This window comes from Pseudooceanicola aestuarii (assembly GCF_010614805.1).
GTDB lineage: Bacteria > Pseudomonadota > Alphaproteobacteria > Rhodobacterales > Rhodobacteraceae > Pseudooceanicola > Pseudooceanicola aestuarii.
Genome location: NZ_JAAFZC010000001.1, coordinates 1,425,975 through 1,535,405, shown reverse-complemented (window position 1 = coordinate 1,535,405; position 109,431 = coordinate 1,425,975). Strand labels below are relative to the sequence as shown.

At 66.1% G+C, this 109,431-nt stretch carries 114 protein-coding genes, 1 tRNA gene and 1 other RNA gene (2 of these 116 running past the window's edge); 46 read left to right on the top strand and 70 right to left on the bottom strand.

The window, feature by feature from the left end:
• Positions 1 to 868, top strand: partial view of a uroporphyrinogen decarboxylase gene (hemE, locus tag G5A46_RS07230; RefSeq protein ID WP_163848650.1) — the 3' portion only. 206 nt of this gene lie to the left of the window's left edge; 868 of the gene's 1,074 nt are visible here — the last part of the coding sequence; the start codon falls outside the window, past its left edge; it ends in the stop codon at positions 866 to 868.
• Positions 869 to 933: 65 nt separating this feature from the next.
• Here hemE and G5A46_RS07225 read toward each other — a convergent pair whose 3' ends face one another.
• Positions 934 to 1,884 (bottom strand): YihY/virulence factor BrkB family protein, encoded by a 951-nt coding sequence (locus G5A46_RS07225; protein WP_163848649.1) that lies wholly within the window; start codon positions 1,882 to 1,884, stop codon positions 934 to 936.
• Between the two features lie 326 nt (positions 1,885 to 2,210).
• Positions 2,211 to 2,396, bottom strand: coding sequence for a PLDc N-terminal domain-containing protein (locus G5A46_RS07220; protein ID WP_204318705.1), 186 nt, complete (start codon positions 2,394 to 2,396; stop codon positions 2,211 to 2,213).
• Between the two features lie 628 nt (positions 2,397 to 3,024).
• On the opposite strand from G5A46_RS07220, the gene G5A46_RS07215 reads away from it, so the two are divergent.
• Complete coding sequence (locus G5A46_RS07215; protein WP_163849926.1) at positions 3,025 to 3,195, top strand: DUF1328 domain-containing protein; 171 nt, start codon at positions 3,025 to 3,027, stop codon at positions 3,193 to 3,195.
• A gap of 80 nt (positions 3,196 to 3,275) precedes the next feature.
• Here G5A46_RS07215 and G5A46_RS07210 read toward each other — a convergent pair whose 3' ends face one another.
• Positions 3,276 to 4,082 carry a response regulator gene (locus G5A46_RS07210; protein WP_163848647.1) on the bottom strand — a complete coding sequence of 269 codons (807 nt, stop codon included), beginning with the start codon at positions 4,080 to 4,082 and terminating at the stop codon, positions 3,276 to 3,278.
• 107 nt (positions 4,083 to 4,189) lie between these two features.
• On the opposite strand from G5A46_RS07210, the gene G5A46_RS07205 reads away from it, so the two are divergent.
• The 3 genes from G5A46_RS07205 to G5A46_RS07195 are packed head-to-tail and all read left to right on the top strand — an operon-like array spanning position 4,190 to position 6,644.
• Entirely contained in the window at positions 4,190 to 4,351 is a 162-nt protein-coding gene (locus tag G5A46_RS07205) for a NepR family anti-sigma factor (RefSeq protein ID WP_163848645.1), read from the top strand.
• Entirely contained in the window at positions 4,348 to 4,905 is a 558-nt protein-coding gene (locus G5A46_RS07200; RefSeq protein WP_163848643.1) for an RNA polymerase sigma factor, read from the top strand. Before G5A46_RS07205 ends, G5A46_RS07200 begins: the two co-directional genes overlap by 4 nt.
• Before the next feature lie 17 nt (positions 4,906 to 4,922).
• Positions 4,923 to 6,644, top strand: a complete 1,722-nt coding sequence (locus tag G5A46_RS07195; RefSeq protein ID WP_163848642.1) for a histidine kinase dimerization/phosphoacceptor domain -containing protein — start codon at positions 4,923 to 4,925, stop codon at positions 6,642 to 6,644.
• Between the two features lie 55 nt (positions 6,645 to 6,699).
• Here G5A46_RS07195 and hemF read toward each other — a convergent pair whose 3' ends face one another.
• The 4 genes from hemF to clpS are packed head-to-tail and all read right to left on the bottom strand — an operon-like array spanning position 6,700 to position 9,858.
• The gene (gene hemF / locus G5A46_RS07190; RefSeq protein WP_204318704.1) at positions 6,700 to 7,599 is read right to left on the bottom strand and encodes an oxygen-dependent coproporphyrinogen oxidase; all 900 of its coding nucleotides are present in this window, start codon (positions 7,597 to 7,599) and stop codon (positions 6,700 to 6,702) included.
• Between the two features lie 59 nt (positions 7,600 to 7,658).
• A complete protein-coding gene (locus G5A46_RS07185) occupies positions 7,659 to 8,459 on the bottom strand; it encodes an SDR family NAD(P)-dependent oxidoreductase (protein ID WP_163848640.1) in 801 nt (266 codons plus the stop codon).
• A gap of 52 nt (positions 8,460 to 8,511) precedes the next feature.
• Positions 8,512 to 9,507 (bottom strand): class I SAM-dependent methyltransferase, encoded by a 996-nt coding sequence (locus G5A46_RS07180; protein WP_163848638.1) that lies wholly within the window; start codon positions 9,505 to 9,507, stop codon positions 8,512 to 8,514.
• Positions 9,508 to 9,516: 9 nt separating this feature from the next.
• Positions 9,517 to 9,858, bottom strand: coding sequence for an ATP-dependent Clp protease adapter ClpS (gene clpS, locus G5A46_RS07175; RefSeq protein ID WP_163849924.1), 342 nt, complete (start codon positions 9,856 to 9,858; stop codon positions 9,517 to 9,519).
• A 107-nt stretch (positions 9,859 to 9,965) separates the two neighbouring features.
• On the opposite strand from clpS, the gene G5A46_RS07170 reads away from it, so the two are divergent.
• Together G5A46_RS07170 and G5A46_RS07165 are read left to right on the top strand one after the other, a co-directional pair.
• A complete protein-coding gene (locus G5A46_RS07170) occupies positions 9,966 to 10,667 on the top strand; it encodes an HAD family hydrolase (RefSeq protein WP_163848636.1) in 702 nt (233 codons plus the stop codon).
• Positions 10,668 to 11,032: 365 nt separating this feature from the next.
• Positions 11,033 to 12,427, top strand: coding sequence for a D-alanyl-D-alanine carboxypeptidase family protein (locus tag G5A46_RS07165; protein WP_420821351.1), 1,395 nt, complete (start codon positions 11,033 to 11,035; stop codon positions 12,425 to 12,427).
• 137 nt (positions 12,428 to 12,564) lie between these two features.
• On the opposite strand, the gene ccoS is transcribed toward G5A46_RS07165, so the two are convergent.
• The 9 genes from ccoS to ccoN all read right to left on the bottom strand — a co-directional run bounded on the left by ccoS (position 12,565) and on the right by ccoN (position 22,003).
• Positions 12,565 to 12,723, bottom strand: a complete 159-nt coding sequence (gene ccoS / locus G5A46_RS07160) for a cbb3-type cytochrome oxidase assembly protein CcoS (RefSeq protein WP_163848632.1) — start codon at positions 12,721 to 12,723, stop codon at positions 12,565 to 12,567.
• Positions 12,724 to 12,729: 6 nt separating this feature from the next.
• A complete protein-coding gene (locus G5A46_RS07155) occupies positions 12,730 to 14,925 on the bottom strand; it encodes a heavy metal translocating P-type ATPase (protein WP_163848631.1) in 2,196 nt (731 codons plus the stop codon).
• Entirely contained in the window at positions 14,925 to 15,419 is a 495-nt protein-coding gene (locus G5A46_RS07150; protein WP_163848629.1) for a FixH family protein, read from the bottom strand. Before G5A46_RS07150 ends, G5A46_RS07155 begins: the two co-directional genes overlap by 1 nt.
• A complete protein-coding gene (locus tag G5A46_RS07145) occupies positions 15,419 to 16,972 on the bottom strand; it encodes an RdxA/RdxB/FixG family protein (protein ID WP_163848627.1) in 1,554 nt (517 codons plus the stop codon). The genes G5A46_RS07150 and G5A46_RS07145 overlap by 1 nt, the downstream gene beginning before the upstream one ends.
• A gap of 86 nt (positions 16,973 to 17,058) precedes the next feature.
• A complete protein-coding gene (locus tag G5A46_RS07140) occupies positions 17,059 to 17,961 on the bottom strand; it encodes a LysR family transcriptional regulator (protein WP_163848625.1) in 903 nt (300 codons plus the stop codon).
• A 557-nt stretch (positions 17,962 to 18,518) separates the two neighbouring features.
• Complete coding sequence (gene ccoP / locus G5A46_RS07135; RefSeq protein ID WP_163848623.1) at positions 18,519 to 19,379, bottom strand: cytochrome-c oxidase, cbb3-type subunit III; 861 nt, start codon at positions 19,377 to 19,379, stop codon at positions 18,519 to 18,521.
• On the bottom strand, positions 19,369 to 19,575 hold the full coding sequence (locus tag G5A46_RS07130) for a cbb3-type cytochrome c oxidase subunit 3 (RefSeq protein WP_163848621.1): 207 nt from the start codon (positions 19,573 to 19,575) through the stop codon (positions 19,369 to 19,371). Before G5A46_RS07130 ends, ccoP begins: the two co-directional genes overlap by 11 nt.
• 10 nt (positions 19,576 to 19,585) lie before the next feature.
• Complete coding sequence (gene ccoO / locus G5A46_RS07125; protein WP_163849923.1) at positions 19,586 to 20,356, bottom strand: cytochrome-c oxidase, cbb3-type subunit II; 771 nt, start codon at positions 20,354 to 20,356, stop codon at positions 19,586 to 19,588.
• 36 nt (positions 20,357 to 20,392) lie between these two features.
• Complete coding sequence (ccoN, locus tag G5A46_RS07120; protein ID WP_163848620.1) at positions 20,393 to 22,003, bottom strand: cytochrome-c oxidase, cbb3-type subunit I; 1,611 nt, start codon at positions 22,001 to 22,003, stop codon at positions 20,393 to 20,395.
• A gap of 202 nt (positions 22,004 to 22,205) precedes the next feature.
• Between ccoN and G5A46_RS07115 the strand changes: the two genes are divergently transcribed.
• Positions 22,206 to 23,045, top strand: coding sequence for a universal stress protein (locus tag G5A46_RS07115; protein WP_163848618.1), 840 nt, complete (start codon positions 22,206 to 22,208; stop codon positions 23,043 to 23,045).
• Positions 23,046 to 23,184: 139 nt separating this feature from the next.
• Here the strand turns inward: G5A46_RS07115 and fnrL are convergent, their stop codons facing one another.
• On the bottom strand, positions 23,185 to 23,967 hold the full coding sequence (gene fnrL / locus G5A46_RS07110) for a transcriptional regulator FnrL (RefSeq protein WP_163848616.1): 783 nt from the start codon (positions 23,965 to 23,967) through the stop codon (positions 23,185 to 23,187).
• A gap of 73 nt (positions 23,968 to 24,040) precedes the next feature.
• On the opposite strand from fnrL, the gene G5A46_RS07105 reads away from it, so the two are divergent.
• Entirely contained in the window at positions 24,041 to 25,396 is a 1,356-nt protein-coding gene (locus G5A46_RS07105) for a radical SAM protein (RefSeq protein WP_338050026.1), read from the top strand.
• Positions 25,397 to 25,450: 54 nt separating this feature from the next.
• Here G5A46_RS07105 and G5A46_RS07100 read toward each other — a convergent pair whose 3' ends face one another.
• From G5A46_RS07100 to G5A46_RS07080, 5 genes are all read right to left on the bottom strand, one after another.
• Entirely contained in the window at positions 25,451 to 27,034 is a 1,584-nt protein-coding gene (locus G5A46_RS07100) for an ABC transporter ATP-binding protein (protein WP_163848612.1), read from the bottom strand.
• Entirely contained in the window at positions 27,031 to 28,191 is a 1,161-nt protein-coding gene (locus G5A46_RS07095) for an ABC transporter permease (RefSeq protein ID WP_420821362.1), read from the bottom strand. The genes G5A46_RS07100 and G5A46_RS07095 overlap by 4 nt, the downstream gene beginning before the upstream one ends.
• A gap of 55 nt (positions 28,192 to 28,246) precedes the next feature.
• Positions 28,247 to 29,329, bottom strand: a complete 1,083-nt coding sequence (locus tag G5A46_RS07090) for a microcin C ABC transporter permease YejB (RefSeq protein WP_163848610.1) — start codon at positions 29,327 to 29,329, stop codon at positions 28,247 to 28,249.
• Between the two features lie 9 nt (positions 29,330 to 29,338).
• On the bottom strand, positions 29,339 to 31,279 hold the full coding sequence (locus G5A46_RS07085) for an extracellular solute-binding protein (protein ID WP_420821350.1): 1,941 nt from the start codon (positions 31,277 to 31,279) through the stop codon (positions 29,339 to 29,341).
• Positions 31,280 to 31,501: 222 nt separating this feature from the next.
• Positions 31,502 to 32,017: a c-type cytochrome gene (locus G5A46_RS07080; protein WP_163848608.1), complete on the bottom strand. Its 516-nt coding sequence runs from the start codon at positions 32,015 to 32,017 to the stop codon at positions 31,502 to 31,504.
• A gap of 142 nt (positions 32,018 to 32,159) precedes the next feature.
• Here G5A46_RS07080 and G5A46_RS07075 point away from each other — a divergent pair, with 142 nt between their 5' ends.
• A complete protein-coding gene (locus G5A46_RS07075) occupies positions 32,160 to 32,996 on the top strand; it encodes a prephenate dehydratase (RefSeq protein ID WP_163848606.1) in 837 nt (278 codons plus the stop codon).
• Positions 32,997 to 32,999: 3 nt separating this feature from the next.
• Here the strand turns inward: G5A46_RS07075 and G5A46_RS07070 are convergent, their stop codons facing one another.
• Positions 33,000 to 33,464 carry an SRPBCC family protein gene (locus G5A46_RS07070; RefSeq protein WP_163848604.1) on the bottom strand — a complete coding sequence of 155 codons (465 nt, stop codon included), beginning with the start codon at positions 33,462 to 33,464 and terminating at the stop codon, positions 33,000 to 33,002.
• 67 nt (positions 33,465 to 33,531) lie between these two features.
• Positions 33,532 to 34,497 (bottom strand): NAD(+) diphosphatase, encoded by a 966-nt coding sequence (gene nudC, locus G5A46_RS07065; RefSeq protein ID WP_163849920.1) that lies wholly within the window; start codon positions 34,495 to 34,497, stop codon positions 33,532 to 33,534.
• A gap of 235 nt (positions 34,498 to 34,732) precedes the next feature.
• On the opposite strand from nudC, the gene G5A46_RS07060 reads away from it, so the two are divergent.
• Positions 34,733 to 36,712, top strand: a complete 1,980-nt coding sequence (locus G5A46_RS07060; RefSeq protein WP_204318702.1) for a bifunctional 2',3'-cyclic-nucleotide 2'-phosphodiesterase/3'-nucleotidase — start codon at positions 34,733 to 34,735, stop codon at positions 36,710 to 36,712.
• A gap of 162 nt (positions 36,713 to 36,874) precedes the next feature.
• Positions 36,875 to 36,971, top strand: an RNA gene (gene ffs, locus G5A46_RS07055) — signal recognition particle sRNA small type.
• Positions 36,972 to 37,039: 68 nt separating this feature from the next.
• Here ffs and G5A46_RS07050 read toward each other — a convergent pair.
• Both G5A46_RS07050 and ypfJ read right to left on the bottom strand, forming a co-directional pair.
• On the bottom strand, positions 37,040 to 37,348 hold the full coding sequence (locus G5A46_RS07050) for a hypothetical protein (RefSeq protein WP_163848602.1): 309 nt from the start codon (positions 37,346 to 37,348) through the stop codon (positions 37,040 to 37,042).
• Between the two features lie 28 nt (positions 37,349 to 37,376).
• The gene (ypfJ, locus tag G5A46_RS07045; protein ID WP_163848600.1) at positions 37,377 to 38,231 is read right to left on the bottom strand and encodes a KPN_02809 family neutral zinc metallopeptidase; all 855 of its coding nucleotides are present in this window, start codon (positions 38,229 to 38,231) and stop codon (positions 37,377 to 37,379) included.
• 162 nt (positions 38,232 to 38,393) lie between these two features.
• Here ypfJ and G5A46_RS07040 point away from each other — a divergent pair, with 162 nt between their 5' ends.
• The 3 genes from G5A46_RS07040 (at position 38,394) to recR (ending at position 41,338) form a co-directional block, all read left to right on the top strand.
• A complete protein-coding gene (locus G5A46_RS07040; RefSeq protein ID WP_163848598.1) occupies positions 38,394 to 40,283 on the top strand; it encodes a DNA polymerase III subunit gamma/tau in 1,890 nt (629 codons plus the stop codon).
• 100 nt (positions 40,284 to 40,383) lie between these two features.
• Positions 40,384 to 40,728 (top strand): YbaB/EbfC family nucleoid-associated protein, encoded by a 345-nt coding sequence (locus G5A46_RS07035; RefSeq protein ID WP_163848596.1) that lies wholly within the window; start codon positions 40,384 to 40,386, stop codon positions 40,726 to 40,728.
• A 16-nt stretch (positions 40,729 to 40,744) separates the two neighbouring features.
• Positions 40,745 to 41,338 (top strand): recombination mediator RecR, encoded by a 594-nt coding sequence (recR, locus tag G5A46_RS07030; protein ID WP_163848594.1) that lies wholly within the window; start codon positions 40,745 to 40,747, stop codon positions 41,336 to 41,338.
• A gap of 181 nt (positions 41,339 to 41,519) precedes the next feature.
• Here the strand turns inward: recR and G5A46_RS07025 are convergent, their stop codons facing one another.
• Together G5A46_RS07025 and G5A46_RS07020 are read right to left on the bottom strand one after the other, a co-directional pair.
• Positions 41,520 to 42,665 carry an NAD(P)/FAD-dependent oxidoreductase gene (locus tag G5A46_RS07025; protein WP_163848592.1) on the bottom strand — a complete coding sequence of 382 codons (1,146 nt, stop codon included), beginning with the start codon at positions 42,663 to 42,665 and terminating at the stop codon, positions 41,520 to 41,522.
• A 117-nt stretch (positions 42,666 to 42,782) separates the two neighbouring features.
• The gene (locus G5A46_RS07020) at positions 42,783 to 43,523 is read right to left on the bottom strand and encodes a DUF1013 domain-containing protein (protein WP_163848590.1); all 741 of its coding nucleotides are present in this window, start codon (positions 43,521 to 43,523) and stop codon (positions 42,783 to 42,785) included.
• A 129-nt stretch (positions 43,524 to 43,652) separates the two neighbouring features.
• On the opposite strand from G5A46_RS07020, the gene G5A46_RS07015 reads away from it, so the two are divergent.
• The gene (locus tag G5A46_RS07015; RefSeq protein ID WP_163848588.1) at positions 43,653 to 44,318 is read left to right on the top strand and encodes a ribonuclease T2 family protein; all 666 of its coding nucleotides are present in this window, start codon (positions 43,653 to 43,655) and stop codon (positions 44,316 to 44,318) included.
• Positions 44,319 to 44,408: 90 nt separating this feature from the next.
• Here G5A46_RS07015 and G5A46_RS07010 read toward each other — a convergent pair whose 3' ends face one another.
• Positions 44,409 to 45,386: an NAD(P)H-quinone oxidoreductase gene (locus tag G5A46_RS07010; protein WP_163848586.1), complete on the bottom strand. Its 978-nt coding sequence runs from the start codon at positions 45,384 to 45,386 to the stop codon at positions 44,409 to 44,411.
• Between the two features lie 81 nt (positions 45,387 to 45,467).
• Positions 45,468 to 46,148 carry a COQ9 family protein gene (locus G5A46_RS07005; RefSeq protein WP_163848584.1) on the bottom strand — a complete coding sequence of 227 codons (681 nt, stop codon included), beginning with the start codon at positions 46,146 to 46,148 and terminating at the stop codon, positions 45,468 to 45,470.
• Positions 46,149 to 46,264: 116 nt separating this feature from the next.
• Here G5A46_RS07005 and rpsU point away from each other — a divergent pair, with 116 nt between their 5' ends.
• Positions 46,265 to 46,471 (top strand): 30S ribosomal protein S21, encoded by a 207-nt coding sequence (gene rpsU, locus G5A46_RS07000; protein WP_005614280.1) that lies wholly within the window; start codon positions 46,265 to 46,267, stop codon positions 46,469 to 46,471.
• A gap of 87 nt (positions 46,472 to 46,558) precedes the next feature.
• Here the strand turns inward: rpsU and mscL are convergent, their stop codons facing one another.
• Positions 46,559 to 46,996 carry a large conductance mechanosensitive channel protein MscL gene (gene mscL / locus G5A46_RS06995; protein WP_163848582.1) on the bottom strand — a complete coding sequence of 146 codons (438 nt, stop codon included), beginning with the start codon at positions 46,994 to 46,996 and terminating at the stop codon, positions 46,559 to 46,561.
• Positions 46,997 to 47,135: 139 nt separating this feature from the next.
• On the opposite strand from mscL, the gene G5A46_RS06990 reads away from it, so the two are divergent.
• Positions 47,136 to 47,834 carry a glutathione S-transferase N-terminal domain-containing protein gene (locus tag G5A46_RS06990; protein WP_163848580.1) on the top strand — a complete coding sequence of 233 codons (699 nt, stop codon included), beginning with the start codon at positions 47,136 to 47,138 and terminating at the stop codon, positions 47,832 to 47,834.
• Positions 47,835 to 47,915: 81 nt separating this feature from the next.
• Here G5A46_RS06990 and G5A46_RS06985 read toward each other — a convergent pair whose 3' ends face one another.
• The 9 genes from G5A46_RS06985 to pyk all read right to left on the bottom strand — a co-directional run bounded on the left by G5A46_RS06985 (position 47,916) and on the right by pyk (position 55,428).
• Positions 47,916 to 48,371, bottom strand: a complete 456-nt coding sequence (locus tag G5A46_RS06985; protein ID WP_163848578.1) for a YtoQ family protein — start codon at positions 48,369 to 48,371, stop codon at positions 47,916 to 47,918.
• A 14-nt stretch (positions 48,372 to 48,385) separates the two neighbouring features.
• Positions 48,386 to 50,785 (bottom strand): phenylalanine--tRNA ligase subunit beta, encoded by a 2,400-nt coding sequence (gene pheT, locus G5A46_RS06980; protein ID WP_163848576.1) that lies wholly within the window; start codon positions 50,783 to 50,785, stop codon positions 48,386 to 48,388.
• A gap of 1 nt (position 50,786) precedes the next feature.
• Entirely contained in the window at positions 50,787 to 51,071 is a 285-nt protein-coding gene (locus tag G5A46_RS06975; RefSeq protein WP_163848575.1) for a YrhK family protein, read from the bottom strand.
• On the bottom strand, positions 51,068 to 51,505 hold the full coding sequence (locus G5A46_RS06970; RefSeq protein ID WP_239520655.1) for an ASCH domain-containing protein: 438 nt from the start codon (positions 51,503 to 51,505) through the stop codon (positions 51,068 to 51,070). The genes G5A46_RS06975 and G5A46_RS06970 overlap by 4 nt, the downstream gene beginning before the upstream one ends.
• A gap of 88 nt (positions 51,506 to 51,593) precedes the next feature.
• The gene (pheS, locus tag G5A46_RS06965; protein WP_163848572.1) at positions 51,594 to 52,658 is read right to left on the bottom strand and encodes a phenylalanine--tRNA ligase subunit alpha; all 1,065 of its coding nucleotides are present in this window, start codon (positions 52,656 to 52,658) and stop codon (positions 51,594 to 51,596) included.
• Between the two features lie 362 nt (positions 52,659 to 53,020).
• Positions 53,021 to 53,386 carry a 50S ribosomal protein L20 gene (gene rplT / locus G5A46_RS06960; RefSeq protein ID WP_163848570.1) on the bottom strand — a complete coding sequence of 122 codons (366 nt, stop codon included), beginning with the start codon at positions 53,384 to 53,386 and terminating at the stop codon, positions 53,021 to 53,023.
• Between the two features lie 12 nt (positions 53,387 to 53,398).
• A complete protein-coding gene (rpmI, locus tag G5A46_RS06955) occupies positions 53,399 to 53,599 on the bottom strand; it encodes a 50S ribosomal protein L35 (RefSeq protein ID WP_163848568.1) in 201 nt (66 codons plus the stop codon).
• Between the two features lie 113 nt (positions 53,600 to 53,712).
• Positions 53,713 to 53,949, bottom strand: coding sequence for a hypothetical protein (locus G5A46_RS06950; RefSeq protein WP_163849918.1), 237 nt, complete (start codon positions 53,947 to 53,949; stop codon positions 53,713 to 53,715).
• A 33-nt stretch (positions 53,950 to 53,982) separates the two neighbouring features.
• A complete protein-coding gene (gene pyk / locus G5A46_RS06945; RefSeq protein ID WP_163848566.1) occupies positions 53,983 to 55,428 on the bottom strand; it encodes a pyruvate kinase in 1,446 nt (481 codons plus the stop codon).
• Between the two features lie 253 nt (positions 55,429 to 55,681).
• Between pyk and G5A46_RS06940 the strand changes: the two genes are divergently transcribed.
• The 3 genes from G5A46_RS06940 (at position 55,682) to nhaA (ending at position 57,611) form a co-directional block, all read left to right on the top strand.
• A complete protein-coding gene (locus G5A46_RS06940) occupies positions 55,682 to 56,008 on the top strand; it encodes a tautomerase family protein (RefSeq protein ID WP_163848564.1) in 327 nt (108 codons plus the stop codon).
• Positions 56,009 to 56,026: 18 nt separating this feature from the next.
• Positions 56,027 to 56,344, top strand: coding sequence for a DUF1244 domain-containing protein (locus tag G5A46_RS06935; protein ID WP_163848562.1), 318 nt, complete (start codon positions 56,027 to 56,029; stop codon positions 56,342 to 56,344).
• A gap of 136 nt (positions 56,345 to 56,480) precedes the next feature.
• Positions 56,481 to 57,611 carry a Na+/H+ antiporter NhaA gene (gene nhaA, locus G5A46_RS06930; RefSeq protein ID WP_420821349.1) on the top strand — a complete coding sequence of 377 codons (1,131 nt, stop codon included), beginning with the start codon at positions 56,481 to 56,483 and terminating at the stop codon, positions 57,609 to 57,611.
• Between the two features lie 76 nt (positions 57,612 to 57,687).
• Here nhaA and G5A46_RS06925 read toward each other — a convergent pair whose 3' ends face one another.
• The 6 genes from G5A46_RS06925 to dgcN form a co-directional block, all read right to left on the bottom strand.
• On the bottom strand, positions 57,688 to 57,951 hold the full coding sequence (locus tag G5A46_RS06925; RefSeq protein WP_163848558.1) for a hypothetical protein: 264 nt from the start codon (positions 57,949 to 57,951) through the stop codon (positions 57,688 to 57,690).
• A 488-nt stretch (positions 57,952 to 58,439) separates the two neighbouring features.
• Positions 58,440 to 58,703: a hypothetical protein gene (locus G5A46_RS06920; RefSeq protein ID WP_163848556.1), complete on the bottom strand. Its 264-nt coding sequence runs from the start codon at positions 58,701 to 58,703 to the stop codon at positions 58,440 to 58,442.
• Between the two features lie 484 nt (positions 58,704 to 59,187).
• Positions 59,188 to 59,670, bottom strand: a complete 483-nt coding sequence (locus G5A46_RS19625) for a hypothetical protein (RefSeq protein ID WP_204318701.1) — start codon at positions 59,668 to 59,670, stop codon at positions 59,188 to 59,190.
• Positions 59,671 to 59,775: 105 nt separating this feature from the next.
• Positions 59,776 to 60,639 (bottom strand): D-amino-acid transaminase, encoded by an 864-nt coding sequence (locus tag G5A46_RS06910; protein ID WP_163848552.1) that lies wholly within the window; start codon positions 60,637 to 60,639, stop codon positions 59,776 to 59,778.
• 67 nt (positions 60,640 to 60,706) lie between these two features.
• The gene (gene dgcA / locus G5A46_RS06905) at positions 60,707 to 61,672 is read right to left on the bottom strand and encodes an N-acetyl-D-Glu racemase DgcA (RefSeq protein ID WP_163849917.1); all 966 of its coding nucleotides are present in this window, start codon (positions 61,670 to 61,672) and stop codon (positions 60,707 to 60,709) included.
• A 69-nt stretch (positions 61,673 to 61,741) separates the two neighbouring features.
• Positions 61,742 to 62,743 carry an N-acetyltransferase DgcN gene (dgcN, locus tag G5A46_RS06900; protein ID WP_163848550.1) on the bottom strand — a complete coding sequence of 334 codons (1,002 nt, stop codon included), beginning with the start codon at positions 62,741 to 62,743 and terminating at the stop codon, positions 61,742 to 61,744.
• Between the two features lie 234 nt (positions 62,744 to 62,977).
• On the opposite strand from dgcN, the gene G5A46_RS06895 reads away from it, so the two are divergent.
• A complete protein-coding gene (locus G5A46_RS06895; RefSeq protein ID WP_163848548.1) occupies positions 62,978 to 63,940 on the top strand; it encodes an L-malyl-CoA/beta-methylmalyl-CoA lyase in 963 nt (320 codons plus the stop codon).
• A gap of 177 nt (positions 63,941 to 64,117) precedes the next feature.
• The gene (locus G5A46_RS06890; protein ID WP_163848546.1) at positions 64,118 to 64,621 is read left to right on the top strand and encodes a hypothetical protein; all 504 of its coding nucleotides are present in this window, start codon (positions 64,118 to 64,120) and stop codon (positions 64,619 to 64,621) included.
• A 50-nt stretch (positions 64,622 to 64,671) separates the two neighbouring features.
• Here G5A46_RS06890 and G5A46_RS06885 read toward each other — a convergent pair whose 3' ends face one another.
• On the bottom strand, positions 64,672 to 65,124 hold the full coding sequence (locus G5A46_RS06885; protein ID WP_163848545.1) for an Lrp/AsnC family transcriptional regulator: 453 nt from the start codon (positions 65,122 to 65,124) through the stop codon (positions 64,672 to 64,674).
• Positions 65,125 to 65,218: 94 nt separating this feature from the next.
• On the opposite strand from G5A46_RS06885, the gene G5A46_RS06880 reads away from it, so the two are divergent.
• The 3 genes from G5A46_RS06880 to G5A46_RS06870 all read left to right on the top strand — a co-directional run bounded on the left by G5A46_RS06880 (position 65,219) and on the right by G5A46_RS06870 (position 67,570).
• Positions 65,219 to 65,818: a LysE family translocator gene (locus tag G5A46_RS06880; RefSeq protein WP_163848543.1), complete on the top strand. Its 600-nt coding sequence runs from the start codon at positions 65,219 to 65,221 to the stop codon at positions 65,816 to 65,818.
• 102 nt (positions 65,819 to 65,920) lie between these two features.
• Positions 65,921 to 66,883 (top strand): acetyl-CoA carboxylase carboxyltransferase subunit alpha, encoded by a 963-nt coding sequence (locus G5A46_RS06875; RefSeq protein ID WP_163848541.1) that lies wholly within the window; start codon positions 65,921 to 65,923, stop codon positions 66,881 to 66,883.
• Between the two features lie 108 nt (positions 66,884 to 66,991).
• The gene (locus G5A46_RS06870; RefSeq protein WP_163848539.1) at positions 66,992 to 67,570 is read left to right on the top strand and encodes a VOC family protein; all 579 of its coding nucleotides are present in this window, start codon (positions 66,992 to 66,994) and stop codon (positions 67,568 to 67,570) included.
• Positions 67,571 to 67,606: 36 nt separating this feature from the next.
• Here the strand turns inward: G5A46_RS06870 and G5A46_RS06865 are convergent, their stop codons facing one another.
• The 3 genes from G5A46_RS06865 to G5A46_RS06855 form a co-directional block, all read right to left on the bottom strand.
• Positions 67,607 to 68,215 (bottom strand): LysE family translocator, encoded by a 609-nt coding sequence (locus G5A46_RS06865; protein ID WP_163848537.1) that lies wholly within the window; start codon positions 68,213 to 68,215, stop codon positions 67,607 to 67,609.
• 218 nt (positions 68,216 to 68,433) lie between these two features.
• Positions 68,434 to 68,509 (bottom strand) — tRNA-Ala (locus G5A46_RS06860).
• A 98-nt stretch (positions 68,510 to 68,607) separates the two neighbouring features.
• Complete coding sequence (locus tag G5A46_RS06855) at positions 68,608 to 68,928, bottom strand: TIGR02300 family protein (protein WP_163848536.1); 321 nt, start codon at positions 68,926 to 68,928, stop codon at positions 68,608 to 68,610.
• Between the two features lie 180 nt (positions 68,929 to 69,108).
• Here G5A46_RS06855 and G5A46_RS06850 point away from each other — a divergent pair, with 180 nt between their 5' ends.
• Together G5A46_RS06850 and G5A46_RS06845 are read left to right on the top strand one after the other, a co-directional pair.
• Entirely contained in the window at positions 69,109 to 69,801 is a 693-nt protein-coding gene (locus G5A46_RS06850; protein ID WP_163848534.1) for a M48 family metallopeptidase, read from the top strand.
• A gap of 70 nt (positions 69,802 to 69,871) precedes the next feature.
• Entirely contained in the window at positions 69,872 to 70,519 is a 648-nt protein-coding gene (locus G5A46_RS06845) for a GntR family transcriptional regulator (protein WP_163848532.1), read from the top strand.
• 44 nt (positions 70,520 to 70,563) lie between these two features.
• Here G5A46_RS06845 and G5A46_RS19910 read toward each other — a convergent pair whose 3' ends face one another.
• Positions 70,564 to 71,028: an ATP-binding cassette domain-containing protein gene (locus G5A46_RS19910; RefSeq protein ID WP_163848530.1), complete on the bottom strand. Its 465-nt coding sequence runs from the start codon at positions 71,026 to 71,028 to the stop codon at positions 70,564 to 70,566.
• Complete coding sequence (locus tag G5A46_RS06835) at positions 71,022 to 71,435, bottom strand: Fur family transcriptional regulator (protein ID WP_239520654.1); 414 nt, start codon at positions 71,433 to 71,435, stop codon at positions 71,022 to 71,024. Before G5A46_RS06835 ends, G5A46_RS19910 begins: the two co-directional genes overlap by 7 nt.
• Positions 71,436 to 71,459: 24 nt before the next feature.
• Between G5A46_RS06835 and G5A46_RS06830 the strand changes: the two genes are divergently transcribed.
• Positions 71,460 to 72,584 carry a zinc ABC transporter substrate-binding protein gene (locus G5A46_RS06830; protein ID WP_163848526.1) on the top strand — a complete coding sequence of 375 codons (1,125 nt, stop codon included), beginning with the start codon at positions 71,460 to 71,462 and terminating at the stop codon, positions 72,582 to 72,584.
• A 95-nt stretch (positions 72,585 to 72,679) separates the two neighbouring features.
• Here G5A46_RS06830 and G5A46_RS06825 read toward each other — a convergent pair whose 3' ends face one another.
• On the bottom strand, positions 72,680 to 73,945 hold the full coding sequence (locus tag G5A46_RS06825; RefSeq protein ID WP_163848524.1) for a glycerate kinase type-2 family protein: 1,266 nt from the start codon (positions 73,943 to 73,945) through the stop codon (positions 72,680 to 72,682).
• A 126-nt stretch (positions 73,946 to 74,071) separates the two neighbouring features.
• Here G5A46_RS06825 and G5A46_RS06820 point away from each other — a divergent pair, with 126 nt between their 5' ends.
• Positions 74,072 to 75,463, top strand: a complete 1,392-nt coding sequence (locus G5A46_RS06820) for an aminotransferase family protein (RefSeq protein WP_163848522.1) — start codon at positions 74,072 to 74,074, stop codon at positions 75,461 to 75,463.
• Positions 75,464 to 75,573: 110 nt separating this feature from the next.
• Here the strand turns inward: G5A46_RS06820 and G5A46_RS06815 are convergent, their stop codons facing one another.
• Genes G5A46_RS06815 through G5A46_RS06790 form a run of 6 tightly spaced genes read right to left on the bottom strand, consistent with a single transcriptional unit; the run spans position 75,574 to position 82,129 of the window.
• Positions 75,574 to 76,197 carry a DUF1523 family protein gene (locus G5A46_RS06815; RefSeq protein WP_163848520.1) on the bottom strand — a complete coding sequence of 208 codons (624 nt, stop codon included), beginning with the start codon at positions 76,195 to 76,197 and terminating at the stop codon, positions 75,574 to 75,576.
• A 10-nt stretch (positions 76,198 to 76,207) separates the two neighbouring features.
• Complete coding sequence (locus tag G5A46_RS06810) at positions 76,208 to 76,474, bottom strand: hypothetical protein (RefSeq protein ID WP_163848518.1); 267 nt, start codon at positions 76,472 to 76,474, stop codon at positions 76,208 to 76,210.
• Between the two features lie 2 nt (positions 76,475 to 76,476).
• Entirely contained in the window at positions 76,477 to 77,874 is a 1,398-nt protein-coding gene (locus G5A46_RS06805; RefSeq protein ID WP_163848517.1) for a DUF6638 family protein, read from the bottom strand.
• A gap of 22 nt (positions 77,875 to 77,896) precedes the next feature.
• On the bottom strand, positions 77,897 to 79,843 hold the full coding sequence (locus tag G5A46_RS06800) for an AAA family ATPase (RefSeq protein ID WP_163848515.1): 1,947 nt from the start codon (positions 79,841 to 79,843) through the stop codon (positions 77,897 to 77,899).
• A gap of 40 nt (positions 79,844 to 79,883) precedes the next feature.
• On the bottom strand, positions 79,884 to 81,044 hold the full coding sequence (locus G5A46_RS06795; protein WP_239520651.1) for a hypothetical protein: 1,161 nt from the start codon (positions 81,042 to 81,044) through the stop codon (positions 79,884 to 79,886).
• 8 nt (positions 81,045 to 81,052) lie between these two features.
• On the bottom strand, positions 81,053 to 82,129 hold the full coding sequence (locus G5A46_RS06790; RefSeq protein WP_163848513.1) for a hypothetical protein: 1,077 nt from the start codon (positions 82,127 to 82,129) through the stop codon (positions 81,053 to 81,055).
• A 163-nt stretch (positions 82,130 to 82,292) separates the two neighbouring features.
• Here G5A46_RS06790 and G5A46_RS06785 point away from each other — a divergent pair, with 163 nt between their 5' ends.
• Positions 82,293 to 82,847: a hypothetical protein gene (locus G5A46_RS06785; protein ID WP_163848511.1), complete on the top strand. Its 555-nt coding sequence runs from the start codon at positions 82,293 to 82,295 to the stop codon at positions 82,845 to 82,847.
• A gap of 119 nt (positions 82,848 to 82,966) precedes the next feature.
• Here the strand turns inward: G5A46_RS06785 and G5A46_RS06780 are convergent, their stop codons facing one another.
• Positions 82,967 to 84,235, bottom strand: coding sequence for an NAD(P)/FAD-dependent oxidoreductase (locus G5A46_RS06780; RefSeq protein ID WP_163848509.1), 1,269 nt, complete (start codon positions 84,233 to 84,235; stop codon positions 82,967 to 82,969).
• Positions 84,236 to 84,251: 16 nt separating this feature from the next.
• A complete protein-coding gene (locus G5A46_RS06775) occupies positions 84,252 to 85,457 on the bottom strand; it encodes an aminopeptidase P family protein (RefSeq protein ID WP_163848507.1) in 1,206 nt (401 codons plus the stop codon).
• A gap of 268 nt (positions 85,458 to 85,725) precedes the next feature.
• On the opposite strand from G5A46_RS06775, the gene G5A46_RS06770 reads away from it, so the two are divergent.
• Together G5A46_RS06770 and G5A46_RS06765 are read left to right on the top strand one after the other, a co-directional pair.
• Complete coding sequence (locus tag G5A46_RS06770) at positions 85,726 to 86,724, top strand: P1 family peptidase (protein WP_163849915.1); 999 nt, start codon at positions 85,726 to 85,728, stop codon at positions 86,722 to 86,724.
• 83 nt (positions 86,725 to 86,807) lie between these two features.
• A complete protein-coding gene (locus tag G5A46_RS06765) occupies positions 86,808 to 88,286 on the top strand; it encodes an NAD-dependent succinate-semialdehyde dehydrogenase (protein WP_163848505.1) in 1,479 nt (492 codons plus the stop codon).
• 74 nt (positions 88,287 to 88,360) lie between these two features.
• Here G5A46_RS06765 and G5A46_RS06760 read toward each other — a convergent pair whose 3' ends face one another.
• Both G5A46_RS06760 and G5A46_RS06755 read right to left on the bottom strand, forming a co-directional pair.
• Positions 88,361 to 89,593, bottom strand: a complete 1,233-nt coding sequence (locus G5A46_RS06760) for an MFS transporter (protein WP_163848503.1) — start codon at positions 89,591 to 89,593, stop codon at positions 88,361 to 88,363.
• Positions 89,593 to 90,441 (bottom strand): LOG family protein, encoded by an 849-nt coding sequence (locus tag G5A46_RS06755; RefSeq protein ID WP_163848500.1) that lies wholly within the window; start codon positions 90,439 to 90,441, stop codon positions 89,593 to 89,595. Before G5A46_RS06755 ends, G5A46_RS06760 begins: the two co-directional genes overlap by 1 nt.
• Before the next feature lie 137 nt (positions 90,442 to 90,578).
• Between G5A46_RS06755 and dapD the strand changes: the two genes are divergently transcribed.
• The 5 genes from dapD to G5A46_RS06730 all read left to right on the top strand — a co-directional run bounded on the left by dapD (position 90,579) and on the right by G5A46_RS06730 (position 95,141).
• Complete coding sequence (dapD, locus tag G5A46_RS06750) at positions 90,579 to 91,403, top strand: 2,3,4,5-tetrahydropyridine-2,6-dicarboxylate N-succinyltransferase (RefSeq protein ID WP_163848498.1); 825 nt, start codon at positions 90,579 to 90,581, stop codon at positions 91,401 to 91,403.
• A gap of 137 nt (positions 91,404 to 91,540) precedes the next feature.
• Positions 91,541 to 91,792 carry a GlsB/YeaQ/YmgE family stress response membrane protein gene (locus tag G5A46_RS06745; RefSeq protein ID WP_163848496.1) on the top strand — a complete coding sequence of 84 codons (252 nt, stop codon included), beginning with the start codon at positions 91,541 to 91,543 and terminating at the stop codon, positions 91,790 to 91,792.
• Between the two features lie 111 nt (positions 91,793 to 91,903).
• Entirely contained in the window at positions 91,904 to 92,287 is a 384-nt protein-coding gene (locus G5A46_RS06740; protein WP_163848494.1) for a hypothetical protein, read from the top strand.
• A 182-nt stretch (positions 92,288 to 92,469) separates the two neighbouring features.
• The gene (locus tag G5A46_RS06735) at positions 92,470 to 93,816 is read left to right on the top strand and encodes a M16 family metallopeptidase (protein WP_163848492.1); all 1,347 of its coding nucleotides are present in this window, start codon (positions 92,470 to 92,472) and stop codon (positions 93,814 to 93,816) included.
• Positions 93,813 to 95,141 (top strand): M16 family metallopeptidase, encoded by a 1,329-nt coding sequence (locus tag G5A46_RS06730; protein WP_163848490.1) that lies wholly within the window; start codon positions 93,813 to 93,815, stop codon positions 95,139 to 95,141. Before G5A46_RS06735 ends, G5A46_RS06730 begins: the two co-directional genes overlap by 4 nt.
• Positions 95,142 to 95,228: 87 nt before the next feature.
• Here G5A46_RS06730 and G5A46_RS06725 read toward each other — a convergent pair whose 3' ends face one another.
• Entirely contained in the window at positions 95,229 to 96,224 is a 996-nt protein-coding gene (locus tag G5A46_RS06725; protein WP_163848488.1) for an asparaginase, read from the bottom strand.
• Between the two features lie 156 nt (positions 96,225 to 96,380).
• On the opposite strand from G5A46_RS06725, the gene G5A46_RS06720 reads away from it, so the two are divergent.
• The 4 genes from G5A46_RS06720 to G5A46_RS06705 all read left to right on the top strand — a co-directional run bounded on the left by G5A46_RS06720 (position 96,381) and on the right by G5A46_RS06705 (position 100,073).
• Positions 96,381 to 96,902, top strand: coding sequence for an invasion associated locus B family protein (locus G5A46_RS06720; RefSeq protein ID WP_163848486.1), 522 nt, complete (start codon positions 96,381 to 96,383; stop codon positions 96,900 to 96,902).
• A 73-nt stretch (positions 96,903 to 96,975) separates the two neighbouring features.
• The gene (rlmN, locus tag G5A46_RS06715) at positions 96,976 to 98,208 is read left to right on the top strand and encodes a dual-specificity RNA methyltransferase RlmN (RefSeq protein WP_163848485.1); all 1,233 of its coding nucleotides are present in this window, start codon (positions 96,976 to 96,978) and stop codon (positions 98,206 to 98,208) included.
• An 87-nt stretch (positions 98,209 to 98,295) separates the two neighbouring features.
• The gene (locus tag G5A46_RS06710) at positions 98,296 to 99,321 is read left to right on the top strand and encodes an amidoligase family protein (RefSeq protein WP_239520649.1); all 1,026 of its coding nucleotides are present in this window, start codon (positions 98,296 to 98,298) and stop codon (positions 99,319 to 99,321) included.
• Positions 99,318 to 100,073 carry a gamma-glutamyl-gamma-aminobutyrate hydrolase family protein gene (locus tag G5A46_RS06705; RefSeq protein ID WP_163848483.1) on the top strand — a complete coding sequence of 252 codons (756 nt, stop codon included), beginning with the start codon at positions 99,318 to 99,320 and terminating at the stop codon, positions 100,071 to 100,073. Before G5A46_RS06710 ends, G5A46_RS06705 begins: the two co-directional genes overlap by 4 nt.
• A 334-nt stretch (positions 100,074 to 100,407) precedes the next feature.
• Here the strand turns inward: G5A46_RS06705 and G5A46_RS06700 are convergent, their stop codons facing one another.
• The 6 genes from G5A46_RS06700 to G5A46_RS06675 all read right to left on the bottom strand — a co-directional run bounded on the left by G5A46_RS06700 (position 100,408) and on the right by G5A46_RS06675 (position 105,901).
• Entirely contained in the window at positions 100,408 to 101,502 is a 1,095-nt protein-coding gene (locus G5A46_RS06700; protein WP_163848481.1) for a CaiB/BaiF CoA transferase family protein, read from the bottom strand.
• A gap of 56 nt (positions 101,503 to 101,558) precedes the next feature.
• A complete protein-coding gene (gene arsJ, locus G5A46_RS06695) occupies positions 101,559 to 102,824 on the bottom strand; it encodes an organoarsenical effux MFS transporter ArsJ (protein WP_239520648.1) in 1,266 nt (421 codons plus the stop codon).
• Positions 102,821 to 103,819, bottom strand: coding sequence for an ArsJ-associated glyceraldehyde-3-phosphate dehydrogenase (locus G5A46_RS06690; protein WP_163848477.1), 999 nt, complete (start codon positions 103,817 to 103,819; stop codon positions 102,821 to 102,823). The genes arsJ and G5A46_RS06690 overlap by 4 nt, the downstream gene beginning before the upstream one ends.
• Positions 103,816 to 104,640, bottom strand: coding sequence for an arsenate reductase/protein-tyrosine-phosphatase family protein (locus G5A46_RS06685; protein ID WP_163848474.1), 825 nt, complete (start codon positions 104,638 to 104,640; stop codon positions 103,816 to 103,818). The genes G5A46_RS06690 and G5A46_RS06685 overlap by 4 nt, the downstream gene beginning before the upstream one ends.
• 113 nt (positions 104,641 to 104,753) lie before the next feature.
• Positions 104,754 to 105,383, bottom strand: a complete 630-nt coding sequence (locus tag G5A46_RS06680) for a ChrR family anti-sigma-E factor (RefSeq protein ID WP_163848472.1) — start codon at positions 105,381 to 105,383, stop codon at positions 104,754 to 104,756.
• A complete protein-coding gene (locus G5A46_RS06675; protein ID WP_163849913.1) occupies positions 105,380 to 105,901 on the bottom strand; it encodes a sigma-70 family RNA polymerase sigma factor in 522 nt (173 codons plus the stop codon). Before G5A46_RS06675 ends, G5A46_RS06680 begins: the two co-directional genes overlap by 4 nt.
• A gap of 230 nt (positions 105,902 to 106,131) precedes the next feature.
• Here G5A46_RS06675 and G5A46_RS06670 point away from each other — a divergent pair, with 230 nt between their 5' ends.
• The 4 genes in view from G5A46_RS06670 to G5A46_RS06655 are tightly spaced (at most 23 nt apart) and all read left to right on the top strand, a layout consistent with a single transcriptional unit that may run on beyond the window.
• Positions 106,132 to 107,421 carry an NAD(P)/FAD-dependent oxidoreductase gene (locus G5A46_RS06670; protein WP_163848470.1) on the top strand — a complete coding sequence of 430 codons (1,290 nt, stop codon included), beginning with the start codon at positions 106,132 to 106,134 and terminating at the stop codon, positions 107,419 to 107,421.
• The gene (locus tag G5A46_RS06665) at positions 107,418 to 108,206 is read left to right on the top strand and encodes a DUF1365 domain-containing protein (protein WP_163848468.1); all 789 of its coding nucleotides are present in this window, start codon (positions 107,418 to 107,420) and stop codon (positions 108,204 to 108,206) included. The genes G5A46_RS06670 and G5A46_RS06665 overlap by 4 nt, the downstream gene beginning before the upstream one ends.
• The gene (locus G5A46_RS06660) at positions 108,206 to 109,360 is read left to right on the top strand and encodes an SAM-dependent methyltransferase (protein ID WP_163848466.1); all 1,155 of its coding nucleotides are present in this window, start codon (positions 108,206 to 108,208) and stop codon (positions 109,358 to 109,360) included. Before G5A46_RS06665 ends, G5A46_RS06660 begins: the two co-directional genes overlap by 1 nt.
• Before the next feature lie 23 nt (positions 109,361 to 109,383).
• Positions 109,384 to 109,431, top strand: partial view of an SDR family NAD(P)-dependent oxidoreductase gene (locus G5A46_RS06655; protein ID WP_163848463.1) — the 5' portion only. 684 nt of this gene lie beyond the right edge of the window; the window shows 48 of its 732 coding nt (coding positions 1-48); it begins with the start codon at positions 109,384 to 109,386; its stop codon lies beyond the right edge, outside the window.

Below are 109,431 nucleotides of genomic sequence, written 5' to 3'. Positions count from 1 at the left end.
GGTCACATTGCAACCGATCCGCCGCTTCGGCTTTGACGGGGCGATTCTGTTCGCCGACATCCTGTTGGTGCCGCAGGCCCTGGGCGCCGACCTGTGGTTCGTCACCGGCGAGGGTCCACGCCTGTCGACGATCACCGCCCAGGCGGAGTTCGACGCGCTGAAACCGGCCGCCGATGTGCATGAGACCCTTTCGCCCGTCTACGAGACACTGCGCATCCTGACGCGCGAATTGCCCGCCGAGACGACATTGATCGGCTTTGCCGGGGCGCCCTGGACGGTGGCGACCTACATGATCGCCGGGCGCGGCACCCCGGACCAGGGGCCGGCCCATGCGCTGAAGGCCGCGAACCGTCCCCTGTTCGAGGCGCTGCTGAACCGGATCACCGATGCGACGATCGAATACCTGTCCGCCCAGATCACGGCGGGCGCCGAGGCGGTGAAACTGTTCGACAGCTGGGCCGGCTCCCTTTCTGCGGCGGAGTTCGACGCCTATGCCACCGCCCCGGCCAAACGGATCATTGCCGAGCTGAAGGCCCGGCATGGCGATGTCCCGGTCATCGCCTTTCCCCGTCAGGCCGGCGACAAGTATCGCGGGTTCCACGCCGCCACCGGCGCTGATTGCGTGGCGCTGGATGACAGCGTGACGCCGGATTGGGCGGCGGCCAACGTGCAGGTGGATGGCTGCGTGCAGGGCAATCTGGCCTCCCGGCACATGGTCACGGGAGGCGAGGCGCTGGTGTCTGAGACCCGCGCCATCGTTGAGGCGTTCCGGGGCGGGCCGCATATCTTCAACCTGGGCCATGGCATCACGCCGGATGCCGATCCCGACAACGTCCGCCTGATGGTGGAGACGGTGCGCAGCGCCTGAGCGCCCCCAACCACCGGGGCGACATCCTGCGGTGCGTCGGCCCCTGAGACCCCGCCCTGCGAGGATCAGGCCCGCGTCGGGTCGCGGTGATCATCCGCCTGCCGGCCCTGCGCCCCCGCGGTGTCAGGAGGGCTGCGGCCTTGGGCTTCGGCCTCCATGGCCGTGTCGTCGCCCTCGGCCCTGCCGGCGGTGGGGCTGCCGTTTGTCTGGCGCTTGATCTGTACATTCAACGATGCGCCCAGCAGGATCAGGAAGGCGCTGATATATAGCCAGATCAGCATCGCCACCGCCGCCCCGATAGAGCCATAGACCTCATTATAGCGGCCGAAATTCGAAATATAGAGCGAGAAGCCATAGGACGCGACGGCCCAGACCAGGACCGCCAGCACCGCGCCCGGCGTCACCCAGCGCAGCCGTTCGCCCCGGTTGTTGGGGCCATAGCGGTAGATCAGCGCCAGCCCGACCAGCAGCACGCCGATCGCCGCGACCCAGCGGATCAGCTCGACCAGCAGCGCCGCCAGCGGCCCCAGCGGAACGAAGGACAGCACGATCGGCGCGATCACCACCGAGGTTAACGCCACCAGCGCCACCCCCAACAGAGACACGGTCAGCGCCAGCGCCGTCAGGTAGTGCCGGATGCTGCCCCGGTTGCGTCGCCCGTGGATCATGTTCAACCCCAGGATCAACGAGGCCACGCCCGACCGCGAGGACCAGATCGCCACCAGCAAGGAGAGCAGCCCGGCCCAGCCCAGCCGGTCGCCACTGGTCTGGGTCAGGTTCGTGATCTGTTTCTCGACCAGGCCAAAGACTTCCTCCGGGACGATGGCGTGCAGCAACTCGATCTGCTCCACCAGGACCGCGGGATCCGAGATCAGCCCCCACAATGCGATAGTCGCGGCCAGACCGGGAAACAGCGCCAACATGCCGTAGAATGCCACCCCTGCGGCCACCAGGGCCATGTTGGTGTCAGTGATTTGCGCGATCACGGCGCGCGGCAGGGTCAGAAATCGGCGCATGGCGCGGGGGTTCCCTTGTTCATGTCAGGCGCACCCGCCTACCCTGTTGTACGCGAGGCGCGGGCGGTGCTGCGGGGCACAGGATGGGGCGATCTGCGCGGCATTCCAGCCCCGGCCCGCCATCCGGCACGGATCGGCGGCAAAGGGTGGTGCGGGGGCAACAGGGGGCGCAACAACCGGTGGGCAACGCGGGACGGATCCCGGCACCGCGAACGCCAAAAGGCGCGCAGTGCTCTGCGCGCCCGGCAATTCGTTTCGGGAAATTTGTCTGCATCGACGCGGAGCGGATCGGGCCGTGGCAGCCCGATCACCGGCGATGGCAGGGATCAGACCCGCGCGGCGGAGGATCGCGGCCCCGCGACGTACCAGATGATGAAACCGATCACCGGCAGGACAAGGACCAGAAGGGTCCAAAGAACCTTTTTCCCGACCGAAGCGGCGGAACCGAGGATCGAGACGATGGCCCAGATATCGAGGACCAGGATGATGAGGCCGAAAATGCCTTCCAACATGATGTTTCTCCTTTCAGGCCCGAGGGGCGCTTGTATCAACGCAACGCCGAGGACCCTGTCCCAATAGCCCGGCCATACCCGACAGGGATGTCCGTTCACCGGACCCGAAGTCGCCGGTCCGCTACTTCGGACCTTGTGGCGGCTTCTCCCTGACGCGGTGCCGTGGCCGGCCTCGTCGCGCCTTGAGAACAGAACACCCGCCGGGGAATTAGGTTCCCGGCGATGGTCGCGAAACCGTGATACGGGTGGGAAACGCCCCGGTATACGCCTTGTCCTGCACGTCACGACAGTCCCGATCGCACGCGGAACGCCAAAGCCTGCAGCGCGCGCTGCGGCCACCGCGGGGCCCACCGGAAGGCCGGAAATGCAGGAGAAAAAGGGGAGGAGTTGATTGGCGGGGTCATCGGGGTAAGCGGGGGAAAAGGGGCCCCGCCAATCAATAGGTGTCGGACACGACTGAGCTGTGTCCTGCCCATCAAACGCACCACATCCAATCCGGTTCCGCGCGTTCACGCGAAAAGTTCGCCCGCCCCGCCGACGCTGTCGCCACGGGAACCGCGCCGGGCCTTGACGCGTTGGACAGCCAGATCGCGGAACACCCGCAAACATGAACCTGAAAGGAACTCCAATGCTGTATTGGGCACTTATCTTCCTGCTGGTTGCCGTCGTCGCCGCAGTCTTCGGCTTTGGTGGCATTGCCAGCGCATCAGCCGGGATCGCGCAGATCCTGTTTTTCGTCTTCCTCGTGCTGTTCGTCATCGCCATGGTCGCACGGGCCGTCCGCGGGCGCGCACCTTGAACGCGGACACGACACGCACCCCAAGAAGAAGGCGGCCGGATACCTCCGGCCGCCTTCTTTGTTCCGCGCGTCAGGTGCGATCAGCTGTGCAGCGTCTCCGTCGAGGAGAAGAACATCGCCTGCGAGGCCGCCAGCCGCACCTGCTCCTCCGTGTAGGGCTTGGTGATCAGGAAGGCCGGTTCCGGCTTTTCCCCTGTCAGAAGCCGTTCGGGGAAAGCGGTGATGAAGATCACCGGCAGATCGCCCAATTCGCGCATCAAGTCGTTCACGGCGTCGATGCCCGACGAATTGTCGGCCAACTGGATGTCGGCAAAAATCAGGTCCGGCCGCTCAGCCATCCCCAGCTTCACCGCCTCGTCCCGCGTCCGCGCGACGCCGGTGACCGCATGGCCCATATCGGCGACGATGCTTTGCAGATCCATGGCGATGATCGCTTCGTCCTCGATGATCATGATCTTGCCGGTGACGCTGTCGGCCAGTTCGCGCTGCGCGATGGCCACAAGTTCCTGCGCCTCGGCCGGGCTGGTTTGCATGATCTCCGCGATGTCGTCGAAGGAAAATTCCTCGATGCTGCGCAACAGGAGCGCCTCGCGCGTGTTGGTCGTCAGCTTGCTCAGATGCGCCAGCGCCTTGGCGCGCAGCCCGGTCTCTCCCTCGTCGACCGGCGTGCCGGACGTCACCCAGATCGCGTGGAAGGCGCCGAACAGCGACACCTTGGTCGATCGCGCCTGGTCCATGATTGCCGGATCCTCCAACAGGGCTTCCAGTGTCGCGGCGGCGTAGTTGTCGCCCGAAGTCTGGCTGCCAGTCAGGGCCCGCGCATACCGACGAAGGTAAGGAAGCTCCATTGCGACACGTGTCGCGAGATCGTCGGAAACGGTGTCCATCACCTAATTCACCCCTATTTTTTCACTTTCATTGGGAACCGAACGCCGCCCCCCCGCGTTTAGTTCCGAAAAAAATGACACCGGGTCAGTGAAGAGTTCAGCAAAACATGGCGCATGACAGCGAAAAGAACAACGTACATCGGCAAATTGACGAGAACCTCAAGCGAGTGTTCCAGAGCAAGGCAGAAGAAGACCTGCCCGACCGGTTCAAGGATCTCCTGAAGCAGTTGAAGGACCGCGACTCCGGCACGGGAGCACCCTCTGAATGAGCACCCCCGATCCGCGCGACGAGATTGTCGAACACCTTCCCGCCCTCAGGGCCTTTGCCATGAGCCTTGCCCGCAACTCGGCCCAGGCGGATGACCTGGTGCAGGATACCATCGTCAAGGCCTGGTCGAAATTCGACAAGTTCCAGCAGGGCACCAACCTGCGGGCCTGGTTGTTCACCATCCTGCGCAACACCTTCTATTCCGGGCGCCGCAAGGCCTCCCGCGAGGTAGCTGATGTCGATGGTGTCTTCGCCTCCACCCTCGCGACCAAGCCCGATCACGACGGCCGCCTGGCGATGAAGGATTTCGAGGTCGCCTTTGCCCAGCTGCCTGACGAACAGCGCGAAGCGCTGATCCTTGTCGGCGCATCCGGCTTTTCCTACGAGGAAGCCGCCGAAACCTGTGGCTGTGCGGTCGGCACCATCAAGTCGCGGGCCAACCGGGGCCGCGCGAAACTTGCCGAACTGCTCAAACTCGACGACAACGAGTCGATGGAACTGACGGACCAGTCCACGATGGCAGTACTTGCCTCGAACGCCAGGTCAGCTGGCTGAACGGAGACGAATAAAAAGTGCGAATCGGTGTGCTGGACCGGCTCGGGACGCGGGTCGTGGCGATGCTCACGGTGGCGTTGCTGCCCGTGGGGTTGATCGCGATCATGCAAACCCGCAGCGTGGTCACCCAGGCGGATGAACTTGCCCGCACGGCCCTTGTCGGCGTGACCCGCGCCCTGATGGAGCCGCAGGGCGACCTGACCCACGAAGGGTTCGCCGCCGCCCGCGTCCTGGCCGGGGCCCTCGTGCCCATGCTCGATGACCTTGAGGGGTGTTCGGCGCTGATGTCGGGCTTTGTGCGGGCACATCCGAATTTCACCATCGCCACCTTTGTCGATGCCGAGGGGCAATCCAGCTGCAATTCACGCAACCAGGTCGTGGATCTGTCCAACTCCGTGACCTACCAGACGATGCGCGACCGTCCCGCCCCGCGCATCGCCCGCATCGACACCGGCCGGCTTTCGGGGAGTACCGTGATCCTGATCTCGCAACCGGTGTTCGACGCGAACGAGCTGATCGGCCACGTCAGCCTGTCCCTGCCCACCGAAAACGTGCGCTTCGACATCGATACGGAGACAGAGCAGAAGCCGCTGGAAATGGTGCTGATCAATTCCCAGGGCGAGACGCTGATGACCGCCAGCCCGAACCCGGAGGCCAGCGATTTCCTGCCCGCCTATCGTGACCTGTCCACCTATCACTACCGCCGCGCCACCGCCTTTGCCGCCGATGACCGCGCGGGTGATGAACGACTTTATACCATCGTGCCGCTGATCCCCGGCATCGTCTTTGGCGTCGTGGTCTGGGATCTGCGCGACGTCCATGCCGAAACCGGCCTGATGAACCGCTCTGCCCTCGCCTTTCCGGTTCTGATGTGGGCGATCAGCCTGATCGTCTCCTATTTCGCGGTGCACCGGCTGGTCATCCGCTATGTCCGCATTCTGCGGGACAAGATGCGCTATTTCGGACGCGAGGGCGAACTGCTCGAAGCCGGCACCACCACGCTGCGCGGGATGCCCTCGGAGCTGCGCCAGATGGAGGAGACGTTCAACCACATGGTCGAGCGGATCACGCGCGACACGGCCGAGCTGGAAAACAACCTGCATGAAAAGAACGTGCTGCTGAAGGAAGTCCACCACCGAGTGAAGAACAATCTCCAGCTGATCGCCTCCATCATGAACATGGAGATGCGCAAGGCCTCCGCCCAGGAGACAAAGCTGACGCTGCGCCGCGTGCAGGACCGCATTCTGGGCTTGGCGACAGTGCATTCGAATCTCTACCAGACCTCTCGGCTGTCCAGCCTGCGCGCCGATGCGTTGCTGGAGGATATCGTGAACCATACGCTGCGCGGCTCTGTCGGGTTGGACGATGCCGCCGATGTCCATGTCACTCTGGAGGAGGCCGTTCTGGCCCCCGACCAGGCCGTGCCGCTGTCCCTTCTGGCGACGGAGGCCGCGACCAACGCGGCGAAATACCTGGGTCAACCGGAAACCGGCAAGCCCTGGATCCGCGTCGAACTGCTGCGCGACGGGCCCCGGCGGTTCGTGTTCTCCATCGCCAATTCCAAGGGCACGCGCCTTCAAAAGGATTGGGACCGGGAAGAATCCGGCCTCGGGTCGCAATTGATCCTGGCCTTCGCCTCCCAACTTGCCACCACGCCCGAGGTGACGGAGGACGAGGAGACCTACACCATGCGGATCGCCGTCTCGATCCCCGGCTCGGCCGAGAACGACAACCCCTGACGCTGACCGCCCCCCCGCGCCGCAAGACGGTGGCGTCGGGCGGGGCAGTGCCGGATCAGGCCCACTTGGCCAGGGGCGGCAGGCTCATCAATACGGCATCGGGATCATGGCCGGTCTCCAGCCCGAATTTCGTCCCCCGGTCATAGACCAGGTTGTATTCCGCATAGAGCCCGCGATGAATCAGCTGGGCCTCCTTCTCCGCAGAACCGAATTCCTGCGCGCGCCGGGCCTCCACCAGGGGCAGGTAGGCCGGAAGAAAAGCCGCGCCGACGTCGCGGATGAAGGCAAAGTCCCGCACCCAGTCGCCGCTGCAATGGTCATCCAGGAAAATCCCGCCGACGCCACGCGCACGTTTGCGATGCGGGATATAGAAATACTCGTCCGCCCAGGCCTTGAACCGGGGATAGAATTCCGCGTCGTGACGGTCGCAATGGGTTTTCTGCACGGCATGGAAATGGGCCGTGTCCTCGGGATATTCGATACAAGGGTTCAGGTCGGACCCGCCACCGAACCACCAGCCATGCGGGGTCCAGAACATCCGGGTGTTCATGTGCACCGCCGGTGCATGGGGGTTCTGCATATGCGCCACCAGTGAAATTCCCGAGGCCCAGAACCGCGGATCCTCCGCCATGCCGGGCAACCCCTTGCGCGCCGCCATCGCCGCCTGTGCCCGATCGCCCAGTACTCCGTGAACGGTGGAGATGTTCACGCCGACCTTCTCGAACACCCGGCCGCCGCGCATCACGCTCATCAGCCCGCCGCCGGCATCCGCGCCATCCTCCGAGGCGCGCCGCGTCGGCGTGACCTCGAACCGGCCCGGCGCCTTCTCTGACAGGGGGCCGGTGGTGTGGCTGTCCTCCAACCCTTCGAACGCGGTGACGATGCGGTCACGCAATTCCCGGAACCATGCGCTGGCCTCGGCCTTTTCGGCATCCATAACACTTGCATCGCTCATCGTGCCGCCCTCTTCGCTGTTCTGACAATGCGCCTGCGCCCGCAGCGCGGCTGCGCCCCTCAATGCGCGGGGGCCGCCACCGGGTCCAGCAGGGTGCGTCCGCCATCCACCGTCACGATCTGCCCGGTCATGAAGGACGAAGCATCGCAGGCCAGGTATTGCACCGCTTCCGCCAGCTCCCCCGGTGCCGCGATCCGCTGTAGCGGGGTGTGATCCTCGATATCTTCGCGGTAGTCACGATTATCCTTCAGCGCCGATTTCAGGCTGGCCGACATCACCGACCCGAAGGCCACGGCATTCACGCGGATCCGGTGCGGCGCCAGCGCCACGGCCAGCGACCGGGTCATCTGGTCCAGCGCGGCGGTGGAAATCGAATAGGCCAGCAGGTCAGGATGCGTGCGCCGCGCCGCGATGGAGGACAGGTTGACGATGGCACCGGCACTGCCGCTTTCCTGGCCCTCCGATTGCTTGATCATCCGCTTGGCGACGATCTGGCTCATCCGCAGGGCGGTCAGCAGGTTCTGCCGCAACAATTGCTCCACCGCGTCGTCATCGGGGTTCAGCGGGTCCGAAACCTCGACCTGACGCGACCCGTTGACCAGGATATCCACCTTGTCGAAGGCGTCGATCGTGGCGGAGAGCAGATTCACCTGTGCCAGCTTTTCCCGCAGGTCACCGGCGAAATAGCGGATGTTGTCCTCTTCCCGCGTCTCGCCCAGTTCCCGGACCAGCTGGTCCTCGTCCATGTCGGCAAAGACGACATTGGCCCCCTTGTCGGCGAACAGCTTTCCGATGGCCAGCCCGATACCGTTGGCGGCCCCCGTGACGATGGCGGTCTTGCCCGCGATGGAGAATGACATGGCGTCCCCTTATGCCGGATCGGCGCCAAGGCCGATCTTTCGCGATGTTCCGTCAGCCGCGTTTGCGGCCCGCAGAACGACGCGGTCGCGCGGCCTCGAACAATTTGAATTTCCCGTCTCCGCCGAGTTCAGACCACTCGCCGAACACCTCGTCCAGAGTCTTTTCGTACCCCAGATGGCGGTTCGCCACCATGAAAAGCCGCCCCGAGGGCGACAGGCAAGCCGCCGCTGACCGGATGAAGGCACGGCCCAGCTCGGGATCGGCGGATCGTGCGGTGTGAAACGGCGGATTCATGATCACCAGGTCGGCGCCACGTTCGGGCCGCCACTGGCGCGCATCGGCCCAGTGAAAGGCGACGCGCGGGTCGGGCAGGTTGATCCGGGCGGCCTCCACGGCGGCGTGATCGGATTCCACCAGATCGACATGGGTGATCTTCTCCTGCGCCAGCAGGCGATGCGTCAGGTATCCCCAGCCGCCCCCCAGATCAACGGCGCGCCCCTTCAGCCCCTCGGGCAGCGCATCCCCCAGCAGCGCGGAGGCAGGATCGATCCCATCCGCGGAAAAGACCCCAGGCGCGGTGACGAACCCGCCCGCGACCTGCTGGCGGTCGGGCGCGGCCCAATCGGCGAAAACACCGGGCGCCGCGTCGAACCAGAACAGCTTGCCATGGGCCTTGTTGATCGGCCCTTCGACCGGCACCCGCTTGCGGCATTCGCGCAGCAGGGCGTCGGCGCCGTCTTCCTTCTGGCCATCGACGATCACCGGCCCGCCCGACAGCGCGGCGGCCTGGGCGATCAGGGCGCGGGCCTCCGCCTTGGCGCGGGGCAGGCAGACCACGATCGCGGCGAAATCGCCCTGCGCCGTGACGGCGACATCCATGCCGCGCCGCTGCAATTGATCATGCACCGGGGCATCCCCGGTCACGATGGTGACATCCGCGGGCAGAGCCGACAGGTCGGCATCGGCGCGCGGCGCAAACAGGCCGATGCGGCCGTCGGGCAGGATCAGCCCGCCCTCAAGGGCAAGGCGAAGACGTTGGGACACCATGGCCCGCGCCTATTCCTTTTCCATGGTACATTGCAACGGATGCTGATGGCGGCGGGCGAAATCCATCACCTGCGCCACCTTCGTCTCCGCGATCTCGTGACTGAAGACCCCGACCACGGCGACGCCCTTCTTGTGCACGGTCAACATGATCTCGAACGCCTGCGCGTGGGTCATGCCGAAGAATTGTTCCAGCACCGCGACGACGAATTCCATCGGCGTGTAATCGTCGTTCAGCAACAGCACCTTGTAGAGCGGCGGCCGTTTCGTGCGCGGCTTGGTGTCGACAACGACAGAGGTGTCGTCATCGTCGTCCGTGGGGCCGGACAGGATCAGGGGCCGCAGATTCGTCATCGCGTTCACGCTCGTTGCATCAGTCACAGGGTTTTCCGTTGTCGGGCCTTCTATATAACGTCCGCGTCCTTCGGGAAAAGAGGCAGCTCGGGCGAGGCAGCAAAGATATGGCACAAAAGATCACCACAATCGGCTTCGATGCCGATGATACGCTGTGGCACAATGAACGGTTCTTCCGCCTGACGCAGCACCGATTCGCTGCGCTGCTTGCCGATTATACCGACCGCGCCACCCTGGAGGCCCGCCTGCTGGCGGCAGAGCGTCGCAACCTGGGGCAGTACGGTTTCGGGATCAAAGGGTTTGTCCTTTCGATGATCGAAACCGCGTTGGATGTGACCGGCGACCGGGTGCCCGGCCCGGTGATCCGCGACCTGATCGCCGCCGGCCAGGAGATGCTGCGCCACCCCATCGACCTGCTGCCCGCCGCGCGGCTGGCCGTGGAAACACTCGCCCGCGACCGGCGCGTGTTGTTGATCACCAAGGGCGACCTTCTGGACCAGGAACGCAAGCTGGCGCAATCGGGCCTGGGCGATCTGTTTCACGGGGTGGAGATCGTCTCTGACAAGACAGCTTCGCGCTATGCGGCGATCTTCGACCGGCACGGCGACGGCGCCGCGCGCGGGCTGATGGTCGGGAATTCGATGAAATCAGACGTGTTGCCGATGATTTCGGCGGGGGGCTGGGGGGTTTTCGTGCCCCATGGCGTTGCGTGGGAAATCGAACACGCGGACCCGCCAGGTGATTCCCCTCGCTACCGCGAGATCGCCGATCTGGGGGCATTGCCGCCTCTGGTTGCAGCCATCGGGTAGGGATGCCGAATTTTGCAAATGCGGTGTTACAGCCTGACATGACGCCCAAATTGTGCCGTTTTTGCCGATATAGTATGCACAGAGGTCAACGAAACCACATCTCGCGGATGTATACACCGATCAGAAATACCCGCTCTGAATGAGTGCTTTGCCGCCTTGGCGACCATGTGTTACATCTGAGTTAATCAATAATACGGCCAGTCGATAAAAAAGCGGCGGCCAGAGGCAGATAAAAGGTGAGAGACGTGATACGACGGCGCCGGGAAGCGCTGTACGGCAGGCTTTCCAAATTCCTGACAGTTTGTTTGTGTGTATGTCTGGTTTTCGCGCAAGAGGCGAAATCGGCTGAATATGCAGCTATGGTAATGGATGCGAGATCCGGGGAGGTGCTGCATTCACGCAATGCGGACAAACGCCTTCATCCCGCTTCGCTGACCAAGATGATGACACTCTACATCGCCTTCGAGGCGGTGCGGAACGGAGAAATTTCCCTGGACACAGAGGTCACGGTGTCGCGCAACGCGGCGTCCGAGGAACCGTCCAAGCTGGGCCTCAAGACCGGCCAGAAGATCAAGCTGCGCTACCTGATCCGCGCGGCGGCGATCAAATCAGCCAATGACGCGGCCACCGCCATCGGGGAGGCGATCTCGGGTTCCGAGGCGGCCTTTGCCAAGCGGATGACCCGCACGGCCAAGGCCCTGGGCATGAACAACACGACGTTCCGCAACGCCCACGGGCTGACCGCGTCCGGGCACCTGTCCACCGCCCGCGACATGACCAACCTGGGCCGGCACCTGCTGTTCGATTACAACGAGTATTACCACCTTTTCGGACGCACGCAGATCAATGTGCCGGGCCGGACTCTCTACAACACGAACCGCCGCCTGCTGGGCAATTACAAGGGCGCCGACGGGATCAAGACGGGCTATACCCGTGCCGCCGGGTTCAACCTTGTCGCCTCGGCCGAGAAGGGCAACGAACGGATCATCGCCACGATCTTCGGTGGCCGGTCCTCGGCCTCACGCAATGCCAAAATGGCCGAGCTGCTGGACCTCGGGTTCAAACGCTCGCCCAACATGGTGGCCACCGTCGCGCCCCAACGCCCCGCCTACCTGGGCAAGGTCGCCGGCGTGACCCGCAGCTCCGGCAAGACGATCCGCCTGATGACCGCCGTCACCCGCAGCCTGCGCCCCAATGCGCGGCCCGTCAGCCACCCGGTCGTGCTGGCCGCCATTGCACAGCAGGTGGCACAGCATCCTGCACCGGACCTGCCACCACAGGTCGCGGAGGCGATTGTGACCCCGCCCGAGACACTGCCGGCCGCCACCGTGACCGCGCAGACCGCGCCCACCCCCGGCGACACGCAGGCGCAGGCAGCGGCGGTGCAAGTGGCGCTGGCCTCTGCCGACGTGACGCCGGTGGCCCGGCCCTCTACCCTTATGGATCAGTTCCCCACCGCCCTGCCGGCCGAGGAACAGCCCCCCGTGCGAGAGGTCGTCACCCGGATCTCCACCTCTGGCGGGCGGCATTGGGGGATCAACGTCGGGCGCTATACTTCGCAGGACCGCGCTCAGCGGGTGTTGCTGAAAACCGCCCTGAACGAGATCGAGACGCTGGATGGCGCCCTGCGCAAGGTGTCACGCAAACCCACGGGGTTCGATGCCAATTTCATGGGCCTGTCGCGCGAAATGGCGGATCTTGCCTGCCGCAGATTGCAGGCGCGCAACCAGACTTGCTTCATGATCGGGCCGGGCACCTGATCGACCGCCCCGCCGGGTCGATGCGGCAAAGGGGCGAACAGATCGACCATCCGGTTCCCTCCCGGTGACGCCGTCAGAACTCCTCTGGCGGCGTCACTGTTTCAGCGCATTGTAACACCCGCCCGAAGCCCTTCGGTTCAGGGTTTCGGATGGGCATCCCATTGGTCGGACAGCACGCGTTGGGAATCGCCGTCCGGATCGTCATATTGGTTGCTGCGCACAGTGTAGACAAAGGCCACGAGGCCAACGCCACCGAGCAGCAGGGAAACGGGTATCAGCCAGACCAGAACGTCCATGGCACGTCACCTCAGTCGCAAGGCATTCAGGGACACCGTGACGGAGCTGGCCGACATGGCCAGCGCCGCGATCAGCGGGGTGGCCAGGCCAGCCACCGCCAAAGGCACGGCGACGAGGTTGTAGACCGTCGCAATGCGGAAATTCTCACGAATGCGGATCGTCGCGCGAGTGGCGGTGATCAATGCCTTCGGAATGGGCGCCAGGTCGCCGCCCAACAGCACCACATCGGCAGCCACCCGCGCAGCATCCAGCGCCGTGGCCGGCGAGATCGAGGCATGAGCGGACCTTAGCGCAGCCGTGTCGTTCAATCCGTCCCCCACCATCAGCACCCGCGCCCCCGCCGCTTGCAACGCGGTGATTCGCGCGGCCTTCTCCTCGGGCAGGGCGGCGGCCTGCCAATCGGTGATCCCCAGTTCGGCGGCGAGGGCCTGGACCACGGGCACGCGGTCGCCCGACAACAGGATCACCCGCTTGCCCGCCGCTTGCAGATCCGTCACGGCCTGCGCCGCGCCCCGGCGCAAACGGTCTGTGAACTGCAGGGCCAAGGGCACGCCCTGCCCCGGTTGAAACCAGGTCGCGGTCAGATGTGTCTCACCCTCCGCCACGTCCGGTCCTGCCCATCCGGCACGGCCCAGGCGCAGGCGCTGGCCCTGCCATTGGCCTTCGGTGCCGTGGCCGGGGATTTCCCGCAGGTCGGCCACCGCGGCGGGGATTACCCCGCATCCCCGCAACGCCGCGGCCAGCGATTGCGCCAGCGGGTGGGCGGATGCTTCTGCCAGTGCAAGGACCAGCGGGCGCTGCTCCGGCCGCAGGACGGACAGGTCGCAGGGCTGTGGCGCGCCTTCGGTCAGGGTGCCGGTCTTGTCGAAGACCACGGTATCGACCTGGGCCAGCCGCTCCAGCGCGGTTTCATGTTTCACCAACAGCCCACGCCGGAACAATCGGCCCGAGGCCGCCGTCGTCACCGCCGGCACCGCCAACCCCAGGGCGCAGGGGCAGGTGATGATCAGCACGGCGGCGGCGATGTTCAGCGCCACACGCAAGTCGCCTGTGCCCAGGTACCAGCCCGCGAAGGCCAGCGCCGACAGGACGTGCACACCCGGCGCATAAAGTTTCGCCGCGCGGTCGGCCAGGGGCGTATATTGCGCCCGCCCGCTTTCGGCGATGGCGACCAGATCGGCCATCCGGTGCAGCGCCGTGTCCGCCCCCACGGCGGTGGCCCGGACCACCAGCGGCCCGGTCAGGTTGACCTCTCCCGCGCTGACCTCCTGCCCCGGCGCGGCGGGCACCGGCAGCGTTTCGCCCGTCAGGAGAGAGCGGTCTATCTCCGACGCGCCTTCGGCGATCACCCCGTCCACCGGCATCCGCGCGCCCGGACGAACACGCAGAAGATCACCGGGCACCAGGTCACCCACGGGCACGGTTTCTTCCACGCCGTCCCGCAGGCGCAGGGCGCGGGGCACTTCCAGCGCGGCCAGTTCCTCGGCCGCGGACCGGGCGATGGCCCGTGTCCGGTGATCCAGGTAGCGCCCGGCCAACAGGAAGAAGGTCAACGTCAGCGCCGCGTCGAAATAGGCATGCGCCCCGCTCAGCGCCGTTTCCCAGAGGGAGGTGCCCAGGGCCAGCAGGATCGCCAGCACGATCGGCACATCCATGTTCAGCCGCCGTACCGACAGCGCCGCCCAGGCATTGGCAAAGAACGGCCGCGCGGCAAAGGCGATGGCCGGCAGGGTGATCGCCGCGCTGATCCAATGGAACAGGTCGCGCGTGGCGTCGGTCGCCCCGGACCAGACCGCCACGGACAACAGCATCACGTTCATGGAGGCAAAGCCCGCCACCGCCAACCGCATCAGCAGATCGCGCCCGGCGCGGTCGGTGCGGGTGGCGGCGATGGTCCCCTCGTCCAGCTCCTGCGCCTCGAACCCGGCGGCGGCCAGGGCGGCGATCAGCCGCTCGGCCCCCGCCTCCCCCTTTACCTGTACGCGTTTCAGCGACAGGTTCACCCGCGCCTCCGTCACCTCGGGCAGGGCGTTCAGCGTGGTTTCCACCGTGTCGATACAGGCCGCGCAATGGATCGTCGGCAGGGACAGGGTGATCCGCGCATCCCGCAGCGCGGCCTGCGCCACCTGCTGCGCCGAGGGGGCGGCGGCGCAGGCCGGGCAGGCAGAGATCGGCGCTGAGGGGGCCATCAGCGCGCCCATCACACGCCCCGCCGCACATGCAGGATGACGCGCTGACGGAACTCCGTCCCGTCCTCCGCCACCGCCAGCATCCGCAGGTTCCAATTGCCCGGCCCAAGGTCCAGCGGCGCGACGTAGCGCGCGCCGTCAAACGCCAACACCGGGGTCACGTCCTGCGCCACATGGGTCGCGCGCCCCACCACCGCCTGCAAATCTCGCACCCGCACCGGCGCGCCGGCGGTATCGGTGATCGACAGATGCACCATTCCGTCCTGCCAATCGGCAAGAATGGTCCAGCCCAGGGCCTCCTGCGCGGCGCGGCGTCGATCGAACTCCTGACTGGCGACGTAGGAATTCTTGACCTCCAACCCGGGGAAGGTCCGCACCGCCTGCGTCGCCATCACCAGATTCACCGTGATGATCACGCCAAAAGCCGCGACGAATCCGGTCCCGACATGCCAGCCGCGCAGGCGAAACCCGCCACCGCGATTGCCCGTCTCCTGCACCTTGTCCATCAGTTTGCCTTTCCGTTGAAGATCGTGTCGCGGCTGGCGCGGTCGCCGTTCAGGACGTCCTCGATCCAGAACCGGATCTGTGCCACCTCTGCCTCGGCCGGGGGGCTGCCCGGCGGCGCGATCACGTAGACCCGCGCCAGCTGCGCGCTGTCTGCGGGCACGGTGACCCGCGCACCGGCCACGCCTTCGACCTGAAGGGCCAGCGCCGGGTCTCCGCCGACATGCAGCGTGAAGGCGCGGGTCTCGCCGTGCTTGTTGCGCAGACGGATGTCGTAGGTGTTTCGGATCGAACCGTCGGACAGGGTGACAAAGGTCGGATTGCGCACCGGCGCGACGGTCATGTCGATATCGGGCCGGATGAACAGCGCAAAGACCAGCGCCACCCCCACCAGCGCCCAGAGCGCGGTATAAAGCAGGGTACGGGGCCGCAGCACATGCTGGCGGACGGGACGCGGTGCGGCGCCCTCGCGTTCGGCACGCTCGTCGGTCAGCGCCATGTAGCCGATCAGCCCGCGCGGCTGACCGATCCGGTCCATCACATCGTCGCAGGCGTCGATGCACAGCGCGCAGGTGATGCAGGCCAACTGTTGCCCGTCGCGGATATCGATGCCCATCGGGCAGACGTTCACGCAGGCGTTGCAATCGATGCAATCGCCCGGCATGCCCGGCTGCGACGCTACCGGCCCGCCCACGCCCGAGGGCATGCCCGGCATCGGCACGAAAGGCGCGGCGCCCCCGGCGCGGTCGCCGGCCGCACGGGCCTGGGCCTCGGCCTGCTCGGCCAGGGCGCGGCGCCGCTTGCCCTTGCCGCGCGGCTCCCCCCGCCATTCGCGATAGGCGACGGTGATCGTGTCCTCGTCCATCATCGCCGCCTGGATACGCGGCCAGGGGCAGGCATAGATGCAGATCTGTTCCCGCGCGAACCCGCCGAACACGAAGGTGGTCAGGGTCAGCACCGCCATGGTGGAATAGGCCACCGGATGCGCCTGCAAGGTCACCAGATCGCGCAGCAGCGTCGGCGCATCCGCGAAGTAGAAGACCCAAGCCCCGCCGGTGGCCAGACCGATCAGCAGCCAGGCGGCCCATTTCGTCAGCCGCAGCCGGGCCTTGCGCAGATCCCATCCCTTCTGCCGGTGCAGACGCAGACGGGCGTTCCGGTCGCCTTCGATCCAGCGTTCGACCAGGATGAACAGGTCGGTCCACACCGTCTGCGGGCAGGCATAGCCGCACCAGACCCGGCCCAGCGCCGAGGTGAACAGGAACAGCCCCAGCCCCGCCATCACCAGCAACCCGGCCACGAAGTAGAATTCATGCGGCCAAATTTCGATCCAGAAGAAGAAGAACCGCCGCCCGGCCATGTCCACCAACACCGCCTGGTCCGGCAGGTTCGGTCCCCGGTCCCACCGGATCCAGGGGGTCAGGTAATAGATCCCCAGCGTCACCGCCATGATCAGCCATTTCAGGCTGCGGAACCGACCGGAGACGCGGCGGGGAAAGATCGGCTCGCGCGGGGCATAGAGATTGCGGGGCGTGTCGGGAGTGGCAGAGGACATGGGAGGCCAGCCTGTGGTCGCGGAAGTTGGCCCCTTCCTCTCAGCCGCGCGACGCGCCGGCCTTGACCTGTGTCAAGCCGGAGGCCTCAGTTGCATCCCTGCGACATCTTTTCCACCGCGCCGACCTGGCCGCGCATCCAGCGCAGGAACGCCCGCACCAGAGGGCGCTGCGAACCGGGGCGGTGGACAAGGAAATAGCCCTTCTTGCGGGTATCCTCGAACAGCAGGCGCAGGCGGCCGGCAGCGATGTCCGGTTCGGCGAAGGCGCGGGCCATGACGGCCACACCCTGGCCGTTGCGCGCCGCGTCCAACACCATGTTGCCTGGCAGGGAGGTCACGCCCTGCCGCAATTCCAGCGTGGCGCCATGGGCCTGCATGAATTCCGTCGCCTCCGAGGTGCCGAGTTCCTGCAACCAGTGATAGGCGGTCAGGTCATCGGGCGTCACCGGCCCACCATGCCCTACCAGTTCAGGCGCGCCGATGATGGCAATGGGGGTCAGCAGCAGCAGATCGGCCGCCAGACCGGGCCAATCGCCGTTGCCATAGCGCACCGCCGCGTCAAAGGCGCCGGGCCCGACGTCCCGCAATTCGGGCGACGGGTCGATCATCAGCGACACGCCGGGATGGCGGCGCCGGAAATCCGCCATGCGCGGCATCAGGAAGGACGAGGCAAACGCCGGTGTGGTGGAGATCGTCAACGGCCGCATCGCGTCCTGTCCGGTCAGCCGTTCGGTGACCTCGATCACGCCGGCCAGCCCGTCCAGCACTGCATCGGCCAAAGCGCGACCATCCAGGGTCAGGTCCAGCTGCCGCCCGCCGCGCCGCACCAGCGCCAGGCCCAGATGCGCCTCCAGCTGCTTGATCTGCTGGCTGATCGCGGCATGAGAGACGTTCAGCCGGGCACCGGCCTCCACGGTCGAGCCGGTCTCCGCCAGGGCGGCCAGGGCGCGCAGCGCTGTCAGCGGAGGCAGGCGGGTCCAATCTATCATGTAAGGCAGGCTAACATGTGCGGATCATTCCTGAATAGGGACTTCACCCGCGTTGAGCTATTCAATTGTCATGGTTCAGATCGAAAGGAAGGACCCATGTTCAATGTATTCGCAAGAACGTTCCTGACTGCCAGCCGCAACGATGGTTGGCGCAAGCCGGACGCCAGCCAGACGGTGCGGAAATGATCGACCCCATCGTTTTTCATCCCGAGGCCGTGCAGCCGCGCTGCCGTCTCCTGCGGCGGCAACCCCGCCCACGGGTCCGGCCAAGGCGCGGATGGCACCCGCCAAGCTGGTGGTAGCGCAGGCCGCGCCGCCACCGTGACAGATTGCGCTCCCCGCGCAAACTTGCGCCCCCGTCCGATCCGGCCGGGGGCGCCTTTTTTGGTGCTGAAATCACTTCGGGAACAATGCGCTGCAAACGGGTCGCCCGGCCTGCGAACATCGGGGGGCCTGCGATTGTCGGGGGGATGGCACCGGCCGCCGCGGGAAACGCGTGAACAGGTCGGGCGGCCGGTACCGGCCCCGCCCTTCGGGGCGGGGAGATCTGGCAGGGGTTATTCGCCCCCGCCCAATTGGTGCACATAGGCGGCAACGGCCCGCAATTGCGACTCGCTCAGCCGGGCGGACCAGGCGGGCATGACGCCAAAGCGCGCATTGCTGACCGTTTCGTGCAGGGCGTCGTACTCGCCTCCATACAGCCAGATCGCATCCGTCAGGTCCGGCGCGCCCTGATCCCGATCGCCGGTCCCTGCATCGCCGTGGCACGCCGCGCAATTGTCGGCGAAGACAGTGGCGCCCAGTTCCAGCACGCTGGCATCGCGCGGCGTGCCGGACAGCGCCATGACATGGTTGACCACGGCGTCGATCTCGGCGTTCTCCAGCAGTTCGTCCCGGCCAAAGGCAGGCATCTCGGAATAGCGCGTATCGGGATCCTCGTCGGTGCGGATGCCGTGGCTGATGGTGGCATGGATCGCCGCCATGTCACCGCCCCACAGCCAGTCGTCGTCCAGCAGGTTGGGATATCCCACAGCCCCCGCCGCGCCAGAGCCGTGGCATTGCGCGCACCAGGTCTTGAACACTGCGCCACCTGCGGAAACGGCATAGGCGTTCAACGCAGGATCCTGTGCGATCAGCTCCAGCGGAGTTTCGGCCAGCGCCTGATTGATGCCGGAATTGGCCAGGTCGACAGCGGCAATGTCCTGCGCCACTTCGGCGCGGGTGGAATAGCCCAGCAGCCCGGGCGTCGCGCCTCGGATCAGCGGCCAGGCGGGAAAGGCGATGGTATAAAGCACCGCCCAGACGATGGTGGCGTATAGCGTCCACAGCCACCAGCGCGGCAGGGGGGTGTTCAGCTCTTCGATGCCATCCCATTCATGGCCGGTCGTGCCGTGCCGGTCCTTCAGATCATCGCTCATCTCGGGCCTCCTTGTCGGCGCGGGCCGGCGCGGTGGCGGGCCGGGTTTCGTTGCGAAACGGAATCGCGGCCGTGTCGGCATAGGTGCGGCGGCTGCCGGGGCGAAAGACCCAGGCGATCACCCCCGCGAAGAACAGGAACAGCGCCAGCAATGCCCAGCTGTCCGCGAATTCACGCATAAGGGAATAGGTGTCCATGACGGTCTCCTTAACGGCTGGCGTCGGGCGTGAAGGTCGAGAAATCGACCAACGTGCCCAGCATCTGAAGATAGGCGATCAGGGCGTCGGCCTCGGAAATGCCGGGGCGTCCGTCGAAATTGCGCACCTGCACCGCATCGCCGTAGCGGTCGATCAGCCCGTCCCAATCGCTTTCGGGATCGGCCTGGTCGCGGAAATCGGCCTGGGCGCTGGCGATCATCTCGTCCGTGTAGGGCACCCCGACAAAGCGATGGGTGCGCAGCAGGTCGGCGACATGCTCCCCCTCCACCAGCGTGTTTTCGAGAAAGCCGTATTTGGGCATCACCGATTCCGGCACCACCGATTGCGGATCGCGCAGGTGATCGACATGCCATTCGTCGGAATAGCGCCCCCCCACCCGGGCCAGATCCGGCCCGGTGCGTTTCGACCCCCATTGGAACGGGTGGTCGTATTTCGATTCCGCCGCCAGGGAGTAATGGCCATAGCGCTCCACCTCGTCGCGCATCGGGCGGATCATCTGGCTGTGACAGACGTAGCAGCCTTCGCGCACGTAGATGTCGCGGCCCGTCAGTTCCAGCGGGGTATAGGGGCGCACACCCTCCACGTCCTCGATCGTGTTTTCCAGGTAGAACAGCGGCGCGATCTCGACGATGCCGCCGATGGTCACCACCAGGAAGGAAAAGACCAGCAGCAGCGTGGCGTTCTTTTCCAGGATGGCGTGCCGGTCCAGGAAGGAGCGGCGCTTTGGCCGCTCCCCCGTTCCGGTGGCCGAGGCGGGCATCGGTGCCTTGGTGTTGTCAGCCATGATCGTATCTCCTTAGGCCGCCGGGACCAGCCCGTGGGCGTCCTGCTGTGCCGGTTGGCGTTTCACGGTGAGGTAGAGGTTGACGCACATGATGATCGCCCCGGCGAGGTACATGACCCCCCCCAATCCACGCACCACGTACATCGGGAACTTGGCGGCGACGGTGTCGGCAAAGGAGTTCACCAGGAACCCGTTGGCGTCCACCTCGCGCCACATCAGGCCCTCCATGATGCCGGTCACCCACATCGCGGCGGCGTAGAGAACGATGCCGATCGTGGCGAGCCAGAAGTGCCAGTTCACCATCGGCAGGGAATAGACCTCCCGCCGGTTCCACAGCTTGGGCACCAGGAAATAAAGCGCGCCAAAGGTGATCATCCCGTTCCAGCCCAAGGCGCCGGAATGCACGTGCCCGATGGTCCAGTCCGTGTAATGCGACAGGGAGTTCACCGCCCGGATCGACATCATCGGCCCTTCGAAGGTGGACATGCCGTAGAAACCGATGGCAATCACCATCATGCGGATCACGGGGTCGGTGCGCAGCTTGTCCCAGGCGCCCGACAGGGTCATCAACCCGTTGATCATGCCGCCCCAGCTGGGCATCCACAGCACGATGGAAAACACCATCCCCAGGGTCGAGGCCCAGTCCGGCAGGGCGGTGTAATGCAGGTGGTGCGGCCCGGCCCAGATGTACAGGAAGATCAGCGCCCAGAAGTGGATGATCGACAGCTTGTAGCTGTAGACCGGCCGCTCGGCGCGCTTGGGGACGAAGTAATACATCATCCCCAGAAACCCGGCGGTCAGGAAGAAGCCGACGGCGTTGTGCCCGTACCACCATTGCGTCATGGCGTCCTGCACGCCGGCGAAGACCTGCACCGACTTGCTGCCCCAGATGCTGACCGGGATCGACAGATTGTTGATCACATGCAGCATCGCCACCGTGACGATGAAACTGAGGTAGAACCAGTTGGCGACGTAGATATGCGGCTCTCTCCGCTTGATGATCGTGCCCAGGAACACCGCCAGATAGGCCAGCCAGACTATGGTAAGCCACAGGTCCACGTACCATTCCGGTTCGGCGTATTCCTTGGATTGCGTCGCGCCCAGCAGGTAGCCGCTGGCGGCCAGCACGATGAACAGCTGGTAGCCCCAGAAGACGAACCAGGCCAGGTTCCCGCCCCAAAGCCGCGCGGCAGAGGTCCGCTGTACCACGTAGAAAGACGTGGCGATCAGCGCGTTGCCCCCAAAGGCGAAGATCACCGCCGAGGTATGCAGGGGCCGCAGCCGGCCGAAATTGGCGAAGCCTTGCGCCCAGTCGAAATTCAACATTGGAAAGGCCAGTTGAAAGGCGATCACGGTCCCCACCAGGAACCCGACCACCCCCCAGAAACAGGTGGCAACCACGCCATAGCGGATCACCCCGTCCATGTAGCGGCCCGAGGGGTCGGCGGCCGGGGTCTCTGCCTCTTCGCCCGTGGATCTGAGCACCCAAAGGAACATCCCCGCCGCGATCACCATGATCGTCAGGGCATTCACCTCGTAGGCCAGGTCGCGCGCATACCCGGCCGCGATCGCGCTGAACAGCGTGATCAGGCCCAGCACGACCAGCTTGATTGCGTTTGTCATCTGCATGTCCCTTCCGTCCGTCCGGCGCGGGCGGGTCTGCCGCGGCCGCAATTCTTGACGGAACGGGTATCTCCCGGTGCGGGGCGGCCTGCGTTGATTCAGGTCAACGGATCGGTGCGAATTTGTTGATGTGGATCAAGGTCGGGCGGGGGTGACACCCTATGCTGGTCGGCGGGAACGCGTGTTTTCGGAGACCGGACACATGCAATACAAGACCATTCAGACCTTTCTGACCGACGCCGACACCCTGCCGGATCTTCTCGCCCGGTCCGAACAGCTGGCCGAGAGGTTCGATGCCCATCTGGACGCGATCTGCCTGGGCGTGGACCGGACGCAGACGGGCTATTACTACGCCGAGGGCAGTGCCCTGCTGGTGCAGGAATCGCTGACCCGCGCCGAGCTCGAAGCCCAGGCGCTGGAACGGCAGGCGCGCAAGATCCTGACGTCCTCCGCCGCCCGTTGGGCCCTCCCGACGGAGGTGGCGCAGATGATCGACCTGGGCCGCCATGTCACCGCCCATGCGGGCTTTGCCGACCTGGTGGTGCTGCCGCGCCCCTATGGCGACGGCCGCGGGATCGAGCTGGAGCCCCTGCTGGAGGCGGCATTGTTCGACGGCCGCGCGCCGATCCTGGTGCTGCCCGACAGCGGCGCCTGCGCCCCCCGGCCCGAGACCATCGTGCTGGCCTGGAACGAAAGCCCCCAGGCCATGGCCGCCGCCCGCGCCGCGCTGCCGTTCCTGCGCGCCGCCAAGACGGTGCATGTCCTGGTAATCGACCCGCCGACCCACGGTCCGGGCCGGTCCGACCCCGGCGGGATGCTGGCGAACTGGCTGGCCCGCCATGGCGCCCGGCCGCGCGTCCAGGTGCAGGCCCGAACCCTGCCCCGGATCAGCGACGTGATTCTGCGCCATGCCGAAGAGGTCGGCGCCGGAATGGTGGTGATGGGCGCCTATGGCCATTCCCGGTTTCGGGAGGCGATTCTCGGCGGGGCGACCCGCGAGATGCTGCAAAAGGCGGCGCTGCCGGTACTGATGGCCCATTGAAATCGGCGCAAGGGGCGGAATTCGGGCGACTTGAGGTCAATTACAGCCAGCCAAACCGGTTTCGGCGGCGATTTCTGCCCCCCGGCAGGCGAAATTTTTCACGCGGCGGGGGCCGAAATGCGGCCTGCAAGTGCGCCGATCAACTTGTAGTTGCGCCTCGCCGCGACCAAGCGGCCCCTGCGCCCACGGTTCCGTCATCTCCGGATTCGGCGATCAGCCGGGCGAAATCGGGAACGGTGACGTGGCGCTTGCCTTCCAGGATGATCACCCCGTCCTTCTTCAACGCCGAGATCTGGCGGCTGACCGTCTCCAGCGTCAGACCCAGGTAATCGGCCATCGCCTCGCGGGTCAGAGGCAGGTCGAACACCAGGCCGCCCGGCTTCGGCATGACGCCCAGATCGGAACTGCGGCGCCCGATGATGGCCAGCAGGCTGGCGATCTTCTCCCGCGCCGTCTTGCGGCCCAGGACCAGCATCCACTCGCGCGCGGCATCCAGTTCATCCAGCGTCATCTGCAAAAGCCGCTGTGCAACATGGGGCGTACGCTCCATCATTTCCTCGAACGGTTTCTTGCGGAAACAGCACATTACCAGGTCAGTGGTGGCCACGACATCATAGGCCGCGCCTTGTCGCCCGGGTCGGCCGACGAAATCCGACGGCAGCAGCAGACCCACCATCTGGGTGCGCCCGTCTTCCATCCCCTGGGTCAGGGTCGCGATCCCCGAGACGACGGAACCGACGAAATCCATGCGATCCCCGGACCAGACCACGGTCTGACCGGCCTGGAAGGAGCGGTAGTATTTCATCTCCTCCAGCCGATCCAGCTCGTCCCCGTCGCAGCGCGCGCAGACGGCTCGATGGCGGATCGGACATTCCGAACAATTCTGATGCCGGGCGGGGGCGGCGACGCTTTGTTGAAACATGTCTTGCAACCTCCAGTTGTTAACTTAATTTTATTGCAATGCCGTCATTGCGAAATATACATACAGGATGCGTATGACTCAACTCACCCGGCCCGGAATGTACGACGCGCTGCGGCCCCGGTACATCACTTACCCGACAGAGTCACAGTTCTCCGGCGCGGTGTCCGCTGTGAACCATGCGGACTGGATCGGCACCATTCCCGAGGCGGCGCGGATCTCCGCGAAGGTCAGCTTTCCCTTTTGTCGGAGGTTGTGCTGGTTCTGCACGTCACCCGCACAGGCAGCCAGGACAGAGGCACCGTTGATCGCTTACCTGTCTAACATCTCTGCCGAACTGACGCTGCTGTCCCGGCATCTTCCCAGCGGCGTGAAATTGTCGCGCCTGCATTGGGGCGGCGGCACCCCTTCCCTGATGGGCCCCGAAATGATCGCCGGCCTGGCCCGCGCCATCACCGCCGTCCTTCCGCTGGAAGATGACGCCGAATTCACGGTCGAGATCGACCCGAACGAGATCGACCCCCCCCGGATGCGCGCATTGCGGGCCGCCGGCATGACCCGCGCCATCATCGGCGTGCAGGATTTCGACCCCGAGATCCAGGCCTGCATCGGCCGTGCCCAAAGCTACGAGGTCACGCGGGAAGCCATCCAACTGGTGCGTGAACACGGCATTTCCCGCATCGATGCAGAGATCCTCTATGGCTTGCCGCATCAAAGTCGGGTGCGCATCACCGACAGCATGCAAAAGCTGCTGCTTCTGGCGCCAGACCGCGTGACCCTGACGCAATATGTCCACGCCCCCGGCCTGTCGCCCCGGCAGAACATGATCCCCACCAGTGCCCTGCCCAGCCCCGCCGAGCGGCTGGACCTGTTTGAAACCGCCCGAAAACTGCTTAGCTGGGACAGCTATCACCCCATCGGTATCGACCAGTTCGCCCTGCGTTCCGACCCGCTGACACAGGCCGCGGCGGAGGGCCGCCTGCGGCGTGGCATGCACGGCTATACCGACGATCCCGTGGCGGTGGCGATCGGGCTGGGCGCCGCGGGAATTTCGCGGTTTCCGCAGGGGTATACCCAGAACAGCGGCACGACCGCCGAATACACGCGGGCGCTGCGCGTCGGGCAGTTTGCCACCGTCCGGGGCCATGCCCACGGCAGGAACGACGCGCTGCGCGGCCACATGATAGAACGGCTATTGTGTGATTTCGCCATCGACAGCCAGGAGCTGATCACCCGGTTCGGCATCTCGCCCAAGGCGCTGTCTCCGCTGCTGCAAAGCGTGGCCGCGCAGTTCGACGGGCAGTCCTGGGTGTCCGACACGGGCCTGACCCTGCCCGTTGCGGCCCGACCACTGGCGCTGCATGTCGCGCAGATGCTGGACCAATACACAAATCTTGCCTTGGCCGCGCCAAGGCGCAACGCGGCCAACTGAGGCCCGACAACCCCATCAGCCACCCCAGGCCGCCAACCGCCCCGTCCTGACCCGTCAACCGCCCTGGGCGGCCTTCAGCAGGGTGCGGGTGTACTCCTGTTGCGGTGCCTCGAAGATCTCCGCCGCCGCTCCGGCCTCGACCACGTCGCCCTGCTTCATCACCATGACGCGATGCGACATGGCGCGCACCACCGACAGGTCGTGGCTGATGAACAGGTAGGCCAGCTGGTATTTCTGCTGCAAGTCGCGCAGCAGGTCGACGATCTGCACCTGCACCGTCATGTCCAGTGCCGATGTCGGTTCATCCAGCACCACCAGTCGCGGCCGCAGGATCATGGCGCGGGCGATGGCGATCCGCTGCCGCTGGCCACCCGAGAATTCATGCGGGTAGCGGTCCATCGCCGCCGGTGTCAGCCCGACTTCCTCCATGACCTCGGCGACCAGCTCCCGCCGGGGACGGTCGCCGCCGATCTTGTGCACGCTCAACCCCTCGGCGATGATCTGTTCGCAGGTCATCCGCGGCGACAGTGACCCGAACGGATCCTGAAACACGATCTGCATGTCCGACCGCAGCCGTCGCAGCGCCCGGGTGGAGGCGCCGCGCAGATCCTGGCCATCGAAGTGCAACGCCCCCTCCGACGGGATCAGCCGCATCGCCGCCAGCGCCAGCGTGGTCTTGCCCGATCCGCTTTCACCGACAACGCCCAGGGTCTCCCCCGCGCGGATGGCAAAGCTGGCGTCGTTCACCGCCTTCACATGCCCGGTGGTGCGTTTCAGAAGGCCCGACTGGATCGGAAACCAGATGCGCATCGACCGGGCCGTCAGAACCTCCGGCGCGGTGTCGGCTACGGCGGGCGGAGTGCCGATGGCGCGGGCCGAAAGCAGGTCGCGGGTATAGGGGTGCTGCGGATCGGCAAAGAGCGTCTCCGTCGGGCCTTCCTCGACGATTTCGCCATTCTTCATCACGCAGACACGGTCCGCGATGCGGCGCACGATGCCCAGATCATGGGTGATGAACAGCATCCCCATCCCGGCGCGGGCCTTCACCTCGGCCAGCAAGTCCAGAATCTGCGCCTGAATTGTGACGTCCAGCGCGGTGGTGGGTTCATCCGCGATCAGCAATGCGGGATCATTGGCCAGCGCCATGGCGATCATCACCCGCTGACGCTGCCCCCCGGACAGCTGGTGCGGATAGGAGGTCAGCCGGGCCTCCGGGTCACGGATGCCAACCTGGTGCAACAGCTCCAGCATCCGGGCGCGCGCAGCTTCGCCCGCCAGACCCTGGTGCAGGGCCAGGCTTTCGCCGATCTGTTTTTCCAGCGTGTGCAACGGGTTCAGCGATGTCATCGGCTCCTGAAAGATGAAGCTGACATCGTTGCCGCGCACCTTGCGCAGCAGCTTCTGCGGAGCGCCGACCATTTCCTGCCCGTCGAACTCCACACTGCCTGACACCTCGGCCGCGTCACCCAGCAGGGACACGGTAGACAGCGCCGTCACCGATTTTCCCGACCCGGATTCACCAACCAGCGCCACCGTCTCCCCCTTGGCCACAGAGAAGGAGACGCCGCGCACGGCCTCTGTCCGCTGGCCGTCCTGGCGAAAGGCGACCCGCAGGTCGGTCACGTTCAGAAGGCTCATTGAAACGTCTTCCTCGGGTCGAAGGCGTCGCGCACACCCTCGAAGATGAACACCAGCAGGGACAGCATGATCGCGAAGACGAAGAAGGCGGTGAACCCCAGCCACGGCGCCTGAAGGTTCTGTTTCGCCTGCAACGTCAGCTCCCCCAGAGACGGCGAAGAGGACGGCAGCCCGAAGCCCAGGAAATCCAGCCCCGCAAGGGTGGAAATCGTGCCTGTCACGATGAACGGCAGCATGGTCAGCGTGGCGACCATCGCGTTGGGCAGCATGTGGCGGAACATGATGGTCATGTTGCCCACGCCCAGTGCCTTGGCCGCGCGGACATATTCCAGATTGCGGGCGCGCAGGAACTCTGCCCGCACCACGCCCACCAGCGCGGTCCAGGAGAACAGCGCCGTCAGCAGCACCAGCAGCCAGAAGCTTCGGCCCAAAATCGCGAAGAGGATGATGATGATGTAAAGCGACGGTGTGGATTGCCAGATCTCGATCAGGCGCTGGAAGATCAGATCCAGCCAGCCGCCGAAGAACCCCTGCAACGCCCCCGCCACGATCCCCACGACGGAGGCAAAGGTGGTCACGATCAGCGTGAACAGGATCGACAGGCGGAACCCGTAGATCACCCGCGCCAGCACGTCGCGTTTGGTGTCGTCCGTGCCCAGCAGGTTCTGCCCGTTGGGCGGCAGCGGCGCGGCACCGGGACGATCCACCGGGGTGTCGTAGGAATAGGGGATCGGCGGCCAAAGGGCCCAACCGGTCACGATCTCCTCCCCCGCGACGGTCCCGTCCTCGGCATCCGCGATGATGCCTTCGGGATCGTCGAAACAGCTGTCCAACCCACCAGACACGATCAGGCACTGCACCTCGGGATCGCGGTACACCGCCTCTGTCTGGAAATCGCCGCCGAATGCCGTTTCGGGATAGAACTTGAACGAGGGCAGGAAATACTCGCCCCGATAATTCACCAGGATCGGCTTGTCGTTGGCGATGAACTCGGCAAACAGCGACAGGCCGAACAGAACCGAAAAGATCACCAGCGACCAGAACGCCCGGCGATTGCGGCGAAAGTTGCGCCAGCGGCGCTGGTTCAGCGGCGACAGCCAGCCGCGCCGGGGCGGGGGCACATCGGCCACCGGGGCGGGCGCCATCTGGCCGGGCATCCGGGCGCCGGTCATGTCGGGGAGGCTGTCATCGGGGCGGGGATCCTTCATGCGCTCAGCCCTCCCGCTTTTCGAAGTCGATGCGCGGATCCACAAAGACATACATCAGGTCCGACAGGATCCCGACAACCAGCGACATCAACCCGAAGATGAACAGCGTGCCGAAGATCACCGGGTAATCGCGCGCCACCGCCGCCTCGAACGACAGGCGGCCCAACCCATCGAGGGAGAAGATCGTTTCGATAATCAGGGAGCCGGTGAAAAAGATGCCGATGAACACCGCCGGGAACCCGGCGATCACGATCAGCATGGCATTGCGGAAGATGTGACCATAGAGCACGCGCCCCTCGCTCAGGCCCTTGGCGCGGGCGGTCATGACGTAGTGTTTCTTGATCTCGTCGAGAAAGGAATTCTTCGTCAGCAGCGTCAGCGTCGCAAAGGCCGAGATGGTGGAGGCGATGATCGGCAGGGCGATGTGCCAGAAGTAATCCGCCACCTTCCCCGCCCAGCTCAGCTGATCGAAATTGTCCGAGGTCAGCCCTCGCAGCGGGAAGATCTGCCAATAGCTGCCACCTGCGAACAGAACCAGCAGCAGGATTGCAAAGAGAAATCCGGGGATCGCGTAGGCCACGATGATCAGGCCCGAGGTCCAGGTGTCGAAGCTGGAGCCGTCGCGCACCGCCTTGCGGATACCCAGCGGGATCGACACCAGATAGGCGATCAGCGTCGACCAAAGCCCCAGCGAGACGGAGACCGGCAGCTTTTCCAGCACCAGGTCGATGACCGAGATGGAGCGGAAGTAGCTTTCTCCGAAATCCAGCCGCACGTAGTTCCACAACATGTTGAGGAACCGTTCCAACGGCGGCTTGTCGAAACCGAATTCCCGCTCAAGCTCGGCGATGAATTCGGGCGGCAACCCGCGCGACCCGGCATAGTCATTCGCCGGACCCAGCGTGTCGGCGGCATCGCCGGCCCCACCCGAAAACCCGCCAAAGACATCGCCCTGACCCTGCATCTCGGCGATGATCTGTTCGATCGGCCCGCCCGGCACGAATTGTACCAGAGCGAAGTTGATGATCATGATGCCCAGCAGGGTCGGGATGACCAGCAGCAGGCGGCGAAGAATGTAGGCTCCCATGCCGGTCGCTTACCTCAGAACGCCATTGGCCTTCAACGCGGCGGCCTTGTCTTCGTTGAACCACCAGAAATCCAGCTCCCCCAGGTCATAGGGGGGGATCTCCTCGGGATGTTCGTACATGTCGAAATAGGCGACCCAATGGCTGGCCTTGTACCAGGTGGGCACCATGATGAATTCATGCCGCAGCACCCGGTCCAGCACGCGCAACGATGCGTCCTGACTGTCCTGATCCCCGGTCTGGAGAGAAAGGTCGATCACCTCGTCCACCAGCGGGCTGGCCAGCCCGGCAGGGTTGAACAGGGAGAATTCCGCCTCCGACGATCCGTACATCTGGCGCAATCCGGTGCCGGTGCCCAGGAAGGCGCGGTAGCCGTTGTAGATCATGTCGTAATCGCGGTTGCGGTCGCGGTCGGTGTATTGCGCGGGATCGACCTTCTGGATCTCCGCCTGCACGCCGATCAATTTCAGATTCTGGGCAAAGCTCTCCAAAATCCCTTCCAGCGTCGCGGAGGAGGAGGAATTGATCGGAATTTCCAGCACCAGTTTCTCGCCGGCGGCGTTACGGCGAATACCATCGTCGCCCACGGCCCAGCCGGCGGCGTCCAGAAGCTTCATCGCGGCGCGCAGATTGCGACGGTCGTTCAGGCGGTCGGGGCTGCTGTCATGGGCGTTGATCGGGGCGGCGGTCAGAATCTCTTCCGGCACGTCGGAGGACAGCGATTGCAGCATCTCCAGCTCCGTCCCTTCCGGTGTGCCCCTGGCCTCCAGCTTGGTGCCCTGGAAATAGGAATGGCGCTGGTCGAACAGGCCGTATTGCAGCGATTGGTTGGTCCATTCGAAGTTGTAGGCCAGCGCGATGGCCTGCCGCACCCGACGATCCTGCAACGTTTCCCGGCCCAGGTTGAAGACAAACCCGGTGTTGTTGGGCGGCGCGCCGTCGGCCAGTTCCTCGGCGATGACGGCGCCGGATGTCACGGCCGGAAAGTTGTATTGTGTCGCCCATTGGCGGGAATTCGTTTCTTCGCGGAAGGTATATTCGCCAGCCTTGAATGCCTCGAACGCGGCGGTCTCGTCCGAGAAATATTCGACGCGGATCGTATCGAAATTGTGCCGGCCACGGTTCACCGGCAGGTCGGCGCCCCAGTAATCGGGATTGCGCTTGTAGACGATGTTGCGGTTCACGTCGTAGCTGTCCAGCATGTAGGGGCCGGACCCGGGAGAGACCTCCATCCGGCTTTCATCCAGCCGCGCGCCGGTTTCCTCGTACCATCTCTTGGACCAGATCGACAAAGCGCCCACCTGGTCGATCAGCGACCGGCGGGAGATGTCGTCGGCAAAGGTGAATTTCACCGTGTAGTCATCCAGCGCCTGGGCCCCGGTGACGCGCTTCTTCACCGCCTGCGCATAGGAGGGCAGGCCCTGGTCCAGGATCAGGTAATGGGAGAACACCACGTCATGCGCCGTCAGCGGCGTTCCGTCGGAGAACCGGGCGTCCTTGCGCATGTTGAAGATGACCCAGTTCTTGCCCTCGTCATATTCCAGGCTTTCGCAGAGCAGGCAGTACAGCGCGCCGTATTCGTCCGCCGGCGCATTCTCGTCCAGCAGCGATTCATACATCGACGATGACAGCGCCCCGGCCCGGCCCTTGCGGGAATACGGGTTCATCGAATCGAACGTGCCGCTGGCGTGAATGGAGATTTCACCACCCTTGGGCGCGTCCGGGTTCACGTAGTCGAAATGTTCGAAATCAGCGGGATATTTCAAGTCGCCGAAATAAGAATACCCGTGGCTCTTGATCACGGTTTCCGCGCCTTCGTCCTGCGCCAGCACCTGCGCCGCGCCGGTCAGCAGCATCAGCGTGCCGATCAGGGCACCGCCCAGTCGGGGCGACAGGCGCGGCATCAGGCTGCGGGCAAGGGAGGTCGGGCGGGAAACGGCCGTGTGGCGCATGATCTCGAAGGCTCCTGCTATGGCGTCGGTGATGGCAAAGCGCCGATCCACCTGTCGAGGTAAGCTAATTGAGCGGCTTCGCCACATTCAAGTTGAGAATGTGTGAGCAGCGCGTGATCGCCAGCCCAGCGCCGCGCCTGCCTCCACCCGGTGCGGCGGCTGGCCATGAAAAAGGCCGCACCCCCGGAGGGGGCACGGCCGATCCCGCGAAAACTGCCGGCCTCAGCCGCCCAGCGAATCGAGATAGGCGATCAGGTTGGCCCGGTCCTCCACCTTGCGCAGGCCGGAGAAGGTCATCTTGGTGCCCGACGCGGTGCCGCGCGGATCTTCGAGGAAGGCGCTCAGATTCTCGGGCGTCCAGGTGTCGAAATTGGCGGCCAGCGCGCCGGAATAGCCAAAGCCGTCCACCGCCGCGACCGCACGGCCGACAACCCCGTCCAGGTGCGGACCGGTGGCGTCGGTGCCGTCCAGCTTGTGGCAGGCCTTGCACTTGGAGAAGACGCGCGCGCCCTTGTCCACATCGGCCGAGGCCAGGACCTCGGCGAAATCGACGGTCTCTTCCTCGGCGCCGGCATCTTCCTCGACACCGGTGTCGATCACGTAGGCCTGGGCGTGATCATCGCCATGGCCCCCGCCGCTGGTGTACAGCAGCTCACCGGCCCAGCCGCCCAGCATGAAAACCAGCAGGGCGCCGCAGAAGCCGCCGATAATCTTCGTCATCGTCATCGTATCAAACATGGAATGCCGCGCCCCTGATATCTCTGTCGCTTGGTGCTCGGCGCGTATCTATATGCTTCCCCTCCTTTTGCGCAAGGTGTACTTACCGCGACGAAACGCCCTTGGCGGACTAGACACCCACCGGCAGGAAAGAACGCAGCCCATGACCACCCCCCGCATCGCCTTTCAGGGTGAACTCGGCGCCTATTCCCACCAGGCCTGTGTGGAAGCGCGGCCCGACCACGCCCCCCTGCCCTGCCGCAGCTTCGAGGATGCCTTTGCCGCCGTGCGGGATGGCGAGGCGGAGCTGGCGATGATGCCAGTGGACAATTCCACCTTCGGCCGCGTGGCGGATGTGCACCACCTGATGCCCGGCTCGGGCCTGGCGATCGTGGGCGAGGCCTATGTGCGCGTGCATATCAACCTTCTGGTCCTGCCCGGCACCACACTGGAGCAGATCAAAAGCGCCACCTCCCACCAGATGCTTCTGGGCCAGTGCCGGGGCTACCTGTCCGAACACGGGATCGAACGGATCACCGGGTCCGACACCGCCGGATCGGCCCGGCTGATCGCCGAACAGACGGACCCGACCCGCGCCGCGCTGGCCTCGGAGCTGGCGGGAGAGGTCTATGGCCTGGATGTGCTGGCGCGCCATATCGAGGACCACGCCCACAACACCACCCGGTTCCTGATCATGTCGCGCCAGGCCGACATGACACGACGTGGCGAGGGGAAGATGGTCACCAGCTTCGTCTTCACCGTGCGCAACATTCCCGCCGCGCTGTACAAGGCGATGGGCGGATTCGCGACCAACGGCGTCAACATGACCAAGCTGGAAAGCTACATGAAGAACGGCAGCTTCACCGCCACCCAGTTCTACGCCGAGATCGACGGCCACCCCGAGGATCCCAACGTCCGCCTGGCGCTGGACGAGCTGGGGTTCTTCTCCTCCGAGGTCGAGGTTCTGGGCACCTACCCCGCCGCCAAGGCGCGGGGCTGATCCCTACGCCCGCCCCGACCGGTTCTCGATCATCGCGCCGAATTCGGCGAGGCGGTTGGACAGGCGGGTCTCGATATTGCCGCGAGCCAGCTTCAGCGATTGCACAAGCAGCCGGGTGGACAGGGTCTGCGGTTTCAGGTCCAGCTCAACCCGCAGGCGGGTGCGGCGCGGCGACAGGGGGACCACGTCGATCAGCACATGCCCCTTCAGCCCGTCGGATTCGCCCAGCATCGCCAGTTTCTCCGCCGGGACGACATCCGTGACCGACAGGCGCATTTCCCGCGTGCGGCCGCGCAGGTCGAAGGCGGTGTCCCAGCAGGTGCCGCGCGCGACATGGCCGTCGCCCTCGACCCGGCAAATGCGGGCACCCCGGCGAATCGCCGACCGCTCGAAGAACTCGAAATCGGTGACGGCCGCGTAGACCTCGGCGGTCGGGGCGGCGATATCCTGTTTACCTGCGATCTTCATAACCCGTCCTGCCTTGTTCCGTGCCTGCCTCGCCCGATCCAGCCTTAGCCGCGCCGGAGGAAACCCGTCAATCCAGCCGATCCGCCAACCAGTTGCGCAATATGAACTCCGCGATAGCCCCTCTTCGTGGCTGTTTTATGGTCGGATGCGTTCCGGCAAAGACATTGCCCATTTCCTCCCGGGGAAGCCATAGCGCGTCGTCCAGCTCTACCGGGTCCAGGGTGATGTCTTCGGCCAGCGCCTCGCCGTGGCAGGCGAACATCAGCGAATTGGGAAAGGCCCAGGGCTGGCTTGCCAGGTAGCGCACGCGGCCGACGGGCACCTGGGTTTCCTCCATCACTTCCCGGCGCACGGCGGCCTCGATCGGCTCGCCCGGTTCGACGAAACCGGCCAACATCGAGTACATGCCCGGCGGCCAGCCCGGCGACCGGCCCAGCAACGTCTTGTCGCCGCTGGTGATCAACATGATGACCACCGGATCGGTGCGCGGGAAATGCGGCGTGCGGCAGGCCGGACAGTTGCGTTGCCAGCCCGCCTGCGTCACTTCGCTGGGCTGGCCGCAGCTGGCGCAGAACCGGTGCGACCGGTGCCAGTTCATCAGCGCCCGCGCCGTGGTGGCGATTTCCGCGTCGCGCGGAGCAAGGCGCGCCATGACCGACCGCAGATCAGCCAGCACCAGCGCCGGGTCCAGCGCCGGATGCTGCGGCAATTCGGGCGCGGCCCAGCCGGGCGCAGGTTCGGCAAAGGGATCGCCCTCGGGCGTCCAGCCGGAGATATCGCTGGCAAACAACAATCCGTCGCCGTCCCGGCCCATCAGGATCGGCTCTTCGCGCGCATCCGCCAGCACGGGATGGTTCATCGGCAGGCGCGCCACGGTACCCGGGCCGGACATCAGCACATTGCCGCGCCAGAATAGCGCCGTCCGGCTGGTCCCGGCTGACCTGGCGAAGCGCAGCACATCCGCCTGGCCGCGCAATTCCGCCGCCCGGTCCAGCCCCGATCCGCCGAATGTCACCTCTTCGGCAATCCGCATGGTCATTCGTTCGTGTCCTCCGGGGCAGGTGCAAGTCGCGCGCACAGTGCCGCGCGCCCCGACGATTGGCAATGGCACCGCTCCCGCCACAGCTTGCAGTTGCGCGAGCATCGAAAACACGCCAGCATCCCCTGACGGAAAGACGGCGCTGACCCGAAACTGTCAAGAAGGTGTCACCGCCGCGCTGCATAGCTGCGCCGATCGACCTATGCCCACAGAATCACGGGAGAGCATGATGCCTCGCACATTGACCACCAACCTTGACCGCCGGACCTTCCTGACCGGGACCATTGCGGGGGCCTCCTTGCTCAGCCTTCATCCCTTCTCCGCGCGGGCCGCGACCAACCAGGCGCATCTGCGCATCATGGAGACGACAGACCTGCATGTGCACGTCTTCCCCTACAATTACTACGCCGACCGGCCCGACGACACCGTCGGCCTGGCGCGCACGGCCGCCCATGTCGCGGGCATCCGCGGCGAGGCGACGAATGCGCTGCTGATCGACAATGGCGATTTCCTGCAGGGCAATCCGATGGGCGATTACATCGCCTATGAACGCGGCATGAAGGAAGGCGACCTGCATCCCGTCATCCAGGCCATGAACGCCCTTGGCTTCGATGCCTCCACCCTGGGCAATCACGAATTCAACTACGGCCTGGATTTCCTGACCAAGGCGCTGGCCGGTGCCGATTTCCCCGTCGTCTCCGCCAACGTGGTCAAGGAGATGGGTGCCACCCCCACCGCCGACACCACCCTGATCCCGCCCTACGTGATCCTGGACCGCAAGGTGACGGATGGCGCCGGGCAGGAGCACGCGATCAAGGTCGGGCTGATCGGCTTTGTCCCGCCGCAGATCATGAATTGGGACCGCAAGCACCTGGAAGGCAAGGTGCAGGCCCGCGACATCGTGGAAACCGCCCGCGCCTATATCCCCCAGATGAAGGAAGAGGGCGCCGACATCATCATCGCCCTGTCCCATTCCGGCATCGGCAGCGCCGATCATTCCGATGGCATGGAAAACGCCTCTGTCCCGCTGGCCGGGCTGGACGGGGTGGACGCGATCCTGACCGGGCATTCCCACCTGGTCTTCCCGTCTCCCACCTATCAGGATTTCGCCGGCGTCGACCTGACCGCCGGGACGATCCACGGCACCCCCGCCGTCATGGGCGGGTTCTGGGGCTCTCACATGGGGTTGATCGACCTGATGCTGGAACGGGAAGGCGGCGCCTGGCGCGTTGTCACCCACGAGGTCAGCACCCGCCCGATTTATGAACGCGGCGAGGATCGCAAGATCACCCCGCTGGTGGAAAGCGACGCGGCGGTGCTCGCCTCGGTGCAGGCCGAACATGACGCGACGCTGGATTACGTGCGCCGCGCAGTGGGCGAGACCTCGGCCCCGCTGCACTCCTACTTTGCGCTGGTGGCCGATGACCCTTCCGTTCAGATCGTCAGCAATGCCCAGACCTGGTATATCGCGGAGATGCTGAAAGGCACCGAACACGCCGCCCTGCCCCTGCTGTCCGCCGCCGCGCCGTTCAAGGCCGGCGGTCGGGGCGGCCCGGATTACTACACCGAGGTGGAGCCGGGCCCGGTGGCGATCAAGAACGTCGCCGACCTCTACCTGTACCCCAACACGATCCGCGCCGTGAAGGTCACGGGCGCGCAGCTGCGCGGCTGGCTGGACCGCTCTGCCGGGATGTTCAACCGGGTGACGCCGGGCAGCCGGGACACCCCGCTTCTGAACCCCGCCTTCCCGTCCTACAATTTCGACGTGATCGATGGGGTGACATATCGGATCGACCTGTCGCAGCCCTCCCGCTTTGATGCCAAGGGGGTGGAAATCAACCCGGGCGCCAGCCGGATCACCGATCTGGCCTACCAGGGCCAACCGGTCACGGACGAGATGGAATTCGTCATCGCCACCAACAATTACCGCGCCTCCGGCGGCGGCGATTTCCCCGGTGCAAAGGGCGATACCATCATTTTCGAAGGACCGGACACCAACCGCGACATCATCGTGCGCTACCTGGTGGAGCAGGGAACCGTGAACCCCAAGGCCGATGCCAACTGGACCTTCGCTGCCATGGACGACACCACGGCCCTGTTCGAAACCGGCCCCGGCGCCGCGCGCTATGCCGAAACGGTGGAGGGCGTGGACATCGAACCCGCCGGCGAGGGAGAGGGCGGCTTTGCCCTCTACCGGATGCATTTCTGATCCTCGCCCCGGCATGATGCCGCGTGCCTGCGCATGATCCTGCGGCGCCGTCCTCTCCGGGGCGGCGCCGCGTTGCTTTGCCGTGTCGGCGGCGCGCGGTCCTGAACGTCGTCCCGGCACGCCCCCTTGCGAATCCGCGCCGCGCGCCCTATGTGATGGATCGAGAGGTTGGCGCGGGCAGGCGCCTCGCCAACCCGGTCAGATCCGGAAGGAAGCAGCCGTAACGAGCCCCGCTTGGGTCGTTGTCCAGCCTCTCACCCTCCCCCCTCTCCGCGATGTACTGATGGCCGGTCAGGACAAGGTTGCGTTCAGGCCCGCCCCGACCAGCTATTGCAGGCGTGCCACCAGGATCAGCACCACGACCAACAGCACCAATCCCCCGGCCAAGCCTGCCGGCAGGCGCCCCGCCGCACCGCGCAGGCTGCGCCAGGGATAGCCCCGCGACAGCGCGACCAGGATCACCGCCAGCAGCGTCGCCCCGATCTGGTACTTGAAGAATTCCGAGACCCGGTTCAGCCCCCGGGTGAATCCGTCGCCCACTGGCCCGACCAATCCCGGCATGACAAAGGACGCGGAAAAACAGGCCAGCCACAGCCCGAAGACCCCCCAGAACACGATCGCCGATCCGCGCCTCATCCCGTCTGTCCCCGCATCATGGCCCGCCTCACAACTTCGGGGCGGAGAAGGTATCGCAGCTTTCGATATCCGCCGAATCATATCCGCGCGCGAACCATTGCGACCGCTGCGCCGACGTGCCGTGCGTAAAGGTATGCGGTTGCGGCACCCGACCGGCGCTGCGTTGCAGATGGTCGTCACCGATCATCCGCGCGGCGTTCAGCGCCTCTTCGATATCGCCGGGCTCCAGCAACCCGTCGACATGCGCGGCCCAGACCCCGGCCAGGCAATCGGCCTGCAATTCCAGGCGCACGGTCAGGGCGTTGGCCTCCACCTCGCCGGAGCGCTGACGCGCCTGCTGAACCTGGCCCAGGATCCCCAGCTCGTTCTGGATGTGATGCGCAACCTCATGCGCGATCACATAGGCGGCGGCGAAATCGCCCTCGGCGCCCAGCCGCTCGGCCAGGGTGGCAAAGAACGCGGTGTCCAGGTAGGCCTTGCGATCCGCCGGGCAGTAGAACGGCCCCGTCGCGGCAGAGGCTCCGCCGCAGGGGCTGGCCGTCTCACCGGAGAACAGCACCATGACAGGCGGGCGATAGGTCTCTCCCAGCTGTTCCTTGAAGACACCGGTCCAGACGTCTTCGGTCGTGGTCAGGACCTGCCCGGCGAATTCGGCGGCGCGGGCTTCTTCGGGGGTCAGATCCTGCGGCGCGCTGGCCGTGCTGCCGGATGGCGCGCCGCCGGTCAGCAGGGGGGTGACATCGACGCCGGTGAAATAGCCGATGGCCAGCACCACTACGACACCGCCCAGCCCCAGCCCGCCCAGGGCGCCACCACCGCCCCTGCGGCCGTTGCGCCGGCGGTCCTCGATGTTGCTGCTGCGCCTGACACCCCTAAGCCGCATGGTGTTTCCCCCAACACATGTTCGCCGCGATAATGGCCCGATCATGGCGCGGGGCAAAGCAATTTCGGCACATCCGCCAGCCTGTCGTCTCGGCGCTGGATTTCGGGGCGCCGACCGCTTAGGTTCGGCCACCGGAACTGCCCCGGACCCAAGGATCACCGCATGAGCGAGACGGACCAGCCAGCCTATCAGGTGCTGGCGCGCAAGTACCGCCCCGAGACCTTCGCCGACCTCGTCGGGCAGGAGGCGATGGTCCGCACCCTGAAGAACGCCTTTGCCGCCGATCGGATCGCGCAGGCCTTCATCATGACGGGGATTCGCGGCACCGGCAAAACCACCACCGCGCGGATCATTGCCAAGGGGATGAACTGCATCGGCCCTGACGGCACCGGCGGGCCGACCACCGATCCCTGTGGGCAATGCGAACATTGCGTCGCCATTTCCGAGGGCCGGCATGTCGACGTGATGGAGATGGACGCCGCCTCGCGCACCGGGGTCGGCGACATCCGCGAAATCATCGACAGCGTGAATTACCGTGCCGCCTCCGCCCGGTACAAGATCTACATCATCGACGAGGTTCACATGCTGTCCACCAGCGCATTCAACGCGCTGCTGAAGACGCTGGAAGAACCGCCGGCGCATGTGAAATTCATCTTTGCCACCACCGAGATCCGCAAGGTGCCGGTGACCGTCCTGTCCCGCTGCCAGCGGTTCGACCTGCGCCGGATCGAGCCGGAGGTGATGATCGGGATGCTGACCCGCATCGCCACCGCCGAGGGCGCGCAGATCGCCGATGACGCGCTGGCCCTGATCACCCGTGCCGCCGAAGGATCGGCCCGCGACGCGACCTCCCTCCTGGACCAGGCGATCAGCCACGGCGCCGGAGAAACCACCGCCGAGCAGGTCCGTGCCATGCTGGGTCTGGCGGATCGCGGCCGGGTGCTGGACCTCTACGAGATGATCATGCGGGGCGACGCCGCCGCCGCGCTGACCGAATTGTCGGGGCAATATGCCGACGGCGCAGACCCGATGGCCGTGCTGCGCGACCTGGCGGAGATCACGCATTGGATTTCCGTGGTCAAGATCACCCCCGATGCCGCCGAAGATCCCACCGTTGCGCCCGACGAACGCGCCCGTGGCCTCGCCCTGGCGGAGAAACTGCCGATGCGGGCGATGACCCGGATGTGGCAGATGCTTCTGAAGGCGCTGGAAGAAGTCGCCGCCGCGCCCAATGCCATGATGGCCGCCGAGATGGCGGTGATCCGCCTGACCCATGTCGCCGACCTCCCCTCCCCCGAGGAACTGGTGCGCAAGTTGCAGGACCACCCCACCCCGCCGCCGCAGGGCGGGCCGGGCGGCTCGGGCGGGGGTGGCCCTGTGGGCCATGGCGGCGGTGCTGGTGGCGGGGGGGGTGGCGGTCAGCCCCCCGCGCATAATCCGCATCCTGCCGCCCCCGCGCAGGGTAGCCCGCAGGCCATGGGCGCCACGGGCACCATGGCCCACACGGCCCATCACGGCCCGGTCGGGAATGGGCCCTCTGGTGGCGGCCCAGCTGGTGGCAGCTGGTCCGGCGCCGGACCCACGGCGCAGCTGGCGCAGGACGTGGATCAGGCTCTCGCCCGGTTCCCGACTTTTGAACATGTCGTCGAATTCGTCCGCGCCAATCGCGACATCAAGCTGCTGGTGGATATCGAGACGGGGATGCGCCTTGTCTCCTATCGGCCGGGCCGGATCGAATTCACCCCTGCCCAGGGCACGCCCAAGGATCTGGCGCAGCGGCTGGGCACCCGCCTTCAGGGCTGGACCGGCAACCGCTGGGCGATCATCATCGCCAACGAGGGCGGCGCCGAGACGATCGCGGAGAAACGCGACGCCAAGGCGCTGGCCCTGCGCCGCTCGGCGGAGGAACATCCCATGGTTCGCGCCGTCTTCGACGTCTTTCCCAAATCCCGCATCACCCAGGTCCGCACCCCGGACGAGATCGCCAGCCAGGCGCAGGTCGACGCCCTGCCCGAGGTGGAAGACGAGTGGGATCCCTTCGAGGAAGAATGACAGCCACCTTGTCCTCGGGACGGGAAGCGCCGATATCAGGCAGAACCGCAATTCACCGGGCCGCGCGCCCGAACCGCACAATCCAGAAGGAGCGACAGGCATGTTCAAGGGCCTCGGGCAAATGGGCGACATGGCCAAGATGATGAAGGCCGCCAAGGAAATGCAGCAGAAGGTCACCGACCTTCAGGAAGAGTTGCACACCATGACCGTGACCGGCGAAAGCGGCGCGGGGTTGGTGAAGGCCGTGGCGACCGCGAAGGGGGAGCTGAAGTCGCTGGATATCGACCCGTCGATCTTCAACACCGACGACAAGGAAGTGGTGGAGGATCTGATCCTTGCCGCGATCAAGGACGCCCAGCACAAGGCCAGCGACAAGTCACAGGAAGAAATGGGCAAGATCACCGAAGGGCTGGGCCTTCCCGCCGATTTCAAGATGCCGTTCTGAGGGCATCCCCGGCGGCATGAGCGGCAATCGCGACATCGAGGCGCTGATCGACATGATGGCGCGGCTGCCGGGGCTTGGCCCCCGGTCGGCCCGCCGTGCCGTTCTGCACATGATCCGCAAACGGGAGTTGCTTCTGACCCCCTTGGCCGATCTGCTGCACCACGTCGCCGCGACCGTCCGCGAATGCGAGACCTGCGGCAATCTGGGCACTGACCGGATCTGCGACATCTGCCAGTCGCCGAAACGCACCACCGATGAAATCTGTGTGGTGGAAGACGTCGCCGACCTGTGGGCGATGGAACGATCGAACGTGTTTCGCGGCCGGTATCACGTTCTGGGTGGCACGCTTTCCGCGCTGGATGCCATTGGCCCCGACGATCTGCGCATCCCCGACCTGATCGCCCGCGTCGCGGCAGAAGGCGTGACAGAGGTCATCCTGGCGCTGAACGCCACTGTCGATGGCCAGACCACCGCCCATTACATCGCCGACCAGCTGGAGGGGCAGGTGCGCCTGACTTCTTTGGCGCAGGGCGTGCCGATCGGGGGGGAGCTGGACTACCTCGACGACGGCACCATCAGCGCCGCGCTGCGCGCCCGCAAGGAACTGTAGCCCGCAGCGCCGGTGTCCAAGAGGCCGTTGCCGCAGGAAACCCGCGCCCCACGGCGTCTTCGACCAGAAGCAGCAAAGAGGCCGCGGCCGATGACCTTGCCTCAATGTCCACTCCCAGGAGCAGGCCGCGCGGGCGCTGGCTTCCTGCTCCGCCCCCTCGTCATGGCATGCACCTCACCGCTCAGGCCACCGCAGCCTCCCGCGCCCAGTCGGGCAGGGTTTCGCCCCGGACCTGCATCGCGCCCAGCCGCCCGACCTCGTCCGAACATTTCGCCCCGCGCCCGCCGCCGCCAATCACGCTGTGCACGCGCTCCGACAGGTCGGTCAGGTGGGGGATGTTGTCGGGTGTATAGGTGGTCACGCAGGCAAGCCGGTCCCGCCCGGCGATAGCCAGCCCCGGCATCCGCGCGGTCAACTGATCTTCGAGCATCGCCGCAACCTCCGGGTCGCCACCGGACCGGAACCAATCCACCAGCTCGGCACGGTCGCGCAGTTCCCGATCCACACGGTCGCCGCCCATCTTCAGGCAGATCCGCCCGTCGGGATAGCGGATCGGCGGGAGAAGATAGGGGTCCTCCCCGTTTGGCAGCAGGTGGATCAGCGTCGGCATCTCCGACAGGCGCGCGGCCTCCTGTGCAGTGACCTCGAACAGGGCGGCGGTGCGGGCAAAGACCTTGAACGGCAGCTGCTCCCCGGTCAGCAACCGGCTGAAGCCGCCGGTGGCCAGCAGCACACGGTCGAAATGCAGCGTCCCGGACCCCGCCAATGTCAAGGCGACGGAGCCTGCGCGATCGTCCAGCGAAATCACCTCCTCGGCCAGATGTCGGGCGCCGTGGCGCAAGGCCAGCGTGATCTGCGCCCGGACCATGGCGCGGGGATCGATATGGCCCGCGTCCGCAGGCTCATGCAGGCCCAGCGTGCCTTCGGGAAAGGTGAAATAGGGGAACCGCGCAGCCAGTTCGCCATTGCGCAACACGTCGCAGGAGATCTTGTCACGCCGCGCCACCGATTGCAGTCGGTCCATCTGCGCGCTGCCCTCCGGCCCGGACATCAGCGATCCCGCCTCGGTGAAGAAGGGGATACCGCTGTCGGCCTCGATCACCCGATATCGCGCGATGGAGGCGCGGGAAACCCGCGACCAGAACGGCCAGGGATCCAGCCCGCGCGTGATCCGACCGGCGTCATAATGGCTGGCGAAAAGGCCGGTATGATCCGCCGGGCGCGCCGGCTCCCCCGGCCCGATCAGGGTCACATCCGCGCCATCGCGGGCCAGATATTTCGCGGCGGCGGCACCGAACATGCCCGCGCCGATGACGGCAATCCTCATGACGATCCCTCTCCTTGCTGACCCGCAGCAAAGCGCAGGGCCATCCCGGCCGCAAGGGTCCGCCACGAAAAACGGCCGCCCCGAAGGACGGCCGTCATCCGCACGCGGCGGCACGTCTCAATCCGTATCTTCGTCCGACGAATCCGGCAGGTTGAAGAAACTGTCGGCGTCGTAGACCTTTTCCTTTTCCTGATCGTCGTCATTGTCCGACAGGGAGAAGGTTTCCAGCCCCTCGATCGCAGTGGGAATGCGCGGCTCTGCCTCCATGCCCAGGCTCTGCTCCGTCGACAGCAGGCGGCGGCGGTCGTCATCGGACATCGCGGCACCATCGGCGGCTTTCTTCTGGGCGGCCTTCTGAACGGCCTGGTCCAGTTCAGACTGCTTGCACAGCCCCAGGGCGACCGGGTCGATCGGCTGGATGTTGGCGATGTTCCAATGGGTCCGCTCACGGATCGCCTGGATCGTCGGTTTGGTCGTACCCACCAGCTTGGAGATCTGGCTGTCTGCCAGCTCCGGGTGGAATTTCACCAGCCAAAGGATTGAGGCCGGGCGATCCTGGCGCTTGGACAGCGGAGTATAGCGCGGACCCCGGCGTTTTTCCTCGCCGACGGCGGCGGGGTTGAACTTCAGCTTCAGCTTGTAGAACTTGTCTTTTTCCGCCTTGTCGATCTCGGCCTGGGTCAACTGGCTGTTGGCGACGGGATCAAACCCCTTCACCCCGGCGGCCACGTCGCCATCCGCGATCCCCTGAACCTCCAGCTCGTGCATGCCGGTGAAATCGGCAATCTGCTTGAACGTGATGGTCGTGTTGTCCACCAGCCAGACGGCGGTGGCCTTGGCCATGATCGGTTTGCCCATCGTTTCAACTCCTCAAAATCGTCCCGTCGCTTGCCGGGACAAGCGGTCCCGGACGGGGCCGGAACAGTTTCCGTTGTGGGGGAACTTGAGGTGCATATAGTCGTCATGAAGATGAAATGGAAGAGTCGAATGCTGTACCGCCTGATCCCTGCCCTTCGTCGCCTGTGCCTGGTCCCGGCACTGGTCCTGGCCTCCGCCCTGCCCCTGCGCGCCGAGGGCGAAATCGCGGGAGAGTTCGATTACTACGTGCTGGCCCTCAGCTGGTCACCGACCTGGTGTACCCTGGAAGGACGGGCGCGCAATTCGCCGCAATGCGATCCCGGACAGCGGTTCGGCTGGGTGCTGCACGGGCTCTGGCCCCAGCACGAACGCGGCTGGCCCTCCCATTGCCGCACGGCGGAACGCCCGCCGTCGCGCCAGATGACCGCCGCGATGGCCGATATCATGGGGGCGCCGGGCGCCGCCTGGTACCAATGGAAGAAGCACGGCACCTGCGCCGGGCTGGCCGCGCCTGACTACTTTCGGCTGGCCCGGCTGGCCTATGACCGGATGAACCGCCCCGCCCTGCTGCGCGAGATCGGGCGCGATGTGCGCCTGCCCGCCACAGTGATCGAGGACGCGTTCCTGGAGGCCAATCCCGAGCTGGACGCCGACATGATCACCATCACCTGTCGCGACAGCCGTATCCAGGAGGCACGGATCTGCCTGACCCGCGATCTGGAACCGCGCCGCTGCGGCGCCGACACGCGCCGCGACTGCACCCGCCGCGATGCCCTGTTCGAGGCGATCAACTAGGCCGCCCGAACGATTCGCGCGCCGGGCGGAAAGGCGCCCGCCCCTGCGCCGGTGCGACGCATCCGGCCGCAACGGCGCAAGGTGCCGGGCTCAGCCGCCGACCTTCAGGACGATCTTGCCGATATGGGTGGAGGTTTCCATCAGCGCATGGGCCTTGGCCGCGTCGTCCAGCGCGAATTCGGTGTCGATCACCGGAAAGATCCGGCCAGCGTCCAGCAGTGGCCAGACCTGGTCGCGCAGGCCCTCCGCGATCTCCGCCTTCATCTCGTCTGTCTGCGGCCGCAGGGTGGAGCCGGTGATCGTCAGCCGCTTGACCATGACCTGGGCAAAGTTCAGCTCTGCCTTGGGCCCACCAAGAAAGGCGATCTGCACCAGCCGCCCGGCGATGTTCAGCAGCTTGACGTTGCGCGGGATGTAATCGCCGCCCACCATGTCCAGGATCACGTCTGCGCCGCCGGCGGCCTCTTTCACCACCTCGACGAAATCTTCCTCGCGGTAGTTGATCGCGCGCTCGGCGCCCAGCTCGACGCATTTGGCGCATTTCTCCGCCGATCCGGCTGTGGCAAAGACACGGGCGCCGAAATGGGCGGCCAGCTGGATCGCCGTTGTCCCGATCCCGGAGGAGCCTCCGTGCACCAGAAAGACCTCGCCCTTCTTCAGGGCGCCGCGCATGAACACGTTGGTCCAGACGGTAAAGTAGTTCTCCGGCAGGCAGGCGGCATCGCGCATCGACATGCCGCTGGGCACCGGCAGGCAATGGGCCCAGGGGGTCACGACTTCCTCGGCGTAGCCGCCGCCGGGCAACAATGCACAGACCTGCGCGCCCATGGCGCTCTCGGGCACGCCCGCGCCGATGGCCACGACTTCTCCGGAGGCTTCAAGGCCGGGCAGGTCGCTGGCGGTGGGCGGCGGCGCATAATTGCCCGCGCGTTGGGCGGCATCCGGGCGATTCACCCCGGCAAAGGCCACTTTCAGCCGGACCTGGCCCGGCGCCGGTTCCGGCGCCGACCGCTCGGCCGGGATCAGAACCTCCGGACCGCCGGGTTTGGAAATCTCGATGACGCGCATATGCTCTCCCCCTCTGGAATGGCGGGGGCGGTCACACGCCCCCGGGGCGCAGGTTTCCGACAATCCGGCGCCGGGGGCAAGTCACCCGCCGACGGAACCGGGAAAGCCGCGCCGCCCGCCGGGTTTGCGCACCCGCTCCAGCACCGACAATGGCCCGGCCAGCACCCGCCCCATCGGGCCGGAGGTCACGCGGGCCTTCACCTTCTCGAACTGCATGACATTGTCGATGCGCCGGTCCAGAAATGCCCAGGTCGCCTCTGCATCCGGGGTCTCGTCGCCCAGCCAGTAGAGGACAGTGGCGGAATAGACGCCGGACAGCGTGGCGCGCTTGGAATACCAGTTGATGTCATCGGAGGTGTCGCCAAGCGCGGTCCAGATCGCGTCGACGGTGCCCCAGACCGCACGCGCGCCGTCGGCGGCGTGGGGTGGCAAGGCGAACAGCGTCGCGCCCCGGCGCACCAGCTCCCGGTCCGCCCCGTCAAGGCGCAGCCGCACGGCATGGGCGATGCGGTCGCGAAACCGCAGCTCCGAAAGGTCGGCGGCGGTCAGGCGGCGCACCATCTCGGCATCGCCGCGCCGGTGATAGGCCAGCGCCAGATCCACCGCGCCGCGCGGATAGAGCGCCCGCGCCAGCGCCGGCGACACATCCGCATCCCGCGCCGCGGCGCTCAGCGTGGCGCTGCTCCAGCCGTCAAAGGGCACATGGCTCAGCGCGGCGTCCAGCAGGGCCTGGGCCGGATCGGGGGTGTGGCTTTCGCTCATCGGGGATCCTCCGGGTACGATGTCCTCTTTCACTGGACATTTAGGGCAACCACTGCTAGATGGCCACTTCCTGCTATCACATTGCAACTCTAAACTAGGAAGGTGGTGACACCACGATGCAGGTCAGTGTTCGCGACAACAATGTCGATCAGGCGCTCCGCGCCCTGAAGAAAAAGCTGCAACGCGAAGGCGTTTTCCGTGAAATGAAGCTCAAGCAACATTTCGAAAAACCGTCGGAAAAGAAAGCCCGCGAGAAAGCCGAAGCGATCCGCCGTGCGCGCAAGCTCGCACGCAAGAAAGCGCAACGCGAAGGTCTTCTCTGAAGCCTAATTCAGCGAACCTATTCGATACGTACCGAAGACGACCCCCGCGGCTGCCGCCCCGGGGGTTTGTCATTTTCAGGAGTCCGCTCAGGCCCGCGTCTTCAGCGAATCGCGGATTTCCAACAGCACGTCCAGCTGCGTGGGGCCTGCGGGCTTCTCCTCTGCGGGGGCGGTTTTCTCCTGCGCGACGACCTGGGCCTTGGCCCGGTTCACGGCCTTCACCAGCATGAAGACGACAAAAGCCACGATCAGGAAGTTGATCACCGCCATCATGAAAGCCCCGTAGGCAAAGACTGCCGCCCCGCCTTCGCGCGCGGCCTCAAGGCTGTCATAGGCCACGTCGCCGGACAGGACGACGAAATTATTGGTGAAATCCATCCCACCGGTGAACAAGCCGATGATCGGATTGATGAGATCGTCCACCATGCTTTTGACGATGGCGGTAAAGGCCGCCCCGATGATGATCCCGACGGCCATGTCCATGACATTACCCTTGGCGATGAAAGCCTTGAATTCATTCAGCATTTTCTACCCTTTTCCCGCATTGTGCACGGACGCGCCCATTCTCTGCGCCCGCGCACCGAGATTAGACCGCGGATCGCCGCCGACGAAGTGTTTTTGACTGCCCGACATCCTATTTATGTTTCGCAAACGGAGGATATTCATGTTTCCCGACGATTTTCCCATCACCGCCCGCTGGCCCGCCACGGATCCCAAGGTGATCCAGCTTTATTCCTATCCCACGCCCAACGGTGTGAAGGCCTCCATCATGCTGGAGGAAACCGGCCTGCCCTACGAGGCGCATCTGGTCACCCTGTCCGACGATGACGTGAAAAGCGATGCGTTCCTGTCCCTGAACCCCAACAACAAGATCCCCGCCCTGATCGACCCGACCGCCGCCAATGGCCCGGTGGAGCTGTTCGAATCCGGTGCCATCCTGATCTACCTGGCCGAAAAGACGGGCAAGTTCCTGCCGGCGGATGGCGCGGCGCGGGCTGATGTCCTGAAATGGCTGATGTGGCAGATGGGTGGGCTGGGCCCGATGCTGGGGCAGCTGGGGTTTTTCTACCGGTTCGCCGGCAAAGATATCGAAGATCCCCGCCCGCGCGACCGCTACATCGGCGAGGCGCGGCGGCTTCTGACGGTCCTGAATGGCGCGCTTGACGGTCAGGACTGGATCGCGGGCGATTACTCCATCGCGGATATCGCCATCGTACCCTGGCTGCGGGCGATTGATTTCTACGAGGCGCATGATGTGCTTGGCACGGCGGATTTCGCCAATATCGCCGCCTACCGCGCCCGGTTCGAGGCACGCCCCGCGGTTCAGAAAGGTCTGAACATTCCGAAGCCTCCGAATTCCTGAAGGTCCGGAACTGTCGGATCCTTCGGAACTCTCGGAATTTTCAGAAACGCCCCGGCCCTGATCAGGGCCGGGGCGTGATCGTCAGCCGGGCAGCGCGCCGGTCAGCACGTAGCGCAGGCAATCCACCACCTGCTGCGGCGTTTCCGTGACGGCTTGCGCGGCGGCATCCACTTCCTTCAGCGCGTGCTGATGGTCCGCGCCGTGCATCACGATCAGCGACTTGCCCAAGGCGGCCGCATAGCCCGCGTCAAAGGCCGCGTTCCACTGCTTGTACTTCTCCCCGAACCGCACGACGACGACGTCGGCCTGTTCGATCCCCATACGGGTGCGGATGGCATTCAGCTGGGCGCCCTTGCGGTCGTGCCAGAACTTCCGCTCTTCCGCGCCCAGGATCGCGACGCCGCAATCGTCACTGGCACCGTGGTCCGTGACCGGCGCGAAGAAGGCGATGTCCAGATCCAGATCGCGGGCTCCCGCGATGATCTGATCCCGCCAATCGGTGTGGATCTCGCCGGACAGATAGACATTCAGGGTCATGGCTTTTCTCCTTCTCAGCCGCGCAGGGTGCCGCCGGTGGCCTTCGCCACCTTGTCGACGATCTTCTGCGACAGCGCCTCGATTTCCTTTTCGGTCAGGGTCTTGTCCACCGGCTGTACGCGCACGGTCAGGGCAAGCGATTTGCGCCCCTCCCCCAGCGACCCGCCGATGAATTCGTCAAAGACGCGCACTTCGGCGATCAGTGTCTTGTCCGCGCCGGCGGCCGCGTTCACCAGGTCCAGCGCCTGCACATCCGCATCGACGACAAAGGCGAAATCGCGGTCCACCGCTTGCAGGTCGTTCAGATGCAGCGCCGGGCGGGCGGTGTCGGAATTGCGCGGCTGGGGGATCTCCTCCGGCCAGAGGGTAAAGGCCACGGCGGGCCCCTTCACGTCCAGCGCCTGCAACACGCGCGGATGCACCTCGCCAAAGGCGGCCAGCATCTTCTTCGGCCCCAGGCAGATGCGCCCGTGACGACCGGGGTGCAGGTAATCCGGCCCGTCGCGCAGGATCTGCACCTTGGCAGGAGCGCCCAGGGCGGCCAGGATCGCCTCCGCATCGGCCTTGGCATCGTAGACATCGACAGGACGGCTGGCGCCGTGCACGTCCTTGGGCCCCGTGCGACCGACCAGCAGGCCGGTGACCTGGGTGTGCTGTTCGCCCGGCTCGCCACCATGCCAGGCGGCGCCGACCTCGAACAGGGCCATGTCCGTGAAGCCGCGCGCCTGATTGCGGGCGGCGGCTTGCAACAATCCGGGCAGCAGCGCGGGGCGCATGTGGCTCATCTCGGACGAGATCGGATTGGCCACCATCGTCGCATCATCGCCCCCGCCGAACAGCGTGGCGGCCGCCCGATCGATGAAGCTGTAGGTGACGCATTCATTGTACCCCAGCGCGGCGGCGGTACGGCGGGCGCGTTGCTCGCGGGCCTGCAACGGCGTCAGGATCGGGCGCGGCACGCCGGCGGTGACGCGCGGCATCGGTTTGGGCTCCAGCCGGGTGAGGGAGGCGATGCGCGCCACCTCTTCGACCAGGTCGGCCTCTCCCTGGACATCAGGCCGCCAGGACGGGACATGCGCCATGTCCCCCTCCATGACAAAGCCCAGACGTTCCAGCGTCGCGCGCTGATCGTCGGCCGGGATATCCATCCCGACAAGCGAGGAACAGCGGTCCGTATCCAGTCGATAGGCGCGGGCTACATCGGGCACCGCACCCGCAGTCACCACATCCGAAACCGCGCCACCGCAAAGATCCACAATCAGGGCGCAGGCCCGGTCCAGCCCCTCCATGTTGAAGCCGGGGTCGATGCCGCGTTCGTTGCGGTAGCGGGCGTCGGAATTGACCTTCAGGGCGCGCCCGGCATGGGCGATGGAGACGAAATCCCAGAATGCCGCCTCGACAAAGACGTTCTGCGTCTCCTCCGTACAGCCGGAGGCCAGGCCGCCCATGATACCGCCGATGCTTTCCACGCCGTTGTCGTCGGAAATCACCAGCGCGCCCTGCGGCATGGCATAGGTCTTTTCATCCAGGGCCAGCAGTTCTTCGCCTCCGGCGGCGCGGTGGATGCGCAGCGGGCCCGCGATCTTGTCGGCATCGAAGACGTGCAGAGGACGGTTCAGATCGTGGGTGAACAGGTTGGTCACATCCACCAGCGCCGAAATCGGGCGCAAGCCGATGGCGCGCAGCTTCTGTTGCAGCCAGGCGGGGCTGGGGCCGTTCTTCACCCCCCGGATCAGGCGCCCGGCAAAGACGTGGCAGCCATCGGCGGCATTATCGGCAATCGTCACCTCCACCGGGCAGGGGCCGGTGGTGGCGGGCAGGGGCGCATCGGGCAGCGGCTTCAGCGTGCCCAGCCCGCGCGCAGCCAGATCCCGGGCCACCCCGCGCACGCCCAACGCATCGGGGCGGTTGGGGGTGATCGCGATCTCGATCACCGGGTCCACGGCGGCGGGGCGGTGCTGCGCCAGCCAGTCGGCGAATTCCTCCCCCACCTCGCCCGAGGGCAGTTCGATGATGCCGTCATGTTCGTCCGACAGCTCCAGCTCCCGCTCCGAGGCCATCATGCCATGGCTTTCGACGCCGCGGATCTTGCCCACGGAAATCGTGATATCGAGGCCGGGAATATACATCCCCGGCTTGGCCAGGACGACGGTGATGCCCGCCCGCGCGTTCGGCGCGCCGCAGACGATCTGTTTCTCGCCCTCGTCGGTGGTGACCTTGCACACCCGCAGCCGGTCCGCATCCGGGTGCTGCTCCGCCTCCGTCACCTTGGCCAGGGTAAAGCCGCGCAGACGGGCGGCGGGGTCTTCGACGCCCTCGACCTCCAGCCCCAGATCGGTCAGCGTATCCAGGATCTCGGGCAGGGTCGCCGTGGTTTCCAGGTGGTCTTTCAGCCAGGACAGGGTGAATTTCATGTCAATGATCCTTCAGGCGTTCGGCGAGGTCTTCGGTATCGCCCATCGAAGCAAGTTTGAGTTCCCGCGCCATGCGCAGTGTCGGCTTGACGGCAAAGAGGATGGACCCCACGAGGAAGAACCAGGTGCCCGCCGTCTGGAGGTCCTGGAAGAAAAAGAGGACAGAGCCCACGATGAACGTCGCCGCAGCGGCGAAATCGACCATTGTATAGGCGATTTCGAACAGCGCGTAGATGCGCCGGCTGCGGTGGCTGTTTTCCCGGTTTTCGTGGCGAAAGAATTTCATGATCTTCGCTCCGTTCCGTTGGTTTCGTCAGGTCCGTTACTTCCGTCCGCAGCGAAGTCCCGCAGCAGGCGGAACCGTTCCCAAACAATCATCTCCGCCTCGGGCGCGGCCAGACCCTGGCGGCGGAAATAGGCTCCGTAGCCCTGTTGCCAATGCGCCAGGTCGCGGAATTCGGCCTGGGGGCGCACCATCGCTTCGGTCATCTGGTCGAACCGCAACAGCCGGACCTCCCGGGTCTCCAGTTCGACCGCGGGGGCACCGTCCCAGTCCAGCGCGATGTCGCGGCGACCAACCACCGGCATGGGCGCGCTCTCTTCCGTGAATTCGGCCAGACGGGCGCAGGTGGCCGTCTTGGCCCCCGCTCGCACCAGGGCCAGCACCTCGTCGCACAGGGCACGGCTGTCGCCGAAGGTGAAGGTGACGGGGTCCGTCATCCCATCCTCCGGCATGACGGGCGCATGTCGCCGGTTGGTGGCCCTGCTCGGGCCACGACATGTCGTGCAGAACTGTCGCTGCCCGCGCTCACACCCCGCCCCGGATGGTCGGCACCTGCAACGCGCTGAAGCCGTAGTGGCGCAGCCAGCGCAGGTCGCTGTCGAAGAAGGCGCGCAGGTCGGGGATGCCGTATTTCAGCATCGCGATCCGGTCGATCCCCATGCCGAAGGCGAAACCCTGGTATTCATCGGGATCGATCCCCCCGGCCTTCAGAACCTTGGGGTGCACCATGCCGGAGCCCAGAACCTCCAACCAGTCGTCGCCCTGCCCGACCTTCACCATACCCCCCTCGAAGGAGCATTGGATGTCCACTTCCGCCGAAGGTTCGGTGAAGGGGAAGTGGGAGGCGCGGAAGCGGGTCTTTACCTTCGTGCCGAAGAAGGCCGAGAAGAATTCCTCAAGCACCCATTTCAGGTTCGCCATCGACAGGTCGCGGTCGATCGCCAGCCCCTCGATCTGGTGGAACATCGGCGTGTGGGTCTGGTCGTAATCTGCGCGGTAGACGCGCCCCGGCGCGATGATGCGGATCGGCGCCCCCTGATCCAGCATGGAGCGGATCTGCACCGGCGATGTATGGGTGCGCAACACATGGGGCGGACGGTCGTCGCCCTCGGCCCGGTGCATGTAAAAGGTATCCATCTCGGCCCGGGCGGGATGATGGCCGGGGATGTTCAGCGCGTCGAAATTGTACCAGTCGGTTTCGATCTGCGGCCCTTCGGCCACGGCAAAGCCCATGTCGGCGAAGATCGCGGTGCATTCCTCCCAGACCTGGGAAACGGGGTGCACGCTGCCCTGGCGGCCGGGCCGGCCGGGCAGGGTCACGTCCAGCCATTCGGCGCGCAGCCGGGCCTCCAGCGCCGCATCACCCAATGCAGCCTTGCGCGCGGAAAGGGCGGAATTGATCTCGTCCTTCAGGGCGTTCAGCGCGGGGCCGGCGACCTGCCGTTCCTCGGCCGTCATCCTGCCCAGCTCTCGCATCTTCAGGCTGATCTCGCCCTTCTTGCCCACTGCCTGCACCCGCAGGGTTTCCAGCGCGGATTCGTCCGCCGCCGCCCCGATGGCTTCCAGCCACTTCGCTTTCAGATCGTCCATCGCCGCCTCCTGTCGCAGACGGCGTTGGGGTTATCACAGGCGCGTGGGAATGCAAGCTCGGGCGCGGGGCGGAGGGGCGCGGCGTCAAGCACCTGCTACGGCGCGGTGATGCTGGCGGGACCGGCAGAGGCCCAGTTTGGCCGAGATTGGCAGCACCCCGGCGAGAGGCGATAGCGCGGCCTGACCGGGCTGGCATCCGCCCTGGAAGGCAGTGAAATTCGAGGGCGAAGCAGGGGGCGCTGCCCCCTCTTGAGCTCCGCTCAATTCACCCCCGCGGTATTTCGGCCCGAAGGGGCCCAATGCAAAAAGCCGCCCCCGAAGGAGCGGCTTTCGCGATGGTCAAGCCTGTGCGGCGGCGCGATTTACGCGGCCAGCGCGCCCTTGGCTTTGTCCACGATGGCACCGAAGGCTTCGGGCTCGTTCACGGCGAGATCGGCCAGAACCTTGCGGTCCACTTCGATACCGGCCAGGGTCAGGCCATTGATGAAGCGGGAATAGGTCAGCGCTTCGTCATGGGCACGGACGGCGGCGTTGATCCGCTGGATCCACAGCGCGCGGAAGCTGCGCTTGCGGTTATGGCGGTCGCGCGTCGCGTATTGATTGGCCTTGTCAACGGCCTGGCGGGCAACCTTGAAGGTGTTCTTGCGGCGGCCGTAATAGCCTTTGGCTGCCTTGATGACCTTCTTGTGGCGGGCGTGGGTGGTGGTTCCACCTTTGACTCGGGACATTGCGGAACCTCCTTAGCGTGCGTAGGGCATCATCGGCTTGATGATCTGTTCATCAGCCTTCGACAGCGTGGTGGTTCCGCGCGCGTCGCGGATGAATTTGTTGGTGCGCTTGATCATGCCGTGGCGCTTGCCGGCCTGACCAGCCTTGATCCGGCCCGAGGCCGTGACCTTGAACCGCTTCTTGCAGCTCGACTTTGTCTTCATCTTGGGCATTTCGGTCTCCTGTCCGTAAAGGGCGCGCGACTCGGCATGCCACTTCGGGCCGGCCGCGCGATGGAAGGCGCCGTATAGGCGAGGCGGGGCGGGTTGGCAAGGGGGCCCGGCGCTCAGGGCAGAACCATCGCGGCGACCCGAATGAAGGCATGCGGCACTTCGGCGAAATCGTAGCGACCGGGATGCATCCGCACCATCCAGGCGATCAGCCCGCCCCCCGCGATCAGCACGAAGGCCGAGACGGAGGGCACCCGCCGGTCCGCATAGGCCGCAACCAGCGAGGGGATCGCCAGAATGCAAAGACAGGCGCCGATCACGAAGATGATGTCGCTGCGTGGTTCGGTGATCATCTCCGGCATCCGCGCCCCTCCCTTCGGGGCAGCCTAGTCCGGGGTGGAGGCAAAGATCAAACGTTCGTCGCAGGGGGCCACGCGCAGGATGTTGGTGGTTCCGGGCGTGTTGAAGGGCACGCCGGCGGTGATCACGATCTGGTCGGATTCATCGGCCAGGCCCATCTGGCGGGCGCCGCGCGCGCCGTTGACCACCGCCTGCTTGAACCGCTCCAGTTCGCTCGTCATCAGGCAGATCACGCCCCAGCTGAGGGTCAGCCGCCGTGCCGTGCCGCGCAGCGAGGTCATCGCCAGGATCGGCACGCGGGCGCGTTCGCGCGCGGTCAGAAGCGCGGTGCGGCCGCTTTGGGTAAAGCAGCAGATGACGCGGATATCCGTCGTCTCGGCGATCTCCCGCGCGGCGGCGACGATGCCGTCGGCGACGGAGCCGCGCACATCGGTGCGCGAGGCTTCGATGATCTGGCGGTAGTTCGGGTCGTTCTCTACCTCCTGCGCCACACGGTCCATGGTGGTGACCGCCTCCACCGGGTATTGCCCCGCCGCGGATTCGGCCGACAGCATCACCGCATCGGTGCCCTCGTAGATGGCGGCGGCCACGTCCGAAACCTCGGCCCGGGTGGGCATCGGGCTTTCGATCATGCTTTCCAGCATCTGGGTGGCGACGATCACCGGTTTCGCGGCCTTGCGGCAGGCGCGGACCAGACGTTTCTGAATCGGCGGCACGGCCTGCACGGGCATTTCCACGCCCAGATCGCCGCGCGCGACCATGATCCCGTCGGAGACTTCGAGGATCTCGTCAAAGGCCTTCACGGCGGCGGGTTTCTCGATCTTGGACAGGATCGCGGCCCGGCCATCGGCCAGGGTGCGGGCTTCGGTCACGTCTTCGGCGCGCTGGACAAAGGACAGGGCCAGCCAGTCGACCCCCAGCTGACAGACGAATTCCAGATCCCCGCGATCCTTTTCGGACAGGGCGGCCAGAGGCAGCACCGCGTCAGGCACGTTGACGCCCTTGCGGTTGGAGATGGTGCCGCCGATCGTGACCTCGCAATCGGCCCAGTCGGCGCCACAATCGCGGACTTTCAGGCGTATCTTGCCGTCATTGACCAGCAAGTCGGCGCCCGGCTCCAGCGCGGCGAAAATCTCGGGATGCGGCAGAGTTACACGGCTGAGGGTGCCCTCTTCTTCCTTGAGGTCGAGACGGAAGATCGCGCCCGGCTCCAGCTCCTCCGAGCCGTTGGCAAAGGTGCCGACGCGCAGCTTTGGACCCTGAAGATCGGCCAGAATGCCGATGGGGCGATCCACGTCCCGCTCTACCTTGCGGATAATCCGATGTTTCTCGCGAATTTCGTCGTGCGTGCCGTGCGACATGTTCAGGCGAAAGACATCGGCCCCCGCTTCGTGCAGGGCGCGGATCATCTCGTAATCCGACGATGACGGCCCAAGGGTTGCGACGATCTTGGTGTTGCGCAGGCGTCTCATCCGGTTCTTCCCCTTGTTGCGGCGCGGCTGCCATACCATAGCTGTTCCCGCGATGTTAGGGATAACAGTCCCGCCCGTCCCTTGCCAAACGGAAGTGTCGTTCCGATGACAAATCCGCCGCTGCGCGCCCTGCCCTGCCCGTTCCGGGAGCCACCAGGATGCAATTTCGGCGCAGCGCTTGCCTCCTGCCCCGTTCCGCGCAAATCTGATCGCAAGAGCGGCCCCGAGCCGTCCGACCGGAGAAGGAGAGAAGATGCCCCATATCGTCCTTGAGCATGGCGGATTGGACGTGGATATCGGGGCGATCTGCCGGGGCCTGCGCGCCGCCCTGGCCGCCGACCCCCGCGTCCCCGAAGACATCGTCAAGGTCCGCGCCTACGGCACGAGGGAATTTGCCCTCGGTCCCGAATACACCGGTTTCGCCCATGTCACTCTTCGCCTTCTGGACAAGCGCGGCCGGGATGAGCACATGTCCCATGCGACGCTGCTGCGCGACCTGTTGCAGGACCACCTGCCTGCCGGCACCGCGATTTCGGTGGAAACGGTGACGATCGCGTCCGACAGTTTCCGCAAGACCTGACACGCAAGGGGAACAGCCATGGATGACCAGACCCGCATCGAACTTGAAGCGGCCGCCTTTCGCACGTTGCGCGACCACCTGATGAAGCAGCGCCGCGATGTGCAGAACATCGATCTGATGAACCTGGCCGGGTTCTGCCGCAACTGCCTGTCGCGCTGGTACCAGGAGGCCGCGAATGCCCGCGACATCCCGATGAGCAAGGACGAGGCGCGCGAAATCTTCTACGGAATGCCTTACGAGACCTGGAAGACCGACCATCAGACGCCGGCCACTGACGAGCAGGCCGCAGACTTCCGCAAGAGCCATGACGAAAATGTCAGAAGTTCAGGCGACTGATCTGTTCACATCCTCTTGAGCAGGGGAGTGCAGTGCCCATCTAAGCCTTTCATGACAAAAACAGGAGGTTTTGATGGGTCTGCGCCAAGAGCTGGACGACTTTTTCTCGAATGATGCATCCGGCGGGTTATTCCTGATGGCTGCTGCCCTCGCGGCGCTGCTGGTCGCGAATTCAGGCCTGGCCGATGTGTATCACGGTATTCTGGGCATGACCTTTGCCGTCACCCTTGACGGGGGCGGGTTGGAAAAACCGCTGATCCTGTGGATCAACGACGGCCTGATGGCGATCTTCTTCTTTCTCATCGGGCTGGAGCTGAAGCGCGAGATCCTGGAAGGGAAACTGAAAAACCCGCGCGACGTGGTGCTGCCCGGCATGGCAGCGGTGGCCGGGATGGCCGTGCCTGCGCTGGTCTACGTTGCGCTTAATTGGGGGCAGACCGACACGTTGCACGGGTGGGCGATCCCGGCGGCGACCGACATCGCCTTTGCCCTGGGAGTCCTGGCACTGGTGGGCAAGAACGCCCCCGCCTCGTTGAAGATCTTCCTGCTGACGCTGGCGATCCTGGACGATATCGGTGCGATCCTGATCATTGCCTTCTTCTACACAGCCGAACTGAAGGTGGATTACCTGATGCTGGCGCTGTTCCCCCTCGCCGGTCTGTGGTGGCTGAACCGCCGTGGGGCGCACCGGGTGGCGCCGCTGGTCCTGTTGGGCGTGGTGATGTGGTTCTTCGTGCTGAAATCGGGCGTTCACGCCACTTTGGCCGGGGTGCTGACCGCATTCTTCATCCCGCTGAAGGACAAGTACGGCAAATCGCCGCTGCACGCGGTGGAACATGCGCTGTCGCCCTACGTGCTGTTCCTGATCGTGCCGATCTTTGCATTTTCCAACGCCGGGGTGCGGCTGGCCGGGCTGACGCTGGGCGATCTGGCCGACCCGTTGGCCCTAGGCATCGGTGCCGGCCTCGTGGTCGGGAAGCAGCTGGGCGTGTTCGGCATGGTGTGGCTGATGGTCAAGACCGGGCTGGCGCGGATGCCCCACGGGGCGAACTGGCTGCATATCTACGGCATTGCCTGCCTGGCCGGGATCGGTTTCACCATGTCGCTGTTCATCGGCACGCTCAGCTTTGCGGATGCGACATTGATGAATCATGTGCGACTGGGTGTTCTGGTCGGGTCGGGTATCTCCGCCGTGGTGGGGTATACCGTCCTCAGGTTGGCGAACCGGCAGGTTGATCCGGCCCCCGCGGCGGCGACGGGCGCCTGATCGCCCGCGTCGACTGATGCTAGTTGGCTGGTGGAGCCGGGGGATCACTTGACCCTCGGCTCCACCTTCACCGCACTCACTTGACTTCGCGTGCGGTGGGCGCTTCTGCGGTATCGAAACCGAACAGGTATTGCTGACGATCGTCAAAGCCCAGAACCGTCACGTCGGAGGGGTTTTCAACGGCTTCAGCTGGCACGGTAATCTCTTCTCCGACGATGCTGTGGGTCGGGCCGTACAATTCCAGATCGCGCTGCGATTGTGCGGGGTCGGCCGGCGTCAGGGCCAGGGCAGAGGTTGCGGCGATCAGAGTTGCGGTGACGGATGCGAATGCAAGTTTCATGATTTTCTCTTTCTCTTCTTGGTGACTAGCCTGTCACCGGGTGGGTGATCGTTTGATCGTGAAACAGAGATATGGCGCCACCTCCCGCCCTGCAACGCGCCGCGCTGCACAACGGTCTGATGCTTTGTGCACGAAATATGACACAACATTTACGTGTAACCCCTTGTCCAGCAGGCCCGCCGCGATTCAAGAAACCCGCCACCCGGAAAACCGGGGGCGGGCGTCTTCGGATGCGGCCTCGAACCGCATGGCGGCGGCGGCACGGGCCGGAGCGATGCGAGGTCGGATATGTGAATTGGGGAGGTCTTGTCGGATCGACCTGCCAGCCCTTGATGGGCGGCGGGATCCCGGGGACGCGGCCTGCCCCCGGCAAGGAGGGGGGGCAGAATCGCGCCGGCCGGAAAGAGGGTCAGCCCCTCTTCCCGGCCGGCAAGCGTTGGCAGAGCCGCAGGCGGATCAGATCCGCCCCGGCTCTGCCAGGGGCAGGATCATTTCAGATCGCTGGCGGTCAGGGCTTGTGCGGTCTCGACACCGAACAGGTACTGGTTCTGATCGTCAAAGCCCAGCAGGCCCAGATCGGCGGGGGTCAGCACGTCTTCGGCAGCGGCGGAGACCTGTTCGCCCGCGATGACATGGGCCGGGCCGTACAGGGTCAGATCGCGTTGCGATTGTGCGGGATCGGCCGGCGTCAGGGCCAGGGCGGAGGTTGCGGCGAACAGGGTTGCGGCGACGGATGCGAATGCAAGTTTCATGATTTTTCTCTTTCTAAACAGGGCGGCAGAAGCGCCGTCATTGGGGTGATCGTTTGATCGTGATTGTTAGATAGGCCCGCCAATCCGGCCTCGCAACGCGCCGCTCTGCACAACGAACTCCCCATCTGTGCACTCAAGTCGGATCAACATTTGCGTGTGCAGATGTTGCAGCACGATGCCCCGGACATGCAAACGCCCGCGCATTGGCGGCGGACCAATGGCGGGCGTCTGGCTGGATCGCGAGCGGTTCATCGGACCCGTGATACGGGCCACGACCGAAAGAGGGCGCGACCGGGCGGCGGAAGATTTGGAGAGGGAAGGGGACCGGATCTGGCGCTGGCGGCTGCGGGGATCATCGGTTCCGGGGCGTGCCGCGAAGGCGCCCCGCGCTGGCCAGGCCGGGCATCGGGTGCCCGGAAAGCCGACAGGCGTTGGTGGCGCCGCGCGGGGTATCAGATCCCCGGCGGCGTCACCATCAGCACATTCACTTCAGGTCGCTGGCGTTGGGCGCCTGAGCGGAATCGAAATCGAACACGTATTGGTTCTGATCGGCATTGCCCAGCAGGTTGAGGTCGGCCGGCGTCAGCACCTGCTCTGCGGGAACGGCGATCTGCTCGCCAACGGTGGCGTGGGTCGGGCCGTAGAGGTCGAAATCACGCTGGGATTGCGCCGGATCCGCCGGGGTCAGGGCGAGGGCGGAAGTTGCGGCGAGAACGGTTGCGGTCACGGTTGCGAATGCGAGTTTCATGTCTTTTGCCTTTGCATTGGGCGGCGGCGTCTGGGCCGTCATATGGGTGATCGTCTGATCGTTCAGCGGATCTATGACCGCCGGCCCCGCCTCGCAACGAGCCCATCTGCACAACGAATGTGCGGAACGTGCATTTTTTTTCAGGGTACAGTCGCTTGAAAAGGAAAGAAGATTTCCAATGGGAGCGCCCTGCAAAAATTCAATGCCAACTTCCGTCACGAAAGCTTCACAAAGGCGCCAGCAGTCGCGCGACCCGCGATTCGGCACAGAAAGGGGCGCAGCATTTCTGTGCAGCGCCCCTGCAGAAGTCCCAGTAAAGACTGGTCAGATCGCGGCCTTGCGGCTTTCGTCCAGGTAGATTTCCCGAAGGCGCGCGGCGACCGGTCCCGGCGCGCCGGACCCGATGCTGGTGCCGTCAACCTCCACCACGGGCATGACGAAGGTGGAGGCGGAGGTGATGAACGCCTCATCCGCCTCCTGAGCCTCGGCAATGGAAAAATTCCGCTCCTCGACCTCCATCTGGGCCTCCTGGGCAAAGCGCAGGACAGCCGCACGGGTGATCCCGTGCAGGATCTCGTTGGACAGGGCGCGGGTGATGATCTTCCCGCCCTTGACGATATAGGCGTTGTTCGACGTCCCCTCCGTCACGACGCCGTCTTCCACCATCCAGGCGTCATCGACCCCGGCGGCCTTGGCCATCATCTTGCCCATGGACGGGTACAGCAGTTGCACCGTCTTGATATCGCGCCGACCCCAGCGGATGTCGTCGATGGAAATCACCTTGATCCCCGTCTTTGCCGCCGGAGTATCGGCCATGCCGGGTTTCGATTGGGTAAACATCACCAGGCTCGGCGTCACTTTTTCCGGGTCGGGAAAGGCAAAGTCGCGATCGCCCGCCGAGCCGCGCGTGACTTGCAGGTAGATCATGCCGTCGCCGATGTCATTGCGGGCCACCAACTCGCGGTGGATCTCCAGCAGCTCCTCCGGGGTGGCGGGGGCGCCCATGTCGAGTTCCGACAGCGACCGCGCCAACCGCTGGGCATGGCCGTCGAAATCGATCAGCTTGCCGTCCAGCACGCTGGTCACCTCGTAGACGCCATCGGCCATCAGGAACCCCCGGTCGAAGATCGAGATCTTCGCCTCTTCCTCCGGCAGGTATTCCCCGTTCACGTAGACGATGCGGCTCATGTTCTTCTCCTGGTGCAACAATCCTTTGCCCCGGCTTCCGTTACGGCGGCGAGGCTGTCAAGCGGGCTTAGCCCCACAGCGCGGCAGGGGCGGGGTGTACGCCTTGCGCGTCGAAGGTCAGCGGCACGTCCCGGTCCTCGGCCAGCAGCAGCGGGCCGTCCAGATCGGTGATCATCGCGCCCTGCGCCACCAGCACGGCAGGCGCCATCGCCAGGGAGGAGCCGACCATGCAGCCCACCATGACGCGGAACCCCTGTTCCAGCGCCGCATCCCGCAGGGCCAGCGCCTCGGTCAGGCCGCCGGTCTTGTCCAGCTTGATGTTCACCACGTCATATTTGCCCTTCAGGCCGGGCAGGCTGTCGCGGTCATGGCAGCTTTCGTCGGCGCAGACCGGCACGGGGCGGTCCATGCCCTCCAACGCGGCATCGTCACCGGCGGGCAGGGGCTGCTCCACCAGGGCGACGCCCAGCCGCACCAGGTGGGGGGCCAGCTCGGCGTAGATTTCCGCGCTCCACCCCTCATTGGCATCGACGATGATGCGGGCCTCCGGCGCGCCGCGGCGCACGGCTTCCAGCCGGGCCATGTCGTCCGGGGTGCCAAGTTTAATCTTCAGCAGCGGGCGATGGGCATGTTTGGCCGCCTCCCGCTCCATCACCTCCGGCGTGTCGAGCGACAGGGTAAAGGCCGTGATCTCCGGCCCCGGCACCTTCAGCCCGGCCAGTTCCCAGGCGCGTTTACCGGCGCGCTTGGCCTCCAGGTCCCACAGGGCGCAATCCAGCGCGTTGCGCGCCGCGCCTCCGGGCAGCGCCGCCTGCAAGGCCGCACGGTCGGTCACGCCGCCCAGGGCCTCGATCTGCGCGGTCACGCTGTCCAGAGTTTCGCCATAGCGCGCATAGGGCACGCATTCGCCCCAGCCTTCATGGGCCCCGTCGCGCAGCCGCACCGTCAGAACTTCTGCCGCCTCCCGCGCGCCACGGCTGATGCGGAACACCTGCGCCAGCCGAAACACATCCCGCGTGATCTCGATTTCCACGGCCATCCCCCTTTTCTTTCCGAAAATACGCATGATCCGGCGCCGCATTCACGCAGCGCCGGGGCGGTGTCAGACCTCTGCCAGCGCGTCCACCAGACGGCCCGCGCCATGGCGGAACGGATCGACGGCGGGCAGGCCAATGCGGTCCTCGACCTCCTGCAAATAGGCGACGGCCTCGTCCTCTCCCATGTGCTGGGTATTGACGGAAATGCCGACAACCTTGCAGGCCGGATTGGCGACCTGCGCCAGTTGCAGCGACAGGTCGCGCAGCGCCTCCAGCGTCGGCAATTGGTAGCCGGGCAGGCCGCGCATATGGGTCCGCGTCGGCTCGTGACACAGGATCAGCGCGTCGGGCTGACCGCCATGGATCAGCGCCATGGTCACCCCGGAATAGGAGACGTGGAACAGGCTGCCCTGCCCTTCGATCATGTCCCAGTGGTCGGGATCGTTGTCGGGCGACAGCCATTCCACAGACCCGGCCATGAAATCGGCGATCACGGCGTCCAGCGGCACGCCTTCGCCGGTGATCAGGATACCGGTCTGCCCGGTCGCCCGGAAGGAAGATTTCATCCCCCGTTCCTTCATCACCTTGTCCATCGCCAGTGCGGTGTACATCTTGCCCACCGAACAATCCGTGCCCACGGCCAGGCAGCGTTTGCCCTGACGCGGCTCACCATTGGCGATCGGGTATTTTACCGAAGGGACGCGCACGTCATGCAGCTGGCGGCCGGCGGCGCGGGCGGCGGCGACCAGGTCGGCCTCGTCACGCAGCAGGTTGTGCAGGCCCGAGGCGATATCGAACCCGGCCTCCAGCGCGGCGATCAACACTTCCTTCCAGGCTGGGGAGATCACGCCACCCCGGTTCGCCACGCCGATCACCAGCGTCTTGGCGCCGGCGGCGCGGGCCTCTTCCAGGGTCATGTCCGGCAGTTTCATATCCGCCTTGCAGCCCTCCATCCGGAATTGGCCGACGGCATTGTCGGGGCGCCAGTCGCGGATGCCCTGGGCAACCTTGGCGGCCAGGGGATCGGGCGCGTCGCCCAGGAACAGCAGATATGGGGTCTCGATCATGGCGTACCTCTGGAATTGTCGGTCGTCCCGACACGGGACAGGGCACCGGGTCGGGTCTGCGGGGACTTTCGGAGGATTGCAGCGAAGGTGCAAGCCCGGCACCGCTTTTGGGGGCAGCCGGAGCGGGCACCGCCACTTTGCTGCGCTGCAAAATCGGCTTGCACCATCGCGCGCAATTTCATAACCCAAGGACTAGAAAATTCGAAACTTCCTTACCTGTCGAAAGGTGCCGATATGTCCTTCCGCATCCAGCCCCAGCCCGTGGCGCGCCCGAATCGGTGTCAGCTGTTCGGCCCGGCGTCCAATACCAAGCTGTTCCCGAAAATGGCCGCCTCTGCGGCCGACGTGATCAACCTGGATCTCGAAGATGCTGTCGCACCCGATGACAAGCCGCAGGCGCGCCAGAACGCCATTGCCGCGATCAACGAGGTCGATTGGGGCAACAAGACGCTGTCGGTGCGGATCAACGGGCTGGACACGCCCTATTGGTATCGCGACGTGGTGGATCTGCTGGAAAACGCGGGCGACCGGCTGGACCTGATCATGATCCCCAAGGTCGGCTGCGCCGCCGATATCTATGCTGTCGATGCACTGGTCACGGCGGTGGAGCGCGCCATGGGCCGGACCAAACCCGTCGGGCTGGAGGTCATCATCGAATCCGCCGCCGGCATCGCCCATGTGGAAGAGATCGCCGCCGCCTCTCCGCGTTTGCAGGCGATGAGCCTGGGCGCCGCGGATTTCGCCGCCTCCATGGGGATGCAGACCACCGGGATCGGCGGCACGCAGGAAGATTACTACATGCTGCGCGATGGCCAGAAATACTGGTCCGATCCCTGGCATTGGGCGCAGACCGCCATCGTTGCGGCCTGCCGCACCCATGGGCTGCTGCCCGTGGACGGGCCTTTTGGCGACTTCTCGGACCCCGACGGATTCCGTGCGCAGGCGCTGCGGTCGGCCACGTTGGGCATGGTGGGCAAATGGGCCATCCACCCCAAGCAGATCGAACTGGCGAACGAGGTTTTCACCCCACCCGAGGCCAAGGTGACGGAAGCGCGGGAGATTCTCGCCGCCATGGAAGAGGCGCAGCGGACCGGCGCGGGCGCCGTGGTCTACAAGGGTCGGCTGGTCGATATCGCCTCGATCAAACAGGCGGAAGTGATCGTGAAACAAGCCGAACTGATCGCTGCGCAGCAGTGATCGGACGGCATTCGGGCCGGGACCGGTGCGCCCGGCCCGGATTCGCTTTGCCTTTGCCCCTGCTCGCCCCACCTCGCTGCCCCTGCTCGCCCCACCCCGCCGGAAAGTGATCACCCGAGGGTTGGCAATTCCGGCGGGTCGCCTACTCTCTCCTCTGCCACGACACGGGAGATTTCCATGCGCACCTTCGCCGCCGCCATCGTCCTGACCTGCCTTGCCGCGCCCGCCATGGCGCAGGAGGTTGTCGAGAACGAGGTGATCAAGGTCTTTGCAGGCCAATGGGTCCAGTCCAAGGATCCTGCCCAGAACGGTCTGCTGATGTACCTGACCGAGGATCGCGCACGGGCCGGGGAATATTTCTCCATCCGATGCGAGGACGGAGACCGCTCTGTCCGGCTGGGTTTCGCGAAGCAGCTGCCGAAAAACGCCCGGATCAAGATGCTGGTCGACGACACCGCGGTGGAGGCCAACGCCGCCTATACTGGCGACACACAGGATGCCAGCTTTGCCCAGGGCAGCGTGCATGGCTATCGCCTGGACTTTGCCGATGCCAACGCGCGGGACGGCTTTCTGGATCAGCTGGGACAGGGCCGCAGGTTGGCGGTCGGCGGGCAGAAAATCCCCCTGGACCTGACCGGCGCGGGCCCCGCCCTGCGCGAACAGGCCGCTTATTGCCGGTAGGCGACTGGCGCGGGGTGGGTACCCGCCGCCATTCCGCGGCGCGCTCCACCCTATGCCCGGTCGTCGCGCGGCGATCCCATCACCACGTAAGAGGTAATGGCGCTGACCTGCGGCAAAGTGCCCAGGACATCGGTGTGAAACGCCTTGTAGGCGGCCAGGTCCGCCGCCTCCACCCGCAGGATGTATTCCACGGCGCCGGTGATATTGTGGCATTCGCGCACCTCGGGGGCGGTCGAGATCGCCCGCTCGAACGCCTCCTGCGCGGATTTGGTGTGTTCGTTCAGCCCAACGGTGACATAAGCCACAAAGCCCACCCCCACGGCGGCCGGGTCCAGCACCGCGCGATAGCCCTTGATCACGCCCGTGCGCTCCAGCTCCTGTACCCGGCGCAGGCAGGCTGAGGGCGACAGCCCCACCCGATCCGCCAGATCCATGTTGGAGACGCGCCCATCGCGCGACAGCTCTCGCAATATACTGCGGTTTATCTGGTCCATCTTCGCCATTCCTTGCGAAGTTTTGCGAATTTTCGGCAAGTTCACAACCGCATTCGGGCTGATAAAGGGGTAATGTTGCGCGAACCTGTCCGAAAGCCCGTCAATGTCCGCCCAGATCCTTGTTGCCCTCGTGGCCTTTGCCTTCGTGTCCTCCATCACGCCGGGGCCGAACAACCTGATGCTGATGGCCTCGGGCGCGAACTTCGGGTTCCGCCGGACGATCCCGCACATGCTGGGGATCGGGCTGGGCTTTGCCTTCATGATCGCGCTGGTCGGGCTGGGGCTGATCCACATCTTCGACGCCGTGCCGATCACCCATACCATCCTGACCGTCGCCAGCGTGATTTACCTGCTCTACCTCGCGTGGAAGATCGCCCATGCCGCCCCGCCGCAGGCCGGGCGGCCGGATCCCTCGCGCCGCCCGATGACCTTCTTGCAGGCGGCGGCGTTCCAATGGGTGAACCCCAAGGCCTGGACCATGGCCCTGACCGCCATCGCCGTCTACGCCCCCGACCGAAGCGCATGGGCGATTCTGGTGGTCGCGGCGGTCTTCGGGCTGGTGAACCTGCCGTCGGTCAGCACCTGGACCATCCTGGGCCAGCAGATGCGGCGGCTGCTGACCTCGCCCCGACGGCTGACGATCTTCAACTGGACGATGGCGGGGCTTCTGGTGGCCTCGCTATACCCGGTGCTGCTGCATTGACGGGTCACCCCGACCGGCGGCGCCCGGCCCGCCCCGGACTTGCACAGTTGCATCCGGCGCGCCCCATCGTCATATAACGCCCAGACGATACGGGAGCCCCGCATGACCAATTACCTCGATTTCGAACGGCCCCTGGCCGAGATTGAAGGCAAGGCCGAAGAGCTGCGCGCCATGGCCCGCCAGAACGAGGAAATGGATATCGAACAGGAGGCCGCTGCGCTGGATGCCAAGGCCCGCACCATGCTGGGCGACCTGTACGGCGATCTGACCGCGTGGCGCAAATGCCAGGTCGCGCGGCATCCCGACCGCCCCCATTGCCGCGATTACATCTCCGCGCTGTTCACCGAGTACACCCCCCTGGCCGGCGACCGGAACTTTGCCGACGATCACGCCGTGATGGGCGGGCTGGCGCGGCTGGGCGATCAGCCGGTGATGGTGATCGGCCAGGAAAAGGGCAATGACACCAAATCCCGGATCGAGCATAATTTCGGCATGGCCCGCCCCGAAGGGTACCGCAAGGCGATCCGCCTGATGGAGCTGGCGGACAAGTTCGGCCTGCCGGTGGTGACGCTGGTCGATACGCCCGGCGCCTATCCCGGCAAGGGCGCGGAGGAACGCGGCCAGTCCGAGGCGATCGCCCGCTCCACCGAAACATGCCTGGCCATCGGCGTGCCGCTGATCTCCGTCATCGTGGGCGAGGGCGGATCGGGCGGCGCGGTGGCCTTTGCCTCCGCGAACCGGGTCGCGATGCTGGAACATTCAGTCTATTCGGTGATCACGCCGGAGGGCTGCGCTTCCATCCTGTGGAAGGATGCCGAAAAGATGCGGGAGGCCGCAGAGGCCATGCGCGTCACGGCCCAGGATCTGCACCAGTTGAAAGTGATCGACCGGATCATTCCCGAACCCATGGGCGGCGCCCATCGCGACCGCGATGCCACCATCGCCGCCGTGGGCAAGGCGATCACCGCCATGCTGGCCGAATTGTCCGGGAAGTCCGGCAAGTCGCTGATCAAGGACCGGCGGCAGAAGTTCCTCGACATGGGAACCAAGGGGCTGGCGGCCTGACCCCCAGCCCACCGGCTGCGCCGTCGCGCACAGGCTCCCTGCGCAAACTTCTGATGACCTGACCGCTGCTTCGCCTATTCTTTGGCCCAGCAGCAAGAGGAGTTCACAATGCGCAAACTTCAGGTTCAGGGATTGCACCACATCACCCTCATGGGGGCGGACCGCCAGACCTCCATCGACTTCTGGGAGGGTGTGCTGGGAATGCCCTTCGTGTTCGAACAGCCCAACCTCGACAACCCGGAAGAGGGGCACCTCTATTTCGACCCCGGTGACGGGCGGCTGATCACCATCTTCACCAACGAGGGGCGCCGCCCCGATCCCGCGCGAAGCCCGACGGATCCGGGATGCGTACATCACATCGCCTTTTCCCTCAGCCAGTCCACCTATGCCCAGTGCAAGGCCCGGCTGGACGCGCGCGGCATTCCCCATTCGGGGGAAAAAGACCGGGGGTTCATGAACTCGATCTATTTCAAGGATCCGCTGGGGATGCTGATCGAACTGGCCGCTTACCGGTTTGAACCGCCCACCGGCACCACCCACACCGATGTGCTGATGGAAGCCCACCGGGTTCGCCTGGAAGCCGGGGACAAGGCCATCGCCGACATCCACGTCGCCGATGCCATCGAGCGTCTCTGCCACGCACGTCCGTCGCTGTCCGACGATCGTGGCGTGAAAGATCCCTACTGAAACCGCGACCGAGCCGCAGCCGCCCTGTCCCGCGCCTCAAGTCGTGACAGCAAGCTTTGCCCCCAGAACACCGAAGGTTCCGGCAAAGCAGCGCCGGATCCATGTCACCACCCGCGGACGCCGGATCACATAATCGCGCGCATAGGCCGCGCATCCTCCGTAGAGGACGAACACCGCGAACGTCATCGCCATGAAGACGATCGCCAGCCCCACCAGGGCGGCGGCCGCATTTGCCGCCGTGGCGGAGACGAATTGCGGCAGAAACGCCAGGAAGAACAGCGACAGCTTGGGGTTCAGAACATTCAGCAACGCCCCCGTCGCGGCGATCCGCAAATAGCCGCTTCGCTCCCCGCTTGCGGACAGGTCGATGGCCGTGTCGTCCCGCAGCGTCTTCCAAGCCATGTAGAACAGGTAGGCGACGCCAAGCGCCTTGATCACCTGAAAGGCCAGCGCGCTGGTATGAAGCAGCGCCGCCAGCCCGACAATGCTGGCCAAGGCCGCCGGCAGGCTCCCCAGGGTACAACCCAGGGCCGCGGCGATACTGGCCCTGAACCCGCGCTCCAGGCCGATGGCCAGGGTGTAGATCACCCCCGTTCCAGGCAGCAGGACGACCACAACCGATGTCAGAAGGAATTCAACACTCATCCCCGGCGCTCCGAAAGTATGACGCCAGCCACAATGCAAGACCCCGGGGAGAGAGCAAGCCCGAAGACGCCCCGGCCTGCGCGGCGGCGCGGAATTCTGCGACAGGGACAAATCCCGGCAGCCCCGTCTTGACGACACTTGCGCGCGCAGATCACCCGCAAAAGACGCAACCGCAAGCACGAACCGGGTTGACCGTGCAGATTTTCAAATGGAGGGGATGGTGGAGCCTAGGGGAGTCGAACCCCTGACCTCTTGCATGCCATGCAAGCGCTCTCCCAACTGAGCTAAGGCCCCATCCGGCTGGGGCCGCTTGGCCCCGTGCGCCGCTACTTATGCAATGCTCGGGGCGGGATCAAGCGAAAAAATCACACCCGCACCGAACAGTCCCGACGTCAGCTGTCGTCCTCGTTCGACGACATGTCGGCGATATCGTCCAGAGAGACGTTATCGTCATCTTCATCCTCGTCCAGGACGTCATCGCCCAGGTCGACATCGACATCGTCGTCGTCGTTGTCCTCGGGCTCCGCCGTCTTGGCGTTTGCCTTCTTGGTCTCCGCATCTTCAGCGTCGGCCGCGATCATCCGGCTCTTGCCGGAGGCGACTTCGACGATATCCCCGGTATAGGGGCTGACGACCGGATTCTTGTTGAGGTCGTAGAACCGCTTGCCCGTCGTCGGACAGACGCGCTTCACGCCCCATTCTTCCTTGGGCATAGGGATCCCTTTCGGCTAACCACTCTTGTCCATGATCCGCGCCACCTGCCATAACGGTCAGGGGGTGTCAAAGGCTTTTCCGGCGGCCCCGGACCGCATGGCCCGACCACGGGCGACAAACGGAAGGGACGTCCAGCGCGATGACGGCAGATACGACAGGCCCTGCGGCCCGGCGGACATATGGGTGAGGTCACCCTGCCCGGCAACCCTCCGCTGGGCATAAATCTGCGCCATTCCGCCCGCGCCCGGCGGATGACACTGCGTGTCTCGGCGCTGGACGGGCGGATTACGCTGACCCTGCCGCGCGGCGCCAGCGCGGCGCAAGGACTGGCCTTCGCCCGAGAGAAGGAACCCTGGCTGCGCCGCCACAGCGCCGGCGTGGCCGAGGTGGCGCCTGTCGTCGCCGGGCTGCTGCTGCCGGTGGAGGGGCAGCCCCGCCTGATCGTCCCCACCCAGGGCCGTCGCCTGCGCCTGCTGCCCGACCGCCTGGAGGTTCCCGGCCCCTCCGACCGCCTGCCCGCCCGGCTGGCGGCCTGGCTGAAGACCATGGCGCGGGACCGGCTGGCCGCTGCCGCCGACCGCCACGCAGCCCGCCTGGGCCGCCCCTACACGCGGCTGACGCTGCGCGACACGCGGTCCCGCTGGGGATCGTGCACGATGGACGGGCGGCTGATGTTCTCCTGGCGGCTGATCATGGCCCCGCCGGAGGTGCTGGATTACGTCGCCGCCCACGAGGTCGCCCATCTGGCGGAGATGAACCATTCGCCGGCCTTCTGGGCGCATGTCACGGCGCTATATGGCGATTGGCAGCCGCAGCGCCTGTGGTTGCGCCAGCACGGCACCGGCCTGCATCGCTACCGGTTCGAGGCCTGAGCCCGGTCAGGATTGCCGAAAGCGGGCCGGGCCCTCTTGACGGCGGCCGATTTGTGATCACAGTCGCATCATGCTGATCCAGACCCGCCCAGATCCCTCTCCTTCGGCGCATGACCGCGTCTATCGCGGCCTGCGCACCCGGATCATGCATGGCGAGATACCGCCGGGCCAATCCCTGACCCTGCGCGGCATCGGCAAGGATTACGGCGTCTCCATGACCCCCGCGCGGGAGGCGGTGCGCCGGCTGGTGGCCGAGGGGGCCCTGTCGCTGTCCGCCTCGGGGCGAGTCGCCACGCCCGACCTGTCCAACGACCGGATCGAGGAACTGGCCGCCCTGCGCGCCCTGATCGAGGTGGAGCTGGCCTCCCGCGCGCTGCCTCGTGCCCATATCGCCCTGATCGACCGATTGCAGGCGATCAACACCCTGATCTCGCACATGGTCGAACAGCAGGACGGGTCCGGCTATATCCGCGCCAATCTTGAGTTTCACCGCACGCTGTACCTGCGCGCCCAGGCGCCCGCGATGCTGGCCATGGCGGAAACCGTCTGGCTGCAACTGGGCCCGACGATGCGCAAGCTTTACGGCCGGATGCGCCGCCGCGAGGCGCCGCAATACCACCGTCTGATCATTGCCGCGCTGAAGGCCGGGGACGAACCCGGCCTGCGCCTGGCCGTGCGGTCCGACGTGACGCAGGGCCTGCGCATGTTGCTGACCTGAGCGGCCCCGCCGACGGCGCCCGGTCGTGGCGTCCCTGTCCCGCCCTAACCGCGCAGACGGGTCAGGGCATAGAACCCGGCGGCCGCGACAATGATCGTGGGGCCAGCAGGGCTGTCCAGGTGCCAGGACAGCGCCAGCCCCCCCAAGGCCGAAGCCAGCCCGACCAGCGCGGCGATGCCCGCCATGCGCTCGGGCGTCGCGGTGGCGATGCGTTCCGCCGACCGCCTGCGCGGCAGGGACAGGAACCGCGCGACCGACATCGGCAGAGAGGAATCCAGGTGCAGCTTTTGCGGCACATAGCCGATGCACCGCCCCGGACGGCGGCGCACCTGCCCAACCTGGGGTTTCAGCGCGCCCACCATCCCCTTGACCAGGGTCGACTTGCCCGATCCGTTGGGGCCGACGATGGTCACGATCTCGCCGGCGGAGATGCCGAAATCCACTCCGCGCAGCACCGTTCCCCCGCCACCCGCATAGCCTGCGCTGACGCCGCGCGCCTCGATCAGCATGCGGCGGAATCCTGACAGGCCGGGCACAGGCCCTCGGCCTCCACCACGGTGGATTCCACCTGAAAGCCGCCCGAGGCCGTATCCAGAGGCCTCGCCTGGGTTTCCGCCACGATGCCGCAGCCGCGACAGATCAGGATCACCGGATCATGGGTCTGCCCCGGCACCGCGCAGGCGACAAAGGCGTTCAGCCGCTCCACCCGGTGCGCAAAGCCGTTGTCGACCAGAAAGCCAGGCGCGCGGTAAGCCACGGGCGGCTTGGAGCCCAGGCCATCGGCGACCAGCCGGGCCAGTACGTCATAGGCGCCCATAGCGGCATGGGCCTCCAGCAGGATTTCCAGCGTCCTGCGGCGCACCGGCGTGCTTTGCAGCCCGCGCGCCTTGCACTCCGCCTCAGCGCTGGACAGCACGTCGCTGATGCACCGAGCGTGGTCATGCCCATGGTCGTGGGCCTGCAAACCATGCGGTCCACGCGGGCCATCGCCGCGCTTGCCGCCGCTCCGGTTCGTGCCGATGTGCCCGCGATCGTCACCGACATCCCGCCGATCCACGCTCTGACCAGCGCCGTCATGGGCGACCTGGGTCAGCCGTCCCTGCTGATCGACAGCGCGACCTCGCCGCACGCGGTAAACCTGCGCCCGTCGCAAGCCCGCGCCCTGGCCGGGGCAGGGCTGGTCATCCGGGTCGGGCCCGAGCAGACGCCCTGGCTGGCCGAGGCGCTGGAGAACCTCGGCGGCGGCGTCTCCCTGCCCCTGCTGGAAGTGCCGGGCACGCAGACCCTCGAAGTGCGCAAGGGCATCCTGTTCGCCCCGGCGAAAGACGAGGATGATCATGGGGACCACGACGCGCATGGGCACGATGATCATGGGCACGATGATCACGAGGGGCACGCTGACCACAGCGACCATGACGATCACGACGGCCATGATCACAGCGACCATGAGGACGATCATGGGGACCATGGGCATGACGACCACGGGCACGACGATCATGGCGACCACCGACATGATGACCATGGCCACGGCGACCACGCCCATGCTCATGACGGCACGGACCCCCATGCCTGGCTGAACCCAGACAACGCCGTCACCTGGACCCGCGCCATCGCCGAGGCCCTGGCACAGGCGGACCCGGAGAACGCCGAAACATACCGTGTGAATGCCGAAGGCTACGTCGACACCCTCTCCCGGCTGGCGGCCGAGCTCGCGCCGCTGCTGACCGATCTGCCGGGCGGCTACGTCACGCTGCACGACGCCTACCAATACCTGGAAACCCGCTATGACCTGCCCGCCGAAGGGTCGCTCTCCCATGCCGACGGGACCGAGGCCGGACCGGCGCGCATCGCCGCCCTGCGCGACGCCATCGCCAACCACGGCGTCACCTGCCTGTTCACCGAACCGCAACTGAGCCGCCGCCAGGCCGACAGGCTGGCCCACGACCTGAAGCTGGAAACCGGCGTTCTGGACCCGCTGGGCCAGGGCCTGACAACCGGCGCCGACCTCTACCCGGAGCTGATGCGCAACATGGCGCAGGCGCTGAACGACTGCCTGGCCGGCTGACCGGCCCGACGATGCCGCCCTGCGGGGCGCCCGGCCTTGCTGCCCCGCGCCCTGCCCGATGCGCTGATGCGCCGATGCGCCGATGGCCACCTTGCCTAGCGGATCAGGATGGCGCGGAAATCGTTGACATTGGTGCCGGTGGGGCCGGGCACGAACAGCCCCCCCACCGCGTCAAAGGCGCTCCAGGCGTCATTGCGCGATAGCGCCTCGGCGGGGTCCACCCCGGCGGCGCGCATCCCCGCCACGGTGGCCCCGTCGGCAAAGGCACCGGCGTTATCCTCGGACCCGTCGATCCCATCGGTATCGGCAGCCAGCGCGGCGATCCCAGCCTGTCCCTCGATCTCGGCGGCGAAGGCGAGCAGGAATTCGCTGTTGCGCCCGCCGCGCCCGCCCTGGCCGCGCAGGGTCACCGTCGTTTCCCCTCCCGACAACAGCAGCACCGGTTTCGCAAAGGGCCGGTCACGCCCCGCGATCTCCCTCGCGATGGCGGCATGGACGCGGGCGACATCGCGGGCCTCGCCCTCCATCGCGTCGGACAGGATGCGGGCGGGGATGCCCTCCGCCTCGGCCAGGGCGGCAGCGGCTTCAAGCGAACGGGCGGCAGAGGCGATGACCCGCACCTCGTCCCGGGCAAAGGCGGGATCGCCCGGACGCGGCGCATCCTCCGGCGCCTGATCCAGGTGCCGCTGCACCGCCTCCGGCAGGCTGATCCGCCAGTCGCGCAGCACCGCGCGGGCCGTGGCCCGATCGGCCGGACCCGGCACCGTGGGGCCCGATGCGACCTCTGCCGGGTCATCGCCGGGCACGTCGGAGACCACCAGCGTCACCACCCGTGCCGGATGCGCCGCCGCCGCCAGGCGCCCGCCCTTGACCGCGCTGACCTGCTTGCGCAGCGCGTTCATCGCCCCGATCGGCGCGCCCGAGGCCAGCAGCGCCCGGTTCAACGCGATCTCGTCCTCCAGCGTCAGTCCGGCAGGGGGCGCCGCCAACAGGGCCGAGCCGCCGCCGGTGATCAGCGCCACCACCAGATCGTCCGGGCCCAACCCCTGAACCGCCTCCAGCACCTGGCGCGTGGCGGCCTGCCCTGCGGCGTCGGGGACGGGATGCGCCGCCTCGATCACCTGAAGCTGACGACAGGGCACGGCATATCCATAGCGCGTGACCACCACCCCCGACAGCGGCCCGTCCCATGCCTCTTCGAACGCGGCCGCCAGCTGGGCGGCGCCCTTGCCCGCCCCGATCACCACCGTGCGCCCGCGCGGCCTGTCGGGCAGCTGCCCCTGCAAGGCGCGGACTGGGTCGGCGGCCGTCACTGCGGCGTCGAACAGGCGGGTCAGAAAGGCGCGGGTATCGTCCTGCATCGGGGGGCTCCGTGGTGGTGAACGGGCATCAGCCTAGGCGCCCCCCCGCAGCCGTACCAGCCCCGATTGCCAAAGCTGCGGTGCTCCCATACGCTTCGCCCGAACCGATCAACCTGCGAGGCTTCCATGGACGGCGCACTGCACGAAAACGACATCACCCGCATCGTCGAGGCCGACAAGGCCCATGTCTGGCATCACCTGACCCAGCACAAACCCTTTGAAACCAGCGATCCGCGCATCATCGTGGAGGGCAAGGGCATTCATGTCTGGGATCAGAAGGGCACCCGGTTCCTGGACGCGGTTTCCGGTGCGGTCTGGACCGTCAACGTGGGCTATGGCCGCGAAAGCATCGCCAATGCCGTCCGCGACCAGCTGATGAAACTGAACTACTTCGCCGGGGCTGCCGGATCCGTACCGGGCGCGATCTTTGCTGAAAAATTGATCGACAAGATGCCCGGCATGTCCCGCGTCTACTACTGCAACTCCGGCTCGGAGGCGAACGAAAAGGCGTTCAAGATGGTGCGCCAGATCGCGCACAAACGCTACGGCGGGAAGAAGCACAAGATCCTCTACCGGGATCGCGATTACCACGGCACCACCATCGCCTGCCTCTCCGCCGGCGGTCAGGAAGAGCGGAACGCACAATACGGCCCCTTCACCCCCGGCTTCGTCCGCGTGCCGCATTGCCTGGAATACCGGTCCTTCGAACAGGATGGCGCCCCGCAGGAGAATTACGGCGTCTGGGCGGCTGACCAGATCGAAAAGGTGATTCTGGCGGAAGGGCCCGACACGATCGGCGCCCTGTGCCTTGAGCCCGTGACCGCAGGCGGCGGCGTGATCACCCCGCCCGAAGGCTACTGGCCCCGCGTGCAGGAGATCTGCCGCAAATACGACATCCTGCTGCATATCGACGAGGTCGTCTGTGGCGTCGGCCGGACCGGCACCTGGTTCGGCTATCAGAACTACGGGATCGAACCGGACATGGTGACCATGGCCAAGGGGGTCGCCTCCGGCTATGCCGCGATTGCCTGCATGGTCACCACCGAAGCGGTGTTCGACATGTTCAAGGACGATGCCGACGATCCGATGAACTATTTCCGCGACATCTCCACCTTTGGCGGCTGCACCGCCGGCCCCGCCGCCGCGATCGAGAACATGCGCATCATCGAGGATGAGAACCTGTTGCAGAACACCCTGGACATGGGCGCCCGCCTGATGACCCGGCTGGAAGAACTGAAGGAGAAGCACGCCGTTGTCGGCGATGTGCGCGGCAAGGGCCTGTTCTGCGGTGCGGAGCTGGTCGCCGATCGCGAGAGCCGCGCGCCGGTGGACGAGAAGCTGGCCCAGAAGGTCGTCGGCGAATGCGCGGCCCAGGGGGTGATGATCGGCGTCACCAACCGGTCCGTGCCGGGGCGGAACAACACGCTGTGCCTGTCTCCGGCCCTGATCGCCACGCCCGATCATATCGACGAGATGACCGCCGCCATCGACACGGCACTGACCCGCGTCTTCGGCTGATCGCGGCGTCGGTAAGGCAGGTAAAGACTTGCAACGATGTGCGAAGGGGGCCGCCTGGCCCCCTTTTTCCTGCGCGTCAGACGGCGCGAATCCCCGGCGTCCCGCCTATTTCACTTCCGCCGCCAGCTGCCCAGCCAGCGCGACATGCGGCCGCGCCCCTGGTCCCAGCTGTCGCCAGCGTCCTCCACCAGCGGATCAATCCGGCGTTCGCGGAAACGGATCCAGCGCACCCGCAGCGCCCAGACCACCGCAGCGAACAGCGTCAGGATGATGATGTTCAGCCAGGGGATGATGGTGACATCCGGCCCCTCCACCCGCTTTACGCCCACCGCGTTGGGAAAGATGCTCATGAACTCGTTGCGCCAGCCGTAATGGGTGATGGACACCCATTTCGGCGCTTCCGAGGTCGAGCGCAGATCCGCTGCCTCGGCCTGCAAATTGCTGGTGTCGAACTTGAAATAAGGCGGCCAGCCCCAACCGGTGTCCTCGTTGCGATAGACCATCGGGCGGCCATTGGCCCGCATCGTCTGGATAAAGAACACGTCCCGGTTCACCGCCCCGGTCGCGCTGCCGGTATCCGCCTGCGCCCAGAAGATCGAGTTTTCGCCGAAATCGACACGCTTTTCGAAGGTATCGGTGACCCGCGCGATGTCGTGCTGCGGCAGGGTGTAGTGGAAGAAGGCCGCGATAAACAGCCAGATGACGGCCCAGAAGACCCATTTCACAAAGCGCATGGCCAGCTCCTTACATGAAGTTCACGGCATAGATGATCAGGCCGATGATGGCCACCGGAACGATGTAGACCAGCAGGATCAAGTGGCGGCGAAAGCTGTCGTCGTAATCCTCCAGCCCGTCGCGAATCCAGGCATCGCGGTCGCCGGTGCGGCCCTCGTCCTTCCACTGGCGGCGCAGCTTGCGACGGCGCATCTGGCGGGACCAGATCGACACCCCGACATAGACCAGCGTCAGGATCACGAAGCCCACCAGGGCCAGGCGCAACAGGGCCAGCATCATCAGCGTCCTTTCGTCTGCACGGCGCCCCAGGGTCCGACGCGACGGATCAGGTCATCTTCGCTGACCTTGCGCGTGTCGCCGCGCTTGCGACGGGCATCGACGCGGGGGCGCGCGGGCGGTTCCTCCATCGGGGCATCATGCCCGAAAAGCGCATCCCGCGCACCTACCTTGTCCGCCAGGTATTCACGGGCCAGGAACTCGGCCACGTAAGCTTTCTTGGCCTCGGGCCAACTGGCGTAAAGGCGGTAGAACAGCGGCTTGTGGCAGATGAACAGCTGGCGCACGTCCTTGGGCGCCAGTTCGGCCAGCAGCATGTTCACCAGGTCGCGATCCGGCGTATCGGTGGCGCGCAGCGTGTGGAAATAGGCCGCGTGATCCGAGGTGATGCGCGGCCAGTCGCCGCCGTCCTCCGCCCAGGCCAGCAACTGGCGCAGGGCATGGTATTCGGGGGGCAGGCGGTCGGCATTATGGCGGGCGATGGCGCGCAGGTCGCGGCGGGTGGCGCCGGCCAGGTCCAGCCCCTCGTCGCGGGCGGTGTCGACGATGATGAAATCCATCTTCTGCCGCAGGATGGCGGAGGCGTCGATGCCGCGCGCCCTGACGATGGGTTCGACCAGCCCGTTCAGGTCCAGGAACCGCGCGATCCGGTTGCGCTGACCCAGGTCAAAGACATAGGGGATCGGCAGGTCACCCAGGGCGGTGCGGTCGCCGGCGGCAATGAGGGCCGGATGCTCCACCCCGCGAAACAGGTAGAGCCCGCCAAAATGCGCCGTCCAGAAATTGTCCTGCGCGAATTCCATCCGGGTCAGGCGCACCGGGTTGCGCGTCACGTCGCCGGTGCGTTTGGCCATGGAGATCATGCGCGCGATCAGCACGTCATCGAACCAGGCGTCTTCCTCGGTCAGGAACCGGTCGGTCATCTGGCCCAGTTCTTCGGCATCGCGCACGGTGCCGGTGGTGGTATCGGCCTCCACCACGACCTTGCGGATATCGAACAGCCGCACCGGATCGGCGACGGAAAAGACGGAATTCACCAGCTCCCCCGCCACGGCATCGCGCGCGGTCAAGGCGAACAGCTGCGATTCGTTCGCCTCGATGAACGTTCGCAGGATCGAGCGCGAGGTCGAGAAGGCCGCATTCAGCAGCGGCGCGGTTTTCTGTTCGGTGCTCAGCAGGATGAACTGCCGGTTGCACCCGTTCTCGTTCAGGTAAAGCTCATCCCCCAGTTCTTCCCCCACCTCGGGCGAATAGCCGGAGATATCCACGTGGAATTCGGCCAGCTGGGTCCGCTTCCCCGTCAGATGCGCCAGCGCCCGGTTGTAACGTTCAACCAGCGCGGGACTCCCGACATGGACCAGGTTGCCATACATCAGGCCCTTTTCGATCAGGCGTTTCATGTGTTCCCCCAGGTCATGGCAATCACCCCTTTTCCGCCAAGTAGCGCGCTTTCGCCGCCTCCTGCCGGCCGAAATCGCGCACCATGTCGGCGATCGCGGCCTCGTCGGATTTGTCGGCATAGCGGAATTCGCTGTCGGCGTAGCGATTGATCTCCTGCAGGACCATCTCCACCGTGATCGGCTGGCGCAGGTCCTCGATCATGGCGCGTTTCTCGTCATAGGGTTTGAACAGGAACAATTCAGGCTGTTCCATCCAGGCGTCGGGCAGTTCGAAATCCATGGCACGGACCTTGACCGCATCGGTGATGTTCTTGATCGCCCGCCCGGTAAAGCGCGGGTCGGCCTGCTGAATCGCCTTCAGGTATGTGCCCAGCTTGGCCAGCGTGTCCAGCGCCCCGTGCTGGTCCTGCACCCGGTCGAAGACATTCAGCAGCCCCGGTTCCTTCGGGCGTTCATGCGCGGCAAAGCTGGCGGCGACGGCGCGTTTGATCTGCTGGTTGGAGAACAGGTCGTGATCGCCCAGCGGAATGTCGTGCCGCTGGCCCATCAGCAGGGCCAGGATGTCGATGTAATCCTCCCGCGTCTGGGGCCCGTCCACCAGGAACCGCGCCCCGGCGCGCTGGCGCAGGGCGTCGTCCACGTTCTCGGGGTAGTTGGAGAACATGCCGAAGGTGCAATTGCCGCGCACCACCGTGTTGGCACCGGCAAAGCTCTCCATCAGCACGGCGGTAATCTCCAGTTGCCCGGCAGAGGATTGGCGGTCACCGCGTTTGCCCGCAAGCTGGTCGATATCGTCGATGGTGCCAAAGCCGATGACACCAGGGTCAAGCACGTTGTTGATGAAGGCCTTGGCGTTCTGGCCCGATTTTCCCTGATAGCTGTCGATGTTTTCGGTGCTGAGGTTCTGATAGCGGAACGGATAGCCCGCGTTGCGGCAATACGTGTCGATCAGCCCGGCCATCATCTGGATCAGCGTCGTCTTGCCCGTGCCCGGCATCCCGTCGCCCATGAAGGTGAAGATGAACCCGCCCAGTTCGGCAAAGGGGTTCAGCCGCCGGTCGAAATCATAGGCCATCAGCATCTTGGCCAGTTTCATCGCCTGATATTTGGCGATGTGGTTGCCCACCACCTCCTCCGGTTTCTTGAAACTCATGGTCAGGGTGCTGCCCTTGCCGCGTCGCGCGGGGGTAAAGCCCTGAAGGGTCAGGTCGTCGGCTTCCACCCGCCAGGAGGCGGCGGCAAAGGGCGCGGTGCGCGGCGCGGTTTCTGCACGGCGGGCGATCTTGTCCATCAGCAGGTCGGCATAGGCCAGCGCGGTGGGAACCAGTCGGTCCTCCTGCCCTGCGGCATGGCTGGTGATCTGCTGATCCAGTTCCCACAGCGTGCCGTGCAGCGCCAGCTGGGCGTTATCGGTCAGCACCTCCTCCACGCCGCCCAACTCCACCGTCACCTCCCCGGCATGGGGCGCCAGCAAAAAGGACAGGGCATTGCCCAGCACATGCAGCACCACCAGAGATTCGGCGGCCAGCAATTCGGTGAACTCCGCCCGGCGGGCGGCGGGCAGGGCGTTTTCCAGGTTCTGCCGTTTCAGATCGGCCAGCCCGGTCTGATCGGCAAATCCATCCCCCATCGCCAGGGCGATGGCCAGCGCCCGGCGCAGCGCCACGCCCACCGCCGCCTGCCGGGGCGAGGTCAGCGGATCGCCCGCATCGCATTCCGCGATTGTGTCAAGCAGGTGAACGCCGGCACGCCGTTCCACCCGCCGCGTGACCAGCCCCGGCGTGGTGGACCGGAACCGCCGCCGCCCGCCGATCCCCGGTGAACGTTCTGCCGTGGCGGGCGCCGCGTCCCCTGCGGGCGTGGCAATCCGCGGGGCGTGGTCGAACCCGTCCAACAGGGCATGGGCGGCGTCGTAATGCGCCTGGATGTCCTCCTCGCGCAGTTCCATCTGGTCGGTGGTCAGGCTCATCTGGGGGTCTCCACATGGTGGGGCGCCACGAAGGGGCCGGTCAACGGTAGCTCAGCACCCGTCCGGCGGGGCTGACGACGAACTTGCGGATGGCGGCAAAGCCGGGGGGGTTCTTCTCGGCCAGCACCTGGTAGGGACGGGCGGGCAGAATCAGCGCGCGGTCCTGACGGGTGGCCCCCGTCTCCGCCCCGCGCCCGGCAAAGGGATCGAGGGCGTAGACCTCCCGCTCCACGCTGCCGAACCAGCCGGCCCGTTCCGAGCGGACGCTCTCGCTGTGCAGATCCTCCGAGGTCCAGGCCAGGGCCCAATCCTCCCCTTCAGGGCTGGCTGCTTCGGCCAGCACGTCGCGGATCGGGCCGGACTGGCGGGTGTAGGCGTGGGAATACATCGGCCCCAGGTGGAACCGCCGCAGCCGCTTGGGGTGGAGGTCGTCGAAATCCGTGTCGAACCCCTGCGCGATGGTCAGAAGTTTCAACCCGCCCAGACTTTGCCCGATCAGATGCGCCTGCACCTCGGGCCAGCGGCGCTGATCGCGCGGCAAGGCGTCGCGGCCGGTATCCTCCACTTCCATCAGGTAGAGGACCGGCAGGTTGACCTGGCTGTCGTAGACCGACCAATGCAGCAGGTAGCGCCGCCGCCGGTCGGACAGGTTGGTGATCCACACCGCTTCCGGGTCATTGCGCGGCCAGAACAGCGACCCGCGCGACAATTCCTCATAATATAGCCGCTGGGACAGGGCGAATTGCAGCTTGGTCGGCAATTCCAGATCGCCCATGATCTTGCGCAGCATCTGCTGTTTCAGCTCGGGCGCGGTGGGCGTGTCGCGCAGATGCCGCTCCGCCTGTTGCGCGTCATTGGCCATCACCATCAGTTCCTGCGCGGCGGGAAAGCCGCTTTCGTGATTGTCGATGGTGAGGGAGCCGAAGAACCGCCCCGTATCCCGCCCGGCGAGCAGGTATTTCATCGACAACGCGCGGAAGGTGAAAGTCAGCGCGGTGATATGCCGGGTCAGGATCTCGGTCTCCTGCCGCGTCAGGCTGCCTTCCACCTCCATAACGCCGGCAACGCGGGCGAGATGTGCGGTGATCGCCTCGAACTTGCGGAAATACCGGCGGGAGGCAAAGGTATCCGTCAGGCCGACGTGATCTTGTGCGGCGGTATCGGACAGCCGCGCCTCTGACATCGGGGGAAGGTCAGGCATCGAGGGCCTCAGCCGCCATACAGGTTCTTGTCGTGTTTCTCGACAATCGCCTGGAACCGGCGGGCAAAGCGGTCATCGGCCTTTGCCTTGGCTTCCAGCACCTCGCGGGCAAAGACCATGTGGCCCTCATGGGCCTCCATCATGTCAGCCATGCGGGCATTGGTGGCGGCGCCGATCTGCGCCATGGCCTGCTGCGCCTGCTTGTCCGTCTCGGTCCCGATCTCGTTGATGCGGTGGGCGATTTCCTGCTGCTGCGCGGTCTTCAGCGATTTGGTCAGCGCGTCGTACAGTACCACCCGCTGCTTCGTGTCCGTCTGCAACTTGTTGATCAGCACCATCTGCGTCGCCGCCTGGTTCTGAAGCGAATCGACCCAGGATTTGCCCTTCTCGATATAGCGTTCCAGCGTCTGGCTTTTCGCCAGTTTCACCTGTTCGTCCTGCACCATCGCGTTGTAGCGCTGGTTCAGGTCGGCCAGTTCCGTCTCCAGCTTGGTCCGTGCGGCGGCATCCTGTTCAACGGCGATCCTGTTCTCCAGCTCGATGATCTGCGGATCCACGGCCAGGATTTCCGCCCGGACGGTTTCCAGCTCCCCCACCGTGAACTCACGCTCGTCCAGGGTGTCGGTCAGGTTCGCCTCCACCTTGTCCTTCTGTTCGTTCAGCACGGACAATTGCCCCTCCAGAAGTTGGGTGATCACGTCGGATTTGGCGATCAGATCCTGCAACTTGTCGTCAATGGAGGCCGAGCGGACCCGCTCCTGCCGCATCTGGTCGGATTTCGCACCGGAAAAGATGCCGATGAACTTCTCCCACCCGGTTTTCGACCGCATTTCATCGAAATCGCGGGAGAAGGCCGCCGTGACATCGTCCAGCCCCATGATCAGCTCGGCGATATTGGCGTTCATCGCCTCCGTATGGGCGTGCACGTCGTCCAGCGTCGCGTTTTCGATGTCCACCACCGCGTCGTCACCCGACTTGATCTTCTGGCGCGCCAGCTCGATCCGGCTGGTCAGCTCCGCGATCTTGGCCTGCGCGTCGGCCACTTGCGTCTGGCTTTCGCGGACCTGCGCGTCGAAATCGGACATGGAACACTCCTGCTGGTGATGAATTATCCAATGATATGGTCGTTCTTATCCCGGTTTGCATCAACCCGTCATGACATTTCGTCAAACTTTGCCGTGCCAGAGGGGACTTGCCCGGTTCGGTTCCCGGCGACATTCTGGACCGGCATTTTCAAGGAGTATTTCCATGTCCCGATCCGCCATGTCCCTTGCCCTGATCCTCGTGCTTACCTCGCCTTTGGCGGCGGATGAGGTCTCCGATACCCTGCGCTCCGCGCTGGAGGCCTATGAAGAGGGCGACCTGTCCTACGCGCTGGAGGAGTTGGATTTCGCCCGCCAGAAGATGATGACGATGAAGGCCGACAGCCTGGGCGGTTTCCTGCCCCCCGCACCCGAAGGCTGGACCCGCACCGTCAACACCGAGATGAGCGCCGCGATGGGCATGATGGGCGGAGGCGTCGGGGCAGAGGCGACCTATGCCGATCCCGACGGGACAGAGATCACCCTGTCCATCATGGCCGACAATCCCATGGTCGGGGCGATGTCGGGCATGTTGGCCAATGCCGGGATGATGGGGATGCAGGTCGAACGGGTGGGCCGCCAGAAATTCGCCATTCAGGACAACACCGTGCAGGGGCTGATCGACAACCGCATCCTGGTCAAGGGCGAGGGGGAGGCCGACGCGGTGCTTGACCTGCTGGGCCAGATGGATTTCCGCGAACTGGGCCGGTTCGGCACCTGATCGCGACCTGGCCGGAAGGACGTCTGGCGCTGGTTCGGCGCCCCTGACCTTGCAGGCGACCTGAGGGGGCCCGGCGGCTGGTCCCTGCGGGAAAGACGGCCGCGCGCCCTGGCTGCTGGTCAGCCGCGCGCGGCCATGGCGTGATAGAGGGCGGCTCCGGCTTCGATCATCGCGCCTTCGGCGCCGGTCAGGGGGCGGCGGGGCGGATCGACAGGCACCAGCGGCAGATCCGCCTCGGCGCCCGTGGCGATTGCCTGTGCCAGCGCCCGCCCGATCAGCGTGCCCGGCCCGATACCGCGCCCGGAATAACCTTGCGGCGCATAGCCCTGCGGCCCCAGCCGCGCAATCATCGGCAATTTGTCCCCGCTCATCCCGATGCGGCCCCACCAGGCCTGTTCGATGGGTGCGTCAGCCAGGTCGGGAAAGTTTCGTGCCAGTTCGCGCCGCGCCCAATGGCGATGCAGCCCCGCATGGGGCAGGTCCAGCCGGCCCATCCCGCCCAGGATCACCCGCCCCGCCGCGTCCCGCCGTAGGGAGGTCATGACCGTGCCGGTATCCCACGCCCCTTCCCCGCCCGGCAGGATTTGCGGCGCGGTGACAGGGGCGGTGGCGATCTGGAAGAACCCCACCGGGGTCAGCGGCGCGGGCGCGGGCGCGGCGGTCCGATCCAGTCCCCGGGCATAGGCATTGGTGGCCAGGATCAGCGCCCCGGCGGCGACGCGGCCGCCACTGGTCTCTACCTGCCAGCCGTCGCCTTGCCGCGCGATGCGCCGCACCGGGGCACCGGCATGCAGCGCGGCGCCTGCCGCCTGTGCGGCACGGGCCAGTCCCCGGACATAGGCCAGCGGCTGTATGGTGCCCGCGCGCGGATCGAACAGCGCGCCGTGGAATGCCCGTGTCCCCACCCGCGCTGCGGTCTGGTCCGCATCCAGCAGGCGCAACGGCATCTGCCGCGCCTGCCCCTGTTCGTGGCGGCCGCGCAATTCGGCCAGGGCGGCGGGTCGATGCGCCAGATGCAGGGTTCCGGCGCGCACCGGCTCGCAGGCGATGGAATGGCGGTCGATCAGGTCGAACACCAGGTCCGGCGCGGCGCCCAGGGCGCGGGTCAGCCGTTCGCCCGCCGCCGCTCCCATCCGGTCCACGATGCGGTCAGGGGGCAGCCACAGCCCGGCGTTGACCAGCCCGACATTGCGCCCCGATCCGCCATGGCCGAACTCCTGCGCCTCGATCAGCACCACGCGCAGCCCGGCCTGCGCGGCGTGGAACGCGGCGGAACATCCGGTAAAGCCACCGCCGATCACCACCAGATCCGCCGTCGCCGCACCGGTCAACGGCGGCGCAGCCACCGCATCGCCCCCCGTCGCGGCCCAAAGGCCCTGTTCCGCCATGGCACCCCCTTCTTGTCTAGCCCACCACGTTGTGCTCCGGCCCGTAGGGGAACCCGGTCAGGTTCTCGTTCCCCTCTGCCGTGATCAGCAGGATATCATGTTCGCGATACCCGCCCGCACCCGGCATGTCCTGCGGCAGGGTCAGCATCGGTTCCATCGACACGACCATGCCCGGTTCCAGCACCGTATCTATATCCTCCCGCAGTTCCAGCCCGGCTTCCCGGCCGTAGTAATGCGACAGCACACCGAAGGAATGGCCGTAGCCGAAGCTGCGGTATTGCAGCAGGCCCTCATCGGCGAAAAGCGCGTTGATCTCCGCCGTCACCTCCGCGCAGGACCGGCCCGGCAGCAGCAGCGACAGGCCCAGTTCATGCGCCTCGACATTGGTTTCCCATATTTTCAGAGAGGCTTCGTCGACCTCGCCCAGAAACAGGGTCCGCTCCAGCGCGGTGTAATAGCCCGAAATCATGGGAAAGGTGTTCAGCGACAGGATATCGCCCCGCGCCAACCGGCGGGAGGTGACGGGGTTGTGGGCGCCGTCGGTGTTCAGCCCGGACTGGAACCAGACCCAGGTGTCCCGGTATTCGGCATCGGGGAAGGCGCGGGCGATCTCCAGCTCCATCGCGTCGCGACCGGCCATGGCAATGTCGATCTCCCGCGCGCCGCGGGCGATGGCGTCCCGGATGGCGGCGCCCCCCAGATCGGCGATTCGCGCCCCCTCCCGGATCAGGGCGATTTCCGCCGGGCTCTTGATCATGCGCTGCCGCATCAGCGGTTCGGCCAGATCCACCTGGACCAGTGGCGACAGGTGGTCCTCCAGCTTCTCGCGCTGCACCAATGTCAGGTGATCGCCCTCGTACCCGACGATCCGCCCGGAGCCCGCCACATGGGCCACGGCGCGCCAGAAATTGTCCCGCGTCCAGTCGGTATAGGTGATGTTGTCGCCATGGCAGCGCCGCCAGGGCTGGCCGCCGTCGATCCCGGCACTGATGGTCACGGATTCGCTCTCCGTCACGACCAGCCCGTAGGGGCGGCCAAAGGCGCAGTAGAGAAAGCCGGAATAATAGGCGATGCCCTGCATCGAGGTCAGGACCACGGCCTGCACCCCGGCGTCCTCCATCAGCTGACGCAGGCCCTTCAGGCGGGCTTCATACTCGATCTCGGCGAAGGGCAGCGGGGATTTCTCCCCGTTGTGAAAACGGAAGTGGGCGGAACGGTCCATGCGGGCCTCCATCAGGTCGGTCCCGGCGTTCAGGACGTGCAATCGGCTGGAGGTCGGGCGACGCCATCGCCCGCGCCTGAGCCAAGGGCTAGCATGATCCGTGACGCGGGGGCAGAGGGAAAAATCGGCTTGCGCCCGGCGGGGGGCCACGAAATGCTGGGCGTCACGGCGGCGGGGCGACCCGGCCCACCAGCACGAGGATACCAGACATGCACATGAAATCGCACCCGTTTTCACGGCACCCAGCCGCGCGGAGCCGATCATGACTCTGCGCCCCGGCCCGCTGAACGCGATCACCGATGTCCCCGGCCTGAAGGTCGGGCAGGCCCAGGACATGACCATCCGCAGTGGCGTCTCTGTCGTCACCGCCGACCGGCCCTTTACCGCCGGGGTTCATGTGATGGGCGGTGCGCCGGGCACACGTGAAACCGACCTGCTGGCCCCCGACAAGACGGTGCAGGAGGTTGACGCGCTGGTGTTGTCGGGTGGCTCGGCCTATGGGCTGGACGCGGCCGGGGGCGTGATGGCCGCCCTGCGCGCCGCCGGGCGCGGGCACGAGGCCGGAGCGCCGGGTCTGCGGGTGCCGATCGTGCCCACGGCGATCCTGTTCGATCTGCTGGGCGGTGGCGACAAGGGCTGGAACGAAAGCCCCTACCCCGCCCTGGGTCGCGCCGCGTTCGAGGCCGCGACCGACGGGCCGATGGACACCGGGACCGTCGGCGCCGGCACCGGCGCCAGCACCGCCGGGCTGAAGGGCGGGATCGGCACCGCCTCTGTCGTGCTGCCAACGGGCCACACCGTCGCCGCCCTGATGGCGGTGAACGCCATCGGCAGTGCCACGGTGGGGGAGGGCCCGCATTTCTGGGCCGCTCCGTTCGAGCTGAACGGCGAATTCGGCGGCCACGGCGTGGCGCAACGCTGGCCCGATCCGCATCTGCCCGCGACCAAGATGGCAGCCAAGGGCCAGAACACCACCATCGGCATCATCGCCACCGATGCCGACCTGACGCAGGCGCAATGCACGCGGCTGGCCACCGCCGCCCATGACGGCATCGCCCGCGCGCTGGTGCCCGCCCATACCCCGTTCGACGGTGATCTGCTCTTTGCCGCCGCGACGGGCGACCGCCCCGTAGCCGGCCCCGGAGACACGCTGTTCCTGGGCCATGCCGCAGCGGTCTGCGTCGCCCGCGCCATCGCGCGCGGTGTCCATGCCGCCCGTGCACTGCCGGACGATCCCTTTCCCAGCTGGGCGCAGAAATTCGGGTGATCCGGCGCGGTTTTGCCACCCCTGCTGGACATCCGGCGGGGGAGATGCCTTCCTGTCCGAAAACCCGACCATGGGAGGATAACATGCTCGACCAACGTGAAACCGATCTGAAATCCCTGCTCGATGACCCCACTCTGCTGGCCGAAGCCGCCTACCTCGCCGGGGAATGGGTGCAGGGCGACAATGGCACCTTCGACGTGACCAACCCGGCGCGCGGCGACGTCATCGCGCAGGTGGCGGACCTGTCGCGCGACCAGATCGCCCGCGCCATCGACGCCGCCTACAAGGCGCAGAAGGACTGGGCGCAATGGACCGGCAAGGAACGCGCCCAGGTCCTGCGCCGCTGGTTCGACCTGATGATGGAAAACCAGGACGATCTGGGCCGCATCCTGACCGCCGAACAGGGCAAGCCGCTGGCGGAGGCCAAGGGCGAGATCGCCTATGGCGCCTCCTTCATCGAGTTCTTCGCCGAGGAGGCCAAGCGCGTCTACGGGGAGACCATCCCCGGCCATCAGCGCGACAAGCGGATCACGGTGATCAAACAGCCGATCGGCGTGGCCGCCTCCATCACGCCGTGGAACTTCCCCAACGCGATGATCACCCGCAAGGCCGCCCCCGCGCTGGCCGCCGGCTGTGCCTTTGTCGGACGCCCGGCCAAGGAAACGCCGCTGTCTGCGCTGGTCATGGGCGTGCTGGCCGAACGGGCCGGCATCCCCAAGGGGGTGTTCAGCATCGTCACCTCCTCCCGCGCGTCGGAGGCGGGCAAGGAATTCTGCGAGAACGCGAAGGTCCGCAAGCTGACGTTCACCGGCTCCACCGAAGTGGGGCGCACGCTGCTGAAACAGGCCGCCGACCAGGTGATGAAATGCTCGATGGAACTGGGCGGCAACGCGCCGTTCATCGTGTTTGACGACGCCGATCTGGACGCGGCGGTCGAGGGGGCGATCATCTGCAAGTTCCGCAACAATGGCCAGACCTGCGTCTGCGCCAACCGGATCTACGTGCAGGCCGGTGTCTATGATGCCTTCGCGGCCAGGCTGAAGGACCGTGTCGCCCGGATGAAGGTCGGCGACGGGCTGGAGGACGGCACTGACCTGGGGCCGCTGATCAACGCCGAGGCGATCGCCAAGGTTCAGGAGCACATCGCCGATGCCAAGTCCAAGGGTGCGGAGGTCATCCTGGGCGGGGAACATGACGAGATGTCGGGCGCCTTCCTGCAACCCACCATCGTCACCGGCGCGACCCGCGACATGGCCTTTGCCACCGAAGAGACGTTCGGCCCCCTCGCGCCACTGTTCAAGTTCGAGGACGAGGACGACGTGATCGCCATGGCGAATGACACGATCTTCGGGCTGGCCTCCTATTTCTACGCCCGCGATCTCAGCCGGGTCTACAAAGTGGCGGAGGCGCTGGAATACGGCATCGTCGGCGTGAACACCGGCATCATCTCGACCGAGCTGGCCCCCTTTGGCGGGGTGAAGCAATCCGGCCTGGGCCGGGAGGGCAGCCACCACGGGATCGAGGATTTTCTGGAGATGAAGTACATCTGCATGACGGTCTGACCGCCGCATCGGGGACGAAACGACGGGGCGGGCCTGCGGACCCGCCCCGTTGCGTTTGCGATTCGGTGGAGGCCTCAGCCCGGCGCGGCCAGCGGCCCGGCCTGCCGGGCGCGGGCACGGGCGGCCAGCAGATGCACCAGAAGCCCGCCGCCATAGGCCAGCACCAGAAACAGCACCATCCCCGCCAGATCCAGCACCCCGGTCGCGGCCAGCAGGATCGGCGTGCCCACCAGGTTCCCCAGGTTGCCCATCTGCGCCATCGCGCCATTGGCCAGCGCCCGGTCGGACGCGCTTTCGTTGATCTGCGGGATCAGGGCGAAAGATCCGCTTTGCACCAGGCCCAGTGCGGCGAACAGCGCCAGCGCGGCCCAGCCCGCCCCGCCCGAGGCGCCCAGCAGCAGCGCCAGCGCCCCCGACACGGCAAACCCCGCCAGCGTCACCCGCACCGCCGCCACCCGCCGCAGCAACAACGCGCCCAGCGTCAGGGAGGTGATGATGCCAGCCAGCGGGATGATCGTGCTCAGCCCCTCGCGGGCGGGTTCGGGAAAGGTCGGTGGCAGCACCGTCATCACCGACACGAAGGTCAGGGTGTAGAACAGCCAGCCCAGCGCGGCGGCGTTCAACCGGGGAGAGCCATAGGCCTGCCCGTGGCGGCGCAGGATGCGGCCTGGCGTCATCGGCGTCTCCGGCCGGGCCACCCGCCCCGGCGGCAGGCGCGCGGGGGCGGGATCGGCGGGCAGCGCCCAGGCCACCAACAGCGCCACAGCCAGCATCCAGCCCGCATGGCTGACCTGCACCGCCGCCAGGCCGCCCAGTTCCAGCAACCCCGGACCGACCAGCGCATAGGCCGCGAAGGCAGTGCCGAAGAACGTGCCCCACAGCGTCATCGCCAAAGGCCGCATCCGGTCATCGCTGATCTGCGCCATCAGCGTCGGCGCCGCGACGACCAGCGCCAGGTGCGACAGCCCCTCCGCCGCGCGCAGGGCCATCATCGCGGGCAACGGCAGCAACAGCGCCTGCCCGGTGGAAATCGCGGCGCCCAGCAGCAGCGCCCAGATCAGCACCCGCCGGAACCCGATCCGCGCCACCAGCATCCCGGCGACCAGACCAAAGGCCAGACCTGTCAGGCTGACCAGGGTCACCAGAAACCCCAGCCAGGCCCCGGCGTGCGGATAGGCGGCCTGCCACGCCGGAAACAGGACGGAGAATTTCGCGAATTGCGCCGCCGCCCCCAGCCCGGCCAGGAACAGCACCCCGACCCGTAGCACCGCGACGGCCCCACCGGCCGCCGGGGCCAGCGCCGACATCAGGTGCGCCCCGGCACATGGGCGCGTTTTTCCCCCGCGCCGTCCCAGGTTTCGATCGCCTCGATCGCTTCTTCGGCCGTCTCGACAAAGCGGAACAGCTTCAGGTCTTCCTCCGCGATGGTACCGGCCTCGGCCAGGGCCTCCCAGTTGATGATCCGGCGCCAGAAGTCTTCGCCGAACAGGAGGAAGGGCAGTTTTTCCATGCGGCCGGTCTGGATCAGGGTCAGGGCCTCGAACATCTCGTCCAGGGTGCCGAAACCGCCGGGAAAGACGCAGATCGCGCGGGCGCGCATCAGGAAATGCATCTTGCGGATCGCGAAATAGTGGAAGTTGAAGCACAGATCCGGCGTCACGTATTCATTGGGCGCCTGTTCATGCGGCAGCACGATGTTCAACCCGATGGAGGCCCCACCGGCATCCGCCGCGCCCCGGTTGCCGGCCTCCATCACGCCGGGGCCGCCGCCGGTGACGATGACGTTTTCACGGCCGTAGCTCTCCATGCTCTTTTCCGTCATCAGACGGGCAAAGGTCCGCGCCTCGTCGTAAAAGCGCGACAGATCGGCCAGCGTTTCGGTGCGGGCGGTGTCGCGGTGGGCGGGGGCGGGAATGCGGGCGCCGCCGAACAGGACGATGGTCGAATCGATATTGCGTTCGTCCATGATCATCTGCGGCTTCAGCAGCTCCAGCTGCAAGCGGACGGGCCGCAGCTCGTCGCGCTGGATGAATTCGTCATCGGCAAAGGCCAGGCGATAGGCCGGGGCACGGGTCTGCGGCGTGTCGGGCACCTGCGATGCGGTGTCGATGTCGGAATGGGCGTCGCGGAAAGGCGAGCGGCTGTCGTCGGTCATGATGCGATCCTTCTTTGCCCTCTTCCTACCCCGCCCGGCGCGCCGGGGGAACCGGCGCCGATTTGCCAGCCGGGGCATTGCCAGTATGGGGCCGGGGCCAGTATAGGGCCGGGGACACCTCATCACGGAGACGGGACATGGACATCGCGCAACTGGAAACCGCCATCGAAGCCGCCTGGGAGGCGCGCGACACGATCACCCCCGCCACCGGCGGTGACACCCGCGCCGCGATCGAGGAAACGCTGAACGCGCTGGACGGCGGCGCCCTGCGCGTGGCCGAGAAACGCGACGGTGACTGGCACGTCAACCAATGGGCGAAAAAGGCCGTTCTGCTGGGCTTCCGCCTCAAGGACATGGAACTGCAATCCGGCGGCCCGCAGGGCGGCGGCTGGTGGGACAAGGTGGACAGCAAGTTCGCCGGCTGGGGCGAGGCCGAATGGGGCGCCGCTGGGTTCCGCGCCGTGCCCAACTGCATCGTCCGCAAATCCGCCTATGTCGCGCCGGGCGTGGTGCTGATGCCGTCCTTCGTCAACCTGGGCGCCTATGTGGACAGCGGCACCATGGTGGACACCTGGGCCACCGTCGGCAGCTGCGCGCAGATCGGCAAGAACGTGCATCTGTCGGGCGGTGTGGGCATCGGCGGCGTGCTGGAACCCATGCAGGCGGGCCCCACGATCATCGAAGACAACTGCTTTATCGGGGCGCGCTCCGAGGTGGTGGAAGGCGTGATCGTGCGCGAAGGCTCCGTTCTGGGCATGGGGGTCTATCTGGGCCAGTCCACCAAGATCGTGGATCGCGACACCGGCGAGGTCTTCATGGGCGAGGTGCCGCCCTATTCCGTGGTGGTTTCCGGCTCCATGCCGTCGAAGAACGGCGTGCATCTCTACTGTGCCGTGATCGTCAAGCGCGTGGACGAGAAGACCCGCGCCAAGACCGGCGTGAACGAACTGCTGCGCGACTGATCCGCAGGACAGGACGATGACGGGGGCGCGGGCAATCCGCGCCCCTTTTGCATGGCAGCGGGACAGGCGGGCGGAACTCCGTCCCGGCCCCGGCGTTGGCCCTGCAACATCGCATTTCGCACGGAAGGACAAGACCAATGGAAGGACTGGGCTGGCTTGCCGCGATCATCGTGGGCGCCCTGGCGGGCTGGATCGCCGAAAAGATCATGAAGGCCGACCACGGGCTGCTGACCAACATCATCCTGGGGATTGTCGGCGCCGTGGTGCTGAATTTCCTGCTGCTGACCGTGGTGGGCAGCACTCTTGGCGGCTGGATCGGTCAGCTGATCATCGGCGTCATCGGCGCCTGCATCCTGATCGGGGGCTACCGCGCCATTCGCCGCGCCTGACCCCGACGCTGCGCATTTTCGCAACAGCACCAGCCCCGGCGTATTGCGCCGGGGCTTTTGCTTGGCCGCCACGCCATGTAGGGGAGGCGCGACAGCGCAACGGAGACGACGATGACAAAGCCCGACAAGCCCAAGGCGAAACAGCAGGTCTACACCCTGCTGGTGGAAGTCGGTCGCAAGGGCGGCGACGGCCTGCCCGAAGGCGCCACCGGCGCGGCGCTGGTCTGCTATGCCACCGGCGTGGACGAGGCCGAGGCGGTGCGCGAAACCGTCGCCATCCTGAAGCAGGCCGACCTCGCGCCGCTGGATGTCACCGGCTACGGCACCCTGGCCGAACGGCTGGCCGAAGGGCACGACATCCCCGACGAGGAACGCGCCCTGATGGACCGCGCCGCCGCCGAGAACGCGGTGATCGTGGCACAGATGACGCCGTTCTATGACGGCGAGACGGGCGGCGGCGGCAGCCTGCCCCTGCCCGGCGTGTCGATCCACTGATCCACGACCCCGGCCTCTCGCCCCTTCCTGCCGGGGTGGCGGACATTCGCCCGATCACCCAGCCGTGACTGGTGCGGCGTCACAACCGCGTGCGTCCCGGTTGCCGTTCCCGGCCCGGCCCGTATCCTGCCCCCGGTTCCGCATGGGAGCCGGATCCCGATCAGGGAAGGGAAGGATCGTTCATGCTGAGAAGTTTTGCCGCCGGGATGGTCATGCTCTGGGGGGTGGCCGCGCAGGCGGCCCCCGACGCGGACCTGACCGACCTCGTCACTGATTTCACCCTCGACAACGGCATGCAGGTGGTGGTGGTCGAAGATCACCGCGCCCCCGTCGTCGTGCACATGGTCTGGTACCGCGCCGGTGCCGCGGATGAGAAACCGGGCGTATCGGGCGTGGCGCATTTCCTGGAACACCTGCTGTTCAAGGGCACCGATACTCTCGCCCCCGGAGAGCTGTCCGCCACCGTCGCCGCCAATGGCGGGACCGACAACGCCTTTACGGGGCAGGATTACACCGCCTACCACCAACGCATCGCCGCCGACCGCCTGGGCCTGGTGATGGAGATGGAGGCCGACCGCATGGTCAACCTGCGCCTCGGTGAAGAGGAGATCGCCACCGAGCGCGAAGTCATCATCGAGGAGCGCAATCAGAGGGTGGAAAACTCCGCCGGCGCGCTGTTCCGCGAACAGCTGACGGCGGCGCAATACCTCAACCATCCCTACGGCATCCCTGTGATCGGCTGGCGTCACGAGATGGAGGATCTGGGGCTGGAGGACGCGCTGGATTACTACCAAACCTATTATGCGCCCAACAACGCCATCCTGGTGGTCGCCGGGGACGTCACCCCCGAAGAGGTCCGCGCCCTGGCTCAGACCCATTACGCCCCGATCCCCGCCAATCCCGATCTGCCCGAACGGACCCGCCCGCAGGAGCCGCCGCAAACCGCCGCGCGGCGCCTGGTCAACAGCGATCCGCGCGTGGCCGATCCCTATGTCACCCGGACCTACCTGGCCCCCGAACGCGATCCGGGCGCGCAGGAACAGGCGGCTGCGCTGGTTCTGCTGTCGGCGCTGCTGGGCGACGGGCAGACCGGCTACCTGACCGAACAGCTGGTGCATGAGCGGCAGGTCGCGCTGCACACCTCGGCCTGGTACCAATCCACCAACCTGGACGACACGACCTTTGGTGTGTTCATCGTCCCCGCCGGTGACACCACCCTGCAAGAAGCCGAAGATGCGCTGGACGCCACCCTGGCCCGGTTCATCGAGGAGGGCGTGAAGACCGAGGATCTGGACCGGATCAAAATGCAACTGCGCGCCGAACAGATCTATGCCCGCGATGACGTCGCCGGTCTGGGTCGGCTCTATGGTTCTGCCCTGTCTCAGGGGCTGACCGTGCAGGATGTGCAGGACTGGCCGCAGATTCTTCAGGATGTGACGGAGGATCAGATCATCGCCGCCGCCCGCGACGTCTTTCAACCGCAACGCTCCGTCACCGGCTGGCTGACGGGAGAGGAGGCGCCCCAATGATCCGCACCGTCCTGACCCTGCTGGCGCTGCCCGCGCTTGTCTTTCTTGCCGCCCTGCCCGCCCGCGCCGACGTGGATATACAGGAAGTCACCAGCCCCGGCGGGCTGACCGCCTGGCTGGTGGAGGACCACTCCATCCCCTTCACGGCGCTACGCCTGCATTTCGCTGGTGGCACCTCGCTGGACCTGCCGGGCAAACGCGGCGCCACCTACCTGATGTCCGGCCTGCTGGAAGAAGGCACCGCCGGGATGGACAGCCGCGACTTTGCCCGCGCGGTCGACAGCCTGGCCGCCAGTTTCGACTACAGCGCCCATGACGATACGCTCAGCGTCGATGCCCGATTCCTGACCGAAAACCGCGCCGCCGCGATGGACCTGCTGAAGGGCAGCATCGTCGCCCCTTCCTTCCCCGATGACGCGGTGGAGCGGGTGCGCCAACAGGTGCTGTCGATCATCCGGGGCGATCAGAAGGATCCCGGCGATATCGCCTCCGAGACGTTCGACCGGCTGGCCTTTGGCGATCATCCCTACGGGTCGTCGCGCAAGGGCACGCTGGACAGCGTCGCCGCCCTGACGCGCGACGATATCGTGACCGCGCATCGCAACGCTTTTGTCCGCGACCGCGTGACCATCGGCGCGGTGGGCGACATCACTCCGGAGGAGCTGGGCACCCTGCTCGACAGCCTGCTGGGCGATCTGCCCGAGGGCGGCGCCCCTTTGCCACCGCGCGCCGATCTGACGCTGACCCCCGGCGTGACCGTCATCCCCTACGACACCCCGCAATCCGAAGCGATCTGGGGCCACGAGGGGATCGACGTGACCGACCCGGATTTCTTTGCTGCCTACGTGCTGAACACCATCCTGGGCGGCGGCTCCTTCGAAAGCCGGATGATGCAGGAGGTACGGGAGAAACGCGGCCTGACCTATGGCGTCTCCACCTGGCTGTCGGACGGCGATTCGGCCGAGATGTGGAAGGGCATGATGGCCTCCGCCAATTCCCGTATGGCCGAGGCGATACAGGTCGTGCGCGACGAATGGGCCCGCATCAGCGCCGAGGGCGTGACGGAGGAAGAGCTGGCAAATGCCAAAAAGTACATCACCGGCGCCTACCCGCTGCGGTTCGATGGCAATGAACGGATCGCCAGCATCCTGGTCGGGATGCAGGAACAGGGCTTCCCCATAGATTACGCCGACACCCGCAACGACCGGGTCAACGCCGTCACGCTGGAGGATGTGAACCGTGTCGCCGCCGATCGGCTGCGGGCGGAGGATCTGCAATTCGTCGTGGTGGGCCAGCCGGAGGGGTTGGAAACCACGGTGGAGTGACAGCGCCGGGGCGGCGGCGCCTGACTGCCGCCCGTCCGCCTTCACTCCCGTCGCCCCGGCCTGTCACATGGCCAGGGCGACGTGTCTTCAGCCGGGAAAACCGGGCGCGGCCTGCACCCGTCCGCAATCCAGCCCCCGACGGTTCAACAGCGGCGCGTCCAGATAATGGCGCGCCGCTGTGCCGTTGCCGTCAAGCACCCCCAGATCCGCAAGGATCGCCGCAATGGCGCATTCGGCAGCGCGGGTGCCGCCGTCCTCGATCTTCAGCGCGATGCCCAGGCCCAGTTCCGGCAGAATACCGACAAACACCGCCTCGGCGCCTGTCTTGATCGCGACGCCGTTCATGGCGCGCATCAACGTGGTACAGGCCCGACCCTCACCCGCCACCAGATCGGGATGGGTATGCATCGCCTCAACCAGACGGGCAGCGGCATGGGCGCGGACGCCGGTGTGGTTGTGGGCATCGGCGAAAAACGCCATCGCCCGGCCCAACCCGGTCAACGACGTGGCAAAATTCGGCGCCGAACAGCCATCGATGCCGTAGCCGGGGCTGTCCTCCCCCGTCACATCTTCGAACGCCTCCCGGACGGCAAGTTGCACGGGGTGGTCGGGTTTCTCGTAATCCGGCCCGGCGCCCATATGGCGGTTCAGGGTCAGAAAGCCGGAATGCTTGCCGGAGCAGTTGTTGTGGATCTGGCAGGGCGTACCGCCGCTGCGGATCAGATCGTCACGGGCGGGAATATCGGCGGGTTCCTGCGGTCCGCAGCGCAGATCATCTTCGCCAAGATCCAGCCCACCCAGCCATTCTGTCACCAGGTCGGTATGGATCGCAGCCCCATTATGCGACGCGCAGGCAAGGGCCAGATGGCGCTGTTCCAGACCCGCCGCATCCGCCGCACCGCTTTCGATCAGGGGCAGTGCCTGCACCATCTTGCAGGACGACCGGGGATAGATCACCGCAGCCGGATCCCCCCAGGCGCGCTGCACCGTGCCGCCGCGCCCGACCACCACGGCATGCCCCATGTGGCGGCTTTCGACGCGGTTGTCCCGCGTCACCTCGACCAGAAGCTGTGCCTTGCCCATGTCGCTCTCCTTCAGCTCACGCGAATTTTTGCCAATCGGTCTTTCGCATGTGGCAGATTTCAGGCAAATGTTGCAATGTCGTAAGGAATTGGCCCGGTGAAAAAGCCGCGAAGGCACGGGCGGACAGAGGCAGAGGACAGCTTGGAGGCTGGACAAATGACATCACGTTTTCTGGGGGCCGTGGCCGCATTGATGCTGGCCGCGCCGATGGCCGTTGCGCAACAATTCAGCGATAGCCAGGTCGGTGCCAAAACGGACTGGAGCGTCTTCGAGGAATCGGATCCGCGCGAATGCTGGGCCGTTTCCGCGCCCAAGGAAACGGTGAACACCAAGGATGGGCGCGTCGTTTCCGTCCGCCGCAGCGACATTCTGCTGATGGCGTTCTACCGCCCCGGCGCCAACGTGGCCGGGCAGGTGTCCTTTACCGGCGGCTATCCCTTCGCGCCCAATTCCACCGTCAACCTGAACGTGGACGGCACCGAATACGAGCTGTTCACCGAAGGCGAATGGGCCTGGCCTGCTTCCCCCTCGGACGATGCCAAGATCCTCGCCTCGCTCAAGCGCGGGTCGTCGGCGATCCTGTCGGCCGTCTCTTCGCGCGGGACCAAGACCAAGGATACGTTCTCCCTTCTCGGCTTTACCGCCGCTGTCGAGGACGCGGAGAAACGCTGCAACTGACGATCCCGGCGGCGATGTGTTCACTTTCGCCGCCGAGTCACATATATGGGGGGACTTCCAAAGGAGTGCACCCATGGACGCGCCCGCAGCAAAGACCACAGCCACCACTGACACCCCGACCGCCCGGACCAACATCCAGGCGCCGATCACCCAGGACGTGCTGACCCTGCCCCGCAAGGCCGAGGAGGGGCTGCCCAACCTTGTCGGACTGACGCGGGACCAGTTGCGGGACGCGCTGATCGCCGCCGGCACCCCCGAGAAACAGTCCAAGATGCGGACCAACCAGGTCTGGCAATGGATCTACCATTGGGGCGTGCGCGAGTTCGACGCCATGACCAACCTGTCCAAGGATTACCGGCGCCTGCTGGCGGAAAATTTCCAGATCCGCCTGCCGGAAATGGTGTCGCGCAGCGTCTCTGCCGACGGGACGCGCAAGTACCTGGTGCGCATCGCCGGCGGTCACGAGGTAGAGGTGGTCTATATCCCCGAAGCCGACCGCGGCACATTGTGCGTCTCTTCTCAGGTCGGGTGCACGCTGACCTGTTCGTTCTGCCACACGGGTACCCAGAAACTGGTGCGCAACCTGACCGCCGGGGAAATCGTCGGCCAGATCATGCTGGCCCGCGACGATCTGGGCGAATGGCCCGAACCCGGCGCGCCGCGCAACGAAACCCGCCTGCTGTCCAACATCGTCCTTATGGGCATGGGAGAGCCGCTCTACAATTTCGACAATGTGCGCGACGCGATGAAGATCACCATGGACGGTGAAGGCATCGCCCTGTCGCGCCGCCGGATCACCCTGTCCACCTCGGGCGTGGTGCCCGAAATCGCCCGCTGCGCCGAAGAGATCGGCTGCATGATGGCCGTCAGCTTCCACGCCACCACCGACGAGGTCCGCAACAAGCTGGTGCCGATCAACAAGCGGTGGAACATCGAAACCCTGCTGTCCGCGCTGAAAGACTACCCCCGCCTGTCGAATTCCGAGCGCATCACCTTTGAATACGTGATGCTGAAGGACGTGAACGACAGCGACGAGGACGCCCGCCGGCTGGTCCGCCTGATCTCCGGCATCCCGGCCAAGATCAACCTGATCCCGTTCAACGAATGGCCCGGCGCACCCTATGAACGCTCTGACTGGTCGCGGATCGAGGCCTTTGCCGATATCGTCTACAAGGCCGGATATGCCAGCCCGATCCGCACCCCCCGTGGCGAGGACATCATGGCCGCCTGCGGTCAGTTGAAATCCGCCACCGAACGGGCACGCAAGTCCCGCGCCCAGATCGCGGCAGAGACCGGCACCGCCTGAGCCGTCCCGCTCCCGATGCGGGGGACGGGCGGCCACGGGGAACCGGCCCGGTGGCGCCTCCATTGCGGCGCGCGACGGCGCCGCTGCATGGAACCGGTTCGCGCCCCGCGCGTTGTCCCGCCGATGCGTGACGCGACCAAGACACCCGATGCCTTTGCCTCTCTGCCGCAGGCGGGTGACGCCGACGGCGCCCCGCGCCGATGCGGGGTGGAGATCGAATTCTCCGGCCTGCACGAAGATGCGGTGGCCAAGCTGCTGACCCGCCACCTGGGCGGCACCGCGCGCCAGGATGGCGCCGACTGGACGCTGGAAGACACCCGGCTGGGCAAGCTGCAAGTCTACCTGGACACTGCCCTGCGCAAGAAAGCCGAGAACGCGATGGTCGCCCGTGGCCTGCAACTGGGCCGTGATGCCATCCCGGTGGAAATCGTCACCGAACCGCTGACGATGGCGGATCTTGGCCACCTGGACCAGCTGTGCCACCAGCTGCGCGAGGCGGGGGCGAAGGGCACCAGTGCCGCGCTGATCTACGGTTTCGGCGTGCATCTGAACGTCTCGGTGGCCAGCATGGACCCGCCGGGCGTCACCCGGCCTCTGCTGGCCTATGCCCTGATCGAGGATTGGATGCGCCACGCCCATCCCATCGACGACAGCCGCAGACTGCTGCCCTTTACCGCGCCCTATCCGACGTCACTGGTCCGGGCGCTGGCGCGTGCGGGGGCCGATGCGTCTCTGCGCGACGTGTCGGAGACCTACCTGCACCACGCGCCGTCGCGCAATCACGGGCTGGACATGTTGCCCATCCTCGCCCACCGCAACGCAGAGGCGGTGACCCAGGCCCTGGGCCAGGGGCACTCCGTCTCGGCCCGTCCGGCGTTCCACTTTCGCCTGCCCGACAGCCGCATCGACGAAGACGGCTGGTCCCTGCGCCACGAATGGCGCCGCTGGCACCTGGTGGAGACAATCGCCGCGGACGACGCCCTGCTGGACACTCTGTGCAACGGCTGGCTGGACGATCACGGTGCCATCACACTGGGCCGGTCCCATTGGGCGCGGCGCACCGGCGACCTGCTGGCCGGCGCCGGAGTGACCGACATGGGCCACCTGCGGTGAGACGACCGGTTATCGGGGTGACGACCTCCCAAAGGTCGGGCTGGCGGATCTTTCCGCTGGTGGCGCTGAACATCTGGTTGGCTGGTGGCCGGGCGATCCGCTGGGGCGCCGGGCGGCGCATGGATGTCTCACGCGCAGATGGCATCGTGATCGGTGGCGGCGACGACATCTCCCCCGATCTCTACGGCGGCGAACTGGTCAGCGCCGCCCGCCTCGACCCCGCCCGCGACAAGCTGGAGCAGGAGCTGGTGCAGGAGGCCCTGCAACAGGACACCCCCGTGCTGGGCATCTGCCGGGGCAGCCAGATGATCAACGTGGCCCTGGGCGGCACGCTGGATCAGGATGCCTATGCCACCTATACCAACAGCCGCCTCTACCGCACCATCCTGCCGCGCAAACGGGTCCGCGTCGAACCCGGCACCCGGCTGATGCAGGTCGCGGGGGCGAAACCGATGCGGGTCAACGCGCTGCATTCCCAGGCGGTCTGCATTCTGGGCACCGACCTGCGCGTCGCGGCCCGCGACAGTGGCGGGATGATCCAGGGGGTTGAGCGGGTGCGCGATCCCTTCATGCTGGGCGTGCAATGGCATCCCGAGCACCTGTTCTACGCCCACCGCCAGCGCGCCATCTTTCGGGCGTTGGTCACTGCCGCCCGCGCCGGCATGGACCGCGCCGACCAGCACGAAGCCGTGGACGCCGCCAGCGATCACGACCGCGCCGGCCGGCGGGAGGCCACAGGCCTGCTGGGCTGATCGCCCCGCACATCGCAATGCGGCTGCCCGGCCAAGCGCAACCGGCGCGGCTCTGGCTTAAGGGATGGCGGCGGCTTGGGGCCAAGCCCACCGGGAGGGCGCGCCGACCCGGTCCGATCTCTGCTCAACCGCCCTGCCATCGCAGCGGCAAGGCGACATGTTCAGGGGCAGCGGCTCGAGCCGCCCACCGCCCACCGCCCACAGACGGACATCCCCCACCGGGATTGCCCTGCCTTCCACAATGCCCAGCACCGCGTCCAGGGGCATGGCACCTCGCGGCGCTTTCACCGCAGGGATGCACCCGATTTCTCGCTGTCCTGACCGCGCCCGCGCGCTATTGCGCCGCGTCTTGCGCCAGAAGGGCCAGAATCTCCTCCTGATGCTGGCCGCGTTCGGGCGGGTCGGCGGGGGTCGCACGCTGACCGTCGAACCGGGGCGCGGGCGCGGCCTGCAATCCGCCGGGGCCCTCCGCCCAAATCTCCCGCGCGGACATATGCGGGTCCGCGGCGCTTTCGCGGGGCGAAAGGACCGGGGCGGCGCAGGCGTCCAGCCCGTCAAACAGCGCCTCCCAGTGGCTGCGGGGATGCCGGGCAAAGAGCGCCTCCAGCCGTTCGGCCAGGCGCGGCCACAGGCTGCTGTCATGCTGGCGGATGAAATCGGCATCCTCGGACAGTCCCATCCGGTCGAGAAAGAGGGCGTAGAATTTCGCCTCCAGCGCCTGCACGGCCATCCAACCGCCATCGGCACAGAGATAGCTGCGCGACCAATGCGGCCCGTCCAGCATGCTTTTCCCCCGCTCCGTCGAAAGACCGCCCTGCGCGGCCATGGACATCAGCAGGTTCATCATATGAGCAGAGCCATCGACGATCGCGGCATCCACGACGCTGCCCCGCCCCGTCGCCCGCGCCTTCAACAGACCCGCCAGCATCCCCATCGCGAGGTAGAGCGCCCCACCCCCGATGTCCCCGACCAGCGTGGGCGGTGTCACCGGGGGCTGACCGGGCAGCGCGGCGTACCACAGCGCGCCGGAGACACCGATGTAATTCAGGTCATGCCCGGCCTGCTGCGCGCGCGGCCCCTCCTGGCCCCAGCCCGTCATCCGGCCATAGACCAGCGCCGGGTTGGCGGCGTGGCAAGCCTCCGGCCCCAATCCCAGCCGCTCCATCACGCCGGGGCGGAACCCCTCGATCAGGCCATCGGCGCGGGCGATCAGGGCCAGCGCCTGCGCCTGTTGCGCGGGATCTTTCAGATCCAGGGTGACGGATTTCTTGCCCCGGTCGAGCAGAGACGGCCCGCCGTGGCCTTTCGCCTCGGGCACCTCCGGGCGATGGATCACGATGACCTCCGCACCCAGATCAGCCAGCGTCATGGCGGCAAAGGGACCGGGGCCGATGCCCTCGATCTCGACGATACGAATACCCTGCAACATTGTGGTCCCTCCCTCCCCCGCAAGGTGGCGCGGAGGCGGGAGGGATGCAAGCGGCGTCAAGCCGGGGCGGCGGTGCCGCGCGGGCCCAACCGACCGGCGCCGATCCGCGACAGCACCAGAAACAGCGCGGCGGTGCCCAGGCAGGCGGGCAAGCCGCCCAGTTGGTAGGTCGCGCCCGAGGCGACAGTGCCCAACAACCGCCCCGCCGCATTGGCCATGTAGTAGAAGCCCACATCCATGGTCACCCGCTCCCCGCTGGTGAAGGCCAGGATCAGGTAGGAATGCAGCGCCGAATTCACCGCGAATATCGCGCCAAAGACCAGCAGCCCGCCGATCAGCGTCAGCGTCAGCCATTCCGCCGGCTCTCCCGCCCACCAGACTAGCGCCGCCAGCAGCGCGGGAATGACGATCAGGGCAGCGGTCCAGTGGCGCGCGGCGGCAGCGATCTCGCTCTCCGGCCGGGTGGCGGCGCGCAGCAGACGCGGGGCCGAGGCCTGAACCGCGCCATAGAGGATTGTCCAGACCGCCATGAAACTGCCGATCACGAAAAAGGCAAAGCGGTTGCCCGCCTCGCTGCCGTCCGACAGCACGGCGTAGAAATAGATCGGGATGCCGACCACGAACCAGACGTCGCGCGCGCCGAACAGGAAGACGCGGGCAAAGGACAGCCAGTTGACGTCCGGGTTCTTCGAGAAGACCTCCCGGAACTTGGCGTCCTTGCGACCCTGCGGCAGCCCGCCGGGCATCCGCAACATGACCGCCAGCAGGATCACCGACAGGATCGCCGCCATCGCCAGAACCGAGGGGACGAACCCCGCCAACCCCAGCAGCGCCGCCCCCAGCAGGAAGCCGACACCCTTGACCGCGTTCTTGGACCCGGTCAGCACCGCGACCCATCGGAACAGCCCGCCCCGCGCCGTCGGCGCCAACAATTTGACCGCGGATTTGGACGACATCTTGGCCAGATCCTTGGCCACGCCCGACGCGCCCTGCACCGCCATCACATAGATGACCGAGGCGCTGACAGCCCAGCCCGGATCCAGCCGCGCCAGCGCCAGCAGCGCCAGCACCTGCACCCCCAACCCGGCATACAGCGTCCGGGTCAGCCCGAACCGCGCCGCGATCCAGCCGGCGGACAGGTTCGTGATCACCCCGGCGATTTCGTACAGCACGAAGAGATAGGCCAGTTGCACTGGGGAAAAGCCCAGCGAATGGAAATGCAGCAGCACCAGCATCCGCAACGCGCCATCCGTCAGCATGAACGCCCAGTAGGAGGCCGTGACGGCGATATAGGCGCTCAGCCCTTCGGGTCTTCGGCTCACAGCTGGTCCCCGACCATGCGGGCGACGTCCACCAGCCGGTTGGCATAGCCCCATTCGTTGTCATACCAGGCGTAGACCTTCACCTGCGTCCCGTTCACCACCATGGTAGAGGGCGCATCCACGATGGCCGATCGCGGGTCGTTGGTGTAGTCGCACGACACCAGCGGCCGTTCCTCGTAGCCCAGAATGCCCTTCAGCTCCCCCTCGGCGGCGGCGCGGAACAGGGTGTTCACCTCCTCCACGCTGGTTTCGCGGGAGACCTCGAAGACGCAATCGGTCAGCGATGCGTTCAGCAAGGGCACCCGGACCGCGTGGCCGTTCAGCTTCCCCTTCAGTTCGGGGTAGATCAGCGTGATCGCCGTGGCACTGCCCGTCGTGGTGGGGATCAGCGAGTTCAGCGCCGACCGGGCGCGGCGCAGATCCTTGGCCGGACGGTCGACGATGGTCTGGGTGTTCGTCACATCGTGGATCGTGGTCATGGAGCCATGGCGGATGCCCAGCCCCTCTTGCAGAACCTTGACCACGGGCGCCAGGCAATTGGTGGTGCAGGAGGCGGCGGTGACGATGTGATGTGCCGCCGGATCATAGGTGGCATCGTTCACGCCCATGACGATATTGGCGGTCGGCCCGTCCTTGACCGGGGCCGACACGATCACCTTTTTCACCCCGGCGGCGAAATAGGGCGCCAGCTTTGCCTGGGTCTTGAAGACGCCGGTGCAGTCGATCACCACATCCACACCCTCCAGCGGCAGGGCCGACAGATCGCGCGTCCCGACAAAGGGGATGCACGTGCCGTCGATGGTCACGCTGTCGGCATCATGGGAAAAGTCTGCGGGCCAGCGACCATGCACCGTGTCGAATTCCAGCAGGTGGGCGTGCATTTCGGGATCGCCGACCGCGTCGTTGATCCAGGCGATCCGCGCTCCACCCTCCAGCAGCGGGCGCAGGGCGAGTTTCCCCATACGGCCCAGGCCGTTGATCGCATAGGTGGTCATGCCTCGCCCCGCGTATCTGCGATGTCATCCACGCGGGTTTGCAGCGCGGCCCGGTCCAGCTGTTCGATGGGCAAGGCGACAAAGGCCGAGATCCGGTTCTTCAGCGCGCCGTAGGCCTGCTGGAACGCCAGCTTGCGCTCGGCCTCCGTGCCGGTGGCCTTGACCGGATCGGGCTGGCCCCAATGGCCGCTGACCGGCTGGCCGGGCCAGGGGGGGCATTCCTCGTTCGCGGCCTGATCGCAGACGGTAAAGACGAAATCCATGACCGGGGCATCGGGTGTCTGGAATTCCCCCACCGACTTGGACCACAGGCGCGAGACGTCGTGCCCCTTGGCCTCCAGCAGGGCCATGGCCTCGGGATTGGGCTCCCCCGCCGGGCGCGTCCCGGCGGAATGGACGGAGAAGCGATCGCCGCCCAGATCGCGCAGCAGCGCCTCGGCGAACTGGGACCGGGCGGAATTTCCGGTGCAGATGAACAGGGCGTTATAGGGCATGACAGGGGTCTCCTGATTGGGGAGGCCGGGAAGACACAGCTCCGGCCGGCTGCGGCAGCAATCCGCGAAAAGGTAGGACAACAGATCCTCGGCGGTGCCTAGCGAGGCTTTGTAACGAAGGGATGTACCTTCCCGCGTCTGTTCAATCATTCCTGCCCGGCGCAACGCCGCCAGGTAGACCGACAGGGTCGAGGCCTTCAGCCCCGTCGCTGCCGCAAGCTCACCGGCGGGGATGGCATCGGGGTAGCGCCGCATCAGCAGGCGCCAGACGGCCAGCCGCTGCGGATGGCCCAACGTGGCCAATTGAGAGGGAATCGTTTCTTCCATACTTCATGGATATATGAATAAGAGCGTACTGCAAAGCCTTTACCCAATCTTGTCGCAACACAGGATGCGGAGTACCAAAGAGCCCCCGGCGCCCCGCTGCGCGGGCCCGGCTATCAGATGCGGAAGAACGGCTGTGCCAGCCGGGGCATCATCCCCTTGAACCGCAACCGGGCATCCGTGGCGGCCAGGCAGATGCAAGCCTCTCCCGGCCCGGCGACGGGGGTGTGTTCCAGGTCTTCGTCCGCGACTTCCACGTCGCCGACACCGAAATGCCCGGTCTCGTCGGCGAAACTGCCCTGCAACACCAGCGTCAGCTCCAGCCCCCGATGGCCGTGATCGGGCATGGCCTGACCGGGCGGAATCGACAGCAGACGCACGCTGCCGTCTTTTTCATCGCTCAGCACCGCCTGTTTCACGCCCAGCGCCAGCGACCGCCAGCGCGGCGGCTGCCCACCCAGAGCCTGTGCCACTGGGGCGGGGTAGATCCCCTGCCGCACCGGTGCGGGCGGCGGCGTTTCGTCCAGCCGCGCCATCAGGGCAGCGGCCAGTCCGTCGCTGACGGCAACGCCGTCGCCGGCGGCGTCCAGCAGCGCACCGCCCAGCACATCGTGGCTTTCCAGTTCGGCGCGGCAGGTATCGCAGACCGACAGATGCGCCGCGATCACCAATTCGAACGGATAAGGCAGCGTACCCGCCGCGTAAGAGGCGATCAGCGCCTCGGGAATATGGTGGGTGATGGTCATGTCTCGCGCAATGCCTTCAGGTCGTGGCGCAGGCGTTCCAGCCCCAGCCGGATGCGGGACTTGATCGTCCCCATCGGCAGGCCGGTCGCCTGGTGAATTTCGGTATGGGTCAGCTCCCCCAGATAGGCGCGGGCGATGACCTCTTTCTGATCGGGTTTCAGCCCGTCCAGCGCCGAGCGCAGCGCCCGCGCCTCCTGCTCCAGCGCCAGGATATTGCCGGGATCGGCCTCGGGCGGGGTTTCTGTCTCCATCGGTTCCGGTTCCGGGCGACCGGCCTTGCGGGCGATGTCGACCTGCCGGTTGCGCGCGATCCGGTAGATCCAGCCGGAGACCTGCGCCCGCGTCGGATCGTAGAGATGTGCCTTGCGCCAAACCGAAAGCATGACGTCCTGCACGATATCCTCAGCCTGCGCCGCCCCGGCGCCGGACCGCATCAGCATGCCCTTCAGTCGCGGAGCGTAGTGATCGAACAGCCGGGCGAAATCCGCCTGACTGCGCTGATCGCGCACCGCAAGCATCCATTGCGTCTGCTCGCTGTAATCGTCTGTCACCCGCGCCTTGCCCCCCGTGCGAACCCGTCCCCCCGCAAAGCGGGGCGCACCGGGCGGTGGGAGTGTCGCAGGCCTGTCCGTCGCAATCAACATGAACCGAATACGGCACCGGCGCGGCATCGGATCACTTTGCGCGATTTTTTTGAACCGTTTGCCGGACAACCCCGTACTCTTGTCATCCACAAACCGGAGCCGCCATGTCCTTTGACGCCCTGCCGAACCGCCCCCAGAGGATCGCCGTGATCGGGGGCGGCATTTCCGGCCTTGCCGCGGCCTACCTGCTGTCGCCGCAACACAACGTCACCCTGTTCGAGGCAGAGCCGCGCCTGGGTGGCCATGCCCGGACCGTGCTGGCCGGGCGGCGCGGGGATCAGCCGGTGGATACCGGGTTCATCGTGTTCAACCACGTGAATTATCCCCACCTGACCCGCATGTTCCACGATCTGGACGTGCCCACGCAACGCAGCGACATGAGCTTTGGTGCCACGATCGACGACGGGCGCATCGAATACGGGCTGCAAACCCTGCGCGCCGTCTTTGGCCAGCGCCGTAACCTCGGCCGCCCCGCCTTTCTGGGCATGGTCCGCGACATCGCCCGTTTCAACGCCCGCGCCGAGGCGGAAACCGAGGCCGATCCGACGTTGAGCGTCGCTGGCCTGATCGCGCGGTTGAAGCTGGGCCCCTGGTTCCGACGCTATTACCTGACGCCGATCTGCGGGGCGATCTGGTCCACCCCGCCGGACCGGATCATGGGCTTTCCGGCGCGGTCGCTGGTGCGGTTCTTCCGCAATCACGCGCTGTTGTCCGCCACCGGGCAACACCAATGGTGGACCGTCTCGGGCGGCAGTATCGAATATGTCCGGCGGTTGGAAACCCGGTTGCGCGCCTGTGGTTGCGACATCCGAACCGGCACCCGCGTCACCGCCGTGCATCGCGGCGGCATCGGCCCCCGTATCGCGACCCAGGGGGCAGAGCTGGAGCAGTTCGATCAGGTCATCATGGCCACCCATACCGATATCGCCCTGCGTCTTCTGGCCCGCCCGACAGAGGCGGAAACCCGGGCCTTGTCCGCCATCCGCTATCAGGACAATCGCGTTCTCTTGCACCGTGACGCCGCGCAGATGCCTCGCAGGCGCGATTGCTGGTCTTCGTGGATCTACAAGGCCGATACCCGTCAGGAAGAACCGCGCATCGGCGTGACCTACTGGATGAACCGGCTTCAGAACATTCCACAGGACGATCCGCTGTTCGTCTCTCTCAACCCTTGCCGGGACGTGCCGGACGAACTGACTTACGACGCCGTCACGCTTCGCCACCCGGTTTTCGACCGCGCCGCAATGACCGCGCAGGACCAGATCCGCGCCATGCAGGGGCGCAACGGCACTTGGTTCGCTGGCGCCTGGGCGCGGCACGGGTTCCACGAGGACGGGTTCGCCTCCGCCGTGCGGGTGGCGCGGGCGCTGGATCCGCAGCCGGTGGACGGATGACCGCGCCCCCCGACGACCACGGCGCACGCGCGCCCCTGCACCTGCCGGGCCACACCACGCATACCCGGCGCGGGGCGATCGGCAATGCGTTTCGCTATGGCGTGGATTATGTGCTGATCGACCCCGAGGCCCGGCGCGGCCCCTGGCTGTTCTCGCGCAATCGCTGGAACCTCGCTTCGGTCCACGACCGGTCCCATGGCGGGCCGCCCGGGGCCGGGCGCGGCGCCGCCTGGGTGCGGGAGGTGCTGGCGCGCAACGGGGCCGATGTCGGGCCGGGGGCCAAGGAGCTGCGTCTGCAGCTGCTGACCCAGCCGCGCTTCATAGGGGCGGTGTTCAACCCGGTATCCTTCTGGTTGGCCTGGCGCGGCAGCGATCTTCACGCGGTCATCGCCGAGGTGAACAACACCTTCGGGGACCGGCACTGCTATTTCTGTGCGCTGCCGGATTTCGCGCCCATCACCGCGACGGACCGGCTGACGGCGCGCAAGGCGCTGCATGTTTCGCCGTTTCAGCAGATCGCGGGAGACTACACCTTCCAGTTCGACATCCGTCCCGAGAAGCTGAGAATTGTGATAGATTTTCGCGATGGCGACGCCGGGCTCCATGCTACGCTGTCAGGACCCCTGCGGCCTTTGACCAGCCGTGGCCTGCTGGCCGCGCTGATCCGCCGACCAGCCTGGGCGCTGCGGGTGGTTGCGCTGATCCATTGGCAGGCGCTGAAGCTGAAACTGAAGGGCGCGCCCTATAGAACGCGCCCCGCCCCACCGACAGAGGAAATCACCTGATGGCCTACCTCACCAAACGCATACGTATGGAATTCCTGTCCACCTGCGCCAAGATCCGGCAGGGCAGCCTGCGCGTCATCACCCCGGAGGGCGAGGCCCACGATTTCGGCCGGGGCGATCCCTGGGCGGAATTGCAGATCAACGATTGGGCCGCCATTTCCGCCGCGCTGGCCAAGGGCGATGTCGGTCTGGGGGAGGCCTATGTCGCCGGGCTGTGGGATACGCCCTCCATCGAACATCTGACGCGGCTGGCGCTGCTGAACCTCGACCAGTTCCGTGCCTATGCCTATGCGGGACCGATGCAATCGCTGGCGTTTCGCGTGGTGGACCGCATCCTGCGCGCCAATTCCCGGCGCGGCGCGGCGCGCAATATCCGGTCCCATTACGACGTCGGGAACGAGTTTTTTCAGCTGTGGCTGGACCCGTCGATGACCTATTCCTCGGCCCTGTTCGCGCCCGGTGACGACGACTTGACCCGCGCGCAGCATCGCAAATACGACCGCATTCTGGATCGGGTCGCCGGCGAGCGCCTGCTGGAGATCGGCTGTGGCTGGGGCGGGTTCGCCGAACGCGCCGCCGACCGGGGGCAGCATGTCACCGGACTGACGATTTCGCCGGCGCAGAAGGGCTATGCCGATGCGCGGCTGGACGGGCGCGCCGATATCCAGCTGCGCGATTACCGGCAGGCGCAGGGGCGCTATGACGGTATCGTCTCCATCGAGATGATAGAGGCGGTGGGCGAACGCTACTGGCCGACCTTCTTTGCCACGATGAAATCCCGCCTGGCAGAGGGCGGGCAAGCCGTGGTGCAGGCGATCACCGTGCCCGACAGCTATTTCGAGACCTATCGCAAGGGCTCCGATTTCATCCGGCAACATACCTTTCCGGGCGGGATGTTGCTGTCGGATGGCGAAATCGCCAGCGCCGCGCGGGGCGCCGGGCTGGTGGCGCGCAATTCGTTCTCCTTTGGGGAGGATTACGCCCGCACCTGCCGGATCTGGCTGGACCGTCTGGATGCGGAGATCGCCCGGATCAAGGGGCTGGGATATGACGAACGGTTCCTGCGGTCGTGGCGCTATTACCTGGGCATCTGCGCGGCGTCCTTCGAGGTCGGGCAGACGGATGTAGTGCAGGTGGAACTGGCCCATGCCTGAACATCCCGACCAGGAGATCCGCCATGCGTGATCTGAAGGGGAAAACCTACTGGATCATCGGCGCCAGTGAC

Excerpts from the sequence above, each read along its gene's own strand:
- G5A46_RS07155 (WP_163848631.1), bottom strand. The coding sequence starts at position 14,925 with ATGGGCGCGCTGATGGCCCCCTCAGCGCCGATCTCTGCCTGCCCGGCC.
- G5A46_RS06940 (WP_163848564.1), top strand. The coding sequence starts at position 55,682 with ATGCCCCATATCGTCCTTGAGCATGGCGGATTGGACGTGGATATCGGG.
- G5A46_RS06800 (WP_163848515.1), bottom strand. The coding sequence starts at position 79,843 with ATGAGCCTGACCACCGACCAGATGGAACTGCGCGAGGAGGACATCCAG.
- G5A46_RS07220 (WP_204318705.1), bottom strand. The coding sequence starts at position 2,396 with ATGTTGGAAGGCATTTTCGGCCTCATCATCCTGGTCCTCGATATCTGG.
- G5A46_RS06795 (WP_239520651.1), bottom strand. The coding sequence starts at position 81,044 with ATGCCTGACCTTCCCCCGATGTCAGAGGCGCGGCTGTCCGATACCGCC.
- rpsU (WP_005614280.1), top strand. The coding sequence starts at position 46,265 with ATGCAGGTCAGTGTTCGCGACAACAATGTCGATCAGGCGCTCCGCGCC.
- rlmN (WP_163848485.1), top strand. The coding sequence starts at position 96,976 with ATGGACGCGCCCGCAGCAAAGACCACAGCCACCACTGACACCCCGACC.
- rplT (WP_163848570.1), bottom strand. The coding sequence starts at position 53,386 with ATGTCCCGAGTCAAAGGTGGAACCACCACCCACGCCCGCCACAAGAAG.
- G5A46_RS06950 (WP_163849918.1), bottom strand. The coding sequence starts at position 53,949 with ATGATCACCGAACCACGCAGCGACATCATCTTCGTGATCGGCGCCTGT.
- G5A46_RS06970 (WP_239520655.1), bottom strand. The coding sequence starts at position 51,505 with ATGACGGACCCCGTCACCTTCACCTTCGGCGACAGCCGTGCCCTGTGC.
- G5A46_RS06885 (WP_163848545.1), bottom strand. The coding sequence starts at position 65,124 with ATGGCGAAGATGGACCAGATAAACCGCAGTATATTGCGAGAGCTGTCG.
- recR (WP_163848594.1), top strand. The coding sequence starts at position 40,745 with ATGAGCGGCAATCGCGACATCGAGGCGCTGATCGACATGATGGCGCGG.
- G5A46_RS07090 (WP_163848610.1), bottom strand. The coding sequence starts at position 29,329 with ATGGGAGCCTACATTCTTCGCCGCCTGCTGCTGGTCATCCCGACCCTG.
- G5A46_RS06755 (WP_163848500.1), bottom strand. The coding sequence starts at position 90,441 with ATGACCGACGACAGCCGCTCGCCTTTCCGCGACGCCCATTCCGACATC.
- G5A46_RS06815 (WP_163848520.1), bottom strand. The coding sequence starts at position 76,197 with ATGCGCTTTGTGAAATGGGTCTTCTGGGCCGTCATCTGGCTGTTTATC.
- G5A46_RS07215 (WP_163849926.1), top strand. The coding sequence starts at position 3,025 with ATGCTGTATTGGGCACTTATCTTCCTGCTGGTTGCCGTCGTCGCCGCA.
- G5A46_RS06855 (WP_163848536.1), bottom strand. The coding sequence starts at position 68,928 with ATGCCCAAGGAAGAATGGGGCGTGAAGCGCGTCTGTCCGACGACGGGC.
- G5A46_RS07095 (WP_420821362.1), bottom strand. The coding sequence starts at position 28,191 with ATGCCCGGCCAGATGGCGCCCGCCCCGGTGGCCGATGTGCCCCCGCCC.
- G5A46_RS07085 (WP_420821350.1), bottom strand. The coding sequence starts at position 31,279 with ATGCGCCACACGGCCGTTTCCCGCCCGACCTCCCTTGCCCGCAGCCTG.
- G5A46_RS07150 (WP_163848629.1), bottom strand. The coding sequence starts at position 15,419 with ATGGACAAGGTGCAGGAGACGGGCAATCGCGGTGGCGGGTTTCGCCTG.
- G5A46_RS06670 (WP_163848470.1), top strand. The coding sequence starts at position 106,132 with ATGTCCTTTGACGCCCTGCCGAACCGCCCCCAGAGGATCGCCGTGATC.
- fnrL (WP_163848616.1), bottom strand. The coding sequence starts at position 23,967 with ATGTTTCAACAAAGCGTCGCCGCCCCCGCCCGGCATCAGAATTGTTCG.
- pheT (WP_163848576.1), bottom strand. The coding sequence starts at position 50,785 with ATGAAATTCACCCTGTCCTGGCTGAAAGACCACCTGGAAACCACGGCG.
- ccoO (WP_163849923.1), bottom strand. The coding sequence starts at position 20,356 with ATGCCCGCCTCGGCCACCGGAACGGGGGAGCGGCCAAAGCGCCGCTCC.
- pheS (WP_163848572.1), bottom strand. The coding sequence starts at position 52,658 with ATGGACGATCTGAAAGCGAAGTGGCTGGAAGCCATCGGGGCGGCGGCG.
- G5A46_RS07105 (WP_338050026.1), top strand. The coding sequence starts at position 24,041 with ATGACTCAACTCACCCGGCCCGGAATGTACGACGCGCTGCGGCCCCGG.
- ccoN (WP_163848620.1), bottom strand. The coding sequence starts at position 22,003 with ATGACAAACGCAATCAAGCTGGTCGTGCTGGGCCTGATCACGCTGTTC.
- G5A46_RS06710 (WP_239520649.1), top strand. The coding sequence starts at position 98,296 with ATGGAACCGGTTCGCGCCCCGCGCGTTGTCCCGCCGATGCGTGACGCG.
- G5A46_RS07060 (WP_204318702.1), top strand. The coding sequence starts at position 34,733 with ATGCCTCGCACATTGACCACCAACCTTGACCGCCGGACCTTCCTGACC.
- G5A46_RS06865 (WP_163848537.1), bottom strand. The coding sequence starts at position 68,215 with ATGAGTGTTGAATTCCTTCTGACATCGGTTGTGGTCGTCCTGCTGCCT.
- G5A46_RS07180 (WP_163848638.1), bottom strand. The coding sequence starts at position 9,507 with ATGGTGTCCCAACGTCTTCGCCTTGCCCTTGAGGGCGGGCTGATCCTG.
- G5A46_RS07075 (WP_163848606.1), top strand. The coding sequence starts at position 32,160 with ATGACCACCCCCCGCATCGCCTTTCAGGGTGAACTCGGCGCCTATTCC.
- nudC (WP_163849920.1), bottom strand. The coding sequence starts at position 34,497 with ATGCGGATTGCCGAAGAGGTGACATTCGGCGGATCGGGGCTGGACCGG.
- G5A46_RS06890 (WP_163848546.1), top strand. The coding sequence starts at position 64,118 with ATGCGCACCTTCGCCGCCGCCATCGTCCTGACCTGCCTTGCCGCGCCC.
- G5A46_RS07170 (WP_163848636.1), top strand. The coding sequence starts at position 9,966 with ATGGCACAAAAGATCACCACAATCGGCTTCGATGCCGATGATACGCTG.
- G5A46_RS06975 (WP_163848575.1), bottom strand. The coding sequence starts at position 51,071 with ATGAAATTCTTTCGCCACGAAAACCGGGAAAACAGCCACCGCAGCCGG.
- G5A46_RS06805 (WP_163848517.1), bottom strand. The coding sequence starts at position 77,874 with ATGAAACGCCTGATCGAAAAGGGCCTGATGTATGGCAACCTGGTCCAT.
- G5A46_RS06825 (WP_163848524.1), bottom strand. The coding sequence starts at position 73,945 with ATGCAGGACGATACCCGCGCCTTTCTGACCCGCCTGTTCGACGCCGCA.
- G5A46_RS07200 (WP_163848643.1), top strand. The coding sequence starts at position 4,348 with ATGAGCACCCCCGATCCGCGCGACGAGATTGTCGAACACCTTCCCGCC.
- G5A46_RS06680 (WP_163848472.1), bottom strand. The coding sequence starts at position 105,383 with ATGACCATCACCCACCATATTCCCGAGGCGCTGATCGCCTCTTACGCG.
- G5A46_RS07165 (WP_420821351.1), top strand. The coding sequence starts at position 11,033 with ATGGATGCGAGATCCGGGGAGGTGCTGCATTCACGCAATGCGGACAAA.
- G5A46_RS06990 (WP_163848580.1), top strand. The coding sequence starts at position 47,136 with ATGTTTCCCGACGATTTTCCCATCACCGCCCGCTGGCCCGCCACGGAT.
- G5A46_RS06660 (WP_163848466.1), top strand. The coding sequence starts at position 108,206 with ATGGCCTACCTCACCAAACGCATACGTATGGAATTCCTGTCCACCTGC.
- G5A46_RS07145 (WP_163848627.1), bottom strand. The coding sequence starts at position 16,972 with ATGTCCTCTGCCACTCCCGACACGCCCCGCAATCTCTATGCCCCGCGC.
- G5A46_RS07070 (WP_163848604.1), bottom strand. The coding sequence starts at position 33,464 with ATGAAGATCGCAGGTAAACAGGATATCGCCGCCCCGACCGCCGAGGTC.
- G5A46_RS06765 (WP_163848505.1), top strand. The coding sequence starts at position 86,808 with ATGCTCGACCAACGTGAAACCGATCTGAAATCCCTGCTCGATGACCCC.
- dapD (WP_163848498.1), top strand. The coding sequence starts at position 90,579 with ATGGACATCGCGCAACTGGAAACCGCCATCGAAGCCGCCTGGGAGGCG.
- G5A46_RS19910 (WP_163848530.1), bottom strand. The coding sequence starts at position 71,028 with ATGCTGATCGAGGCGCGCGGCGTCAGCGCAGGCTATGCGGGTGGCGGG.
- G5A46_RS06735 (WP_163848492.1), top strand. The coding sequence starts at position 92,470 with ATGCTGAGAAGTTTTGCCGCCGGGATGGTCATGCTCTGGGGGGTGGCC.
- G5A46_RS07025 (WP_163848592.1), bottom strand. The coding sequence starts at position 42,665 with ATGAGGATTGCCGTCATCGGCGCGGGCATGTTCGGTGCCGCCGCCGCG.
- G5A46_RS06910 (WP_163848552.1), bottom strand. The coding sequence starts at position 60,639 with ATGAGCCGCATCGTCTACGTGAACGGGGAATACCTGCCGGAGGAAGAG.
- rpmI (WP_163848568.1), bottom strand. The coding sequence starts at position 53,599 with ATGCCCAAGATGAAGACAAAGTCGAGCTGCAAGAAGCGGTTCAAGGTC.
- G5A46_RS07205 (WP_163848645.1), top strand. The coding sequence starts at position 4,190 with ATGGCGCATGACAGCGAAAAGAACAACGTACATCGGCAAATTGACGAG.
- G5A46_RS06820 (WP_163848522.1), top strand. The coding sequence starts at position 74,072 with ATGGACGGCGCACTGCACGAAAACGACATCACCCGCATCGTCGAGGCC.
- nhaA (WP_420821349.1), top strand. The coding sequence starts at position 56,481 with ATGGCTGCTGCCCTCGCGGCGCTGCTGGTCGCGAATTCAGGCCTGGCC.
- G5A46_RS06895 (WP_163848548.1), top strand. The coding sequence starts at position 62,978 with ATGTCCTTCCGCATCCAGCCCCAGCCCGTGGCGCGCCCGAATCGGTGT.
- G5A46_RS06725 (WP_163848488.1), bottom strand. The coding sequence starts at position 96,224 with ATGGGCAAGGCACAGCTTCTGGTCGAGGTGACGCGGGACAACCGCGTC.
- G5A46_RS06685 (WP_163848474.1), bottom strand. The coding sequence starts at position 104,640 with ATGGAAGAAACGATTCCCTCTCAATTGGCCACGTTGGGCCATCCGCAG.
- clpS (WP_163849924.1), bottom strand. The coding sequence starts at position 9,858 with ATGACGAATCTGCGGCCCCTGATCCTGTCCGGCCCCACGGACGACGAT.
- G5A46_RS07010 (WP_163848586.1), bottom strand. The coding sequence starts at position 45,386 with ATGCGCGTCATCGAGATTTCCAAACCCGGCGGTCCGGAGGTTCTGATC.
- G5A46_RS06700 (WP_163848481.1), bottom strand. The coding sequence starts at position 101,502 with ATGTTGCAGGGTATTCGTATCGTCGAGATCGAGGGCATCGGCCCCGGT.
- G5A46_RS06675 (WP_163849913.1), bottom strand. The coding sequence starts at position 105,901 with ATGCTTGCGGTGCGCGATCAGCGCAGTCAGGCGGATTTCGCCCGGCTG.
- G5A46_RS06880 (WP_163848543.1), top strand. The coding sequence starts at position 65,219 with ATGTCCGCCCAGATCCTTGTTGCCCTCGTGGCCTTTGCCTTCGTGTCC.
- G5A46_RS07015 (WP_163848588.1), top strand. The coding sequence starts at position 43,653 with ATGCTGTACCGCCTGATCCCTGCCCTTCGTCGCCTGTGCCTGGTCCCG.
- G5A46_RS07035 (WP_163848596.1), top strand. The coding sequence starts at position 40,384 with ATGTTCAAGGGCCTCGGGCAAATGGGCGACATGGCCAAGATGATGAAG.
- G5A46_RS06720 (WP_163848486.1), top strand. The coding sequence starts at position 96,381 with ATGACATCACGTTTTCTGGGGGCCGTGGCCGCATTGATGCTGGCCGCG.
- G5A46_RS06925 (WP_163848558.1), bottom strand. The coding sequence starts at position 57,951 with ATGAAACTTGCATTCGCATCCGTCACCGCAACTCTGATCGCCGCAACC.
- G5A46_RS07185 (WP_163848640.1), bottom strand. The coding sequence starts at position 8,459 with ATGTCATTCTCCATCGCGGGCAAGACCGCCATCGTCACGGGGGCCGCC.
- G5A46_RS07140 (WP_163848625.1), bottom strand. The coding sequence starts at position 17,961 with ATGATAGATTGGACCCGCCTGCCTCCGCTGACAGCGCTGCGCGCCCTG.
- G5A46_RS06935 (WP_163848562.1), top strand. The coding sequence starts at position 56,027 with ATGGATGACCAGACCCGCATCGAACTTGAAGCGGCCGCCTTTCGCACG.
- G5A46_RS06830 (WP_163848526.1), top strand. The coding sequence starts at position 71,460 with ATGCCCATGGTCGTGGGCCTGCAAACCATGCGGTCCACGCGGGCCATC.
- G5A46_RS06690 (WP_163848477.1), bottom strand. The coding sequence starts at position 103,819 with ATGACCACCTATGCGATCAACGGCCTGGGCCGTATGGGGAAACTCGCC.
- G5A46_RS06870 (WP_163848539.1), top strand. The coding sequence starts at position 66,992 with ATGCGCAAACTTCAGGTTCAGGGATTGCACCACATCACCCTCATGGGG.
- G5A46_RS07100 (WP_163848612.1), bottom strand. The coding sequence starts at position 27,034 with ATGAGCCTTCTGAACGTGACCGACCTGCGGGTCGCCTTTCGCCAGGAC.
- G5A46_RS06740 (WP_163848494.1), top strand. The coding sequence starts at position 91,904 with ATGACAAAGCCCGACAAGCCCAAGGCGAAACAGCAGGTCTACACCCTG.
- G5A46_RS07080 (WP_163848608.1), bottom strand. The coding sequence starts at position 32,017 with ATGTTTGATACGATGACGATGACGAAGATTATCGGCGGCTTCTGCGGC.
- G5A46_RS07115 (WP_163848618.1), top strand. The coding sequence starts at position 22,206 with ATGCAATACAAGACCATTCAGACCTTTCTGACCGACGCCGACACCCTG.
- G5A46_RS07040 (WP_163848598.1), top strand. The coding sequence starts at position 38,394 with ATGAGCGAGACGGACCAGCCAGCCTATCAGGTGCTGGCGCGCAAGTAC.
- G5A46_RS06760 (WP_163848503.1), bottom strand. The coding sequence starts at position 89,593 with ATGTCGGCGCTGGCCCCGGCGGCCGGTGGGGCCGTCGCGGTGCTACGG.
- G5A46_RS07130 (WP_163848621.1), bottom strand. The coding sequence starts at position 19,575 with ATGGACACCTATTCCCTTATGCGTGAATTCGCGGACAGCTGGGCATTG.
- G5A46_RS06985 (WP_163848578.1), bottom strand. The coding sequence starts at position 48,371 with ATGACCCTGAATGTCTATCTGTCCGGCGAGATCCACACCGATTGGCGG.
- G5A46_RS07210 (WP_163848647.1), bottom strand. The coding sequence starts at position 4,082 with ATGGACACCGTTTCCGACGATCTCGCGACACGTGTCGCAATGGAGCTT.
- G5A46_RS06775 (WP_163848507.1), bottom strand. The coding sequence starts at position 85,457 with ATGGACCGTTCCGCCCACTTCCGTTTTCACAACGGGGAGAAATCCCCG.
- dgcN (WP_163848550.1), bottom strand. The coding sequence starts at position 62,743 with ATGATCGAGACCCCATATCTGCTGTTCCTGGGCGACGCGCCCGATCCC.
- G5A46_RS07020 (WP_163848590.1), bottom strand. The coding sequence starts at position 43,523 with ATGGGCAAACCGATCATGGCCAAGGCCACCGCCGTCTGGCTGGTGGAC.
- G5A46_RS06850 (WP_163848534.1), top strand. The coding sequence starts at position 69,109 with ATGGGTGAGGTCACCCTGCCCGGCAACCCTCCGCTGGGCATAAATCTG.
- ccoP (WP_163848623.1), bottom strand. The coding sequence starts at position 19,379 with ATGAGCGATGATCTGAAGGACCGGCACGGCACGACCGGCCATGAATGG.
- G5A46_RS07005 (WP_163848584.1), bottom strand. The coding sequence starts at position 46,148 with ATGAGCGAAAGCCACACCCCCGATCCGGCCCAGGCCCTGCTGGACGCC.
- G5A46_RS06785 (WP_163848511.1), top strand. The coding sequence starts at position 82,293 with ATGTCCCGATCCGCCATGTCCCTTGCCCTGATCCTCGTGCTTACCTCG.
- G5A46_RS06730 (WP_163848490.1), top strand. The coding sequence starts at position 93,813 with ATGATCCGCACCGTCCTGACCCTGCTGGCGCTGCCCGCGCTTGTCTTT.
- G5A46_RS06780 (WP_163848509.1), bottom strand. The coding sequence starts at position 84,235 with ATGGCGGAACAGGGCCTTTGGGCCGCGACGGGGGGCGATGCGGTGGCT.
- pyk (WP_163848566.1), bottom strand. The coding sequence starts at position 55,428 with ATGAGACGCCTGCGCAACACCAAGATCGTCGCAACCCTTGGGCCGTCA.
- G5A46_RS06810 (WP_163848518.1), bottom strand. The coding sequence starts at position 76,474 with ATGCTGGCCCTGTTGCGCCTGGCCCTGGTGGGCTTCGTGATCCTGACG.
- G5A46_RS06790 (WP_163848513.1), bottom strand. The coding sequence starts at position 82,129 with ATGTCCGATTTCGACGCGCAGGTCCGCGAAAGCCAGACGCAAGTGGCC.
- G5A46_RS06875 (WP_163848541.1), top strand. The coding sequence starts at position 65,921 with ATGACCAATTACCTCGATTTCGAACGGCCCCTGGCCGAGATTGAAGGC.
- ypfJ (WP_163848600.1), bottom strand. The coding sequence starts at position 38,231 with ATGCGGCTTAGGGGTGTCAGGCGCAGCAGCAACATCGAGGACCGCCGG.
- ccoS (WP_163848632.1), bottom strand. The coding sequence starts at position 12,723 with ATGGACGTTCTGGTCTGGCTGATACCCGTTTCCCTGCTGCTCGGTGGC.
- G5A46_RS07050 (WP_163848602.1), bottom strand. The coding sequence starts at position 37,348 with ATGAGGCGCGGATCGGCGATCGTGTTCTGGGGGGTCTTCGGGCTGTGG.
- G5A46_RS06665 (WP_163848468.1), top strand. The coding sequence starts at position 107,418 with ATGACCGCGCCCCCCGACGACCACGGCGCACGCGCGCCCCTGCACCTG.
- G5A46_RS06845 (WP_163848532.1), top strand. The coding sequence starts at position 69,872 with ATGCTGATCCAGACCCGCCCAGATCCCTCTCCTTCGGCGCATGACCGC.
- G5A46_RS07225 (WP_163848649.1), bottom strand. The coding sequence starts at position 1,884 with ATGCGCCGATTTCTGACCCTGCCGCGCGCCGTGATCGCGCAAATCACT.
- mscL (WP_163848582.1), bottom strand. The coding sequence starts at position 46,996 with ATGCTGAATGAATTCAAGGCTTTCATCGCCAAGGGTAATGTCATGGAC.
- G5A46_RS06920 (WP_163848556.1), bottom strand. The coding sequence starts at position 58,703 with ATGAAACTTGCATTCGCATCCGTCGCCGCAACCCTGTTCGCCGCAACC.
- hemF (WP_204318704.1), bottom strand. The coding sequence starts at position 7,599 with ATGAGCGATGCAAGTGTTATGGATGCCGAAAAGGCCGAGGCCAGCGCA.
- G5A46_RS06745 (WP_163848496.1), top strand. The coding sequence starts at position 91,541 with ATGGAAGGACTGGGCTGGCTTGCCGCGATCATCGTGGGCGCCCTGGCG.